The following is a 112904-nucleotide window of genomic DNA, read 5'->3' as shown; positions in this document are numbered from 1 at the left end:
ACGCCTTGCTCGCGCATCCCGACGTGGACCTACGCTTCGTCGGGCCGGGGGAGGCGCTGCCGCCCTGTGACCTCATCGTGCTTCCGGGGTCCAAGTCGACGCGTGCGGATCTTTCCTGGCTGCGCAAGCAAGGGTGGGACGCGGCGATCCTGCGACACCTTCGCTACGGCGGCCGTGTCATCGGCATCTGCGGCGGGTTCCAGATGCTGGGCCATGCCGTGCACGATCCGCAGGGCGTCGAGGGCGACATCGGTTCCACCGCGGGACTGGGCCTGCTCGACATCGATACGGTCCTCATGCCGCGCAAGCAGTTGCTCCGCGTGCATGGACGCCTGCTCGCGGAAGATGCGCCCATCAGCGGTTACGAGATCCACTGCGGCATGAGCGCCGGACCCGGCCTGGGACGCCCCGCCATACGGCTCGAAGGAGGGCGCTCCGACGGCGCCCGCTCGGACGACGGCAAGGTCATGGGCACCTATCTGCACGGGCTTTTCGACCATCCCGAAGGCCTGTCGTCGCTGCTGCGGGCATGCGGCGTGGCCGCACCGATGCCGCTGGATATCCAGGCCCTGCGCGAGGCATCGCTCGACCGCCTCGCCGATACCATCGAGGCGCACATGGATACCGAGGTGCTGTCCCGACTCATGGGGCTGTCCGGATGAAGACGCTGATTCTCGGTGGCGCCCGTTCGGGCAAGAGCGCGTTGGCCGAGCGCATGGCCGCCGATGCCGGCGATGCCGTGACCTACGTGGCCACCGCGCAGGCGTTCGACGCCGAGATGGCCGAGCGTATCCGCCATCATCGTTCCCGGCGTCCCTCGGCCTGGGCCGTGGTGGAAGAGCCCATCCACCTGGCCGCCGTGCTTCGCGCCCAGGCCGCGCCGGAACGCTTCCTGCTGGTCGATTGCCTCACGTTGTGGCTGTCGAATCTTCTCGGCATCGACGATGGCGCGCACTTCGAGCGCGAGCGCGCCGAATTGTTCGACGCCTTGCCCACCTTGCCGGGCGAGATCGTGTTCGTCACCAACGAGGTCGGCCTCGGCGTCGTGCCGATGGGCGAACTCACCCGGCGCTACGTCGACGAGGCGGGACGCCTGCACCAGATGCTGGCCGTGCGCTGCGAGCGCGTGCTGTTCGTTGCCGCCGGCCTTCCCCTTGCCTTGAAAGGATCCCTGCCATGACCTCCTGGATGACGGATCCCTGCCGTTTCCCCGATACCGCCACCGCCCGGTCCGCCACCCAGCGGCAGGCCATGCTCACGAAGCCGCCCGGTTCGCTCGGCCGCCTCGAGGAGGTGGCGATCCTGCTGGCCTCTTTGCAGGCGCGCGAATGGCCTCGCGTCGACCGCGTGCACATCGCCGTGTTCGCCGGCGACCATGGCCTGGCCGCCGATGGCGTGTCCGCTTTCCCACAAGTCGTGACCGGGGAGATGGTGCGCAACTTCGCCACGGGCGGCGCCGCCATCGCGGTACTCGCGAGCGAACTCGGCGCGACCCTCGACGTCGTGAACCTGGGCACGGTGAACGACCCCGGTGACATCCCCGGCGTACGCCGCGAGATCATCGCGCCGTCCACAGCCAATATCCGTCATGACGACGCCATGAGCGACGCGCAACTCGAAGCGGCGTTCGAGGCGGGACGGCGCAGTGTGGAACGTGCGATCGCCGACGGCGCCGAGTTGTACATCGGCGGCGAGATGGGCATCGGCAACACGGCGGTGGCAAGCGCGCTGGCCTGCGCCTTGCTCGGCCGCTCGCCGGAGGCGCTCACCGGCGCGGGCACGGGCCTGGACGACGCCGGCATCACACGCAAGGCGGCCATCGTCGCGGAGGTACTGCGGTTCCATGAGCACGCGTTGTCCCTGCCGCGCGAAGCGTTGCGCCGGGTGGGCGGCTTCGAGATCGCCGCGCTCGTCGGCGCATTCGTGACGGCCGCGCAGCATGGTTTGCCCGTCCTGGTCGACGGCTTCATCGCCAGCGTGGCGGCGCTCGTCGCCGTCAGGATGCAAGCCGAGGCGCGTCCTTGGCTGATCTTCGCGCACCGCTCGCGCGAGCGCGGACACGACGTCGTGCTCGAGGCGTTGCACGCCGAACCCTTGCTCGACCTGCACATGCGCCTGGGCGAAGCCAGTGGCGCGGCGGTGGCCGTGCCGTTGCTGCGCATGGCCTGCGCGCTGCACGGTTCGATGGCGACGTTCGCCGAAGCGGGCGTGTCGCAGGGATGAGCATCGATCTGCTTCGTCACGGCGACACGGGCCAGCGCAGCTATCGCGGTCAGCTCGACGATCCGCTGACGCCGTTGGGCTGGTCGCAGTTGCGGGCAGCGGTGGAGGGCGGCACGTGGGAGGCCATCGTGTCGTCGTCGATGGCACGATGCGCGCGTTTCGCCGAAGAACTCGCGGCGAAACGCGGCTTGCCGCTGCGAATCGATCCGCGTCTGGCCGAATACCATTTCGGGGATTGGCAGGGCGTGCCGATCGAGACGCTGGCCGAAGAACAGGGCGATGCCCTGGGGCGTTTCTGGGCCGATCCCGTGGCGAATCCGCCGCCGGGCGCGGAAACGTTCGAGGCGTTCCGTCGGCGGCTCGCGGATGCGCTCGACGAGATCGCCGTGTCAGCGCGCGACAGGCGCGTGCTCGTCGTGACGCACGGCGGTGCCATTCGGTTACTGCGTTGCGTCGCCGAACGACGCGACTTCGGCGACATGGCGGGCATCGACGTACCCCACGCGTCGCTGCATCCCATCGTGTGGGGTACCTGATGCGCGGCCTGCTCATCGCGTTCGGATTTCTCACGCGGTTGCCGGTGCCACGCGTGACGTGGGACGAGAAAGGGCAGGCGGCATCGTTGAAGTGGTATCCGCTGGTCGGGCTGGCGCTCGGGCTGTTGCTTGCCGCGGTGGCTCACGTTCTGCATCGCGTCCCTGTCTTTCCCATGGCAGCGATCGTATTCACCGCCTGGGTGTTGCTCACCGGCGCATTGCACCTGGACGGCCTTGCCGACAGCGCGGATGCATGGATCGGTGGCCTTGGCGATCGCGAACGCACGCTGTCCATCATGAAAGATCCGCGCTGCGGACCGGCGGGCGTCATGTCGCTGGTACTCGTGTCGTTGCTGAAGGTGTCGGCGTTGACGGCGCTGCCATCCGCATGGCTTTTGTTGTTGCCACCGTTGCTTGCACGGGGCGCGCTCGTGGGCTTGTTCCTCACCACGCCCTACGTGCGGGAGCACGGGCTCGGCGATGCGTTGCGCGGCGCGTCGGTGACGGCGTGCCGTGTCGCGATCGTGCTGACGATCGTGCCGACGTTGTGTTTCGGTGTGGCCGGCGCGGTGTCGTTGCTGGCCGCCGCGTTTGTCGCTTACGTGTGGCGCACGGCCTGCATGCGTCGCCTCGGTGGTTTCACCGGGGATACGGCGGGGGCGATGGTGGAGATGATCGAGGCATCGGTCCTCGTTGCCTTGCTGATCCGTTTCTAGGTGCGAAAAGCCGCATCATTGCCTGGCGAAAACCGTGCGATAGGCGCTGGGTTCCCCTGCGAAGGCAGGGGAGCCCAGCGCCGTGCGCCGGGCGAGCGATGAACTCCACTCGCAAGAACGGCGCCTTTCGGCGTTTCGGCGCCGTTCGTTTCACGCGATAGCGTCGGGCTCAGTACCGCGGCACGGTCGGATCGACCTCGCGCGCCCACGCATCCATCCCGCCTTCGACGTTGAAGAGCTGGGTGAAGCCATGCGCCGCGAAACGCTCGGCCGCCGCGCGGCTGGAAATGCCGTGGTGGCAGATGAAGGCGATCGGGGTGTCCTTCGGCAGCGAGGCCAGGGCTTCGTAGCCCTCGTCTTCGAGGATGCGCGCGCCGGCCAGCGGGGCGGCCATCGCGCGGCCGTGGGCCGGGCGTACGTCGACCAGCACCAGGCCGCCGGCAGCCAGGCGGTCCTTCAGCTCGTGCACGCTGATCGAGCCGATCTCCACCGCGCCGGGGAACTTGAGGCTCAAGCCCTCGCCCTGCACGGTGACGACCCAGTCGATCACCACGCCCTTGGCGCGCTGCGCGCTGCCCGGGTCGAAGTGCACTTCGATGCCGTTGGCGACGGTGACGATGTCGTGGTCGCCGGCGGGCGCGAGCTGGAAGCCGGCGCTGTGGTCCGGGCCGATTTCCAGGTGGAGGGCCATGCCCTGGGCATTGGCCATGCCGCCGCGGATGGCCTCGGCGGCCTTGTCGGTGATGGTGATCTCCGGCGGCGTACGGTCGGGCGCACTGGCGCCGAACAGCGAATAGAGTTCGCCGCTGGTGTACATCTGGCGGATGATGTCCGAGCCGCCGACCAGCTCACCCTTCACGTAGAGCTGGGGGATGGTGGGCCACTGGCCGAATTCCTTGATGCCCTCGCGAATCTCCGGGTCGTCCAGCACGTTGACCGTGTGGTACTCGTCGATGATGTCGTTCAGCGTGTTGGTGGCGGCGGCGGAAAAGCCGCACATCGGCTGCCGGCGCGTGCCCTTCATGAACAGCACGACTTCGTGCTGGGCGAGCAGGGCTTCGATGCGCGCGCGGGTGGGGGTATCAAGGGCCATGGGGTCACCGCGGAGTAAGGGGAAATGAGCCCATTCTACATGGGCCCACCCCAGTCCGTTTCAACCCGCTACCGACACCTCGGCACGCAGGGCCGCGAGGTCGCCGCGGCAGTCGGCCAGCGGGGCGAAGCCGAGTACCGCCGCGGGCGAAGGCAGCACCGTTTCACGGCTGGCGCGGCCGAGCGGCGTGTAGCGCTCCGTCCAGTGGACCAGCTCCATCGCGCCGGTGACATCCTCGACCAGGGCCGTGCAGTGCTCCACCCAGTCACCGTCGTTCAGGTACAGGATGCCGTCGATGGGACGTACGTGGCCGAAGTGGATGTGGCCGCAGATGTGGCCGTCCACGCCGCGCTCGCGCGCGTCGCGCGCCACGCGCTGTTCGTAGCCGCGGATGTATTCCATGGCCAGGCGGATGTGCGACTTGATGATGATCGACAGCGGCAGGTAGGGAAGCTCGAGGCGGCGGCGCACCGAATGCATGCGGCGGTTGGCCCAGCAGATCACGCGGTGCATCGCGTCGCCCAGCACGGTGAGCCAGCGCTTGCCGATGTGCTCGGGATCGAATTCGTCGCCGTGGCTCACCCGGTAGCGTCGGCCGTCGGCACCTTCGTGCATGGCGTCCAGTGCTACACGGATGCCGGCGATGGCCGAGCCGGCGAGGCCGCGCATCGGGGCGTCGTGGTTCCCGGGGATGTACACCACCTCGACGCCGCGCGCGGCCATCGCCACGAACTCGGCGATGACGGCGCTATGGTCGGGGTGCCACCAGTGGCGCCTGGCGAGGGCTTCCATGTCGACGATGTCGCCGACGAGGTACAGGCGCTCGCAATCGACGTTGCGGAGGAAATCGAGGAGGTAGGCGGCCTTGCAGTCGGGCGTGCCCAGGTGCACGTCGGAGATGAAGGCGCTGCGACAGGTGAGCTTGGCCATGGCGTCGGTTTCCGGGGGTGTCCCGGGACGTCAGTGTCGGCCCGGGAGGTAACCGGGGCGTGGCGAGGGTGTTGCAGGGAGGTTGCGGCGGTGAACCCGGGTTTCGATACACATCTCCCGCGCTGCGCTCCGCAGGATTGCCGATACGATCGGCTCCCACCCCTTCGGTCGTGAGTTTCCTACCGAAGGGGTGGGAGCCGATCGTATCGGCGATCAGGGCTTGCCCTGGTGCGAAACCTCGCGAAAGGCGGCTCGGGCCTCGGGCAGGATGGCCTCCACCCACAGCGCATATTGCGCTGCCGACGGATGCAGCCCGTCGCCGACCACCATGCCCGCGTGCTCACGCGAGATGCCGGTCACGTCGACCCAGCGCGCGAAGGCACGCAAGGTTTCGTCCTTCGCGATGGCGTTGAAGGTGTCGATCTCCCGCCCGATCGCCGCGCGATCGCGCCCTTCGGCGAACGGCGTGACGCCCCAGTCGGGAATCGACACCACCACCACGCGTCGCGCGTCGCCCGCCAGGCCGATGGCGCGATGGAGCAGGGCGAGGAACTGTTCCCGGTATTCGGCGGCCGGCCGGCCGCGGTACTGGTTGTTCACCCCGATGAGCAGGGTGACGAGGTCATAGCCGGGGTGCAGGTGGGCCGCGTCCATCGCGGCCGACAACTCGTCGGTGGTCCATCCGGTGGTGGCGACGATGCGGGGCGCGCCCACGTCCAGGCGATGCGCCAGCTGCACCGGCCAGCGTCCGGCCTCGGGCACGCCTTCGCCGATGGTGTAGGAATCGCCCAGGGCGAGGAAACCGCGTTCGCCCATGCCTCAGGCCACCGCGCTGGCGACGGGGCGGTGTTCCTCGGCCATGCGGCCGAGCACGCGGTCGATGCGGGCGAACACCTCGACCAGCTGCGCCGGTTCGGGCAGCAGGGTCAGGCGCAGGTGGCGGCTGGCCGAAAGGTTGAAGCTGGTTCCTGGCACGAGCAGCACGCCTTCCTCGTCGAGCAGGCGCAGCGCGAAGGCCGTGTCGTCGAACGAGGGGATCGCGTCCGCGCGCACCCAGGGGAAGGCATAGATCGCGCCGCCGGGGGCGACCACGTCGAGGTAGGGGCTGGCGGCCACGTGGTCGAGCACGATGCGCCGGGCCTCGTGCAGGCGGCCACCCGGCGAGGTGAGCTCGCCGATGGTGGGCGTATCGAGCAGGGCGGGTTTGACCGCCCATTGCGCGGTGACGTTGGCACACAGGCGCAGCGCGGCGAGCAGCTGCAGCGCGTCGCGGTAATCGGCTGTGCGCCTCGCGTCGCCCGACAGGCTCATCCAGCCCACGCGATAGCCACAGGCGCGATGCACCTTCGACAGGCCGCCGAAGCTCACGCAGGGATGATCGCCGGCGACGGCGGCCAGCGGCTGGAACGGCGTGCCGTCGTAGAGGATCTCGTCGTAGATCTCGTCGCAGAGCAGCAGCAGGTCGTGACGGCGCGCCACCTCGACGATGCGCTCGAGCAGGGCCTTCGGGTAGACGGCGCCGGTGGGATTGTTCGGGTTGATCAGCACGATCGCGCGCGTGCGCGGCCCCACCAGAGCCTCGATCTCGTCGGGGTCGGGCAGGTGGGCGTTCTCGGCCAGGCAGCGGTAATAGCGCGGCTGGCCGTGGTTGAGGAGGGTCGCGGCGCTCCACAGCGGGTAATCGGGGCTGGGCAGCAGCACCTCGTCGCCGGGCTGGAGCAGGGCGCGCAGGGACAGGTCGATCAGCTCGCTGACGCCGTTGCCGACGAAGATGCGTTCCACGTCGATGCCGGTGGCGCCGCGTGCCTGCTGCTGGGCGAGGATGGCCTCGCGGGCCTCGTCCAGGCCCTGTTCGTGGCCGTAGGCCTCGCTGTCGGCGAGGTGGCCGGCGATGGCCTCGCGCAGGTGGCGCGGCGTGGCGAAGCCGTAGCGGCCGGGGTTGCCGATGTTGAGCTTGATGACCGCTTCACCGGCGGCTTCCCGCTCGCGGGCGCGCCGGGTGAGGGCCCCGCGGATTTCGTAGCGCACTTCCGCCAGGTGCGCGCTGGGCTTGATCGAGGACACGTCGGAAACTTTCCTTTGGGGCGCCGCCGGGCCTCTTCCCGGGGTCTGGACCGATCCTAGCAGCGTCCTTCCGTGTCAGCGAGGCGGAAATCGGCCGCCGAGCGGGCATAATCCCGCCCATGACCGACTCCCCGGAACTGGCGCGCCTGCGCCACATCGGTTGGCGCGAGCCCACCCTGCCCGACGATCCCCGCCGCCTCGCACGCGTGGTGGCCCAGCATCGCGCGGGTTACGAGGTGCACGACGGCGAGGATGCGTTCAACGCGCAGCCGGCCGGCGTGTTCCTCAAGCGCGGGCTCGATCCGTCGCTGCGTCCGGCGGTGGGCGATTTCGTCTTTCTCGACCGCGCCACGCACCCGGTGATCGAGGCGGTACTGCCGCGCCGCTCGGTGCTCACGCGCGCCGCCGCGGGCGAACGCTACGAGCGGCAGATCATCGCCACCAACATCGACCACGTGCTGGTGCTCACCGGGTTGGACGGCGACTTCAACCCGGCTCGCATCGAGCGTTACCTCACCCTGGTCGAAGGCTCGGGCGCGCGACCGGTGGTGTTGTTGAGCAAGGCCGACACCGGCGTCGACGCCGATGCCGCGGTGACCGCGCTGCGCGCGCGGCTGCCGGCCGAGGCCGCGGTGCATGCCATCAACGGCAAGGACCCGGCCACCGTCGCGTTGCTGGCGACGTACCTTGGGCCGGGTTCCAGCGCGGTGCTGGTGGGGTCCTCGGGGGCGGGCAAGTCCACGCTCACCAATACGCTGCTCGGCGAGGAGCGCATGGCCACCGGCGCGGTGCGCGCGAACGATAGCCGCGGGCGGCACACCACCACCCATCGCGCGCTGCTGATGCTGCCCACGGGCGGTTGCCTCATCGATACGCCGGGGATGCGCGAGCTGAAGCTCACCGGCGAGGAAAACCTCGATCTCTTCGCCGACATCGAGGCGCTCGCCGCGCAGTGCCGCTTCGCCGATTGCAGCCACGGCAACGAGCCGGGGTGCGCGATCCAGGCGGCGCTGGCATCGGGTGAACTGTCGCCGCAGCGCTGGCGCAATTACCTCAAGCTGCACGACGAGCGCGAAGAGCAGGCGGCCACGCTCGAGGCGCGGTTGCGGCGCAAAGCTGCGCCGGTGAAGCACGGTGGCAAACCGAAGCGGGGTGGGTGGTCGCATGACGACGACTGAGGCAACGTGATTCGCCGATACGATCGGCTCCCACCCCTTCGGTCGAAGGGTCGTCGAATCCTGGCTACCGAAGGGGTGGGAGCCGATCGCATCGGCGAACGGCGCGCGACAGGGCGGCTAGTACGTCACCGTCACCGTGATCAGGTCGCTGTAAGTTCCCGCCGCCACCGCTGACTGCGCGGGCACGCGCCCGTACACCGTCACCGTCTCCTCCGTTCCCGTCCCCGAACGCGACAACGTATCGCTGTTGAGCGTCCCGCCCCAACGCAACGTCCGCTGGCTATCCTTGTAGAGCTCGTAATTGACGAACGCTCCCCCGGCCGCCATGCGGCGCTGCGTGCCCGATGCATTGGCGCCGTTGTCGAGGCCGAGCTGATAGGCCGCGCGGTTGGTGCAGGTGATGCGCAGCAACGAGGTCTGATCGGTGGCGGTGGTCAACAGGCCCGGCACGTTGCCGAAGAGCAGGTCGGTGGCGGCGCCGAAAGTGCACTTCGGCGCGACGGATGCCGTGACGGTCATCGTGGGGCCGGCGACGGTGAACGGCCCGCCCGTGCCGCCACTGGTGCAGGTGGCGGGCGGCAGGCCCAGGCTCAACAGCGCGTCGTTGTGGCTGTAGGTCAGCGAACTGGTGAGGGTGCCGGTGTAGTTGCCGGGCGAAAGTGTGCTTTGCGGGGCGGACACCCGGCCGTAGACGGGCAGGCTGCCCGTGACCTGCGCACCGTTGGAAAGAATGCCGATGTTCATGATGAACGTTCTCGGCCCGTAGGTGGCATTCCCCAGCGTGCCCCATACCGTGCTCACCGTGTCCTGGTACACCTGGTACTGCATGCGGTCGCCACTCGGATTGAGGAGGGTGCGCGGCGAGAGGTTGCCGAGATCGTCGGTACCGAAGCTCGCGCATGCGGTGATGAACGAGCCGAACAGTTCGGCCAGCGGCCCGCTGTACACGCAGCGGTAGTTCAGCGTGGCCGACACGTTGACGACACCGCCGGTGGGGTCCACGGCACCGAACGAGAGTCCCGTGATGCCGGTGATGCTGCAGGTCGTGGTCGCGTCGGCACGCGGGGCGACGAATAGCGACGATACGCAGAGCAGGACCAGCGCGAGCCATTTCATGGCGCGCTCCGGCAGGTGAGCGGCCCCAACTGGGGCAGTTCCTTCGCCTCGTCGGGATAATCGAACGCGGTGGTGCAGGTCGAGCCGTCCGGCAGCGTCACGCGCAACGCGGTATGGCGATCCTGCAAGGCGTCGAGGTAGGCCATGCCGTCGAAGCCCACCACCGCGGGTTCGCCATGGCCCGCATCCACGCGCGAGCCGACGGGCAGCGGCGTTCCCTTCGCATCGACGAGGATCACCGACGCGGCCTGCACGCGATGCACGGGAAAACGCACGAGCACGCCGGAGCGGTCGGCCGGTGCCACGACGGCGTCGACGCGTTGTACGCGCGCATCGGCGGGGAGGTCGAGCGGGTCGATGGCGAGGCGATTGTCCTGCCATGCGTTGAGTCGCGCGACGAGCAGCATGCCGCGATCGTCGGTGACGCCGGTGCGACGGTTTTCCAGCAGCACCGGAATGTCCGGCGTGCCTTCGGTGCTGACCACCGCGAACGCGTCATCGATGCGCCGCGACGCGAAAGCGTGGCCGCCCATCAGCACCAGCGCACCGTTGAGGTCGGCATAGCCGTAGGTGTCCGGACCGATATCGCTGGCGCCCACCGTCGCCTGGCCGAGTTCGCCCAGCCAGCCCGCTTCCGCGAGGCCGCCGCCCTGGGCACCGGTGCGTCCCTGCGCGTGCCAGCCGAAGCCGCCGTCGCCATCGATGGGGCGGCTCGCATCGACGATGCCAAAAGTCCGTTCGCGATCGCGTTGTACCGACGTACTCCATGTCGTGCGTTCGTCGAGCGCGACGGTGACGCCGGCGAACAGGCTGCGATCGCGCGAATCGTCGAGGTTCTGGTTGTAGGTGAGGTTCACCGAGATGCCGTGGCCGAGATTGCGCAGCACGAACAGGCCGGCCAATCGCGTCGCCGGTTCCCCGGTGAAGCGCAGGCGCACGTAGTTCACGCCGAAACTCGAATTGCGCACGTTGAAACCGACCAGCGCGCGCTCGCTGGCGCGGGGCGGCGGCGAACCGTAGCCCGACGCCACGTCGCGATAACGGGCGTTGCCGCGCAGCGAGTCGAACGAGACGTTCATGGTGCGCCCCATCCATGTGTAGCCGAATCCGTATTGCATGCCGCCGCCATGCGACCCGGCGAGCGAGGCGTTGACGGTGCTCGCGCCCGCGGGATTCCATACCGCCCCGGCGCCACCGCTGCCCTGTCCATCGCCACCCTCGGCGTGGCCTTCCAGCGTCAGCCGATCGCTCACGCCGTGACGCCAGGTGGCGCTGCCGATGGCGGCCGAACCATAGTCGAACGAGCGGATGCCGTACGATTGCCGCACCTTGCCCAGCTCCACCGACCAGTCGTCCAGGCCCGCGCGCAGCAGCTGGCGCGCGGCGTAGAACGGAAACGTCACCGTGCTCGTGCGGCCCAGCGCGTCGGTGAGCACGACCTGGGCCTGGCCGGCCTGGTCAACGCCGGGAATGGCGGTCAACTGGAACGGCCCGGCGGGCACGCGACCGTTGTATTGGCGGACGCCGTCCACGTACAGCTCCACCGCTGAGGGCGCGGTGGCCTCGCCGAAGAACTGCGGCAGCGGCGTGGTGACGCGATAGGGTTGTTGCGCGAAGTCGGTGCCGATGGCGACGCCGCCGATGCGCGTGGCGCGGGTCCACGAGAGAAAGCCGGTAAAGGCGTCGCCCACCGTGAGCGCGAGCGATCGGGACGGAAACGACAGGCGCCATTGCGTGTCCAGGCGCACCGTGCCGCCTTGCCAGCCGTCGCCCCGCGCCTGGTAACGGCGGGTGAGCGAGGTGTTGCTCAGCACGCCCAGGCCTTCGCTGAAGCCGCGCAGCTCTGCCAGGCCGCTCACGTTGCCCAGGCCGCCGCCGTGCGCCGCGTAGATGTCGTAGTTCAGCAGCAGGCCGGTGCCGCTGGTGGGCGGCGTGGCCGAACGTTCGCGTTCGCCCAGCACCTGGCTCGGCAACGAAAGGCGGTCCATCGGCGCGTCGATCCGCACGCGCTGGTCGGCCACGTCGTAGGTGTAATGCACGCCGGGAATGTCCGCGAGGCAGCGCACGTCATCGACGGCGGTCAGCGAAAAACCGATGGCGCGCAGGTCGTCGGATCGCGCGCAGAGCGCGTCGCCGCGGCGGGTGAAATGCATCAGCCGTTCGGTGCCGTTGCCGTTGAGCACCACTTCCAGGTACAGATCCTCGCCGGCCACGCGGTCGCGCGCCTGCACCGTGGGCGGTGGAATCGCATCGGAGTCGTCCGGGTGGGTCGTCGACGCATGCACGGCGGCGGCATCCAGGGCCAGCAGGCTAGCGATCGCCCGAGCCAGCGACGAGGGTCGACTCGGATGTCTCACCGTTGATCCTCGCCTTGAGCGTGCCGCGCGTGCTTGCCGCGCCCGGCGGCAGCGGCCAGCTCATCTCGCTGCCTGGCAGGGCATAGCCGACCAGGCCCGGCTGCACGGACGTACGTCGGCCGTGGTCGTCCACGCGCACGAGGTCCGCGATCTGCGCATGGCCGTTGCCCTCGTTGCGCACTTCCAGGCGCGGCCCCTCCGGAGAATCGCTCCACCGCGCACTCAAGGTGGCGCGCACGGACGCATCGCCTCTCGGCGCGACGAAGACGGGAATGGAATAGCGCAGTACGAATTCCAGGCCCTTCGGCCGGGTCGTGGGCAATTCGTCGACGATGATGCGGTAGGAGGCTTCCGCCCCGTCGGGCGGCGCGGCTTGTCGGATCACCCGCACCATCTGCCGGTCGCCCGGGGCGATGGTCACCATCGGTGGACTGACGACCAGATCGCGCGATGCCTCGTATCGGTCCTTGCCGTCGCGTTGGGTCCAGCGGAACACGCGCACCTGCGCATGGATGGTTTCCGCGCCGGTATTGGTCAGCCACAACGCCTCGGCCTGCGCGTTCGCTCGCAGGTGCAGCCCGATCGGCGACACCTGCAGCCCGCTGGCGCGCAGCGAAGGGGCGAACGACGTCGCGATGGCCAGCGCGCCGGCCATCGCCAAGCGTAGCGGCCACGGAAGGCGCACCGTCAGTACGTGATCGTGGCGGTGATCGTGTCGGTGTAGCTGCCCGCGGCGAAGTTGGTGCTGGGCACGCGGCCAAAGACGGGAATGGGCACGCTCACCCCGGTGCCGGTGCCGGAGAACACGTTGCCGCCCGTGCCGGTCGTGCTCCCCCATACGTCGGCCGACGTGCGTGTGGCGGCCCGATAGAGCTGGTAGGGCACCAGGGACGTGCCGTTGCTCATCTTTCGGCTGTTCGCGTCCGTGCCGTTCTGCCCGTTGTCCAGCGCGATGGTGTACGGCGCCAGCGGCGTGCAGTTCACGTTCAACGCGCCCTGGTTGTCCACGTTGGTGGCGGTGGACGGCTGTGTGCCGAAGTTCACGTCGGTGGGCGCGGTGGTAGTGATGTTGCACGCCGCGGTGATGGTGATGCGCACGTTGAACGTATTGGTGGCGGTCGCGGCCTGTACGCCGGCGCCGGTGGAACCGGCGGCGATGGCGATCGCGGCGATCGCGAGGGGACGGAGGCGGTTCATGGGCTTCTCCCGGGCGGTGTGACGCGTCCTGCTTACGCATCGTTGTCGGTTCCCTCGGGACCAGCATGGTGAAGGACACCGTGAGGCGGTGTGGAAATTCGGCACGGCGGCCGGATCGGCCTAGCGATGCCGAAACGGCTTACTCGTCATGTCAAGGGTGCTTGACATGCGGTCGTGGCGCGCGCAGGATGTATGTCAAGCGTGCTTGACACGCCCCGCGCGTGTGGAAAGGGGGCCACCCGCGACGCCACGTCCGACCGCTCCGCTGCATTCCCGACGCCCCGCCACACGTTCACCGAGGCCTTCCGACATGCCACTGCGCGCCGTCCACAAGCGGTACTACCGCGAATTGTTTCCCGCCATGCTGGCTTACGTGCTGCTCATCCTGCTGGCGGTTTCCTGGCTGAAGACGCTCGAAGGCACGATGGCGCGCACCGTCGTCACCTTGTTGCCCGTCGTGCCCATCGCCTTCGTGATCCGGGCGATGGTGCGCGTGATCCGCGACCAGGACGAATTCGAACGGCTCATCGACCTGCAGGCCATCGCCATCGGTGGAGGTATCGGCGGCTTCGGCTTCTTCACCTACGGCATGTTGCTCAATGCGAAGGTGTTGCCTTCGCCACCGGCGGAAGCGGTGGCGATCTGGGTCTTACCGGCGCTCATGTTCTGCTTCGGCATGGCCAAGTGCGCCTGCCGGCTGCGTTACGCCCGCCAACGATGAACAACCACGTTCGTGAACTCCGTACCGCGCTGGGCTGGTCGCAGGCCGACCTGGGCGAGAAGCTGGACGTGTCCCGGCAGACGGTGAACGCCGTCGAGACGGGCAAATACGACCCCAGCCTGCCGCTCGCCTTCAAGATCGCGCGCCTCTTCGCGCTGCCCATCGAATCCATCTTCACGCCGGAGGACTGACAGGCATGAAAACCGCTCCCCGGATCGCCCTCATCGTCGCGATCCTCGCCGCCGGCTTCGGCGTGCGGCAGACCTTGCAGCACGGCCACGACAAAACGGAAGCCCCCGTGCCGGCCGCCCACCAAGCCGCGCCGCCCGCCACGTGGACGCTCGGCAGGCTCACACTGAAGCCCTGCGAACTCGGCCAGCCGCATACGGCCCTGTCGGTGGCCGCCTGGTGCGCGCCGTTCGAGGTGCCCGAGGATCGCGGGCATCCGGATGGCCGGAAGATATCGCTACGGCTCGCCGTGGTGCGCAGCGATGCCCAGGTGCCCGCCACCGACATGGTCGCCTTCCTCGCCGGCGGCCCCGGCCAGGCGGCCACGGAAACCTATGCGGCCATCGAGCCCGCCATGGCGGGGGTACAGGCCCATCGCAACGTATTGCTGCTCGACCAGCGCGGCACGGGCCGATCGCATCCGCTCAGCTGCCGCGACAGCGAGCCCGGTGACGCGGGCGACGACGAGGGCGGCTTCGACGCGGACAAGGTGCGCCGCGAAACGAAACACTGCCTCGACCAGCTCTCGACCGATGCCGACGTGCGTTTCTACACCACCACCGACGCGGTCGCCGACCTCGAAGACGCGCGGCAGGCACTGGGTTCGCCGGCGTTCGACCTGCTCGGTGTGTCGTACGGCACGCGCGTCGCCCAGCAGTACGCCATGCGCCATCCCGACGCCGTGCGCACCATCACCCTCGACGGCGTGGTGCCCAACACGCTCGTGCTGGGCGAGGAATTCGCGATCAACCTCGATGCCGCGTTGAAGGCGCGGTTCGCGGATTGCGACGCGGACAAGGCGTGCCACGCGCGCTTCGGCGATTCCTACCAGACGCTCTACCAGTTGCGCGATGCGTTGCGCGCGAATCCGCACAAGGTGAGCTTCCGCGATCCACAGACCTATGCCTCCACCGAGCGGATGCTCAGCGACTACGTGCTCGCCACGGTGGTGCGCATGTTCGCTTACGCACCGGAAACCTCGGCCCTGCTGCCCTTGTCGATCGACGCCGCCGCGCATGGCGACGTCGGCCCGCTGCTCGGCCAGGCCAAGCTTCTCGCGGGCGACCTGGGCGACACGATGGACGGCGGCATGCAGTATTCCGTGCTGTGTTCGGAAGACGCCTCCGAGTTGCAGCCGCGGCCGCAGGACAAGGACCTCATCCTCGGCGACGCCATGATCGAGGCCTTCCGTGCGGCATGCTCGGTCTGGCCGCATGGCAAGCGCCCCGCCGACTTCCGCCAACCGCTGAGGAGCCCCATTCCCACGCTGCTGCTTTCCGGGCAGTACGACCCGGTGACGCCGCCGCGTTACGGCGACGAGGTGCTCAAGGGCCTGCCCAACGGACGTCATTTCGTGCTCAAGGGCCAGGGCCACAACGTGGTGATGCGCGGCTGCATGCCGCGCCTGTTCGCCGAATTCATCGACAAGGGCGATGCCAAGCCGCTGGACGCCGCCTGCCTCGACCGCCTTTCGCCGCTGCCCGCCTTCGTGGGCTTCAACGGAGCCACGCCATGATCGACGTACGAGACCTGCACAAGTCCTTCGGCGACGTGCGCGCCGTGAACGGCGTGAGCTTCACCGCGCGCGACGGCGAGATCACCGGGCTGCTCGGCCCCAACGGCGCGGGCAAGACCACGACCCTGCGCATGCTCTACACCCTCATGAAGCCCGACGCGGGCCAGGTGCTGGTCGACGGCGTGGATGCCGCCACCGATCCGCAGACCGTGCGCCGTGCCCTCGGCGTGCTGCCCGACGCGCGCGGTCTCTACAAGCGCCTGACCGCGGCGGAAAACATCGACTACTTCGGCCGTTTGCACGGCATGTCCCCCGGTCTGCTCGCCAGCCGGCGGGACGCGCTGATCGACGCCCTGGACATGCGGGACATCGCGACGCGTCGCACCGAGGGCTTTTCGCAGGGCCAGCGGGTAAAGACGGCCATCGCGCGCGCCTTGGTGCACGATCCCCGCAACGTGCTGCTCGACGAACCTACCAACGGACTCGACGTGATGGCCACGCGGGCCATGCGCCGCTTCATGCGGCAATTGAAGGACGAGGGGCGTTGCGTGCTGTTTTCCAGCCACATCATGCAGGAGGTGGCCGCACTGTGCGATCGCATCGTGGTGATCGCGCACGGCCGCGTGGTGGCCGACGACACGCCCGACGCCTTGCTCGAGCGCACCGGCAAGCCGAACCTCGAAGATGCCTTCGTCTCGCTGATCGGCACCGACGAGGGGCTTGCCGCATGAGCGCACTGCTGGCCGTCTACTGGAAGGAAGTGCGCGAGAACCTGCGCGATCGCCGCGCCCTGATCAACGCGCTCGTCACCGGACCGCTGCTCGGACCGGTGCTGTTCATCATGATGATGAACATCGCGGTGAACCGTGAGTTGGGCAAGGCGGACCAACCGATCTCCGTGCCTGTCATCGGTGCGGCATCGGCACCGAACCTCGTGCGCATGCTGAGGGCATCCAACATCGACGTGGTGCCGGCGCCGGCCGATCCCGAGGCCGCCGTGCGCGACCAGCGTGAGGACATGGTGCTGCGCATCGCGCCGGACTACGTGCAGGCATGGAACAAGGGGCAGCCCGTGCAGGTGGAGTTGATCCACGACTCCTCGCGACGCGATGCGAATCCCCTGGTGGCCCGCGTGCGCGCGGTGCTGGAGGGATACGCCAAGCGTGAGGGTGCCATGCGACTGATCTCGCGGGGACTCTCGCCCACGACGGCGTGGCCGCTGCAGGTCGCCGATCGCGACCAGGCCTCGTCGCAGGCGCGTTCCGGGCTGATGTTTTCGTTCCTGCCGTATTTCCTCGTGCTCACGGTGTTCCTCGGCGGCATGTACCTCGCCATCGACCTGACCGCGGGCGAGCGCGAGCGGCAATCCCTCGAGCCGTTGTTCGTCAATCCGGTCGCGCGCTGGAAGATCCTCGCGGGAAAGCTGCTGGCGATCTGCACGTTTTCCCTGGTCAGCCTGTTGCTGTGCGTGGCGGCGTTCTCCACCGCGCCGTGGTTCATTCCCGTCGACAAGCTCGGCATCGCGCTCGACCTGGGTGTCGGCTTCGCCGCCCGCGTGCTGTTGCTGATGCTTCCCCTGCTGGTGTTGCTGGCCGCGCTGCAGTCGCTGGTGTCGGCGTGCGCACGCAGCTATCGCGAGGCGCAGACGTACCTCTCGGTGCTGATGATGATTCCGATCCTGCCGAGCGTGTTGTTGTCGGTGATCCAGGTGCGCGCCGAGCCGTGGATGTACGCGGTGCCGTTGCTGGGGCAGAACCTGGGCATCGTGCAGTTGCTGCGCGGCGACGGGATGACGGCGTGGCAGGTGGGCCTGTGCCTGGGGGGCGGGTTCGCCGCGGCCTTCGTGGCGATCGTGGTCACGGCGTGGTTGTATCGCTCTGAGCGCCTGGCGATTTCCGGCTAGGCCGATTCGCCGATACGATCGGCTCCCACCCCTTCGGTAGGCTGGCGGACTGCCTACCGAAGGGGTGGGAGCCGATCGTATCGGCGATGCATGGTTACCGCCACGTCACATCCACGCCCACCAGGAACGTCCTCCCCGGTGCCGGCTCGTAGTACCGTCCATTGCCGTCGTTGACGATCACCGATCCGATCACGTGCCGGTCGGCGAGGTTGTCCACGCGGCCGAACGTATTCACCCGCCAGGGCCCCTGGTCGAAGACGTAACCGCCGCTCAGGCCGAACGACGCGTACCCCGGTGCCGACTCGGTGCCGAGATCGTTCACCGACGTCGGGCCGACGGCATTCATCTCCAGTCCCGCCTGCCAGCCTCGCTCACCGCCGTACTTCAGCGACGCGTAGCCCATCGTGCGCGGCACGCCGGGAATGCGCGTGCCCGCGTCCACCGGCGTATCCGGTGCCGGGCATCCGGCGGAGACGCAGGTGAGGAACGGCGAGCGGAAGGTCGCGAGCAGCCGCGTGTAGGACGCGACGAAGCGCAGGTTTCGTGCGAGCGCGCCGTCGAACGATGCTTCGATGCCCTGCCGCCGCGAGTGCGGAATGTTCTGGTACGTGGTGCGGCCGCCGAGGTTGGTCGCCACGGCGAGTTCGTCGTCGCTGTCGGCGCGGAACACCGCCAGCCCGGCGGACATGTCCTTGCCCGGGCGCAACTTGATGCCCAGCTCCATGTTCTTCAATCGCGACGGCTTGAGGTCGAACGCCAGGCCCGCGCCCCGGTCGGCGCGATAGCCGATTTCCGAGAAGGTCGGCGTCTCGAAGCCACGGCCCCAGTTGGCGTAGAGATGCGCCCACGGCGCGGCACGCCAGAGCACGCCGAACACCGGCGTGGTGGCCGCGTAGCGCACCGTGCCGCTGTCGTCGGGATTGCCCGCGGCGATGTAGCGATCGCTGGAACGGAAGCGCACTTCGCTGTGGCGGGCACCGCCCATCAGCGTCCAGTCGTCGGCCACGCGCCAGGTCGCCTGGGCATACTGGTCGAAGTCGAACACGCGATCGATTTCGTCGCGGCGTTTCGCGCCGCGCACGCCGAGCGCATTGCCCACGAAATTCTCGTAGCCTTCGCGATGCTGGTGCTGGTTGTCGTAGGCCACGCCGGCGGCCAGTTCGAACGGCTTTCCGGCCAGCGTGTCGCGCCAGGTCCAGCGCACGTCGCCGCCGCCGTACGCGTTGTCGAGGTCGACCACCCCTCCCGAGTTGCCCGGTTGCGCGATTTGCGTGGCGGTGGGAATGGAAAGGTATTGCGTGACCGAACGCTGCCCGTAGTAAGTCATCACGCGCAGGCTGTTCGCGTCGTCGACGCGCTGGTCCCAGATCACGCCCGCCTGCTGCTGGTCGGCCGATTTGCGCGTGTCGAACGTATCGGCCACGGAAGCGACCTGGCGAGGGTTGGCGTGGTATTGGGCGCGGGTCAGTCCGAGGGGGTCCTGCGCGTCCGGGATGTCGACGGCGTTGAGCACGAGGGTGAGCTTCGTGTCGTCGTCGACGTTCCAGCCGAGCTTGGCGTTGCCCGATTCGCGGCGCGCGGCGCTGTGGTCGCGGTAGCCGTCGGTGCGGAAGTGGCTGACATCGACGTTGTAGTCGACCGGCCCCGCCACGCCGCGCGCGTTGGTCGACGCGCGCAGGTTGCCGTTGCTGCCGCCCGCGACGCCGAAGCGCAGCTCCGGCGGCTCGGTGCCGTCGGCGGTGAACAGCTGGATCACGCCGCCCGACGCGTTGCCGTAGAGAGCGGAGAACGGACCGCGCAGCACTTCCACGCGCTCGGCCGAATCGAGGTTGAAATGGGTGACCTGGCCCTGCCCATCGGGCATCGTCGCCGGAATGCCGTCGGTGTAGAGGCGGATGCCGCGGATGCCGAAGGTGGAGCGGGCACCGAAGCCGCGAATGGAGATCTGCGTGTCCTGCGCGTAGTTCTGCCGGTCGCGCGCGGTGACGCCGGGGATGGACTGCAACCGCTCCGACAGGTTCACGTCCAGCGTGCCGTCCGGCGGCGTGGGCACGCTATCGATGGCCGCGGGCACGTCGTAGGGCGATTGCGCCGTGCGCGTGGCGGTGACCACGACCGGATCCAGGCGCGGGGCGTCCTGGGCGGCGGCGGTAGCCGTGAAGGCGAGGGCGGCGAGGGCGGAGCGGGAAATCATGGGGATCATCCTTGGGGGACAGCACATGATGCACGTCGTGTGTCGACATCCCGTACACCCCCTGCCGGAGTTCCCGCCCCGTCGGTAGCCCGCTCGTCGCATCGGGCGAACGGTTTGGCGAACGGTCGGCCCGCTATCCGCCACCCATGCTAGCCTTGCCGCCACCATCCATCCCCATCGGTAGCGCCATGAACAAGTTCATGCAGAAGTTCGTCATCGCCAACGCCATCGGCCTCGTCGCCAGTATCGGTGCGGTGGCCTTCGCCGACGACCAGCCCGCCCAGGCGACGCCGCCGGCCAGCGCGGGGCAGATGTCCGCCTTGCAGCTGGACCAGGTCATCGCCGGTACCTGGCGTTCCGAGAAGAACAAGGACCGCGATACGTACCGCCACCCGAAGGAAATGCTTAATTTCTTCGGCATCCGCCCCGACATGACCGTGATCGAGATCTGGCCCTCGGGCGGCTGGTTCACCGAAATCCTCGCGCCGTTCCTCAACGCCAACGGCCAGTACATCGGCGCGGTGCCTCCCGGCTCCAAGAGCGCCGCGGCGCTGCGGAAGAAGTTCGAGTTCGCGCCGCAGCAGTATTCGAAGGCGAAGCTCGTCGAGTTCGACAACAAGACGCCCAACCTCGGCCCCGACGGTTCGGCCGACATGGTGCTGACTTTCCGCAACGTGCATAACTGGGCCGCCGACGGCAGCGCCGAGGCCATGTTCAAGGCGATGTACAAGGTGTTGAAGCCCGGCGGCGTGCTCGGCGTGGAAGACCATCGTGCCAGCAAGGGCAAGACGCTCGACCAGGTGGTCAACACCGGTTACCTGCCCACCGAGTACGTGATCAAGCTCGCCACCGACGCGGGCTTCAAGCTCGACGGCCAGAGCGAGGTCAACGCGAACCCGAAAGACAATCACGACCATCCCAAGGGCGTGTGGACGCTACCGCCGACGTACGCACTGGGTGAGCAGGACAAGGCGAAGTACACGGCCATCGGCGAATCCGATCGCATGACGCTGCGCTTCGTGAAGCCCGCCGCGAAGTAAGTGCTGGTCGCGCTCAACAAGCCCTACGGGGTGCTCTGCCAGTTCACGGACGAGGCCGGCCGGCGCACGCTGGCCGACCTCGTGCCGTACAAGGGCGTCTACGCGGCGGGGCGGCTGGACCACGACAGCGAGGGCCTGCTGCTGCTCACCGACGACGGGCGCCTGCAGCACCGCCTCGCCGATCCGAAGCACAAGCAGCCGAAGACCTACCTGGTGCAGGTGGAGGGGGTTCCCACGGCGGAAGCCCTCGAAAAGCTGCGTCGCGGCGTCCTGTTGAACGACGGGCCGACGCTTCCTGCCGGTGTGGAAGCCATCGACGAGCCGGACTGGCTATGGCCGCGCGATCCGCCCGTACGGTTTCGCAAGACGGTGCCGGATGCCTGGCTGCGCATCGTGCTTCGCGAAGGCCGCAACCGGCAGGTGCGGCGGATGACGGCGGCGGTGGGATTGCCGACGTTGCGCTTGGTGCGCGAGGCGATCGGGGATTATCGCTTGGATGGATTGGGGTTGGGCGAAACCCGGCTTATTCGCTAGCGTGATTCGCCGATACGATCGGCTCCCACCCCTTCGGTAGGCAAGACTTTCGGAGCCTTGCTACCGAAGGGGTGGGAGCCGATCGCATCGGCGAACCGAGGGTGAGAAGGACTCACCACTCCGCGACCGACCCGTCCGGATGGCGCCACAACGGGTTGCGCCAGTCCTGCGCCTCGCGGCTGCGCTCGATGACCAGTTCCTCGTTCACCTCGATGCCCAGGCCCGGTCCCTTGAACGGCATCGCGTAGCCGCCGTCGTCGAGCTTCAGGGCCTCCTTGTTGAGCACGTAGTCGAGCACCTCGCCCCCCTTGTTGTAGTGGATGCCCATGCTCTGCTCCTGCAAGGCGGCGTTCCAGCTGACGAAGTCCACGTGCAGGCACGAGGCCAGCGCGATGGGGCCCAGCGGGCAGTGCGGTGCGAACGCCACGTCGTAGGCCTCGGCCATGGCCGCGAGCTTCACGCACTCGGTGATGCCGCCCGCATGCGAGAGATCGGGCTGGATGATCGAGATGCCGCCGCGCTCGAACACCTGCTTGAACTCGAAGCGCGAGTACATGCGTTCGCCCGCCGCGATGGGGATGGACGTCTGCGCGGCGATTCGGGGGTAGTGCTCGGCCTGCTCGGCCAGCACCGGCTCCTCGATGAAGAGTGGGCGGTACGGCTCCAACTCCTTCACCAGCACCTTCGCCATCGGCGCGGACACGCGGCCATGGAAATCCAGGCCGAATTCCACAGTGTTGCCGAAGGCTTCGCGGATCTCGGCCACTTTCGCCACGGCGGCGTCGATGGCCTTGCTCGTGCCGATGATCGAGAGCTCCTCGCAGCCGTTGAGCTTGAAGGTATCGAAGCCGTGGGCGAGGCGCTCCTTCATCTGCGCGATGATGTCGGCGGGACGGTCGCCGCCCACCCAGCAGTAGGTTTTCATGCGGTCGCGCACGCGGCCGCCGAGCAGTTCGTAGACCGGTGCGTTGAGCACCTTGCCCTTGATGTCCCATAGGGCCTGGTCGATACCGGCCATGGCGCTCATGAACACCGCGCCACCGCGGTAGAAGCCGCCGCGGTACATGGTCTGCCAGATGTCGTTGATGTTCGCCGGGTTCTTCCCGATCACGAACTCGGACAGCTCGTGCACGGCGGCCTCGACCGTTCGCGCGCGGCCTTCCACGACGGGCTCGCCCCAGCCGACGACGCCCTCGTCGGTTTCCATCTTCAGGAACATCCAGCGCGGCGGGACGCGATACGTGGTGATCTTGGTGACTTTCATGCGTTAGACCGAACGGTAGGCTTTGACGAAGGCCTCGGCGCGCTCACGGGTGCGCGACACCGGCTGGCCCGGCTTGTAGAGGTCGCCGCCCAGGCCCGCGCCGATGCAACCTGCATCGAGGAATTGTCCGACATTTTCCGGTGTTACGCCTCCGACCGCCAGCAGGGGGAGGTCCGGGGGCAGCACGGCGCGGATGGCCTTCACATAGCCCGGGCCCCATTGGGCGGCGGGAAACAGCTTGAGCGACTGCGCGCCGGCGGCGATCGCCGTGAAGGCCTCGCTCGGCGTGGTGAAGCCGATGGACGTGTACATGCCACGGGCGCGACCCTGGCGGATCACGGCCGGGTCGGTGTTGGGCGTCACCAGGAGGTGGCCACCGAGGTCGGCCACCTTGTCGACCAGCTCGGGCGTTAACACGGTGCCCGCACCGACCAGCGCGCGATCGCCCGCCGCTTCCACGGCCATCGGGATGCTGCGCTCCCAGTCGGGCGAGTTGAGCGGGATCTCGATGGCGTCGAAGCCGGCGGCGATCAGCGCCTCGACGTGCGCGACGACGTCGTCGGGCGTGATGCCGCGCAGGATCGCGATGAGGGGGAGGGCGGTAGGCCAGGCCATGGGCGTCACTCGTGGTAGAGCTGCGAACGTCCGCCGTCGATGCGGATGTCGGAGGCATTGATGTAACGGGCTTCGTCCGAGGCGAGGAACAGCGCCGTATAGGCGATTTCCACGGGCTCGCCGATGCGCTTGTTGGGCAGGATCTCGGTCTGCTTGCGGCGCTCGGCCTCGGGATCGGGCGCGGCGGCGAAGCCGGCCTCGGCGATGGCGGTGAGCACCAGGCCCGGCGAGATCGAGTTCACCCGGATGTTGTGCGCGGCGTACTCGATGCCCAGCGCCTTGGTCAGGCCGATGAGGCCGTGCTTGGCGACCGGGTAGGGAAAGCAGTGCGGAATGATCTTGTGTCCGTGGACCGAGGCGATGTTGACGATACTGCCACGACCGAGCTTCAACATGCCCGGCAGGACGGCCTTGGCGCAGTTCCAGGCGCCCTTGAGGTCCACCTCGAAGCAGCGCGTCCATTCCGCGTCGGTGAGCGACAGCGGCTCGTTGAACACGTTGATGCCGGCGTTGTTGACGAGCACGTCGGGCGCGCCGAAGCGCTCCGTGGCGGCATCGACCATGCGCTGGATGGCGGAGGGGTCGGTGACGTCCGCTTCGAACAGCATCGACCGGTCGGTGTCCAGTTCGTCCAGCGTGCGGCGCGCCTGCGCGTCGTCCTTGAGCACGTTGAGCACCACGGCCGCGCCGTGGGCGGCGAACAGCTTCGCCGTGGCCGCGCCGATGCCCTGCGTGGCGCCGGTGACGACCGCCACCTTGCCGGCCAGGCGCGGCAGCGGGGTGGTGCGGGGATCGGCCTGGCCCACCGCGCTCACGTGCGCACCTCGTGGCCGTAGCGGGCTTCCGCGAGGCCGCGCCCGCGCGGGGGCGTACCGATGAAGATCGCGCCGTCGAACGGGCCGGGCGACGCCATGCCGAGGTGGGCCGAGGTGACCACCATGCGGTCGAGCCCGGGTCCGGCGAAGCTCACGCAGCTGGGTTGCTTCGCGGGCAGGTCGATCGTGGCGTCCACGCGACCGTCGGGCGAATAGCGCGTGACGCGCGAGCCGCCCCACTCGGTATTCCAGAGGAAGCCGTCGGCATCGACGGTGGAGCCGTCGGGTTCGAGACCTTTGGCCAGTTCGGCGAAGACGCGGATGCGGTCCACCTCGCCGGTCGCGGCGTCGTAATCGCAGGCCATGATCTGCGCCGTGGGCGAGTCGGTGAAGTACATCGTTTCGCCGTCGGGGCTGAAGCAGATGCTGTTGGTGATGGCGGCCTTGGGCAGCGCGAGGCGGTGCAGGTTGCCGTCGTGCGTGTAGCGCCAGAACGAGGCGGTCTTCTCCGGGCCGCGCTCGTTGAGCGTGCCGAAGACGAAGTTGCCGCCACGGTCGCAACGGCCGTCGTTGGCGCGCATGCCGATGAGGTCGGGCTCGATGTCGGCCAGGACGTGCAGCCTTCCGTCGCGCGTGTCGTAACGGGCCAGCTGCTTCTCCAGGGCGAGCAGCAGCACGCCCGGATCGTGGGTGAGGGCGAAGCAGCACAGGCGCGCGGGCAGCACGTTTTCGCTGACGCGGCCGGTGCCCGGATCGTAGGCGAACAGCGTGCGCGTGGCGATGTCGGTCCAGCGCACCACGCCCATGAGGTCGTCCCAGATCACGCCCTCGGCATGCGCCTGGCGCTGCTCGGACAGCGGCTTGAAGTCGGTCATCAGCGGGCCTGCCTGCGGTTCTTGAGCTGGTCGACGAGCACGGCGATCAGGAGGATCGTGCCGCGCACGAGGTACTGGTAGAAGGCATCGATGTTCATGAGGCTCATCGCATTCTGCACGGTGCCCATGATGAGAACGCCAACAATCACGCCGCTGATCGTCGCGCGGCCGCCCATCAGCGACACGCCGCCCAGCACGCAGGCCGAGATCACGTTGAGCTCGAAGCCCTCGCCCGCGTTCGGCTGGCCGCTGGTCATGCGCGAGGCGAGGATGATGCCCGCCAGTGCGGCGACGAGGCCCTGGATGAGGAAGATGGCGATGCGCACGCGATCCACCGACACGCCGGCCAGGCGCGCGGCGTCGGGGTTGCCGCCGATGGCCAGGGTGTTGCGGCCGTAGATGGTCTTGTTGAGCAGCACGCCGAACACCGCGAAGCAGGCCAGGGTGACCCACACCGGCACCGGCAGTCCGGCCAGCGAGGCGCTGCCGAGGGTGAAGAAGGCGTCGTTGGTGACGCCCACCGCCTGGCCCTGCGAGCTGATGAAGGCCAGGCCGCGCACGATTTCCATGGTGGCCAGCGTGGTGATCAGGGCGTTGATCTTCAGCTTGGCGATCACCGCGCCGTTGACGAAACCGACGAGGCCGCCGGCGATCAGCGCCGCGACCACGCCGATGGCGACGCTGCCCGTGGCATTGGCGACGATGGCGCAGAACACGCCGGCGAAGGCCACCGTGGAACCGACCGAGAGGTCGAAGTCGCGCGAGGCGAGGCAGAACATCATGGTGCACGAGACCATGCCGATCTGCGACACGGACAGCAGCAGGCCGACCATGTTGTCCCACGAGAAGAAGTACTGCACCGTGAGGCTCAGCACGGCGAACAGCGCCACGAAGATCAGGATCAGGCTGTAGTCGTCGACCATCTGCCAGAACATGGCTCGGCGACGCACGGCCGGGGTGTCTGGGGTGGCGCCGATGGCGGCGGCGGCGTTGGATTCGGTCATGGGTTTACCTGGCTTAACGTAGGTGAGGCGGCGGCGCCTTCGGGGAGTGCGGCGGCGAGGACGTTCGCCTCGGTCGCTTCGCCGCGGGCGAACTGGGCGACGATGCGGCCACGGGACATGGCGATCACCCGATCGGAGACGCCGAGCACTTCCGGCAGCTCGCTGGAGATCATCACCACGGCCACGCCGCGGGCGGCCAGCTCGTAGAGCACGTTGTAGATTTCGTTCTTCGCGCCCACGTCGATGCCGCGGGTGGGCTCGTCGACGATGAGCACGCGAAGGTCCTTCTCGGCCAGCCAGCGCGACAGCACGGCTTTCTGCTGGTTACCGCCCGACAGCAGGCGGATTTCCTGGCGGCGGTTGGGCGTGCGGATGCGCAGGCGATCGATGTAGTGGTCGGCCGTCTGCGCTTCCACGCGGTCGTTGACGAACAGGCCGGCGGAGAGGTGGTTGCGACGCGCGCTGATGTTGATGTTCTCGGCCACCGAGCGCACGCCGATGATGCCCTCTTCCTTGCGGTCTTCCGGGCAGAACACCAGGCCTTGGCGGATCGCATCGCGGATGCGCCCGGCCTTCACCGTGCGGCCGTCGATGTCCACCTCGCCCGACATGCGCTTGTCGGCGCCGTAGACGGCGCGCATGACTTCCGAACGGCCCGCGCCGACCAGGCCGAAGAAGCCCACGATCTCGCCCGCGCGCACGTCGAAGCTCACCGGCTGGGGAACGATGCGGCTGGTGATGCCTTTCACGGAGAGGCGCACCTCGCCGTGTTCGCGCGGCTTGTAGCCCCAGATGTCGCCGATGTCGCGGCCCACCATGCGTTGCACGAGGGTATCGCGCGACACGCCTTCGAGCGTGTCGAAGTCGGCCACCTTGCGGCCGTCGCGGAAGATCGTGGCGGCGTCGCACAGCTCGAAGATCTCGTCCAGGCGGTGCGAGATGTAGATCATCGCCTTGCCCTGCGCGCGCAGGTCGCGCACGAGGCGGAACAGCACGTCGGTTTCGCGGTGCGAGAGCGAGCTGGTGGGTTCGTCCAGGGCGAGGATCTTGGCGTCGCGCAGGATCGCCTTGACGATTTCCACCATCTGCCGCTGCCCGATGGACAGCTGCTTGAGCTTCGCCCGCGGATCGAGGTCGACGCCGAGGGCGTCGAGGCTTTCCTTCACGTAGGCCAGCGCACGCCGGCGATCGACCAGGCCCATGCGCGTGGGCAGGCGGCCGAGCAGCAGGTTTTCCATCACCGACAGCTCCGGCACGTACTGGAGCTCCTGGTGGATCACCGCCACGCCGGCGGCGATGGCGTCGGCGGCCTTGCGGAAGGCCATGGCCTGGCCGTCGATGGCGACTTCGCCCTCGTCGGGTACGTATTCGCCGCCGAGGATCTTCATCATGGTGGACTTGCCCGCGCCGTTCTCACCGAGCAGGCCGTGCACGCTGCCGGCGCGCACGCTGAAGCCGACGTCGGCGAGCGCACGCACGCCGGGGAAGCTCTTCCCGATGTGGCGGAACTCCAGGCGCGGCGTGCTCCCGATCGTCAAAGCCCCATCTCCTTGCGCACTTCGGTCGAGTTGGCCTTGGTGATGAGCTTGCCCGTGGTCAGCGTCAGCGCCGGCGGCGCCTTGTCGTTCTTGATCCACTCGTACATGTTCACCGAGGTTTCGTAGCCGTGGCGCTTCGGACTGATCAGCACGCTGCCGAAGAAGCCGGTGGCTTCGGGCTTGTCGAACTCGTTGAGCGCCGAACGGCTGCCGCCGATGCCCACGCCGATCATGTCGTCGGCACGGAAGCCACGGCCTTCCGCGGCACGCACGGCGCCGAGCACGGCCTCGTCGTTGAGGCCGAACGCTACCCAGTGCTTGTACTTGGGGTTCTGCGTGATCGCGATGTTGGCCGCGTTGAAGGCGTTCTCTGTATCGGTCTTGGCTTCCGGCGCGTTGACCACGTTTTCCTTGGGAAAGCCCGCGGCGGTCAGCGCGGCGACGGCGCCGTCGGTGCGTTCCTTCGCCGTCGGCAGCTGGTCGTAGGCAATGCGCAGCGCGCCGGTCTCCTCCGGCTTCCAGCCGCGCTTCTTCATCTCGTCGGCGATGGCCTGGCCCACCTGTTCGCCGATCTTCGAGGCGGAGATGCCCATGTGAGGCACCGAGTCGATGGGGTTGCCGGACCCGTCGACGAGGCGGTCGTCCACGGTCATCAGCTTCAGGCCGTCGGCCTTCGCCTTGGCCACGATGGAGGGGCCGAGCTTCACGTCGGGCGTGCAGATGACGAAGCCCTGGGCATGCTGCGACTTCAGGTTGTCGATGGCGGTAAGCACCTGGCCGCCGTCGGGCGCGCCGATCTTCACCAGGGTGAAGCCCTTTTCCTTCGCCGCCTGTTCGGCGTATTTCCATTCGTCCTGGAACCAGGGTTCTTCGGGCTGCTTCACCACGAAGCCGATCTTCACCTGTTCGTTGCCGCCCGACGAGCAGGCCGACAGGCCGATCGCGAGGGCGAGTGCCGTGAGGCCAAGGGCGATTTTCATCTTCATGCGATGTTCCTCGTGTCGCGTGTTCGAAGGGTGGGCTAGTCGATCAAGCCACGGTGGCGGGCGACGGCGATGGCGCCGTATCCCGCGAGGTCGCGCTGTTCGTCGTCGTCCAGCACCGTCACGGTGCCGGAGAAGAAATCGTCGCCCTCCACGAGGCGGGCGATGGCGTCGCGAAGTACCGGCTTGCCGCTGATGACGAAGCGGGTGCCCGGGCTCATGCGGATGGCGCTGGAATTCTTCAGCGTGAGCAGGTCGGAGCCTAGCACCGCGCCGAGCAGGAAGTTGGCGCGCGCGTTGGCGTCGTAGACGGCGAACTGGTCGAGGATGCGCACGCTGAAGCAGGCGCGGCCCAGGCCGATCTTCTTCGACTCCGCCGCGCCGGCCAGCAGCATCTCGGGGTCCACGCGCCTGGCGAAGCCTTCCTTGAGCGATCCGGCCAGGATGGTGTCGTGCGAGATCACCTGGAGCAGTTCGCCGGCCAACGTGGTCACGCAGCCGTCGATGCGCTGGTGGGCGTCGATGCTGACGAACTTCGAATGCGAGCCGGGCAACACGATCACGGTGGGCTCGACGATGCCCAGGCGTTCGATGAGCGCGAAGGATTCGGTCTCCTCGCCGCGCATCATGTCCATCGCCTCGCAGTTGTGCAGGCCGATGTGCTCCACGGGATTGCGCACGCCGGGCACGAACCAGATCGGCTGGTGCCATACGTTCTCCACCAGTGACTCGCGCATGGCCTTGGCCAGGTCGTCGATGCCGGCGGGCGCGGGGATGTGCGGGATCTCGCACAGGCCCATGTTGGAGGTGATCATGCCCGAGGCGAGCACACGGCCGATGTCGTTCCGCTCCAGTCCGGCATCGGCGATCGCCGATGCGATGGTCTCGCGGACGCCGTCCTCGAGCTTCGCCGTGCTGCCGGTGATGGCGGTATCGCGCACGCCGACCTGGGCGGCGGCCTGGCCGACGACCTCGCCGTCGCGCCAGACGCTGACGCGGGTGTTGGTGGTACCGGTGTCGATGGTGACGATGTTCATCGAATGTCCGTTCGAAAGCGCTCCGGATTCTTGGCGGCACCGGCGGAGACAGGCAAACTAGAATTTCTTCGGGCTTTCCCCAAAATTTTCTTGAAGACCTCGCGATGAAGCGCTCGCTCCCCCTCAACGCCGTGCGTGTGTTCGAGCTTGCGGCGCAGCATTTGAGCTTCACCAAGGCGGGGGAAGAACTGTCGCTGACGGCGGCCGCAGTCAGTGCCCAGGTCAAGTTGCTGGAGTCGTACCTCGGCACGCCGCTTTTTGTGCGAAGCAACAATCGACTCTCGCTCACGCCCGCCGGCGAGAATTATTTTCCCCGCGTTCGCGACGCATTTCGTGCGCTGCAACATGCCACGGACCAGGTGCTCGACCAGCGACCGGCCTCGTTACGCGTGGCGGTGCCCCCCGCGTTCGGTACGAAATGGCTCGTGCCGAGGCTGTTCCGCTTCCTCGCCAGGCATCCGGACGTCGCCGTCGAGGTGGTGACCGATGGCGGCGAAGAGGCCCGCTGGGACCTTTCCATCGACGATCGTCTGATGGAAGGCGCGACGATCCTCGTGGCGACCGGCTACGTGCCCGTGTGTTCGCCCGCGCTTGCCGGGCGCATCGCATCGCCGGGCGACCTCACCAGCCAGATGCTGCTGCACGAACGGGCGAGCCGCCGGTCGGCCGCATCGGCGAGTTGGGATCAATGGTTCGAGCGCGCGGGCGTGGAGCCGGGGGCGGTGTCGCGGGAGATGGGTTTCGGCGACGCCACGATGATGTTGCAGGCGGCCATCGAAGGGCAGGGCGTGGCGCTGGCGCAGGAGCTGCTGGTGGCTTACGACCTCGCCGCGGGGCGACTGGCCGAGCCGTTCGATATCGAGGTGCCGTTGCAGCACACGTATTACCTGGCCGTATCGCGGGAGGCGGAGTCGCGGGAGGAGACGGCGGTGTTCAGGGAGTGGTTGGTCGGGGAGTTGGGTGCGGGGCCTTGACGATGTTGCGCTGTCACTCTTGCATACCGTGCAGCGCTGGATTCCTGCGTGCGCAGGAATGACGTCACGTTGGACGTTACCTCACGTCGTCCCTGCGTACGCAGGGACCCAGGGCGATGACATCGGCTCACGCCGAGCGCCGATCAGCAATCCCGCGCGGTCTTGCGCTTCCGCCACCAGATCACGCCCACCACCGCGATGGCCGCCGCGATGGCCAGCCACAGCCCCGTCTGCCCGCGATGGATCCACATCGTCAGCCATTCGTGGTTGTGCGCCCCGAAATAGCCCAGGTACACCCAGATCGGCACGCTGATGGCGGCGGCCATGCCGTCGAGCAGCAGGAAGCGGAAGAAACCCACGCGATGCGTGGCCCCGGCGGTGATGAACACGGCCGTGCGCATGCCGGGCAGGAAGCGGGCCACGAACATGAGGCGGTTGCCGTAGCGCTCGAACTTCTCCTGCACCTTGGCGTAGCGCTCGGGCGTGAGCAGGCGGGCCACCAGGGGCCAGCGCATGATGCGCCCGCCGAAATGACGGCCCAGCAGGAACATCGTGGAATCGCCGACCAGCACGCCGGCCATGCCCACGCCGACCATCGTATGCACGTCGCCGTAGCCCAGGCCGGTGATGATGCCGCCCGCGACGAGGGTCAGGTCTTCGGGCAGGGGGATGCCGGCGCCGCAGAGCATCAACGCGATGAACACGGCGATATAGCCGTTGTGTCCAAAAACGTCGACGAGGCTGTTGAGGATATCCATCAGCGGTGCATCAGTCCGGCTGGGGCCGGTTCCATCGTAGAACAAGAGGGCGATGATCCCACGGATCGCGCCTGGTGCGTGCCGTGCCGCATCATCGGCCCTCCATCGGTGCCGGCGCGGCGAGCGCCGCCAGCAGCGCGCGCAGCTCGGCCTTTTCGGCATCCTCCAGAATGCCTTCGCGATGGCGGCCGATCAGGTACTCGCGGCGCTGTGACGCGGCCTGTCGCTCCATCTGGGCCAGGGCGTCGAAGAATTCCACCCGCTGCATGTCGGCTTCGCCGACGATCTCGGCCTGCATCAGCTTTTGCAGCGACGGGTATTCGGGGCGATCCATGAACGCCTCCACCAGCACGGCCGGGTTGATCCCGGGGCGGCTGCGGGCGATGTCGATCAGTTCGGCGAGCAGGGGCACGCCGGGCCGGTCCAGGCGCAGGAACGCGTAGGGCGGCTCCACCTCGTCGGCGAGCGCGGGCTGGGCCAGCAGCAGCGTGATGGCGCTACGCACGAGGCTGCGCTGCACGTTGCCGCCGCGCGATGCCGGTGCGGCCTGCCGGGGTGCCGACTCGGGCTCGAGCACGGCCTGCGCGCCCGTGCGGCGTTGCAGTTCCTGGGCCATGAGGTCGCGGAAGGCGCCGTCGGGCAGGCGGGCGATCAGCGGGCGGGCGCGCTCGGCAAGGCGGGCGCGGCCGTCGAGGCGGCTGACGTCGACGTCGCGGGCCAGTTCCTCGAAGAAGTATTCGGACATCGGCATCGCGTCGGCCATACGCTTCTCGATGCCGTCCTTGCCTTCCTTGCGTACCAGGGTGTCGGGGTCTTCGCCATCCGGGAGGAACAGGAAGTGCGCCTGGCGGCCGTCGCGCATGCGCGGCAGGATCGACTCCAGCGCGCGCCAGGCCGCCTGGCGGCCGGCGCGGTCGCCGTCGAAGCAGAAATACACGTCGGGCGCGGCGCGGAAGAGCACTTCGGCGTGTTCGGGCGTGGTGGCCGTGCCCAGGGTGGCCACCGCGATGGGCAGGCCCGCCTGGTGCAGGGCGATGACGTCCATGTAGCCCTCCACGACCATGATCCGCGTGAGGTGGGTATGGGCCTGCTTCACCTGCCACAGGGCGAACAGCTCCCGGCCCTTGTGGAACAGCGGTGTCTCGGGGGAATTGAGGTATTTCGGGCCCTGGTCGGACGACAGCACGCGGCCACCGAAGGCGATCACGCGGCCGCGGCGGTCGAGGATGGGAAACATCACCCGCTCGCGGAAGCGGTCGTAGCGGTTGCCCCGCTCGTTGCTGGCGACCATGCCGGCCTCGTTGAGCAGCTGACGGCGGCGGTCGCTGGTGCCCAGCGCCTTGAGCACGCCGTCGAAGCCCGCGGGCGCCCAGCCGATGCGGAAGCGCTTCAGTGTGTCTTCGTCGAGGCCACGGCGCTTCACGTAGGCCTTCGCCTCGTCGCTGCCGCCCAGTTCGCGCTGGTAGAACGAGGCGGCCTCGTCGAGCAGGGTGTAGAGGTCGCTGCGATCCTCGCGTGGCTTGTCGTCGCGGCCGCCTTCGTAAGGCACCTTGAGACCGGCGGACTGGGCCAGTTCCTCGATGGCGTCGGGGAATTCCAGTCGGTCGTAGTCCATCAGGAACTTGATGGCGCTGCCGTGCGCGCCGCAGCCGAAGCAGTGGAAGAACTGCTTCTGCGGGCTCACGTAGAACGACGGCGAGCGTTCGTTGTGGAACGGGCAGCAGGCCGTCCACTCGCGGCCGGCCTTTTTCAACGGCACGCGCCGCTCTATCACGTCGACGATGTCGACGCGAGTGAGCAGTTCATCGATGAATGAGTCAGGGATACGGCCGCGCATGCAACGCCTAGGATGCCACGCATCCGCTCCCGTATGGAGCTTGACGCAGGCTTAGAACGCCAGTTTGAACACGCCGATCACGGCCAGGATGGCGATGATGAAGAGGATCAGGAAGATGGCGAAGCAGACCTTGGCGATCGTCGCGGCGAAGCCCGAGATCCGGCTGAAGCCGAGCGCGCCGGTCACGAGCGCGATGAGGCCGAAGATGATGGCGTACTTGAGCATGGGGTTCTCCGAGGATGGCGCCGGAGGAACCGCTCCCCAGTCGCGGGCGCAGGATGCGGCGGGCGGTGTGGGGCGATTGTGAACGTGCGGGGCGCGCTTCGTCGGATTCGCCGATCGTATCGGCGAATCACGTTGCCGGATCAGCCCAGCCGGGCCTTCACCTTCCCGGCCACCGCGCCCATGTCGGCGCGCCCGGCGGCCTTTTCCTTCACCAGGGACACCACCTTGCCCATGTCGCGGGCCGAGCTGGCGCCGGTTTCGGCGATGGCGGCGGCGATGATGCCGTCCAGTTCGTCGTCGGACAGCTTCGCCGGCAGGTAGCCGTCGATCACGCCCATCTCGTAGCGCTCGACGTCGGCCAGCTCCGTGCGGCCCGCCTTGTCGTACTGTTCGATCGAGTCGCGGCGCTGCTTCTGCATCTTCTCGAGCACGGCCAGCACCTGGGTATCGTCCAGTTCGATCCGCTCGTCGACTTCGCGCTGCTTGATGGCCGCCTGCATGAGGCGAATCACGGCCAGACGATCCTTCTCGCCGCCCTTCATGGCGGCCTTCATGTCTTCGGTGATCTTTGCCTTGAGAGTCATGATGTTATCTCCGGGACGACGAAAAGCCGGCTTCGCCTTTCGGCGAAGCCGGCTGGGTTTTCCGCCTGATTGCGGCGGCAGCGGGCGAACGCGCCAGCCGCGGATCCATCACCCGGCCGTGACGGCCGGGGAGGCAATCAGTACATGCGGGTCCGGCGCGTCGTGTCGCGGGACAGACGGCGCAGGTGACGCTTCACCGCAGCAGCGCGCTTGCGCTTACGCTCCTGGGTCGGCTTTTCGTAAAATTCGCGCTTGCGCGTTTCGGCCAGAACGCCAGCCTTTTCGCACGTACGCTTGAAGCGACGGAGGGCAAGCTCAAACGGCTCGTTCTCGCGGACTTTAACGCTCGGCATGGAAACTCCACTTGTTTAAACTGACCCGTGAACCCGGGTGAGCCGTGGATTATAACGTGATCGATTCGAAAATTTCAAAGCCCGTACTCGGCGTGGAAACCTCCTGCGACGAGACGGGGGTGGCCCTGCTCCGCTGGGATCCCGAAAAGCCCGGTCGCGGGCTGCTTTCGCACGCGCTGTTCAGCCAGATCGCCCTGCACGCCGAGTACGGCGGCGTGGTGCCGGAACTGGCCAGCCGCGACCACGTCCGCAAGCTGCTGCCGCTGGTCCGCGAGGCGTTGAAGGAGGCCGGGCTCACGCCCGCCGACCTCGGCGGCGTGGCCTACACGGCCGGCCCCGGCCTGGTCGGGGCCCTGCTCGTGGGCGCGGCGGCGGCGCGGGCCATGGCCTGGGCGCTGGGCGTGCCGGCCATCGGCGTGCACCACATGGAAGGCCACCTGCTGGCGCCGCTGCTGGAGGACGATCCGCCGGAGCCGCCCTTCGTGGCCCTGCTGGTCTCCGGCGGCCATTCGATGCTGGTCGAGGTCAAGGCCATCGGCGAGTACCGCATCCTCGGCGACACGCTCGACGACGCCGCGGGCGAGGCCTTCGACAAGACGGCCAAGCTCATGGGGCTGCCTTATCCGGGCGGCCCGGCCCTGGCGAAGCTGGCCGAGCAGGGACGGCCCGGCACGTTCCGATTCTCCCGGCCCATGGTCGATCGGCCCGGGCTGGACTTCAGCTTCTCGGGCCTGAAGACCCAGGTGCTGCTGGCCTGGCAGGCCTCGGACAAATCTGAGCAGACCCGTGCCGACATCGCCCGGGCCTTCGAGGAGGCCATCGTCGATACGCTGGCGATCAAGTGCCGCCGCGCGCTCGAGGCCGCGGGGGCGAAACGGCTGGTGATCGCCGGCGGCGTGGGTGCGAACAAGCGCCTGCGCGAACAACTGGCGCAGGCGGCCGCGGCCGACGGTTTCCGCGTGTATTTCCCGCGCCTGCAGTTCTGCACCGACAACGGCGCGATGATCGCGCTGGCCGGTGCCATTCGCCTGGCGGCGGGGCAGGGACAGGACGAAACGATCCAGGTGCATCCGCGGTGGAGCCTGGAGACGCTGCAGGCGGCGGGTTAGGAGCGCTACGCGCTCCTTCGCCGATACGATCGGCTCCCACCCCTTCGGTAGAAAGCTTCCTACCGAAGGGGTGGGAGCCGACCGTGTCGGCGAAAGCCCGCTTGCGTAAAACCGGCGGGTCACCGACCCTGTAACACTTCTTCAAAAGCCGCATCCCCCATGGACATCGTCTTCATCGAAGACCTGCGCATCGACGCGGTCATCGGCATCTACGACTGGGAACGCCGCATCCGGCAGACGCTTTCGTTCGACCTGGAAATGGCGTTCGACAACCGCAAGCCCGCGGCCACCGACGCCATCGAGGACACCCTCAACTACAAATCGATCTCCAAGCGCCTGCAGGCCTACGTGGAGTCGTCGAGCTTCGGCCTGGTGGAGACGCTGGCCGAACGCTGCGCGGACATCGTGCGCGAGGAGTTCGGCGTGAGCTGGGTACGGCTGAAGTTGTCCAAGCCGGGTGCCGTGCGCGGTGCCAAAGCCGTGGGCGTGCGCATCGAACGGGGCACGAAGCCGGAATGATCGATCCCAAAGCCTCGCTGGCCGTCGTCGAGAGTTTCATCGCCTCGCCCGAGCTGCGCCGTGTCGCCTTGGTGGCGGGCCTGTTCCTCCTGGCCTGGCTCGTGGGCCTCATGGGGCGCCTGTTCCTGCACCGCGTCGTCCGCGTCGCCACGCGGCACACCGCCTGGCGATGGGACGACGCGCTCTACGAGCATGGCGCCTTCCGCTGGCTGGCGCGCATGCTGCCGGCGATCGTCATCTACTACGGCATCGACGAGCTGCTTGAACCGCTCGATACCCTGGCCGTGCTCGTACGCAACCTGGCCGTGTGCTGGATGATCGTCTGCGTCATCGGCTCGCTGGGACGCGCGCTGGTCGCGTTCGAATCGCTCTACAGCGCCACGCCGGCGGGCAAGCGTTCCATCAAGGGCGTGGTGCAGCTGTTGCAGCTGGCGCTATGGATCGTGGCGCTGGTGCTGGTCATCACCAAGCTCACCCACCAGAGCATCGGGCTGCTGCTGTCGGGTATCGGCGCGATGTCGGCGGTGCTGCTGCTGGTGTTCAAGGACACCATCCTCGGCTTCGTGGCCGGCATCCAGCTCGGCACCAACGACATGCTGCGCGTGGGTGACTGGATCACCATGGCGTCGGCCGGCGTGGACGGCGACGTCATCGACATCACGCTGCACACGGTGAAGGTGCGCAACTTCGACCGCACCATCGTCACCGTGCCCACCTGGAAGCTCATCGCCGAGTCGTTCCAGAACTGGCGAGGCATGTCCGAGTCGGGTGGCCGGCGGATCAAGCGCGAGCTCTTCGTCGACGCCGCCTGCGTGCGTTTCCTGGAAGACGAGGAGATCGAGCGCTTCGGCCAGGTGTACCTGCTCAAGGCCTACCTGGAGCGTAAGCGCGAGGATATCCGGCGCTGGAACGAGGCGTTGGGCGAGCCGGGCAAGCTGCCGGTGAACCGCCGTCGGCAGACCAACATCGGCGCGTTCCGCGCCTATGCCGAGGCATACCTCGCGGCGCATCCCGACGTGCACGACAAGATGACCCGCATGGTGCGCATGCGCGATCCCGGCGCGCAGGGCATCCCGCTGGAAATCTACTGCTTCACCAATACCGTGGTCTGGCTCGACTACGAGCGCATCCAGGCCGACATCTTCGACCACCTCATCGCGATCCTCCCCGAGTTCGGCCTGCGCCCCTTCCAGCAGCCCTCGGGCGGCGACGTGCGCGAGGCCCTGGTGGGCCTGCGAACCGCGGAGCACTGACATGGGGCGCGCCTACCTCAGCCTGGGTTCGAACATGGACGCGGAGCGCTGGCTCGGTACCGCCGTCACCGAGTTGCGTGAGCGCTTCGGCCGCCTCGACGTCTCGCCGGTATATCGCAGCGCGGCCGTGGGGTTCGACGGTCCCGATTTCCTCAACCTCGCCGTGGGCCTGGACAGCGACCTCGATCCGTTGGAACTCAACGACTGGCTGCACGCGCTCGAAGACCGTAACGGCCGCGTGCGCGGCGGCGACCGTTACGCCAGTCGCACGCTCGACGTGGACATCGTGCTTTACGACGACCTGGTGCTGAGCGGAGAGGGTCATCTGGAACTGCCGCGTGGCGAGCTTCGCCACGCTTTCGTGCTCAAGCCGATGGCCGATATCGCCCCAACGGTGAGGCATCCGGTGGATGGACGGACGATGGCGGAGCTGTGGGCGGCGTTTCCGGTCGACAGCGAGCCGTTGTCGGTCGACGGGGCGATAAGGCTCTAACGGACGCGGCGGTGCCTCAAGGGAAATCCGGCCTATGGCAAGCACCGGGCCCGGGTGCTAAAACACCGCCACCGTCACCGAGGAGCTTCGAAGGACATGGGCAAGTTCGCACGCAGCTGGGCCTTGATGAAGGCCAGCGCCAACATCCTCCGCCAGGACAAGGAGCTGATGCTCTTTCCCCTGCTGGCCGGCGTGTGTTCGCTGTTGATCATCGCCACCTTCGGCTGGCCGATCTTCACCGCGATCAAGCACCATCATGCCGCCCTGGAAGGTCGCAACCACGCCATGCCACCGCTGGTGATGCTGCTGGCCTTCCTCTTTTACTTCGTGCAGTACGCGGTGGTGATCTTCTTCAACACCGCGCTGGCCGCCGCGGCGCTCATTCGCCTGGACGGCGGCAACCCCACGCTCGGCGACGGCATGCGCGCGGCCATGGGCAAGATGCCTACGATCATCGGTTACGCGCTGATCTCCGCCACCGTCGGCATGATCCTGCGCGCCATCCAGGAACGCGTCGGTTTCGTCGGGCGGATCATCGGCGGCCTGCTCGGTTTCGGCTGGACGCTGGCCACCTTCCTCGTGGTGCCGGTGCTCGCCGCGCAGGACGTCGGCCCGATCGATGCGGTCAAGCGCAGCGCCTCGCTGCTGAAAGGCACCTGGGGCGAGAACGCCATCGGCAATGCCGGCATCGGTTTCGTCGGTGGCATCCTTACGTTCTGCCTCATCGCCGTGAGCCTGCTCCTGTTCGGCGCGGCGGCCTCCACGCAATCGGTGGCGCTGATGGTGGCCGTCGCCGCCGCCGGCGTGATCGCCCTCGTCGGGCTCGGCCTGTTCCAGACCGCGATGCACGGCGTGTATTCCGCCGCGCTCTATCGCTACGCCGAATACGGCGATCCGGGAGAGGGTTTCGACCGGGTCCTGCTCGAATCGGCGTTCCGCCAGAAAAACTGACGAGCGGACACGCTGTCGCATCCCCGTGACGGTGCCGATTTCGGCACCGTCTTTTTCTTGCCCCGCCGCCACTATTCGCAGCCCTTTTCATGGAGAGTTGCGATGTCGCGGTCGGTCTTTCGAAACGTTTCTTGCCTCGCCCTGCTGGCGCTGGCCGCGCCCTCGATGGCGCTCGGCGGCGAGTCCGTCTTGCGTTCGGGGACGATCGGTCCGGTGGCGGTGCGATGTTCCATCCAGAACATCTACTACTACCAGGGCGATTTCGAATTCACTTACGTGATCTACGACGGCGTGTTCGTGCAGATACGCGGTGACCGATATCGCATGAGGGCTCCTTCGACCGATCGGCACAAGGCCAACGTCGACTTCAGGATCCAGGCATGGAGCGCCGACGGCCGGTTCAAGGAATCGGAGTGGGTGAGGTCGCCGGACGCGATGCGGCAAGACAACGTATGGCATGCATACCACCCGGTCGGCGACCTGCGCATCGACTTCGCGCCGGTCAAGGTCAACGTGCAGACCTTGTTCACTTTCGACCAGCAGCTGACCGACCACAGCTGCCTGGCCAACGACGATACGGTGCTCGAGTGATCGGGCTGCGGTCTTCCCCGGCGGGCATCAGATACCGAGGATTCGTCCGCCATCCACGCGGATGATTTGTCCGGTGGTGTAGCGGGCGTCCAGCAGGAGCCAGCGCACGGCCTCAGCGACATCCGCCGGGTCGCCCTTGCGGGCCAAGGGCGTTTTCAGGATCAAGGCATCGGCCGCTTCCTCGGGCTTACCCGACTCGGGCCACAGGATGGCGCCCGGTGCCACCGCGTTCACGCGCACCTCGGGGGCGAGATCGCGAGCGAGTGCCTGCGTGAGCATCCCGAGCGCGGCCTTCGCCATGGAGTAGATCGGATGTTGCGCGAGCGGGCGTTCCGCGTAGATATCCACGATGTTGACGATGGCGCCCCTGCTTGCTTTCAGCGCGGGTGCCGCGGCCTGGGCGAGGAAGAACGGCGCGCGTGCGTTGGTGGCGAACAGGTCGTCCCACTGCGCGGCGGTGGCGGTGCCGACGGGCGTGGGATAGAACGAAGAGGCGTTGTTGACGAGGCCGTCCAGGCGGCCGAAGGTGTTCAGCACGCCGGACACCAGGGCGGACAGGGCCTCGTCGTTTTCGAGCGCGGCGGCAAAGGTGGCCGCACTGCCGGCACGCGTGCCGTTGAGCTCCCGCGCAAGGGCATCGGCTTCATCGGCGGAGTGCCGGTAGTGAATGGCTGTCGTGCAGCCTGCGGCGTGCAGATGGCGCACGATGGCTTGGCCGATGCGGCGGGCGCCGCCGGTGACGAGGACGACGGGTGATGGGTTCACGGGTGGCTTCCTGGTCGTGGCCGCGAGAGCTTGCCGCAAACCGGTGCGGGCGTCACGTCGTTCGGATGCGTTTGCGGGCGGCTTTCTTCGTGGCGGTTTTCGTGGGCTTGCGCTGTGCGGGTTTCTTCGCGGCCGACCGCTTCACCGCTTTTCGGGCCGAAGCCTTCGGCTTCGGATCGCCGACACGGTCGGCTCCCACCCCTCCGGTAGCCGGCGCGATGCCGGCTCTGGAGGCGGCTTTTTTGCGTCCGCCAGCGGCTGCCGCGGTTCCGGGCTTCGACGCGGCTTTGCTGCGCGTCGCCTTCGCTCCTCCCTTGGCTGCCGTGCTGCCGGCCTTCGTAGTGGACGCCTGGGTACCCGCCTTGGAGTCGGCCTTCCTGGTGGAGGGACGGGCGCGGGTCGTATCCGCGATGGGGTCGCCGGAACCGTCCGGATCGCCGTCGTCGGTATGGAAATCCCCGCTGAAGAGCTCCATCGCTGTTTTCGCGACCTGTCCCGTGTCGTAATACGCGTAAGCGCCCACGCCCAGCGCCCCCACCACCGGCAACCAGCGCGAGATGCCCTTGCCCACGGCCCGCTTGGACACGCTCACGCCGATGCGCCCGGCCACGCGCTGAAGGACGCTCGTGGCCGCCGTGCGGAAGACGAGACGGTCGCCCACCCGAATGGCGACATCGCGAAAAGCTTGCGCGGCGGTGTGTCGAAACAGGCACCACAGCATCTGCTCGCGACCGAGCCGCGCCGTTTTGCCGTAGGCGGCGGCGATGTCGCTCACCATCTGGCCCTGGATGCGCCAGATGGCGACGAGTTCGGGCAGCACGGTGAGCCACCCCAGCGGGCCGGGCGGCAGGGCGAGCGAGCCGGCCGTCAATGCGGCCTTGTTGGCCGCCGAACTGGCGATGCGGCGGCTGGTCTCTTCGGCGTCGGCCTTGCCGGCGCGAGGCACGTCGCTGTCGGGAATGCGGCTGACGAATTCGAGGATGGCGGTGGCGATGGCGCTTTCGCCGCGCTCGACACCGCTGACCGGGACGATTTCCCGGGACGTCGAAGAATCATCGCGTTTGGGCATGGGGCGGTCCGTCGTGGCATTGACGTATAGGCATACCGCATCGGCCTTAACGCTTCCGTGAAAGCGCGCCGAAAGGTGGGCCCCCGACACTCGGGGTTGAAACATTATAACATTCAACGAAAGGCCCCCATGACCCCCGCCCGCCTAGCCCTCAGCATTGCCCTCGCCCTCGCGGCCGCCCCCGCCTTCGCCGACGACGCGCCTCCGCAAAAAGCCACGAATCTCGGCGAAGTGGACGTTACCGCCCGCCTCGACGAGGCACGCAACAGCCTTTCGCCCGATACGGGAAGCAGCCAGTACGTCATGGACCGGCAGACCATCCAGGCCTTGCCGCTGGGCGATGCGACGCCGCTCAACCAGGTGATCCTCCAGGCGCCCGGCGTGGTGCAGGACTCCTACGGCCAGCTCCACGTCCGCGGCGACCATGCCAACCTGCAATACCGCATCAACGGCGTGCTGATCCCCGAGAGCATCGGCGGCTTCGGCCAGACGCTGGATGCGCGCACGATCGAGAGCGTGAAGCTGCTGACCGGCGCGCTGCCCGCGCAGTACGGCGACCGCACCGCGGCCATCATCGACATCACCACGCGTAGCCCGAAGGCCGACGGCGTGAACGGCAGCGTGGGCATCACCGGCGGCCAGTTCGGCACCGTGAACCCGAGCGCCTCGCTGTTCGGTCGCAGCGGCGCTTGGAGCTGGTTCCTCACCGCCAATTACCTGGAAAGCGACAACGGCATCGAGAATCCCACCGCGAGCCGCAAGCCGATCCATGACCACACCAACCAGGCCAAGGTGTTCGGCGACGTGTCGTACCTGATCGACAACGATACGCGCCTGAGCTTCATGTTCGGCGCCACGAACAATCGGTTCCAGATCCCGAACAACCCCGGCCAGGAGCCACAGTTCGGCTATCTCGACGTCACCAACTTCGATTCGTCGACGTTGAACGAGCGCCAGCAGGAAAGGACCCGCTTCGGCGTGCTCAGCCTGCAGGGCAAGATGGGGACCACCGCCTACCAGGTGTCCGCGGGCGAACGCTATAGCGGGCTGGACTTTACCCCCGACGACATCGGCGACCTCATGTTCAACGGCGTGGCGTCGAACGTGCGCCGCGCGAATCGCGCCACCACCCTGCAGGCCGACTTCTCCACGCCGCTGGGCGACAACCACACGCTGCGCTACGGCCTGTATGGTGAGTTCGAGCGCGCCACGTCCTCCAACAATGCCCTGGTGTTCCCGGCCGACGACACCGGCGCGCAGACCTCCACCGTGCCCCTGAACATCGTCGACGCCAGCCGCGTGCTCGCGCGTACCTATGCCTTGTACGTGCAGGACGAATGGAGCATCGGCGACAAGTGGACCGTGAACTACGGCGTGCGCGGCGACCGTTATGACGCGTTCCGTCCCGAGAGCCAGCTCAGCCCGCGCCTGGGCGTGGTCTACCAGCCCACGGACACCACCACCATCCATGCCGGCTATTCGCGCTATTTCACGCCGCCAGCCAGCGAAATGATCGCGCCGACGTCGATCGCGAAGTTCGACGGCACCACCAACGCCCTGCAGAACGACGGCAACGACACGCCGCTGGCGGAGCGCTCGAGCTACTACGACGTGGGCATTTCGCAGAAGATCGGTTCGGCGTGGACGGTCGGCCTCGACAGCTACTATCGTCGCGTGTCGCGCATCCAGGACGAAGGCCAGTTCGGTGCCGCGCTGGTGTACTCCACCTTCAATTACGACCAGGGCCGGGTCAAGGGCACCGAGTTCACCGTCAACTACGACGGCGGCGCGCTCACGGCGTACTTCAACTTCGCGTACAACCGCTCGGTGGGCAAGAAGGTCATCACCAGCCAGTACAACTTCAATCCGGACGACCTCGCCTACATCGCGAACAACTACATCCACCTCGACCACGACCAGAAATTCACCTCGTCGGGCGGTATCGGCTACACCTTCGCCGACTCGACGCGCCTGGGTGCGGACTATCTCTACGGGTCGGGCCTGCGCCGTGATGGCGCGGTGCCCAACGGCGATACGATGCCGGACTATTTCCAGCTGAACCTGAGCGTGGGACGCGATTTCCACTTCACGTCAGCCGGTGCCACGCATGCGCAGCTGGCCCTCGTGAACGCGCTGGATCGCACGTACGAACTGCGTGACGGCTCGGGCATCGGCGTGGGTGCGCCGCAGTTCGGGCCGCGTCGCGGCGTGTTCCTGTCGTTGCAGCAGGATTTCTGAGGCAAGCTCGATTCGCCGATACGATCGGCTCCCACCCCTTCGGTAGCGACCTTCCTACCGAAGGGGTGGGAGCCGATCGTATCGGCGAACCAGGTCGCGGAAGCAGTTCGGGTATCCTGACGACCATGACCGACCGCCTCCCCGAACCCGGCGCCGACGAACGCGCCCATTCCGACCACCTCTCCGGACTCCTGCGCGAGGAGATCGCGGCCCACGGCCCGATGCCTTTCTCGCGTTTCATGGAGCGCTGTCTCTACACCCCTGGCCTGGGCTACTACAGCGCGGGCAAGACCAAGTTCGGCGCCGAGGGCGACTTCGTCACCGCGCCCGAACTGGGTTCGTTGTTCGCCCGTTGCGTGGTCAGGGCCTTCGAGCCCGTGCTGGCCTCGTTGGGGCCGGACGCCGACTTCCTCGAACTGGGCGGCGGCAGCGGCGCCTTCGCCGAGGCCGCGTTGCGTGCGCTGGATGCGGCGGGGCGCACGCCCCGCCGATTCATGATCCTGGAGCCCAGCGCCGACCTGCGCGAGCGGCAGCGCGAGCGGCTGCACGCGAACCTGCCGCCCGGGCTCGCCTCACGGGTGATCTGGCTCGATGCGCCGCTGGAAGAGGAATGGGAGGGCGTGCTGTTCGCCAACGAGGTGATCGACGCGCTACCGACCACGCGGTTCACCACGCGCGAGGGCGAGGTGTACGAGGAATACGTGGTGCTCGACGGCGACGGGCGTTTCCATCGTACCGACCGCCCCGCCGACGTGCTCGTCAACGGTGCCGTGCGCCACGTCGAGCGCGACCTGGGTCGCGAGTTCGACGCCGGCTACCGCACCGAGATCCTGCCGCAGCTGCCGTACTGGATACAGGCGGTGGCGGGCACGCTGCGCAAGGGCGCCATGATCTTCGCCGACTACGGCTACACGCGTGACGAGTTCTACCATCCCGAGCGCAACGACGGCACGCTGCGGGCGTTCTATCGCCATCGCACCCACGGCGACGCGTTCTTCCTGCCGGGCCTGCAGGATCTCACCGCCTCGGTGGACTTCACCGCGCTGGCCGAAGCGGGCAACAGCGCGGGGTTCGGCGTGGCGGCGTACCTGCCCCAGGCGCAGTTCCTGCTCGCGGCGGGCATGCAGGAGTTCTTCGAGAACGATTACCTCGCGACCGACGACGAGCTGGTGCGCTATCGGCTGGCGCAGGAAGTGAAGAAGCTGACCCTGCCCGATCAGATGGGCGAGCGGTTCCAGGTGATGATGTTCGCGCGCGGGATCGATCCGGCGGCATTGCCCGCGGCGGTGCTGGCGGCGGACCAGGGCAGTCGGCTTTAGCGCTTCGTAGGATTCGCCGATACGATCGGCTCCCACCCCTTCGGTAGCAGCGTGGCTACTGGAGGGTGAGAACCGAGCGCGGTCTTGCGAGGGTTCCGCGACCGAAGCGATCGAAACCATCCGAGCCTCGGCAAGCTGCCTACCGAAGGGGTGGGAGCCGATCGTATCGGCGAATCAATCTTGCGAGGGCTTTGCGACCGAAGCGATGGCGGCGACTTGCGCCTTCTTCATCGCCTCGCCAATGGCCGGTCCTTCCAGCCCCTTCTCCACGAACGGCTTCGACGTCACGCTTGCGGCCGCGGCACGGCAGGCGCGCAGGTAATCCGCCTGCGGATACGCCGCCTCCTCGCTGCCCAGCCGTCCGCGCTTGTCCGCCATGCACGCGAGAAGAAACGTCTCCAGGCGCTCCGGACGCCGCAACGCGCCCAACGCATCGAGCATCCGAAGCACCGTTGCGGGCTTCAGCTGCAAGGCCATGTGCGCGTTGAGGTGGTGCTTGCAGACCATCTCGGCCATGAAGGCGTACTCGGCCGGCACCTTTAATCGCGCGGACATCGCGCGCACCGGCTCGATGCCGCGCTGCTCGTGCATGATGTGGCGCGGCAGCACATCGGCGGGCGTCAGCGCCTTGCCGAGGTCGTGGGTCAGCGCGCACCAACCCACCAGCGCATCGCCCGGCGCGAGCGTCGCCGCCGCCCGCAGCACGAGTTCGACATGGATGCCGGTGTCCACCTCGGGATGGAACTCGGGTCGTTGCGGCACGCCATAGAGCGCATCCACCTCGGGAAACAGCACGCGCAGCGCGCCGGTCTCGCGAAGTACCTGCACGAACGCCTGCGGCATCGGCTCGGCCAGTGCCTTGCGCGTTTCGGCCCATACGCGTTCGGGTACGAGGTGATCGACCTCGCCGTCGTCCACCATGCGTCGCATCAGTGCCATGGTTTCGTCGGCCACCCGGAACCCGAGTGGCGCGTAACGCGCGGCGAAGCGGGCCACGCGCAACAGGCGCACCGGATCTTCGACGAAGGCGGGCGACACATGGCGTAGCGTGCGGTTTTCGATGTCGCTCGCGCCACGGAAGGGATCGACCAGCGATCCGTCCTCGCGGCGTGCGATGGCATTGATGGTGAGGTCGCGGCGCTCGAGGTCCTGTTCCACCGTCACCGACGGATCGGCGTGGAACGCGAAGCCGTGATACCCGCGCCCGGTCTTTCGTTCGGTGCGGGCGAGGGCGTATTCCTCCTTCGTCTCCCCGTGCAGGAAAACCGGAAAATCCTTACCCACCGGGCGGTAACCGGCGGCGAGCATGTCCTCGGGCGTGGCACCGACCACCACCCAGTCGCGATCGACGACGGGGCGGCCGAGCAGTTGGTCGCGGACGGCACCGCCGACGAGATAGATATCCATGCCGCCTATCTTCGACGCTTGCGGCGTGCTTCGTCGAGACGGCGTTGGCGCACGGACGGGCCGAGCAATCGCGGCAGCCATGCGGAAAGGGCCTGCGGCTCGATGCCCAGCTCGGCCAGGCCGTCGCTCTTGCCGACCGAATCGATCAGCAGCGTGCGGAAGTTGTCGGGCGTGAACGGCTTGCCGGGAGCGAAGCGGGCCACGTGGGCCTGCACGAGGCCGAGGGCGTCGGGCAGCGGCAGCACGGCACGATGCCGGCCGCGGGCGTCGCGGATGGCCCGCACGAGGTCGAACAGCGTCCACACCTCGCGACCGTAGAGCTCGAAGGTGCGCAATACCGAGATCGCCGGATCGGCCACCGCGCGGGCGATGGCTTCCACCACGTCGCCCACGTAAACCGGTGCCATCCGTGCGGACGGGCGCGGCAGGGGCATGACCGGCGCGAGGGCGAGCAGCCGGTCGAAGCGCGTGACCAGGCCGTCGCCCGGGCCGAAGATCGTGCTCGGCCGGTAGATCGTCCAGTCCAGCGTGGACGCCGTCACCAACGCCTCGGCTTCGCCGCGCGAGCGCAGGTAGCCCGAGGTGCCGGCCCCGGCGTTGAGCGCGCTCATCTGGTGCAGCCGATGCACGCCCGTATCCCGGCAGGCATCGACGACGAGGCGGGTGAGGCCCACGTGCGCGCGGGCGAACGTGTCGCGCCGCCCCTCGTTGAGGATGCCGACGAGATTGATCACCGCATCGGCCCCCGCGATGTGCCGACGCAATTCGGATACGTCGTAGACATCGGCGGAGACGACGCTGACGTGGCGTCCCACGGTCGCCTGCCGATGGGCCAGGCGGTTGCGCGACAGCAGGAGCAATCGGTGGCCGTCGGCGGCCAGTCGCGAGGTGAGGTGGCTGCCGACGAAGCCGGTGCCGCCGAGGATGACGATGCGTTGGGCTTTCATGGGGTCAGCGCGAGGGCTCCTCCGCGGTGGGGGCCGACGAGGCTTCCGCCGGTGCGGGTTCGGCGACGGCGGGTGCGCTCGGCGGCGTGGGTTGCGCCACGGAGGGCGCGGGGCACGTCACCGCACGGCGCACGGCACCGGTTTGCGGCAACGCATAGGCGCTGCCGATGCGGGTCATGCGCGAACCGATGGGCAGCGCGTTGCCGTTGAGGCGCCAGTCGTAGATCACCGCGAAGGCCATCACGCGGGCCACGTACTCGCGGGTTTCCTTGTAGGGGATGCTCGCCACGAACAGGTCGGGATCGAGCGTGCCGCGCGCCTCCACCCATTGGTCGACCCTGTTCGGACCGGCGTTGTAGGCGGCGCTCGCCAGCCACGGCGCGCCGTTGTAGCGCGCCGCCATCTGCGCGAGGTAACGCGTGCCGAGCACGATGTTGGTGGGTGGGTCGTAGAGGCTTTCGCCGCCGCTCCAGGACAAGCCGTTGCGTTTGGCGACGATGGCGGCCGTGGCGGGCAACAGTTGCATCAGGCCGCGGGCATCGGCGGTCGAGCGCGCGTCGCTCATCCAGGCGCTCTCGGCGCGAATGATCGCGTAGGCCCACGGCGCTTCGATGCCCGCCTGGCTCGACTGTTCGACGACACCATCCTGTCGCGCCAGCGGAAAGCGCTGTTCGTACAGGCGCAACGCGTCGCCGGACGACAGGCCGAAGACCGCGCGGTCGTACCAGCCCTTGCGGAAGGCGAGGTCGGCGGCGAGCCGCTGGGTGTCGGCATCGCGGCCGGCCAGCGCCGCGTTCCACTCGCGACGGCCCAGCTTCTGCAGGCCGACGGCGTAGAGCTCGAATGCGCGGTCGAGACCGGGATCGTTCAACAGGGCGGCCTCGCGCCGTTCGTCGGTGGCCAGGGTCGACGGACAGATGGCATACGAGGCGTCGATGCGATCGGCGGCGAGAAAGCCGAAGTAGGTGGCTTCCTGCGAGACGCGTCGATAGATCGCCTGCGCCTCGTCATGGCGACCGAGCTTGGCAAGCACCAGCGCACGGAAATAGCGCCACTCCCCGTCGTCCTTCTGCGAGGGGGCGAGGGCGTCCAGCGCGGTGAGCGCGGCGTTCCAGTCCTGCCGGGCCAGCGCGACGCGCACGCGCCACTCGCGCGTGCTGTCGGTTTGCGCACCGGGGGGAAGGGCCGCCAGCCGGTCGAGCGCCGACGCGTCGAAATCCGTGGCATGGAACAGCGCCAGCGAATTCTCGATCGCGCCCTTTTGCTGCTCGCTCAGGGCGAAGCGCGGCGCGAGCGTGGCCCAGGCGCTGTCGGCGGCGGTCGATTGCTTGCGCGCCATGCGTTGCAGGGCGAAGGTGACGGCTTGCCGATGGCGCGGGGTGTCGGGCCAGTCGCTGGCTTGGCGCAGGGCCGTGGCGGGATCGTTGAGCGCCAGAGCGATACGTTGCGCGGCGGGAGCGTCCGACGACGGCAGGCGCGGGGCCAGCGCCGCCACCGTGCCGCCCTTGCCCGCATCGGCGGCGACCTGGATGCGTGCCCATACTCGGTCGGTGGTGAGCAGGCCCTGGCCGGCCGCCGCGTCGATCACGGGGTCGCAGCTGTTGGGCAGGCTGGCTTTCTTCCACAGGTCGGCCAGGTCGCGCTCGAACACCAGGGGCTCGTTCCGGGAGAGCTTCGCCTGCAACGCGAAACACGCCAGCGAATCGCCCAGGCCGGGCTGGTACATGGCGGTGAACGTGGCCCAGTCCTTGCGCCGCGCCAGTTCGCCGAGGAAGTCGCGACGCAGGTCGGCGGCGGGAATCAGCCCCGGATAGCGGTCGAGGTAGGCCTGTACCGGCGCACGGTCCAGGGTGCGAAGGTCGTGGGTGAGCGCCGCGGCCTCGAGGTAGGGGAACAGGCTGTACCCCTCCAGCCCCGTGGCCTGGGCGCGCCATGCGTCGCCGCCCTGGGTGGTCGCCAAGGCGTAGGCCTCGCGGAAGCGCGCGCGTTGCGCATCGGTGCCTTCCGCGGAAGCGGAAGGCGTGTGGGCGAGCGCAAGGGCGGCAAGGGCGAAGCCGGCCAGGAGACGGATCATCGGTATTCCTTCACGGGTACGTACCGCATGATTGTAAGAAACCGGCGCGCAGGCCGGATGAACGGCATCGGCGAAAGGGAATCGCCCTGTCGCGTCCGGCCCGCTAAGCTAATCCGGATCGACATCCTCGCTTCACACTGGAACGGCATGCCGCCCCATACCTCCTACGCGCGGTTCGCGCGACCGCTCGCCTGGATCCTCCTCGCCGCCGCCGCCGTGTTCGGCGCCGGCTACTGGTGGCTGCTCGGCCGCCCGGTGAACCTGCCGGATTCGCCCACGGCCAAGATCGCCTGCGTGTCATACGCGCCGTTCCGCCTCAAGGGCGAAACGCCGTTCGACCTCAACGCCTTCATTCCCCCCGAGCGCATCGATGCCGACCTCAAGGCGTTGTCCACGCGCTTCGACTGCGTGCGCACCTATTCGATGGGCCAGGGCCTGGGCGCCGTGCCCGACATCGCCGGCCGCTACGGCATGAAGGTGCTGATGGGCATCTGGCTGGGTCGCGATCCGGTCGCCAACGAGCGCGAGATCAAGCTCGGCATCGAGGCCGCGCGCCGCGATCACGACAACCTGCGCGGCATCGTGGTGGGCAACGAGGTGATATTGCGCGGCGAGCTGTCGGAAAAAGCGCTCGCCGCCTACATCGCGCGGGTGAACGAGGCCACCGACGTGCCGGTGACCTACGCCGACGTCTGGGAGTTCTGGCTCAAGCATCCGGCGCTGGCCAAGGTCACCGACTACCTCACGATCCACATCCTGCCCTATTGGGAAGACGAGCCGGTGTCGCCCGAACGTGCGGTGCAGCATGTGGCCGACGTGTACCGGCAGATGAAGACCCGGTTTCCCGGCAAGTCGATCATGATCGGCGAAACCGGCTGGCCCAGCCAGGGACGCACGCGCCGGGACGCCAGCGCCAGCCTCGTCAACGAGGCGCGCTACCTGCGCGAATTCCTCGACTACGCGGCGACGGTCGACATGCCCTACAACGTGATCGAGGCCTTCGACCAGCCTTGGAAGCGCGATCTGGAAGGCACCGTCGGCGGCTATTGGGGGATTTTCGACGTCGATGCGAAGCCCAAGTTCGCCATGACCGGCCCGGTGGTCGAGGAACCGCGCTGGACCTGGGCCATCGGCGCCGGTGGTGCCGGTGCCGTGCTGTTCCTGCTGGTGGGCGCGGTTCGCCGTCGCTGGCACGGCCTTTCCGGCTGGCTGTCGCTGGTGTTGGCCGGGTTCGCCGCGGGTACCGCGCTCGCCGCGCATGCGCGGCTCCTGGCCCTCGCCTGTCGCAACACGCTGGAATGGGCGGTGGGTATCGGTATCGGCGCGGTCGCACTGTTCACGGCGTTGTCGCTGTCGCGCACCATCGCCGCGCGTCTGGCGTCGCCGATCAACCCCGCGGCCGTCGCCCCGCGTCCCGGCGAGCGGCGCATCCTGGGCATCGTGTGGTCGGGCGTGTTCACGCCGCAGCGATTCTTCTGGATGTTCGTGCTGACGCTCTACGGCATCCTGATGGTATTCAACGGCCGCTACCGCGATTTCCCGGTGGGCCTCTTCGCGCTGCCGTGCATCGGATTCCTGTTGCTCGCCGTGCTGCGCACCCGCGAGGAAGCGCTCATGCCGCTGGTGGAGGAGCGTTTGCTGGCGGTCTGGCTGGTGCTGCTCGGTGCCGCCGTGGTGGTGCAGGAGAACGGGGCCAACCTGGTGTCGTGGGGTTGGCTGGTGCTGAACCTCGCGCTCGCGGTACCGGTGCTCGTCGCGTGGTACCGGGCCCGGGAAGTCCGCGCTGCGTAGGATTCGCCGATACGATCGGCTCCCACCCCTTCGGTAGGGCAGGTCATCGAAACCGTGCTACCGACGGGGTGGGAGCCGATCGTATCGGCGATCCGGTATGCCTTAGCCTGCCGTGATGGCGGCGGCGTTCCAGCGGTCGTACTGCAACCGCACCAACCGCAATGCACCCACCAGCAGTGCCACCGCGCCGCCTTCATAGCAATACAGCTGCAAGGCGATCACGCCGAGGCAGGCCGCCAGCGTGGCCACGCCCGTGCCGCGCACGAACAGCGCGATCAACGCCACGACCACGGCTGCATAGCCGTAGGTGTAGTTGAGAAAGCCCTGCACGATCAGGTTGCGCGTGCCGCACCACCAGGGACCGTCACTGCCGTCGCAGGCGTGCGCCATGTCCGAGGGTTCGATGAAGCCGTAGCGAAGGGCGACGGCGCCGATCGCGACCAGGACGATGACGGCCCAGGGCAGGGCGGCGCGGAGTGGGGAGGTCATGGTGTGGAACTCATGTGCGCGGCGCCCGCGGCTTGCGCGATGGCGGGCGGCAGGCGGATTTCGGCCGCGAGCGGCAGGTGGTCGGAGAACGCACGGGGCAGCGTCCACGTGCGCTCGAGCGTGATGTCGGCCGAGGTGAGGATGTGGTCGAGCGCGCGCCGGGGCTTCCAGCTGGGGAAGGTGGGCATGGCATTGGTCGGCACCTGCAAGGCGGTCTTGTCGAAGAGCAGACGCATCTCGGGGCTCGACGGCTCGGTGTTGAGGTCGCCCATCAACACGGCGTGCGGGTAGGGCGCCAGCAGCTCGGCGATGAAGGCGAGCTGGCCCATGCGCGCGGCGGCGCCCAGCGAGAGATGGGCCACCACCACCACCAGCGCGTCGGTGCCCTCGCCGAAGCGGACGAACAGCGCGCCACGTCCCTTGATGCGCCCAGGCAGCGGGTAATCGATGACTTCGGTGGGTTCGATACGGCTCAACAGTCCGTTGGCCGAATGCGCCACGCGGGCCATGGGGCGATTGGGCTGGTGGCTCCAGAACGGCATGCCGGCGGCTTCGGCGATGTAGCGGGTCTGGTTGAGGAAACCCGAGCGCAGGCTGCCGGCATCGGCTTCCTGCAGCCCTACCACGTCGAATTCGTGCAGCAGGGCGGCGAGCGAGTCGAGGTTGGCCAGTTTCGACGGGCCGGGCAGTACCGCGTTGACGCTGCGCGTGAAGTAATCGCTGTACCGCTGGACGCTCGCGCCGGCGAGGATGTTGCAGCTCAGCAGGCGCAGGGTGCGCTCGGAGGCGATGGGGGAGGACGGCGTTGAGCGGGTCATGGCTTCTTCAGGGCGGGGCAAGGTCTCGTCGGGCCGTGGCGTCGGAGGATGCCCCCCGCCATGTGAACGGGGGGCATCGACCGGGCGGCGACTTACCTGCCGCCGTTGCGTTCCTTGTTCACCAGGAACATGACCACGTCGTTGAGCTGGTCGAAGTCCTTGATGTTGTTGCTGCGGTATTTGCCGTCGACGACCACCGTCGGCGTGCCTTCGACGCCCCAGGCCTGGATGAGCTTCGTGTCGCGTGCGATCTGCGCCTTGACGTCGTCGCCCTGGGCCACCTCCACGAACTTCGCGCTGTCGATGCCGTAGTTCTGCTTGTACCAGTCGGCCATCTCCTCGAGAGCGTTCAGCGGCATGTGCAGATCCCACTTGGCCTTGAACAGCTTGTCGGTGGATTCGTCGAGCTTGCCGGCCGGGACGAGCTTCGCCGCGGCGTAGTAGGCCTGCGCGAACGGCAGCCAGGCGTCGTTGAAGGCCGCCGGCATGCGGTGGAACGCGACATCCTTGGGCAGCTTCTTCTGGAGATCTTCCACCTTGGGCTCGTAGTGCGCGCAGTGGATGCAGCCGAACGAGAACACCTCGACGACCTCGACCTTGCCCTTGCCCGGATCCAGGCGCTTCGGCTCGGTGATGGACGCGTACTCCGCGCCGTCGGTGAAGCTGGGCGCCGCGCCTTCGGCGGGCTTGGCACTGCATGCCGTGGACAGGACCAGGGCGGCGAGCAGCAACGGGAGACGCTTGAACATGGAAATCTCCATATAATTTCGAGGGAAAGCGGTTACTTGCCCGCGGCTTCCTTGGTGATCAGCCACTGGGTGAGTTCGAGGGCCTGCGGGTAGCCGCCGGCGGTGATCGGGGTGAGCCGGTACTTGCCGTTCACGACGATCGTCGGCGTGCTATCGACCTCGTACGCGCGGATCAGTTCATCGGCGCGCTTCATCTTGGTGTTGATGGTAAAGGAGTTCGCGGTGGCGACGAATTCCTCGGGCTTCACGCCGTACTTGGCGTAGAACTTGGCCACGTCGTCGATGGTCGGCCAGCCCGACTCGGGCTTGGGCTTGTTGGTCTGCTTGTCGTAGATGCCCAGTTCGCCGCTCTTGAACACGGCGTCGAACATGGCGTCATGGCTCTGCTTGTCCACGCCGAAGACCTGGGCGGTGAGGTACGCGCGCTGCAGCAGCGGCCAGTTCTCGTCGGGGCGGAACGCGGCGGGGGTGAAGGTCATCACCGTGCCCTTGGGCAGGCTCTTGGCCAGTTCGTCGACCATGCCGTGGAACTGGAAGCAGGCCGGGCAGCCGTAGGAGAACACCTCGGTGACCTCGATCTTGCCCGGGGTGCTGGTCGGCTGGGCCGGATCGATGCGGAAGTACTGCTTGCCTTCCACCCACTTGCCGTCGTCGACGAACGGCTTCACGTCGGGGCGCTTGGCATCGTCTTCGCTGGGCGCGGCGGCCGGTGCGACGGCCGCGGCCGTCCCGGCGCCGGCGGGCGCGGTGCTGGCGGCGGGCGCGGGGGTCGCCGCCGTGGCCGGCGCGGCGGGCGCGGTTGCCGCGGGGGCGGTGGAGGTGGTCGCCGGCGCGGCGGGGGCGGTCTCCTGGTTGCCGGAGCCGCAGGCCGCGAGGCCGATCAGGGCGGCGCAGAGGAGAGGAAGGCGCATACGCATCGGTGGTGTCCTTTTCTTACCGTCGAAATGAGAACGGGCCCGACGGGCCCGTTCGATCGTCCAACTTTAACGCCTTCAGGGCGACGCTGGGGCGGCGGCCGGCACGGGTTCGTTCGTATGCAGGCCTTCGATGTAGCTGGCGACGGCGGCGATGTCCTTGTCGTCGAGCTTTTTCGCCACTTCGACCATGATCTTCGTGTGCGGGCCCGCCTGCGCCGGGTCGCGCTCGCGCAGCGCCTTCAGGCGCGACTCGGTGTACTTCGCGTGCTGGCTGGTGAGCTGCGGGTAATGCGCGCCCGGGTTGCCGCGACCGTCGGGGCCGTGGCAGGCCATGCAGGCGGGAATCCCGCGATCGACGTCACCGGAGCGATAGAGGCCCTGGCCCTGCTCGACGTAGGCCTGGTCGGCCACGCCCGGCAGCGAGGCCTTGGTGGCGAAGTACGCGCCGACATCGTGCATGTCCTGCTCGGACAGCGCCTGCGCGAAGCCCTGCATGACCGGGTTCGCGCGCTTGCCCGACTTGAAGTCGGCCAGCTGCGCGGCGATGTACTGCTCGCTCTGGCCGGCGAGGCGCGGGTACTGCGGATCGGTGGAGTTGCCGTCCATGCCGTGGCAGGCGCCGCAGACGGCGGCCTTGCCCTGGCCCGCGGTGGCGTCCCCTGGCTTGAGGGCCGCGCCGGCTTCGCCCGACGGCGTGGCGGCGGTGGCCTGCTCGCCCGTGGGCATGCCCGGCGTGGCCGGATCGGTGGCGGCATTGGCCCCGGCCTTGGCAGCCGTGCCCGACGGCGCGGGTGCGCTGGACGGCTTGGCGGGAGCAACGGACTGAGCGCCTGCGGCGCTCATGACGAGCATGGTGACGATGGCAGCGGCGGCGTGCCTGAACTTCATAAGTGTCTCCGGAAGGGGATACTTCATGACCGGGCGTGCTCCCTGCCACGCCTGAACCGAATGATTATGGCGGTGCCTTGAGAGCCCGGTCAAACCCATGCCGCTATACTGCCGGGCCCTGCTCGTGCAGCCCGGTTTATCCGACACGCCATGTCATCCAATCCGCTCAACGGTGCCCGCTTCGTTCTGGCCGCGCACGAAATCACCCAGTTGCCCTACGACCAGGGCGCCGAAGTGGCGTTCGCCGGTCGCTCCAACGCGGGCAAGTCGAGCGCGCTCAATGCGTTGACGGGCCATAACGCGCTGGCGCGCACGTCGAAGACGCCGGGCCGCACGCAATTGATGGTGGTGTTCGACCTCCCGCCGCTGAAGACGGGCGACGACGCCGCGCCGCTCGATGCGCGACTGGTGGACCTCCCCGGTTACGGCTATGCGAAGGTGCCCGAGGCGATGCGCGCGCATTGGCGCGGCGAGATCGACGCGTACCTCAAGATGCGCCGCAGCCTGCGCGGCATCGTGCTCATCGTGGACATTCGCCACGAGATGAAGGATTTCGACCGCACGATGCTGGATTTCTGCGCGGCCACCGAACTGCCGTGCCACGTGCTGCTGACCAAGGCCGACAAGATCTCGCGCGGGCAGGCGGCCAAGGCCCTGGATGCGCTGCGCAAGGACTTTCGCCAGCAGGGCGTGCAGGGGACGGCGCAGGTGTTTTCGTCGCTGGCGAAGACGGGGGTCGAAGAAGCCCGGGCGAAGATCATGGAACTGTTGCGGACGCCTCGCTCGCACGAGCGCTGAGGCAACCTGGATTCGACGATACGATCGGCTCCCACTCCTTCGGTAGAAAGCTAGCTACCGAAGGCACGCCAGCCGATCGCGTCGGTGGATCGCTCTAGCCGAACGTCTTCATGAAGACCGCACAAAGCCGCTCCATGCCCTTGCGATCGTCCTCATCGAACCGAGCCACCGTCGGGCTGTCCACGTCCCAGACCCCGAACAGGCTGCCGTCGGCCTTCACCAGCGGCACCACGATTTCGGAGTTGGACGCGGCATCGCAGGCGATGTGCCCGTCGAACGCGTGCACGTCGCGCACCAGTTGCGTCTGCCGCGTCTGCGCGGCGGTGCCGCACACGCCGCGGCCCAGCGCGATGCGGATGCAGGCCGGCTTGCCCTGGAACGGACCCACCACGAGCTCGGTGCCGTCGTAGAGGTAGAAGCCCGCCCAATTGAGGTCGGGCAGCACGTCGTAGACCAGGGCCGCGAAGTTGGCGGCATTGGCGATCGTGTTCGGTTCGCCGTGCATGAGGCCCGTGGCCTGCTCCGCCAGTTCGGCGTAAAGGGTGGCCTTGTCGGCGGTGTCGATGGCCTTGGCTTCGTACATGGCGGCGTCCGGACGTCTGCGGTTAGTCGAAGCCGTGTATGGTGCCACGTCCCAGCCAGCGCAAGGCCGCTCCATGATCCGCCATCTTTTCGTCGCCGGAACCGATACGGGCATCGGCAAAACCCACGGCGCCCAGACCCTCGTGCACGCCTTTCGCCACGCCGGCGAGCGCGTGGCCGGCATGAAGCCGGTCGCCAGCGGCTCGGCGCGCACGCCCGACGGCCTGCGCAACCAGGACGCCCTGGACCTCCAGGCGGCCAGCCATCCCCGGCCCGCTTATGCGCAGGTCAATCCGCTGGCGCTGGAAGAGGCCGTCTCGCCGCACCTGGCCGCCGCCAGGGAAGGGGTCTGCGTGCGTTGGGAGCCGCTGGACGAGGCGTTCGCGGCATTGGCCGCTACCCATGATCGCGTCGTGGTCGAGGGCGTGGGCGGCTGGATGGTGCCGTTGTCCGACGAACTGTCGATGGAGCAGCTCCCCCAGCGCTGGCAGCTGCCGGTGGTGCTGGTGGTGGGCATCCGGCTGGGCTGCATCAGCCATGCGCGACTCACCGCGCGAGCCATCGAGGCCGACGGCTGCCGGCTCGCCGGGTGGATCGCGAACATCATCGAGCCGGAAATGCCCCTCGTCGACGAAAACATCCACACGCTGCGCCGGCACCTCGACGCCCCCTTGCTGGGCACGTTGCCGCATCGCGTGGCGCCGGCCGAGGCGGCCATCTTCCTCGACCTTTCCCTCCTCGGCTGACGGCGGCTTCACGCGTCGCGATTTATGACGAAGGCATGACTACCTACTTTCTCTCCGTCAAGGACATCAGCAAGGCCAAAGGCCCGGATCCCGACCTCTCCTTCGAAGGCATCGGGCCGGAAAAGCTGGCCGCCGATATCGCACAGGCCATGCGTTCGGACGACCTGTTCCAGCGGTGGCGCGCCAAACAGCCCGAACCGGACGACGTGGACCCCTCGTTGGGCGTCACGGATCCCGGCGCCTCGGCCACCGGCGAACTGTCGCCGGGCGACAGGCACGACGTAACGCTGACCACCACCCTGCCCATGCGCATCGTTAAGCATCGTCTCAACCTGTTGATCGGCAGCAGCTGGGAACTGCGCGACACCCGCTGAGGCCCTGCGCCGATGCGGTTGGCGCCGACCGCATGGCCCCTGACCTCCGGCGGTTGTCCAAAACCGCCTCATGTGACTAGAGTCCCGACTTTGTCAGTCGCCAGGGGACACCTCCGTCCATGAAGGTCCGTACGCTCGTGATCGCCACCTCGATCGCCCTCACCGCCGCCGCCTGCTCGTCCCACAACGAGGCCGACAAGGGCGCCGCTCCCGCGAACGCGGGTACCGCGCCGGCGCCGGCCGCCACCACCGCATCCGCACCGGCCGCCCACGTGAATCCCCTGCTGACCCAGAGCGAATTGCCTTTCGAGGCGCCCCCCTTCGACAAGATCGTCGACGCCGATTTCCAGCCGGCGATCGAGGAAGGCATGAAGCAGGAACTGGCCGAGATCGAGGCCATCGCCAACTCGCCCGACGCGCCCACGTTCGACAACACCATCGTCGCGATGGAGAAGTCCGGCGCCCTGCTGGACCGCGCGGAGAAAGTGTTCTCGGCGCTCACCGGCGCCAACACCAACGACACGTTGCAGAAGGTGGACGAAGAGGAGTCGCCGAAGCTGGCGGCGCACCGCGATGCCATTCACCTGAACGATAAGTTGTTCCAGCGCATCAAGACCCTCTACGACAAGCGCGATGCCTTGAATCTCGACCCGGAGTCCAGGCGCCTGCTCGAAGTGAAATACCAGGCGTTCGTGCTGGCCGGCGCGCAGTTGTCCGAAGCCGACAAGGCCAAGCTCAAGGACATCAACAAGGAGGAGTCCACGCTCAGCACGAAGTTCACCAACCAGCTTCTCGCCGCCAACAAGGCCGGCGCCCTGGTGGTGGACGACGCCAAGGCGCTCGATGGCCTTTCCGATGCCGACATCAAGGCGGCGGCCGAAGCGGCGAAGGGGCGTGGCCTCGAAGGCAAGTACGTGCTGACCCTGCAGAACACCACGCAGCAGCCGTCCCTGCAGGGCATGAACGACCGCGCCACGCGCGAGAAGCTGTTCAAGGCCTCGTGGGAGCGCGCGGAGCACGGCGACGCCAACGACACGCGCGAGATCATCACCCGCATCGCCCAGTTGCGCGCCGAGCGCGCGAAGCTGCTGGGCTATCCGAACTACGCGGCATGGAACCTCGTCGACCAGATGGCGAAGACGCCCGAGGCGGCCGAGAAGTTCATGGAGCGCCTCGCTCCCGCCGCTATCGCCCGCGCCACCGCCGAGTCCAAGGACATCCAGGCCGTGATCGACCAGGAGAAGGGCGGCTTCCAGGTACAGGCCTGGGACTGGGACCACTACGCCGAAAAGGTGCGCAAGGCGAAATACGATCTCGACGAATCGCAGATCCGCCCGTATTTCGAACTGGACAACGTGCTGCAGAACGGCGTGTTCTACGCGGCCAACCAGCTCTACGGCCTGACCTTCAAGGAACGCAAGGACATCCCCGTCTACCAGCCCGACGTGCGCGTGTTCGAGGTCTTCGACAAGGACGGCACCTCGATGGCGCTGTTTTATTGCGACTACTTCAAGCGCGACAACAAGAACGGCGGCGCCTGGATGAGCAACTTCGTCGACCAGTCGAAGCTGCTCGGCAAGAAGCCGGTGGTCTACAACGTGGCCAACTTCACCAAGCCGGCGGCGGGGCAGCCGGCGCTGTTGTCGTTCGACGACGTGACCACGATGTTCCACGAGTTCGGCCACGCGCTGCACGGCATGTTCGCCGATACGCAGTATCCGTCGCTGTCGGGCGCGAACACCGCGCGCGACTTCGTCGAATTCCCCTCGCAGTTCAACGAGCAATGGGCGTCCGATCCGAAGGTGTTCGCCCACTACGCGAAGCACTACCAGACGGGCGCGGCGATGCCGGATGACCTCGTCGCCAAGATCAAGAAGGCGTCGAGCTTCAATCAGGGTTATGCGATGAGCGAGCTGATCTCGGCCGCGCTGCTCGACATGCAGTGGCACATGCTGCCCGCCGACGGGAAGAAACAGGACGTGGACGCCTTCGAGGCCAATGCGCTGAAGAAAGCCGGCTTCACCCTTCCGCAGGTGCCGCCTCGCTACCGCTCCAGCTATTTCCAGCACATCTGGGGCAACGGTTACGCGGCCGGCTACTACGCCTACCTGTGGACGCAGATGCTCGATTCGGACGCGTTCGAATGGTTCAAGGAACACGGTGGCCTGACCCGCGAGAACGGCCAGATCTTCCGCGACAAGATTCTTTCGCGCGGCAATACCGAAGACCTGGGCAAGCTGTATCGCGACTTCCGCGGCAAGGAGCCGTCGATCGAGCCGATGCTGAAGGATCGTGGACTGAAGTGATCCCGAAGGGCCCCGCAAGGGGCCCTTTCCCCAAGGGTCACGGCGTCAGCCTGATCCGTTCGATGCGCAGCAACCCGCCACGCCACACGATGCCCTGCAACTCGTTGAGTTCGGTGGCGCGGTAGTTCAGGACGGTCTCGAAGCCGGCTTTCTCGTAGCGCATCGCTCCGCGGGGACCATTGAAACTGAAGGTGCGCATTTCGGAAAAATCCTTGTGTTTCAGGAAGCCGATGTGCGCGTCGGCGCCCAGGTCGTTCATGGCCAGCTGGCAGGTCACCGAGCCATAGGCGTGGCGAAAGAGCAACAGGCAGTCGTTCTCGATGCGGTGCACGCCGGTCAGGGCGTAGGTCTCGCCTTGGGGCCCGTCCACGGGCTCGATGAAGGCGCCGTGCTTGCCGGTGACGATCATCAACTCGCCGAGCAGGGTGACTGAGTTGGCCTCGATGGCTTGAACATCGGCCTCGGTGAACCGGATATCGACCTCTTCTTTCCCCAGCATGCCCAAGGGCTGGGCCATGTGATCGAGAATCGATGGTTTTTCGGCGAGCCGTCGTTGCCGCAGGTGCGAACGCGATGCGTCCGGTTTGCGACCGGTTCCGACGCCGGTGGTGGCGGATTGGCTTTTGTATGCGTGCATGGCCGGTAGCGACGTCATGTCGCGATTCTCCTTGTGACGAGCCATCGGGTACCGGCCGAAGCTCCGTTTTCCCAGTTGGCTCGATCCTATCGGGGTTGGCAATATGTCTTTCGTTATAGGGGGCATCGGGTGGCGATGGCATGGACCTCCTTCGAAAGGCGGGTCCGGGCGCGGCGCCGTGTCGCGGTTTTATCGTCACGAGCCGTCGGGACGCGGCAGGCATGCCGTCTCAGGTCACGGCACGCGCGGCCTGCCGGCGAGCAGCGGTTGCCGGTCCTGCACCTGACGGGGATATGCGATAGGGGATGGACGCGAATCGTCGATCATCGTGCTGCTCCTTGCTCCTGTCGATGGGGTCGAACGGCCCGTCGCAACGGAACCCGACGGGCGGCGTCGCGCGCCACCCTTTCCCGGTACGCGCGGTGGTCAGCATAGTACGGCGGGCATCGTTCGCCAGCCCATGAAAAAAGCCCCTTTCCGTCACCGGAAAGGGGCCTTGTCATGTCGCTTGCCGGAACGGCGTGGCGTTTTCGTTATTCGCCGATCGTCAGCAGCGAGGCGTTGCCGCCCGCGGCGGTGGTGTTGACGGTGAGCGTGCGCTCGCCGGCGAAGCGCAGCAGGTAGTGCGGGCCGCCGGCCTTGGGGCCCGTGCCCGAAAGGGCTTCGCCGCCGAAGGGCTGCACGCCGACCACCGCGCCGATCTGGTTGCGGTTGACGTAGCAGTTGCCGACGCGGGCGTGGCTGGCGATGTAGTCGACGGTGTCGTCGATGCGGCTGTGGATGCCCAGCGTGAGGCCGTAGCCGGTCGCATTGATCTGTTCGACCACCTGCGCCAGCTCGGACGCCTTCCAGCGGATCACGTGCAGCACCGGGCCGAACACTTCACGGGTGAGCGTGGCGAGCGAGGGAATTTCGTAGGCGCGCGGCGCGAAGTACGTGCCGTTCGCGGTGCCCTCGGGCAGCGGTACTTCGGCGATCTTCTTCGCCTCGCGATCCATGCGCGCGGCATGGTCGACGAGGATCTGGCGCGCGTCGTCGTCGATCACGGGGCCCACGTCGGTGGAGAGCAGGCCCGGGTCGCCCACCTTCAGCTCGGCCATGGCGCCGGCGAGCATCGAGGTGACCTTGTCGGCGATGTCTTCCTGCACGAACAGCACGCGCGCCGCGGAGCAGCGCTGGCCCGCCGATTGGAAGGCCGAGGCGATCACGTCCTTGACGATCTGCTCGGGCAGCGCCGAGGAGTCGGCGATCATCGCGTTCTGGCCGCCGGTTTCCGCCACCAGCGCCGCGATGGGCGCGTTGCGCGCGGCGAGGGCACGGTTGATCGCCCAGGCGGTTTCGGTGGAGCCGGTGAAGGCAACGCCGGCCACGCGCGGGTCGCGGGTGAGCGCGGCGCCGACGGTGGCGCCGTCGCCGGGCAGGTATTGCAGCACGTCGGTCGGGATGCCGGCGGCATGCAGCAGCTTCACCGCGGCGTAGCCGATGAGCGAGGTCTGCTCGGCGGGCTTGGCGATCACCGCGTTGCCGGCGGCCAGCGCGGCCGAAACCTGGCCCAGGAAGATCGCCAGAGGGAAGTTCCACGGGCTGATGCACACGAACACGCCGCGGCCGTTGAGGAAGAGCTGGTTGCTCTCGCCGGTGGGGCCGGGCAGCTGTTCGGGCTGGCCGAACAGGCGGCGTGCCATGGTGGCGTAGTAACGCAGGAAGTCGGCCGCCTCGCGCACCTCGGCGATGGCGTCGGGCAGGCTCTTGCCGGCTTCGCGCACGCACAGCGCGATGAACTCGGCGCGGTTGTGCTCCAGCTGCTCGGCGGCGTGCTCGAGGATGGCGGCGCGGCTGGCGGCCGGCAGGCGATCCCAGCCCGGCTGCGCGGCGACGGCGGCCGTGAGCGCGCGATCGACCAGCGAGGCATCGGCGTTTTCCACCGTGCCGATGATGCGGCGGCGGTCGGACGGATCGGTGACCTCGGCTCGGGTGCCGGAGGGAGTGACGCCGGCGACCAGCGGCGTGGCGCTCCACGGGCCGCTGTGGCGGTTGACGGCGTCGGCCAGCTCGTTGAGCTCGTTGTCGTTTGCGAAGTTCATGCCCATGGAGTTCTTCCGGAGTTCGCCGTAGAGATTGACCGGCAGGGGAATGCGGGGGTGGGGGATGGAGGCGAAGGCGCGCACCGTTTCGCACGGATCGGCCACGAGGTCGCGCACCGGTACCGACTCGTCGACCACGCGGTTGACGAAGCTGGTGTTGGCGCCGTTCTCGAGCAGGCGGCGCACCAGGTAGGGCAGGAGGTCTTCATGGCTGCCCACCGGCGCGTACACGCGGCAGGGCACGTTGAGCTTGTCCTTGCCGATCACCTCGGCGTAGAGGTCGGCGCCCATGCCGTGCAGGCGCTGGTTCTCGTACGGGCGGCCCTTCGCGATGTGGTGGATGGCCGCGATGGTGTGCGCGTTGTGCGTGGCGAACTGCGGGTAGATGAGGTCGCTGCCGGCGGCGAACAGGCGATGCGCGCAGGCGAGGTAGCTCACGTCGGTGTTGGGCTTGCGCGTGTACACCGGGTAGCCGGACAGGCCGTTTTCCTGGGCGCGCTTGATCTCGGCGTCCCAGTAGGCACCCTTCACCAGGCGCACGAACCAGCGGCGGCCGGTGGCGCGGGCCTTTTCGGTCACCCAGTCGATGACGAAGGGCGCGCGCTTCTGGTAGGCCTGGATGACGATGCCCAGCCCGTTCCAGCCTTCGAGCGACGGGTGCGCGAAAACGTCGCCGATGATGTCCAGCGAGAGCTCGAGGCGATCGGTTTCCTCGGCGTCGACGGAGAGCGCGATGCCGTTCTTGAAGGCCAGCTGCGAGAGTTCGAGCAGCTTGGCGCCCAGTTCGGCGCGGGCGCGCTCGCGGTTGGCCACCTCGTAGCGCGGATGCAGCGCCGAGAGCTTCACCGAGATCGACGGGGCTTCGAGATTATTTGCGAACGGGCCGCGGCCGCCGAGGGCGTTGATGGCGTCGCGGTAGTCCTGCTGGTAACGCTCGGCCGTGGCCTGGGTGAGCGCCGACTCGCCGAGCATGTCGTACGAATAGCGGTAGACCGCGTGTTCCTTCTCGGCGGAGCGGTCGAGGGCTTCCTTGATCGTGCGTCCCATCACGAACTGGTGGCCCATGATCCGCATGGCCTGGCGCACGGCCAGGCGCACCACCGGCTCGCCCGCGCGGCCGACGAGGCGGCGCAGGGCGGAGGTGAAATCCCTGCGGGTTTCCTCGGCGAGGTTCACCAGGTGGCCGGTGAGCATCAGGCCCCAGGTGGAGGCGTTGACGAACACCGACTCGCTCTGGCCGAGGTGTTTCTTCCAGTCCGCCTCGCCGAGCTTGTCGCGGATGAGCTTGTCGGCGGTGGCCTTGTCGGGAATGCGCAGCAGGGCCTCGGCCACGCACATCAGCAGCACGCCCTCTTCGGAGGAGAGGTCGTACTGGCGCATGAACGATTCGACGGCGCTCTGGTCCTTGGCCCGCGCGCGCACGCGCGTGACCAGCCCGGCGGCCACGTCGATGACGTGCTCGCGCTCGGTGGGCGGCAGGCTGGCCTGCGCGAGCAGGTCGTTCACGGCCTCGGTTTCGTCGCGCAGCCAGGCGGCGGTGACGCGCGCGCGCGCCGGCTCGGCGCCGGTCGGGAGTTCGGGACGGAGAATGGACGGATTCACTGGGTGGGATCGAGGGACGGGGGAGACCGCGCATTGTAGGGGAGGGCGCGAGTTCGTGCGTGTTGCCGTGCGGCATGCGCCTGCCTGCGACAATCCGCCGCCTGGCAACCTTGCCGCATCCTGACTACAGCCCTATCATCCGGATGTTCCAGGCACGCCGGACTTCCATGATCGTGCTTCGACCGACCGCCGCGGGTCAGCCGCGCGTGTTGTGGCTCAGGCCCAACCGTGCGCTGGACAAGCGCGGTCTGCGTCGACTGATCCTCGGTCTGGCGGCGATCGCCCTGGCGACGGCGGCGTTCGGCGCATGGCAGGGGAACGTGTTCGCTCCCGTGTTCGCGCTGGTCGAGGCTTTCGTGGTGGGATTCGCGCTTGGCGCGGCCTGGCGGGCCGGCGACAGGGGCGAGCGTATCGCCGTGGGGCCGGATACGCTGGAGGTTCGCGCCGTGCCCGGTCGACGGGTCTCGCGTTTCCAGACGTATTGGGTCAGGGTAGGGTTGGTGCAGGGGAACGGGCGTCAGCGCCTGCTACTCAAATCGCATGGCAACGAGCTGGAGATCGGCGCCTTCCTTGGGGAAGAGGAAAGGGCCGAAGCGTCTAAGAAACTCATGGTGCTGCTGTCCGAAACGCTTGGCCAGACGCGCAGGTAGGTTCAACAAAGGTGCAGACATGACATCTGGTGGCATCGGACGATCGGTTTCGGCATGGGTGTTGGGAGGCATGGGGGCCTTGGCGAGTGGGCTGGCGATGGCCAATCCCGAGCCGAATCAGCTGAACATGACCAAGGGCGTGAGCGAGTGGTCGCCCTACGCGATGCACATGGTGGCCCTGTGGGTCTGCGTGGTCATCGGCGTGGTGGTCTTCGGCGCGATGTTCATCGCCATGTTCCGCTTCCGCAAATCGCGCGGCGCCGTCGCCGAGAAGTGGTCGCACAGCACCAAGCTCGAAGTGGTCTGGACGGTCATCCCCGTCATCATCCTCATCTTCCTGGCCCACCTCGCCACCGGCGGCCTGGTGACCTTCGCCGACACCACCGGTTCGGAGATGACCGTCAAGGTCACCGGCTACCAGTGGAAGTGGCGCTACGACTACGTCGACTACAAGGGCAAGGGCGTGAACCAGGTGGGCTTCATGTCCAAGCTGGAAGAGTCGTCCGACCGCACCCGCCAGCTGCGTTCCAACCTCGATCCGGAAAAGGTCCAGGTCGACGGCTACAAGACATACCTGCTCGACGTGGACAAGCCCCTCGTCGTGCCGGTCGGCACCAAGATCCGCTTCGTGATCATCGGCGGCGACGTCATCCACTCGTGGTGGGTGCCCGCCCTCGGCTGGAAGATGGACGCCATCCCCGGCATCGCCAATACGGCGTGGACCAAGATCAAGGAACCGGGCGTCTATCGCGGCCAGTGCGCCGAGCTCTGCGGCCAGGACCACGGCTTCATGCCGATCGTGGTCAAGGCGCTGCCCAAGGCGGAATTCGAGCAATGGCTCGCGTCCCAGGAGGACGAGGCGAAGGCCAAGGCCGCGCCGCCCGCGCCTCCCGCCGCCGCCCCGGCCACCCCGAACGCTCCCGCCCCGGCCCCCCAGGGTTAATCGAACACGCATTCGTCTTAGGTAGAGGTGCAAGGCCATGGCGCACGAAGCCACCCACGACCACCACGATCATCACCACGCCCCGCAGGGATTCTTCCAGCGCTGGGTGATGTCCACGAACCACAAGGACATCGGCACGCTTTACCTCATCTTCTCGCTGACGATGTTCTTCATCGGCGGCGCGTTCGCGATGGTGATCCGCGCCGAGCTGTTCAAGCCGGGCATGCAGCTGGTGCAGCCGTATTTCTTCAATGAAATGACGACGATGCACGCGCTGGTGATGATCTTCGGCGCGATCATGCCCTCCTTCGTGGGCCTGGCGAACTGGATGATCCCGCTCATGGTCGGCGCGCCGGACATGGCGTTGCCGCGCATGAACAACCTGTCGTTCTGGATCATGCCGTTCGCGTTCATCCTGCTGCTGTCCACGCTGTTCATGCCCGGCGGCGGCCCGGCCGGCGGCTGGACCATGTACCCGCCGCTGTCGCTGCAGGGTGAATCGATCGCCTACACGATCTTCGCGATCCACCTGATGGGCATCAGCTCGATCATGGGCGCGATCAACATCATCGCCACCATCCTCAACATGCGCGCGCCGGGCATGGACCTGCTCAAGATGCCGGTGTTCGTGTGGAGCTGGCTGATCACCGCCTTCCTGCTGATCGCCGTGATGCCGGTGCTGGCCGGCGCGGTGACGATGCTGCTCACCGACAAGTACTTCCACACCAACTTCTTCAATGCCGCCGGCGGCGGCGACCCGGTGCTGTTCCAGCACATCTTCTGGTTCTTCGGGCATCCCGAGGTCTACATCATGATCCTGCCGGCGTTCGGGATCATCTCGGAGATCATCCCCACCTTCGCCCGCAAGCCGATCTTCGGCTACCGCGCGATGGTGTTCGCCATCGCCTCGATCGCCTTCCTCTCGTTCATCGTCTGGGCGCACCACATGTTCGCCGTGGGCCTGCCGATGGGCGCCGAGATCTTCTTCATGTACGCCACGATGCTCATCGCGGTGCCCACGGGCGTGAAGGTGTTCAACTGGGTGTCGACGATGTGGGGCGGCTCGATGACCTTCGAGACGCCGATGCTGTTCTCGATCGCCTTCGTGATCCTCTTCACCATCGGCGGTTTCTCGGGCCTGATGCTCGCCCTGGCCCCGGCCGACTTCCAGTACCACGACACCTACTTCGTCGTGGCCCACTTCCACTACGTGCTGGTGACCGGCGCCGCGTTCTCGATCATGGCCGCCGTGTACTACTGGCTGCCGAAGTGGTCGGGCCGCATGTATTCGGAAACCTGGGGCAAGATCCACTTCTGGTCGAGCGTGATCTCGGTCAACGTGCTGTTCTTCCCGCAGCACTTCCTGGGCCTGGCCGGCATGCCGCGCCGCATCCCCGATTACAACGTGGCCTTCGCCAACTTCAACATGATCAGCTCGATCGGCGGCTTCTGGTTCGGCGCCTCGCAGCTGATCTTCCTGGGCGTGGTGATCCACGGCGTGTTCTTCTCCAAGAAGAAAGCGGCCGACCGTTCCTGGGAAGGCGCCAAGGGCCTGGAATGGACGGTGCCCTCGCCGGCGCCGCACCACACGTTCGACGTGCCGCCGGTCATCCACGACGACGAGCTCGCCCACGGCAACACGGAACACTGACCGATGTCCGACGCGACGCACGACGAGGTCGAGGCGCGCCGACGGCGCGCCCGCCGCACCGCCCTCATCGCGGGCGGATTCGCGGTGGCGGTGTTCGTGCTGTCGATCGTGCAGATGCTGAAGATCTAAAAACGCGCTCATCCACGGGAACACACCATGGGTCACCAGCAACAAGACGCTTACTTCGTACCGAGCAAGAGCCAGTGGCCGATCGTCGCCGCCGTCTCGATGTTCATCACGGTGTTCGGCGCGGCGCATTGGCTCAACGCCGAGCCCGGCGATGCCGGCTTCGGCAAGACCCTGTTCTGGATCGGCGTCGCCGCCATCCTGGGCATGTTCTTCGGCTGGTTCCGTTCGGTCATCAGGGAATCGCTCGCCGGCAGCTACAACGACCAGGTGGACCGCTCGTTCCGCATGGGCATGATGTGGTTCATCTTCTCCGAGGTGATGTTCTTCGGCGCCTTCTTCGGCGCGCTGTTCTACGCCCGCATCTTCTCGGTGCCCTGGCTGGGTGGCGAAGGCCACGGCGTGCTCACCCACCAGTTCATCTGGGAAAACTACAGCGCCGCGTGGGGTGCCTCGGGCGGCGGCGGTCCGGAGAAGATCGGCGGATCGTTCCAGACCATCGAAGCCTGGGGCCTGCCGCTGCTCAACACGCTGATCCTGCTGTCCTCGGGCGTCACGATCACCATCGCCCACCATGCGCTCAAGGCGGGCCATCGCAAGGCCCTGCTCATCGGCCTGGGCGCGACGGTGCTGCTGGGCTGCACCTTCCTGTTCTGCCAGGCGCACGAATACGCCGAGGCCTACGAACACTTCAACCTCACGCTGGGCAGCGGCGTCTACGGTGCCACGTTCTTCATGCTTACCGGCTTCCACGGCATGCACGTGACGCTGGGCACGATCATGCTGGCGATCATCTGGGTGCGCTGCGCGCAGGGTCACTTCACCAGGGACAACCACTTCGGCTTCGAGGCCGTGGCATGGTACTGGCACTTCGTCGACGTGGTGTGGCTGGCGTTGTTCCTTTTCGTTTACGTGCTCTGATCCAACGACGACCCGCCGAAAGGCGGGTTTTTCGTCCGGGGAGAAGAGCCGCACCACGGTCGTCGCGAAACACGGACGCCTTGCGCCAGAGCAGGCCATCAGCGCCCCGCCCATCGAGCAACCTGGCGTCCATCGGACAACCACCGGCAACGATCGGTCGCCATCGCATGACGCGTGACGGCGGCCACCGTCACCCCAATGCGGCGATTCACCGACTGACCGCGTAGGCCCGCACCGAGCATTCTTCTCCGCCTCAATCACGGAGAGCGCTCCCATGCCCAAGCCAAGCTGGCTCATTCCCTTCGTGGCCTTCACCGGCCTATGCTCCATCCCGGCATCCGCATCCGCATCCGCATCGACGCCGCAGGTCGCGGGCGATGCCTCGCTGCTGCCCTCCCTGACGGCAGCCAAGTACCGTGCCGTCGGCAAGCTGCAGGCCGCCTCATCCTGCACGGCCACCCTGGTCGCGGGCTCGGATGCGCCGTCGTCCACGGCGGCCGCGCTGGTGCTCACCGCCGGTCATTGCGTCGGCGGCGAGTTCGACGCGAACGAGGTGTGGGTGGATCGGGCCGCGCGCGAACGCTGGCATTTCACCCCTGCGTATTTCAGGGACAACCAGGCCGCGCACCGAGACATCGCCGTCGACCGTGTGCTCTATGCCACGATGAAAGGCGTCGACGTCGCCGTGCTGAGACTGCAAGCCACCTATGGGGAGCTGGCCGCGATGGGCGTGCGTCCGCTGACGCTGGTCACGCGCCCGCAGAGCGAAGGCCTGCCCGTGGAACTGGTTCACGTACCGGTGAACGGCGTCGCCGATGACGAGCGCTTCCTGCGCCTGTCGCGTTGCGTCGCCGGCGGCAAGGCATCGATCTTCGAGGGTAACCGTCCCTGGTACTGGCCGACGGCGTCGATGACGCGGTGCGCGGGCGTGGCCGGTGGAAGTTCGGGCGCGCCGGTGCTGCTCGCCGACACGGCGGGTGTATTGGGCGTCATGGGTACCCAGGTCGATCCCTCGCTCCTGGGCTGTGGCCTGAACCGCCCCTGCGAAGCCACGAACGGCCCTGCCTTCAGCCGCGAAGGGGCGAACTACTTCCATCCACTCATGGCCGTCGCGAACGCCCTGCGGCCGGACGGTGGATGGGACGACAGCCAGCTCGACAAGGGCGATGGCGTGGCGATCGAGCGTTCCGTGCGCTGGACCACGAGGAGCCAGGTGAGCGAAGGCGAGCGCACGGTGCCCGCGCGTTGGGGCCTTCGCATCGCCGACGGCACTCGTTGGATACGCTACAAGACCGGGCCGGCAGCCACCCTGGACTGCGATGTCGCCGATGGCTACGGTGTCGCCATGGACGCGGCCGCGCAGCCGTTGGACAGGCTGGCCGTACCCTCGCCCGAGGGTGTCTACGCGATGTGCGTGATCGGCCGTCACGATGCCGGCTCGGCATGGCAGCGCGCGCCGCACGCCACCCGCATCCTGCGCCAGATCGACGACACGCCGCCCACGGCCGGTCCGATGATCGTGCCGTACGGCAAAACGGAGGATGCGTGGCTGGTTTACGGAAAGAACCGCTCCTACGAGACCACCCGGCTGGAGATCAAGTACGGCCCGCGCGATGCCACCGACTGCCGGTCGTTCGAAGGTTATTTCGTACCGCGTTCGTTCTGGGAAACGCTTCCGACCGCGAAGGGGCCGTGGCGCTTCTGCGCACGTGGCTGGGATGACGCGGGCAACGCGTCGCCGTTGACGGAGCGCGTTTTCGAGAAGTGATCCAGGGGCTCGTCGCATCGCCTGTATGGATCGAGGGCGACGCGACGAGCGACGTGCGAGGTGCGGACGGCATGCACACCACTGGCCCGGCGTGGTGCATGGCCACGCCGGGTCAGGTCCTTCCCGTACCGCTCGCGGCTACGTTGCTTCGTACCTTGTTCAAGTGTCTTGACGTGCTTCCCGTTCAAGACCTTTGGATAGCTCATTCCGCCACCTCCGCATCACGAAGGATGTCGGCGACGCGTGCCTCGATCTTTTTCCAGTCCGGCAACATGACCCGGAGGTAGCTGGCACTAGCCATAGCCTTGTACTGTGGCAACAGGAACTCGTGCCTGCATACCGCACGGCGTTGACCCGTTTCAGCATCCATCAGTCGTCGATCGACGACCTTGACGCCATCGGGCCGCAGGCGCGTCGAGCACGTAATGAAGGTGAGCGGGACGCCATCCTTGCCTCGGCGCAGGAACCAGTCCTCGCCCCATTCGTTGACATGAATGACGGCCTTGCTGTTCGGGCCGAACTCCTTGGTGTAGTAGGCCTTCTGTCGTTCGGTGTCGAGGTAGTAGGGCGTTAGCCCAAATCGCGGTTCGCCTTGGATACGCATGTCCAGGTTATGAGCGGGATTGTTGCGGATGTAGGGGCTGGCTTCCTTGCCATAGCGAAGGTGGTGAAGCAGAAAATTATTCGCCTCCTCGTCGCTCAGTCGGTCGAAATAGCTCACGATGATTGGTATCGACGAAATGAAGTCATCGTTGTCGTCGTGGAAATTGACCCCCAAGGGATACGGTTCCAGCGTCGGCCAGCGCAGGGCGATGCCGAACATGATGCCCTTGTAGCTGAAGCCCTCCGGTCCATTGAAAACGTTCACCGGCAGACGGAAACGATGCGGGCCGAGCTTGATGACGTGGGTAGGAACGGTAGGCGTCGATGCATCGGCCAGGCGTGCCGTGGAGGCCGGTTCGGCGGGTGTCGCGGTGGCGACGGCGAGCGAGGCCAGCAGGGCGGCGATGGGTAGGGATGGGGTCATTGGCTTTTCTTCGTGGGGCACGGGGCGCGGCAGCTAAGCGGCGACCTGCGCGCCTACGCCTCTCGCCGGATCGAAGTGCATGGTTGGGGAAAACCCTGGCGCATCATATGCGCATGGTGGGCCCGGCATGTTGCACGGCCATCTGCCGCTGGGCTTCCATCGCCATGGCCTGCTGGTCGAACTGTTGCGCCAGGTCCAGGCTCTGTTCCTTCGGCGGTGCGGAGGTAAGCAACTCCACGTCCACCCAGGGGCCGTGGTTGATCGCTTCGCAAACGATGCGATCGTCATGGATCTGTACGCTTTCCAGTTGCGCCGGCCGCCGGATGCCCGCCTGCCGTGCCTCCAGGGCGACCTCGGCGACCTTGTCGTCGGAGACGTCGAAGGGCAATTGGTGACGAAGCGTGGCGTACAGCGGATCGTCGCCGGGCTTGGGCATCGAGACGGTGGGCCGCGTGTCGGCCAGGGGATGGGGGGAGGCGACGAGCTTGCCCGGATCGTCGGGTGCGAAGGCGTCGCGGGCGGCCGCGCGATCCAGGCGAAGGCGATAGGTGTCTTCCAGCTGGCGCAGCGTTTCCGGATCCTTGACCTCGCTGACCGATCGCATCAGGTCGGAGGACATGTAGGGGATATGCACACGCGTCCAATCGCCGTGGCCGTCGCGCACGTGGTAATGCCTTTGGGATCCGACGATGTCGGGCGGAAGATGCGAGCGTTCGCCCATCGCCGTGACGTAGGCCGAGGTCATGTCGGCGAAGTATTCGGCGCCGTCGCGCCATGACATGCTCCTGTTATCAATTAGCTCCCAAACCGTGTCCTTGAAGCGCTCCAGGCCCACCACATCATTGCTTAGCAGGCTGGTCCACATCTTCTCGGCTTCGTCCTCGCCGTGGGTGCGAGCCGCTTGGAGGAGCTTGCGTGGGGTCCATGCGTTGGGGTCGACGTTAATGTTGTTGAATGCCTTGTCGTGCGCCTGCTGCACACGCAACACCGGTAGGTTGAGGGCGTGGCCGTATTCCCCCTTGTTGACGAAGGCTGTTCGGTAAGCGAGGTCTCGTCGGATAAGGTCAATCCCGAAGTTGTCCCAGTCACGCTCGGTCAGGGTTCTTTGATCGTGCTCGCGTGCATAGGCGGCGGCATAGGCATTGGCCGTGGCGCCTGGCATGTTGTCATTACGGACGACGCCCAGGGCCAGTTCGCCGTAGCCGTCGTTGCCTGGAAGTTGGGCCAGGTAGTTCCAGTACAGTTCGCGATTGCCTCGATCCGCGTAGTACTGGAGGACGTGAATGTCTTTTTCGTTCAAGCCTTTCGAAGTCGTCATTCGGTCACCTCTGCATCACGAAGGATGTCGGCGACGCGTGCCTCGATCTTTTTCCAGTCCGGCAACATGACCCGTAGGTAGTCGGCACTGACCATGGTTTTGTATTGAGGCAGCAGGAACTCGTGCGTGCACACCGCACGGTGTTCCCCCGGCTTACCATCTACCAGTCGTTGACCGGTGACAGTGACGCCGTCGGGCCGCAGGCGCGTCGAACATGTAACGAAGGTGAGCGGGACGCCATCCTTGCCTCGGCGCAGGAACCAGTCCTCGCCCCACTCGTTGACATGAATGACGGCCTTGCTGTTCGGACCGAATTCCTTGGTGTAGTAGGCCTTGAGTCGTTGGGTGTCGAGGTAGTAGGGCGTTAGCCCAAATCGCGGTTCACCCCGGATACGCATGTCCAGGTTATGAGCGGGATTGTTGCGGATGTAGGGGCTGGCTTCCTTGCCATAGCGAAGGTGGTGAAGTAGAAAATTACTCGCCTCCTCGTCGCTCAGTCGTTCGAAGTAGCTCACGATGATTCGTACCGACGAAATGAAGTCATCGTTGTCGTCGTGGAAATTGACGCCCAAGGGGTACGGTTCCAGCGTCGGCCAGCGTAGGGCGATGCCGAACTCGATGCCCTTGTAGCTGAAGCCTTCCGGCCCATTGAAGACGTTCACCGGCAGACGGAAACGATGCGGGCCGAGCTTGACGACGTGGGTAGGAACGGTAGGCGTCGTTGCAGCGGCCAGGCGTGCCGTGGGCGCGGCTTCGGCGGGTGTCGCGGTGGCGACGGCGAGCGAGGCCAGCAGGGCGGCGATGGGGGTGGGCAGGGTCATCGGTTCTCCTTCGTGGGATGAGCGTGGCGTCGTCGGATGTCGCGACGGGGCGGTGACGACCGGGCAACGCACGGGCGGCCAGAGCAGGGGCGAAAAAACCGCCTGCTTTCCCGTGCGAAGCCGGCGCAAGGCGGCGCGGTACGTGTCGGTGGTGAGCCGCTCGCCGTAGTGGCCGTGGGCGGTGAGATACGTGCCCAGTGCATCGATGTCCTCGGCCAGGCCGGATCCGCGGCCGGGACCATGCCAGGCCACGAAGCGGAAGCGTCGGGCGAAGACCTCGGCGTTCTTGCCGTGCATCGCGAGCAGACCCTGCATCGACACCGCCGTCGCCAGGCAACGGCGCACGGGCGGCAGGACCGGAAGCAGGTCGAGGCCGTGGACGACGAGCGTGGGCGCCTGCCGCCACGGCCATAGCAGCGCGTGCAGCAACGGCACGACTTCGGCCCGGTGGGCGTAAGGCACGGTGAGGAACACGGTGCCTTGCAGCGGTCGGGAGGGGCCGCGCGTATGCGCGTCGAGCACCGGATCGAGGAAACGGGCCAGGGGCGGGCGCAGCTGCTGCGCGACGAGGGCGAGCGCATCGTCGTCGACGCGCCGCCACGCGGTGAGGTCCGCGCGCGTGTCGGGGGTGAGCCCTGGGATGACCGCCAGGCGATCGAGCGTCGCGTGGTTCAGTGGCAACCGTGCCAGCCGCGCAAGATCGCCCGGCGCCGGCGTCGCCGGGTCGCCCGCGTGGCGCAGGGTGTCGTTCACCACGCCGAGCAACGCACGGAACGCGAGTTCGATCAGGCTGGTGATGAATGGCGTACCGCCCGGATACCAGGAGGCGACAAGCGATGTAACCGCTTCGCGATGCACGCCATGGTCATGACACATCGCCGCCAGCGGGTTCCACGGCATGCCACCGCCGAATGGCGCGATACGCTGCACGGGACCGTGCCCGGCGCGCCACGCCGCCGCGGCGTCGTGCAGCTTGCCCTCGATGTCCACGACCAGCATGGGACCTGCCTGGTCGCGCAACGCAGGCAACAACGCCGCGAAAGCCCGTGGATAATCGGGCGCGACGATCAACAGCGACGCGTCTGACGGGAGGCGTCCCGACGAGGCACGCGGCCAGACCGTCTTCAGCGCGGACATGCGCGCGAAAAGCGGAACGCGCGGCGGACGAACGCGGTAGCCGCGCCACCACGCCGTGCCGACGATCGCGGCCCAGGCCAGCGGGGCGGCGACCAGCCCGATGCCGCCGGCCCAGCGGATGCGACCGGCATGGGCGGCGAATGCCGGCAGGTCGATGGCCTGCCAATACGCCCAGGCCAGGCCGAAACGCAGTTCGTCAAAGGGCAATCCCAGCGACAGCAGGATGGCCATGCCGGACAGATACGGGGCGATTCCTAACGCACCCAGGCCTCCCAGGCCCGCCCCGAGGTGCTTCCGATGCAGCGTCATTGCTCATTCCAGAAAAACGATCCATCACGGCAGGTTGGCAGGCCGTGGCGACGCTCGGATCACTCTTCGTTGGAAATCAGGACGTTCAGGACATTCGCTCACGGCGAAGGTCCCATCTATCCATGAGGAATTTCGTGGCTGGTGGGCGGTTTACGGGGTGGAAGCGAGGCTTTCGCGTGGATTGACGCGGGATGCGCCGGCACCGATTGCCGCACCGCGCCTTGGCCCCCGGCGGTGGCGCGCTAGAATTGTCCGACGCCGTGGGGATGCAGCCAGCCCATGAAGATGCCCAGCGCCACCATGGCGATGAGCAGCAGGGACAGGCCGATGCGACGGGTGAGCGCCCAGACGGTGCGCTTGCTCTGGCCTTTGTCGGTCATCATGAAGAACAGGGCCTGCCCGAGGTTGAACAGCACCACCAACAGCAGGATCACCAGCGCGTATTTGTAGATGGTTTCCACGTGATCGTTCCGCCCCATTGCGACAATCCGAGTATAGCGGCGGGTACGAGGCTCATTGCATGAGCTTTTTGCGCCGGCCCACGTGGTTCGCTGTCGCACTGACCGTGGCGGGCGTGCTGGCTTTCGTGCGCCTGGGCGTCTGGCAGCTCGATCGCGCGAACGAGAAGGAGGATCTCCTGCGGCGCTATGCCACAGCCGCCGCCGCGGGCGTGGAGACCTTCGGCGACATCCCGGAATCGCCTCCCGTCGACCGTTATCCCAGGCTGGAGCTGCACGGCCGCTACGTGCCCGGGCACGCTTATCTTCTCGACGACCAGTCGCATGGCGGCCAGGTCGGCGTGCAGGTCTACGTGCCCTTCGCGCCACGCAAGAGCGACCGCCTCGTGCTGGTGGGCCTGGGTTTCCTGCCCAAGGAGGCCGGCGCCAATCCCCATCTGCCACCGTTGCCCACCGGCGACACCGTGCTGCGCGGACTCTACGTGCCGCCGCCGGGCGTCGGCGTTCGGTTGGGCGGCGACCGCCTGCCGGAGCAGCGGGGCGCCGAGAAGACGATGGTCTACGTCGACCTCAAGGAGATCGGCGTCGATCTCGGGCGGGTGCTGTATCCGCGCGTGCTGCTGCTCGATGCCGATCCGGGTGCGCTCTACGCGCGCGACTGGACGCCCGCCGTGATGCCGCCGGCGCGCCACCGCGCCTATGCCTTCCAGTGGTTCACCTTCGCGATCGCCGCCGTGGTGATCTTCCTCGTCCTCCACCGCAAACGACGCCCACCGACGGACCGATGACCGAATCCAACGCCACCTCCGCACGTCCCGGCAGCGGCCGCCTCAAGCTGGTGCTGATCATGCTCGTCTTCCTCGCGCCCATCGTGGCGGCGGGCATCCTCACGCTCAGCGACTGGCAGCCCCAGGGCCACGGCAACGGCCAGCCGATCGTGCCGCAACGCAGCCTGGCCAACGTGCGCGTGGACGTGAACGGCACGCCGTGGGCATGGCGCGACAGCGAACCGCGGCTCACCCTCGTGGCGCTGCCGGGCCCTGGTTGCGCGGCGCGTTGCGTGGCCACGCTCGGACTGATGCGCAACGCGCGCATCGTGCTCAACCGCAACGCCGATCGCCTGCGCCTGCTCTACCTGGGCACCTCGCCGCGGAACGCTGCCGATGTGATGGCCGCCTACGCGCAGGGCGACGACCGGAGCGGTGCATTCGATGAATTCCGTCCGACCGAACCCGACACCGTGTCGGCGGTGCTGGTCGAATCCAACGCCACCGCGCTCGCGTGGTATCCCGCGGGCTTCGATCCGAACGGCTTGCGCAAAGACCTGCAGAAGGTGATCCGCTGATGTCCCCCCGTGCCGTGAAAGCCCTGCGCCGCCTGGCGCTGCTGGCCGCGCTGTTCGCCTTCTGCGTCGTGATGTTCGGCGCGTTCGTGCGCCTGTCCAACGCCGGCCTGTCGTGCCCGGACTGGCCCACCTGCTACGGCAAGGTCACCTGGCCCGGCCATGCGCAGGACATCGCGCAGGCCAACCAGGCGTTTCCCGATCGTCCTTACGAAACGCACAAGGCCTGGCGCGAGCAGGTGCACCGTTTCCTCGCCGGGAGCCTCGGCGTGATGGTGCTGGCGATCGCGCTGATCGCGGCGTGGCGACGTACGTTGGCCGTCGTCGCGGTGATCGCCTCGGCCGTGTTCGCGGCCGCGGGCGTGGTGCTGTATACGCGCGGAGAGCATACGGTGTCGTCCGTGCTGTCCGCGCTCGCCATCGCGCTCCCGCTGCTCGCCGCGGCCACGTTGGACCGGCCCGGCGCATGGCGCATCGGTGTCGCCACGCTCGCGGTGATCATCTTCCAGGCCATGCTGGGCATGTGGACGGTGACGCTGCTGGTCAAACCCATCGTCGTCACCGGCCATCTCCTGGGCGGCCTGGCCACGTTCGCGTTGCTGGCCTGGGCCGCGCTGCGCTGGTGGCGGGTCGGCACGGTCGACGATCGCTACGCCGCGTTGCGGGGTCCCGTGGCGATCGGCATCGTGGTGCTGGTTTGCCAGATCACGCTGGGCGGCTGGACCAGCTCCAACTACGCCGCGCTCGCCTGCGGCGTCGACTTTCCCAAATGCCTGGGCCAGTGGTGGCCCGCCACCGATTTCCACGAGGGCTTCGTGCTCTGGCGCGGCATCGGCGTGAACTACGAAGGCGGCGTGCTCGACATGGCCGCGCGCAGCGCCATCCAGATCGCCCATCGTATCGGCGCGCTGGTGACATTCTGCTATCTTGCCTGGCTCACCCACCGGCTGGCCCGCGCCGGCCTGCGCCGTGTCGGCATCGCCATCGGCGTGGTGCTGGTGGCCCAGGTGCTGCTGGGCATCGGCAACGTTCACCTGGGCCTGCCGCTGCCGGTCGCCACGGCGCACAATGGCGTGGCCGCGCTGCTCCTGTTCACCCTGCTTGCGGCCCTGGCCCGCACGCAGCGGCTGCCCGCAACGAGAGAGATCCTTTGAACACCTTTCGCCAGTACCTCGAACTGACCAAGCCCCGCGTGGTCGCGCTGCTGGTGTTCTGCGCCGTCATCGGCATGTTCCTCGCCGTGGACGAGAACGGCGAGCGCATGCTGCCGGGCTGGCACGCGGTGGTCTTCGGCACGCTGGGCATCTGGCTCGCCTCGGCCTCGGCGGCGGCGTACAACCATCTCATCGACCAGCGCATCGACCGGCTGATGGCGCGTACCTCGCATCGCCCGCTCGCCACGGGGCAACTCACGCCCATGCAGGTGTTCGTCTTCGCCACCGTGCTGGGGCTGGTGTCGATGGCGATCCTGGTGCTGCTGGTGAACATGCTCACCGCCGTGCTGACGTTCTTCTCGCTGATCGGCTACGCGGTGATCTACACCGCTTACCTCAAGCGTGCCACGCCGCAGAACATCGTGATCGGCGGCATCGCGGGGGCGGCGCCGCCGGTGCTGGGCTGGACGGCGGTCACCGGCTCGCTGCACCCCTACGCCCTGCAACTGCTGCTCATCATCTTCGTGTGGACGCCGCCGCATTTCTGGGCGCTGGCGATCTTCCGCGTCGACGATTATTCGCGCGCGCAGGTGCCGATGCTGCCGGTGACGCACGGCGTGCGTTACACGCGCTGGCACATCTTCTTCTACACCGTGCTGCTGTTCCTGGTGACCCTGCTGCCGTTCCTCACGGGCATGAGCGGCCTGATCTACCTGCTGGGCGCGGTGGTGCTCGGCGCGGGATTCCTCTGGTACGCGGTGAAGCTGTTCAATCCGCCGGACGAGCTCTTCGCGATGAAGGTGTTCAACTACTCCATCGTGTATCTGATGGTGTTGTTCGCCTTCCTGCTCGCCGACCATTGGCTCGTGGAGCCGATGGTGCATCCGGCGATCCGTTTCGCGCCGGTGGTCTGAGGTGGCGTGATTCGCCATTACGACTTCGGTAGGAAGCGCGCTACCGAAGGGGTGGGAGCCGATCGTATCGGCGAATCCTACAAGGCCGAGAGCAGCCAGTCCGCGACCGCGGCCGGCTGCTCCAGATGCAAATGGTGGCCCCCGTCCCGATGCGTCACCGTGATATCCGCCACGCAATCGATCCGCACCTGCAACGCGTCGGGCTCGAGGTAAGGCGCATGTGGCCGCGCCAACAGCAACGACGTCGGCGCCGCCAGCCCCAGCAGCAACGACATCACCTGCGTCTCCGCCAGGCGGATCGCCGTCGGTTTCGACAATCGCGGATCGCTGCGCCAGCTGTAGCCGCCGATCACCTCACGCAAGCCGCGCTCGACGATGGGTTTGGCCAGTACGGCATCCAGGCCGCTCACCGCCGCGCGCACCTCCACGGCCTCGTCGACGCTGCCGAACACGCGCAGCGGACGGTGGTTGCCGCGGCCCGACGCCATCGCCTCGCGATAGCGATCGAGCGTGCGCGAGCCGTCGTCGCCGAGCGGTCCCAGCCCTTCGATGAGCGAGAGGTGACGGATGCGCTCCGGCGCGGCCACGGCCAGCATCGTCGCCACGCCCGCCCCCAGTGAATGGCCGAGCAGGTGGAATCGCGGCAGGGCCAGCGCCTCGACCGCGGCCAGCACGGCGCGCACGTAGTCGGCGTGCTGGTACACCGCGCTCGGCGGCAGGTGCTGCGAATGACCGTGGCCCGGCAGGTCGATGGCGATGACGTGGAAGCGTTCGGCCAGGCGTGGCGCGAGCAGGGCGAAGCTGGCCGCGTTGTCGAGCCAGCCGTGGATCGCCACGAGCGGCGGCGCATCGGGTTCACCCCAGGCCAGGGCGGAAAGCTCCAGGCCGGGAATGTCGAAGCGCAGCTCACGCACCCGCGTTCACCCGGCGGGCGCGTTCGCGCGAGGCGGCCAGCGACGCCGCTGCCGCTGCGGCGTCGTAGTCGGGAGCGAATTCCGGCCAGCCTTGCGTATGGCGCAGCACGAGTCCGGCCAGCGCATCGACATGGGCGCCGTCCGCGTTGAGGCAAGGGATGTAGCTCAGTTCGCCGCCGCCCGCCTCGCGGAAGAATTCCGCGTTCTGCATGGCGATTTCCTCGAGCGTTTCCAGGCAGTCCACGGCGAAGCCGGGGCTGACGACGTCGAGGCGCTTGACGCCTTCGCGGCCGAGCGTGCGCACGGTTTCGTCGGTATACGGATGCAGCCAGCGTTCGCGGCCCACGCGCGACTGGAACGCCAGCGGCGCCTCGTTTTCCGAAAGGCCCAGGGCGTCGCGCAGCAGCCGCGCGGTGGCGTGGCACTGGCAGAAATACGGATCGCCGGCGCGCAGGTAGCGCTCCGGGATGCCGTGGAAGCTCATCAGCAGCTTGTCGCCGCGGCCGTGGCGTTCCCAGTGGGAACGCACGCCGGCGGCCAGCGCGGCGATGTAGGCCGGGTCGTCGTGGTAGTCGTTGACCTGCCGCAGTTCGGGCGGCCAGCGCAGGCCCTTGATCGTGTCGGCCACGGCGTCGAAGACGCTGCCGGTGGACGTGGCCGAATACTGCGGATAGAGCGGCAGCACCAGCAGGCGGCGCACGCCTTCGCGCTGCATGCGCGCGATGGTCTCGGCCACCGCCGGGCGGCCGTAGCGCATGGCCAGCTCCACACGGATCGGGCCGGGGCGGCGCTGCGTCAGCTCGGCCTGCAGCGCCGCGGCCAGGGCTTCGCTGCCCACGCGCAGGGGCGAGCCCTGTTCGGTCCAGATGCGGGCGTAGGCGTGGGCCGAGCGCTTGGGGCGCACGCGCAGGATCACCCCATGGAGGATGGCTTTCCATAGCAGCCGGGGATACTCGATGACCCGGGGGTCGCCGAGGAATTCCGCAAGATAGGGGCGCAAGGCCGCCGCCGTGGGTGCTTCGGGTGTACCGAGGTTAACCAGCAGGACGCCGACACGGGCGGGAAGGTCATGGGAATGGCCGGCAAGGCCGGTATAGTTTGGCGTACCTGGCATCGGCGTCGGCGTTCGCGGGGATCGCCGCAGTCTGCCACAGCGCGGCGCGGCGGGCTCGTCCCCGAACGTCGCACCCGATGCCTTTCGCACGCAAAGGAGCTTCCTCGATGTCCTCACGCCATTATCGTCTGCTCGCCCTCGGCCTCCTGGCATTCGTGCCGTCCATGGCCGCGCAGGCCGCCGATCCGCCGCGCGAGCAGGCTCGCAACGCCGTCCGGGTGCTCGACGAGATGATCAACGACGCCCCCGACAAGTCGATTCCCTCCGACCTGCTCAAGAACGCCAGGGCGATCGCGGTGCTGCCCGACATGGTCAAGGGTGGATTCGTCTTCTCCGGCGCCAAGGGCGAGGGCCTGATCTCGATCAAGAGCCCCGACGGCACCTGGTCCAACCCCAATTTCATCTCGATGGCCGGCGCGGGCGTGGGCTTCCAGGCCGGCATCCAGTCGACCGACGTCATCCTGGTGTTCCGTACCGACCGTGGCGTGCAGAGCATCATCGACGGCAAATTCACCCTCGGCGCCAATGCCTCCGCGGCGGCGGGCCCGGTGGGCCGCTCAGCCACCGCGGCGACCGACGGCCAGCTCAAGGCGGAGATCTACACCTATTCCCGCGCGAAAGGCCTGTTCGCGGGCGTGGCGCTGGACGGCACGCATTTCAGCATCGACGACGACTCCAACGAGCAGATTTACGGAAAGGGCATCACGCCCCGTCGCATTTTTGAGGGCGGCGTGACGAACGTACCCCCCGAAGTAGTCAATTTCCGGGATAAACTTGAGGAGTACACTCAGAAGTGACGGCGCCCGGGGGGTGCCATCCGTCCCACCGGCCCTTTGAGGGCCCTCGAGGTTTTTCATGAGCATTACCCATATCGTCCTCCTGCTGCTCGTCGTCGTGCTGATCTTCGGCACGAAGAAGCTGCGTAACATCGGCTCGGACCTGGGCGGTGCCATGCGCGACTTCAAGAAGGGCATGGAAGGCGACGAAGAGACCCGTCGCGAAGAGCGTCTGCGCGAAGAGAAGCTCCGCGCCGATCCGCCGCCGTCCGCCTCGGCGTCCACCGCCCAGCGCGAGAACGCCGAGTCCCACGACCGCAACCCGTGATCGCGGCGCCGCCATGATCGAGATCAGCTTCGGCAAACTGCTGCTGCTCGCGCTGGTGGCGCTCATCGTCCTCGGGCCGGAACGCCTGCCCCACGCCGCGCGTACCGCCGGTGCGCTCCTGCGCCGCGTACGCAACGGCTGGGACAGCGTGCGTTCCGAGGTGGAGCGCGAGATTCAGGCCGAGGAAATCCGTCGCACCCTGCGTGAGACGGCGGAGCAGGCGCGCTCCGCCCACGACGGCGTGCGTGACGACCTGCGTGCCACCGGCGAGGAGATGCGCCGCACCGGGAACCAGGTGCGCGATACCTTCACCGAGACCCAGGCCGCCCGCGTGACGGCGGACGAGACGCCGGCGCCGGTCACGGCCGAGCCGGTGCCACCGCCCAGGAACGAACCGCATGACCGCACGTGAGCCCGATCCGTCCGCCGAGGACGGTCTCGAAGCGGGCCTGTTTTCCCATCTGATCGAACTGCGCGCGCGCCTGATGCGCGCCATCGTGGTGCTGTTGCTGGTGCTGCTGGCCCTGGTGCCGGTCGCCAACCACCTCTATGCGGAGCTGGCCAAGCCGCTGGTCGACCGCATGCCCCATGGCGCGCACCTCATCGCCACCGAGGTTGCCAGCCCCTTCGTGACGCCGCTGAAGCTGGCCTTCTTCGTCGCGCTGTTCATCAGCATGCCGATGATCCTCTACCAGCTGTGGGCCTTCGTGAGTCCCGGCCTGTACAAGCACGAAAAACGCCTGGCCAAGCCGCTGCTGGTCGCCGCGCTGGTGCTGTTCTATTCGGGCTGTGCGTTCGCCTATTTCGTCGTGATGCCCGCTGCCTTCAAGTTCCTGAACGCGGTGACGCCCGACGGCGTGGCGATGATGACCGACATCACGCACTACCTCGATTTCGTGATGCTGATGTTCTTCGCCTTCGGTCTGTGCTTCGAAGTGCCGGTGGCGGTGGTGATCCTCGCGGCCATCGGCGTGGTCGACGCCGAAAAGCTCAGCAAGGGGCGCGGCTACGCCATCGTCGGCGCGTTCGCCATTTCGGCCTTCATCACGCCGCCCGACCTGCTGTCGATGGTGATGTTGGCGGTACCCATGTGCCTGCTCTACGAGCTGGGCGTGCTTTCGGTACGATTCCTGCTGAAACCCCCCGAACAACGGGAGTAGGCGCCATGGCCGTAACCCTCGGCTGGCTGGCGGTAAAGGGTAAGGACGAAACGGCGGTGTTCGCCGAGCTGAATCTCGCCCGGAACGGCGAGACATCCCCGCGCGCGAAGCGCGGTTTTTGCCTGACCCTGCCGTCGGGCTGGTTCGTGGTGGTGGCGCGCGCGGGATCGCCGCTTCTCGTGGAAGATGCCGTGCTGCCCTTGTCCAGGGGATGCACGGTGGTGAGCGTGCAATACGACGCCACGGCCTACAGCGTGGTCACCTGCTACGAAAACGGCGCGGTGCTTTGGCACGTGGAACATGCCGCCCAGGCTGACGAGATCCGCGTGCTGGTCACCAGCGGCAGCCTGCCGCCGGGCTTCGACGTACTGCATGCTCGTTTCGAATCCGAGCAGGATCTCGCCGATGCCGACGGCCGCGACGTCGACTGCTTCGTCGCCCTGCCGGTGGAACTGGCCGAGATGGTCACGGGCTTCGAATACGACTTCGGGGCGGCGGCGTATGGGTTGCCGGCTTTCGATGGGTGGAAGATGGGGGAGGAGGTGATTCCCCGGGCGGCATCGCGACGGTTGCGGCGGCGCATGGCGCGGGCAGGGCGGCCCTGGTGGAAGTTCTGGTAACCGGGATTCGCCGATGCGATCGGCTCCCACCCCTTCGGTAGCAAGGTCCACGAGACGGCTACCGGAGGGATGGGAGCCTGCCCGGTAGCAAGGTTTTCGAGCAGGGACCACCGGGCGGGAGCCGACCCGATAGCAGGCCTTTCGCGCGGTGGCTACCGGAGGGGCGGGAGCAGACCCAGCAGCAGGCCTTTCGCGCGGTGGCTACCGGAGGGGCGGGAGCAGACCCAGCAGCAGGCCTTTCGCGCGGTGACTACCGGAGGGGTGTGAGCCGACCCGGTAGCAAGCCTTTCTCGCGCTGACTACCGGAGGGGTGGGAGCCGATCGTATCGGCGAAAAGCCAACGCAGCGGTGAGGCGGTCACCGGCGGCCCAGCGCAAGCCCCTTCAACACGTTGAGCGCCTGCGACAACGCATAGTCCTCGATCGCCAGCTTCCCGTCGTCATCCGCCGATCCCTTGTCGTCGGCGGCTCCCTTCTCGTTCACCAGGTGGTTCGGCAGGTCGGCCTCCGACCCGATCAGCTGTGGCGGCGTGTCGCTCTTGTTCACGGCCAGATCGGCCAGCGCGATGTCCGGCTTGATGCCCTCGGCCTGGATCGACGTACCGTTGGGCGTGTAGTAACGCGCCGTGGTGATCTTCACCGCGTGGTCCTGGTCGAGCGGCAGCACGGTCTGCACCACGCCCTTGCCGAACGTGCGCCTGCCCATGATGAGCGCGCGATGGTTGTCCTTGAGTGCGCCGGAGACGATCTCCGCGGCCGAAGCGGTGCCGTTGTCGACCAGAAGCACCATCGGCGCGCCGTTGAGCATGTCGCCCGGGTGCGCATCGAAGTTGAGGTTGGCGTCGGGCAGGCGTCCCTTGGTGCTGACGATGCCGCCGCTGTCGAGGAAGGTGTCGGCCACGCCCACCGCCGTGGTCAGCAGGCCGCCGGGATTCGAGCGGAGGTCGAGCACGGCGCCCTTGGGCGCGCCGTTCTTCTTGATGTAGTCGCCCAGCTTCTTCTCCAGGTCGGACGCGGTGTCTTCCTGGAACTGGCTCAGGCGGACGTACACGTAACCCGGCTCGAGCGCCCGCACCTTCACGCTGGTGACGTTGATGCGCTCACGCACCAGGGGCACGTCCACGGGCTTGTCCGACTTCTCGTGGAGGATGGTGAGGGTGATCTTCGAGCCCGGGTCGCCACGCAGTTTCTTGAACGCGTCGTCGATGTTCTGGCCGTCGACCACCAGGCCGTCGACCTTCAGGATGGTGTCGCCGGCCTTGATGCCGGCGCGCGATGCCGGCGTATCGTCGATGGGCGAGACGATCTTCAGCATGCCGTCGACCTGGAGCACCTCGATGCCGAGGCCGCCGTACTGGCCGGTGGTGTCTTCGTCCAGTTCGGCGAGGCCGTCCTTGTCGAGATATTCGCTGTGCGGGTCGAGGTTCTCCAGCATGCCGGAGATGGCGGCCTTCATGATGGTCTTGTTGTCGAGTTTCTCGACGTAGGCCTGCTGGATGATGTGATAGACGCGCGTGAAATTGCGGATATCGTCGAGATCGACGTCGTCGTCGGCCGCCGAGGCCACCTTCGCCGCCGTGGTGGACGACGCCGCGGGTGCGTCGGGCTGCTTGATGGCCGGCTTGGCCTCGTGTTTCTGCGCGTGCGCGGGAACCGCCAGCACGGTTGCGAGGGCCAGCGCGAGGGCGAGCCGAAGGGGGTGCTGCCGCATGCCTTTCTCCAGGATCAATGCCGTTTGCCGAGCCAGCCGCGCGCGTCGATGGGCTTGCCGCCCTGGCGCAGCTCGAAATACGCGCCGCTGTCGCCGGCCGGCGCCGCGGCGGTGCCGACGGCTTCGCCGGCCTCCACCATGTCGCCCACGCCGTGCAGCAGCGTTTCGTTGTTGCCGTACATGCTCATGAATCCGTTGCCGTGGTTGACGATGATCATCATGCCGTAGCCGCGCAGGAAGTTCGCGAACACCACGCGGCCGCGCGCCACCGCCTTCACCTCGCTGCCGCGTGGCGCGACGATGATCACGCCGTTGCCGTAGGCATGCACCGCGCCGTTGGCGGGCCACGGCAGGTTGCCGCGCAGGTTGCCCAGCGGAGCGGTGGGCGTGCCCTTGGGCGAAGGCGCCGGTTCGGCGGCCTTCGCGGCCTCGTCGATCACCTTCTGCAGGCGGGCGACCAGGGCGTTCATGTCCGTCTCGTTCTGCTTGAGCGCGGCGATGCGCGAGGCCTGGTCCTTGTATTTCGAATCGGCCTGGGCCACGAGCTTCTGCTGTTCGACACGTTGCTTTTCCAGGTCGGCGGCGCGCTTCTCGCGCTCGGCGCGGGTCGCCTCCAGCTTCTGCTGTTCGGCGGAGATCGCGGCTTCGACCTCCTGGAGTCGGGAAAGATCCGCCAGCAGGCCCTTGATCCGCTCCACGCGGTTTTGCTGGAAATAGCGCGAGTAGGCCAGGGCACGCGAGATCCGGTTGACGTCCTCGTCGCCGAGGAGCAATTGGAGGTCGGAGCCCCGGCCCAGCGTGTAGGTGGCGCGCAGGAGGTCGCCCAGGGCACCCTTTTGGCGATCCAGGCCTTGCTGGATGCCGTTCTTCTGCTCACCGAGCTGTTCGAGGTCGCGCTTGCGCTGCTCCAGCTCGGCATCGGTGTCGCGCACGGCACGGGCCGCGGCCGAGACCTGCTCGGCCTGGCGGGCCAGGGCCGCGTTGGCGCTGTCACGGGTGTTGGCGGTGTCCCGCTGGTCTTTCGCGAGCTGGTCGATCTGCTTGCGCACGTCGTCGAGCTTCTGCCGGGCCTGCTCCTGTTCGGCGCGAGCCTTGCCGTCCTGCGCGGAGTGGGCGGCGGGGGTCAGGGCGGTCAGGAGGAGGGCGAGGGCGAGGGGCAGGGGACGGAATGGGCGCATGGACCGATTATGACCCATCCCGTGGCTGGGCCGGCTGCCGCCGGTTCGCCGATGCGATCGGCTCCCACCCCTTCGGCAGCAAGCTTTCGGCCAGCTTTCCATCGACGGAGGTACCGGCCTGATCGCCTTGCCGGCGCCGCTCTGCGGGGCACCCGTTTCTTAGGAATTCCGTTCAATTTTCATTTGGACGTCTAAGTGGCTTTGACGCAACGCGGCAAATGCGATTACAGTGAGGCGCAACCCTCCCCGGCGTTGCATTCCCCAGCACAAACCAATGCCACGAGGAGGCGGATGGTGGAGCAAGGCATTCCGCGCCTCTACGATGAGGCGTTCGAACACGACAGCTGCGGCTTCGGTCTCGTCGCTCAGGTCGACGGCCACGCGAGCGCGGCGCTCGTCGACACGGCATTCGCGGCCCTCGCGAAACTTTCCCACCGCGGCGGCGTGAACGCCGACGGTGTCAGCGGCGACGGCTGCGGCGTGCTCATACGCCGGCCGGTGGAATGGTTGCGCGCGCTCGCCTCCGATGCGGGTATTTCGCTCGCCACGCATTTCGCGGCGGGCCTGGTCTTCCTCGATCGGTTACATGCGAAAGCATCGGCCGACGTGCTGGCCGAAGAACTCGCCCAGGTGAACCTGCGCGTGGCGGGCTGGCGCGACGTGGCCGTCGACGCCGAAGCGTGCGGGCCGCTTGCCGCGGCATCCATGCCGCTCGTGCGCCAGGTATTCGTCGAGGCGCAGGCCGACCTCGCGCCGGCCGCCTTCGAAGCGGCACTGTTTCGCGCGCGCCGCCGCACCGAGCAGCGGCTCGCCGACGATCCGCAGTTCTACGTGGTGTCCCTGTCCGGCGAGATCATCGGCTACAAGGCCATGGCGGCGCCCGGCAAGTTGCGCGACGTCTACGCCGACCTGCGCCACCCGGCCCTGGTCGCCGACGCCGTGGTATTCCACCAGCGCTTCTCCACCAACACCTCGCCGCGCTGGCGCCTGGCCCAGCCGTTCCGCTTCCTCGCGCACAACGGCGAGATCAACACCATTCGCGCCAACCGCCGCTGGATGCAGGCGCGCGGTTCGGTGCTGCGCTCGGACAAGGTCGATCTCACCGGCATCGGTCCGTTGGTGCGGCAGGACGGCTCCGATTCGGAAAGCCTCGACAACGCGCTCGAAGTGCTGCTCATGGGCGGCATGGACCTGCTCACGGCCATGCGCGTGCTCGTGCCGCCGGCGTATGCCGCGCGCGAGGACATCGACGAAGACCTCGCCGCGTTCTACGAGTATTACGCGCTGCACAGCGAACCGTGGGACGGTCCCGCGGGCCTGGTGATGTGCGACGGCCGTTACGCGGCATGCACGCTCGATCGCAACGGCCTGCGCCCCGCGCGTTGGGCGCTGTCCGACGACAACCACCTGATCGTCGCCTCCGAAGCCGGCCTCTGGGACGTTCCCTCCGCGCGCATCGTCGCCAAGGGACGCCTCGCGCCGGGCGAGATGATCGCCGTGGATTTCCGCGAGCACCGTTTGCTGCGCGACGCGGACATCGATGCGATCAACCGCGCGCGCGCACCGTTCCGCGACTGGCTGCGCGACGGCGTCACCTATCTCGAATCCGACCTCATCGATCCCAGCCTCGCGGCCGAACCCCTGCCGTCGGACGAACTGCGCCGTTACCAGAAGCTCTACGGTCTGTCGCGCGAGGAATGCGAATCGGTGCTCAAGGTGCTCGCCGAAACCGAGGCCGAAGCCACCGGCTCGATGGGCGACGACACGCCCATGGCCGTGCTTTCCCGGCAGGTTCGACCGCTGTTCGATCGCTTCCGCCAGGGCTTCGCGCAAGTCACCAACCCGCCCATCGATCCGCTGCGCGAGCGGCTGGTGATGTCGCTGGTGACGCAGATCGGCCAGGAGCGGAACATCTTCGACCTCGGTCCGGAAAACGCGAAGCAGATCCTGCTCAACTCGCCGATCCTCTCGCAACGCAAGCTGCGCCAGATCCTGGCCCATCCCGACTACGCCGACACGCCGCGCTTCGACCTCATGTACGGCGACGGCGACACGTTGGAGCAGGCCCTCGTGCGCCTCTGTGACGACGTGGAAGCCGCGGTGCGCGGCGGCACGACGATCGTGTTCCTGAGCGACCGCTATCCACGCCGCGACCTGTTGCCGATCCATTCGTTGCTCGCCACGGGTGCCGTGCATGCGCGCCTGGTGGACACGGGCCTGCGATGTCAGTGCAACATCATGGTGGAGACGGCCACGCCGCGCGATCCGCACCATTTCGCCTGCCTGCTCGGTTTCGGCGCCACGGCCATCTATCCCTGGCTGGCCTACCAGAGCCTGTTCGACCTCGGCCGCAGCGGCCACCTGCGCAAGGGCGAGGGCGCGCCGCGTGAAATCGGTCGCAACTACCGTCGCGGCATTCGCAAGGGCCTGCTGAAGATCCTCTCCAAGATGGGCATCTCGACGGTCGCGGGGTATCGCGGCGCGCAGCTCTTCGAGATCGTGGGACTGTCGCCCGACGTGGTGAAGCTCTGCTTCCCCGGTACGCCCTCGCGCATCGGCGGTTCGACCTTCGCCGATCTCGAGCAGGAGCAGCGCATCCTCGCCGCCGAAGCCTGGGACGAAGCCCTGGCGCTGCGCGCGGGTGGTCTCTACAAGTACGTGCATGGCGGCGAGTTCCACATGTACGGCCCCGACGTCATCGCCAGCCTCCAGGTGGCGGTGCGCACGGGACTCTGGCGCGACTACCAGACCTACGCGCATCACGTCGACACGCGACCGCCGTCGGCCCTGCGCGACCTGCTCGTGCCGCGCGCGGGTACGCCGGTGCCACTCGACGAGGTGGAGCCCGTGGAGTCCATCCTGCGTCGCTTCGATTCGGCGGGCATGTCGCTGGGCGCGTTGTCACCCGAGGCGCACGAGGCGCTCGCCATCGCGATGAACCGCCTGGGCGCGCGAAGCAACTCGGGCGAGGGCGGCGAAGATCCCGTGCGTTACGGCACCGAGCGCGCATCGAAGATCAAGCAGGTGGCCTCCGGCCGTTTCGGCGTCACGCCGGCCTACCTCGTCAACGCCGAGGTGCTGCAGATCAAGATCGCGCAGGGCGCCAAGCCGGGCGAGGGCGGCCAGCTGCCGGGTCACAAGGTGGACGCCACCATCGCGAGGCTGCGTTACGCCAAACCGGGCATCGGCCTGATTTCGCCGCCGCCGCACCACGACATCTACTCCATCGAAGACCTCGCTCAGCTCATCCATGACCTCAAGGAGGTCAATCCCGACGCGCTGGTCTCGGTCAAGCTCGTGTCGCATGCGGGCGTGGGCACGGTGGCGGCGGGCGTGGTCAAAGCGGGTGCCGATCTCATCACCGTGTCCGGCCACGACGGCGGCACCGGTGCGAGCCCGCTCACCTCGATCAAGTACGCGGGCACGCCCTGGGAGCTGGGCCTGGCGGAAACGCAGCAGACGCTTCGCCTCAACAACCTGCGCGGACGCGTTCGCCTGCAGACCGATGGGGGCCTCAAGACCGGCCTGGACGTCATCAAGGCGGCGATGCTCGGCGCCGAGAGTTTCGGCTTCGGTACCGGGCCGATGGTGGCCCTGGGTTGCAAGTACCTGCGCATCTGCCATCTCAACAATTGCGCCACCGGCGTCGCCACGCAGCATCCGGTGTTGCGCGAGAAGCACTTCATCGGGCTTCCCGAGATGGTGATGAACTACTTCCGCTTCGTGGCGGAAGACGTGCGCCACCACCTGGCTCGCCTGGGGATGCGTTCGCTGGATGAGCTGATCGGACGAAGCGCGCTGCTGGACCGGCGCGAAGGCGTCACCGCGGTGCAGGAACGGCTCGATCTCGCGCCGCTGGTGAGCGAAGACGGACTCGGCACCGAGGTGGATTTCGCCTGCACGTTCGCACGCAACCCGGTGCGCGACCCCGCCACGCTCGCCCACCGCATCTCGGCCGAAACGCGCGAGGCCGTCGCGCACGGCACGGGCGGCGCGTTCGCCTACGACATCGCCAACACCGACCGCGCCATCGGCGCGCGCCTGTCCGGTGAGGTGGCGCGCCGCTGGGGCGACGCGGGCATGAGCGGCAGGCCGGTCGAGCTGCGCCTGCGCGGCGCGGCGGGCCAGAGCCTGGGTGCGTGGAATGCCGGCGGTGTGCACATCGAGCTGGTCGGCGAAGCCAACGACGGCGTGGGCAAGGGCATGGCCGGAGGCCGCATCGTGGTCCGCCCGCCGGAGGATTCGCCTTTCGCGAGCCAGGACGCTTCGATCATCGGCAACACCTGCCTCTACGGCGCCACCGGAGGAGAGCTCTTCGCCGCCGGACAGGCGGGCGAGCGCTTCGCCGTGCGCAACTCCGGCGCGCTGGCCGTGGTCGAGGGCGCGGGCGACCACTGCTGCGAATACATGACCGGCGGCGTCGTGGCCGTGCTGGGACGTACCGGTCTCAACTTCGGTGCGGGCATGACGGGCGGCTTCGCCTACGTGCTCGACATCGACCGCAACTTCGTCGACTGCTACAACCACGAACTCGTCGACATCGTGCGCATCTCGCACGAGGGCATGGAACACTACATGCAGCACCTGCGCCAGCTCATCGAGCGCCATGCCGAACTCACGCAAAGCGCCTGGGGGCGTCGCGTGCTCGGCGATTTCCGCGGGTTGCTGCAACGGTTCTGGTTGGTGAAACCCAAGGCGGCCAGTCTCGATGCGCTGGCCGAAGAATTGAGGAGCGCGGCATGAGCGCGAAAGACTTCCGTTTCCTCGATCTTCCGCGCCAGGTACCGCGCACGGTGCCGGTGCCGGTGCGCGTGCTCGGTTACGGCGAGATTTCCGGCGACTTCGCCTCCACCGAGGCATCGCAGCAGTCCGGGCGTTGCATCGATTGCGGCAACCCGTATTGCGAGCACGCCTGCCCGGTGCACAACTACATCCCGAACTGGTTGAAACTGGTGCAGGACGGCCGTCTCTTCGAAGCGGCCACGTTGATGCACGAGACGAACCCGTTGCCGGAGATCTGCGGCCGCGTGTGTCCGCAGGATCGCCTTTGCGAAGGTGCGTGCACCCTGGAACAGGGCGATTTCGGCGCGGTCACCATCGGCAGCGTCGAGCGCTGGGTCACCGACGAAGCCTTCCGCCAGGGCTGGCGCCCCGATCTGTCGCGCGTGAAGGAAACCGGCGCGCGCGTGGCGATCGTCGGCGCCGGCCCCGCCGGCCTGGCCTGCGCGGATCGCCTGCGTCGCGCGGGCATCGCCGCCGACGTGTTCGATCGTCAGCGCGAGATCGGCGGTCTTCTCACCTTCGGCATCCCGCCGTTCAAGCTCGACAAGAACGTGGTACTCACGCGCCGTACCGTGCTCGAAGGCATGGGCGTGCGGTTCCATCTCGGTGTGGAGATCGGCCGCGACATCGCCTTCGACGACTTGCTCGCCGACTACGATGCCGTGTTCGTCGGTACGGGCGCGTACACCTACGTCGACGGGCGGCTCGAAGGGCGTGAGCTCGCCGGTGTGCACGATGCGCTGCCTTTCCTTATCGCCAACACCGAGCGCCTGCTACGCGACGAGTCGCCTTCGCCCGAATACGATCTCGCGGGCAAGCATGTGGTGGTGCTGGGCGGCGGCGATACGGGCATGGACTGCAACCGCACCGCGATCCGCCTCGGTGCGGCCTCGGTCACCTGCGTCTACCGACGCGACGAGCCCAGCATGCCCGGTTCGCGTCGTGAGGTGGGTTACAGCCGCGAGGAGGGCGTGCGTTTCCTCTTCCACCGACAACCCGTCGCGCTGGTGGGCGAAGGTGGAAAGGTGAAAGCCGTGCGTGTGGTGGAAACGGAGCTGGTCGACGACGGCGACGGGCGTCCGCGGCCGCGTAACGTCGAAGGCAGCGACACCGATCTGCGTGCCGACGTGGTGATCCAGGCCTTCGGTTTCCAGCCGAGCCCGCCGGATTGGTGCGAGGCGTTCGGTATCGACCGCGATCGCAGCGGACGCATCGTGACGGGCGTCGAGGGACGCCTGCCTCACCAGACGAGCCATCCGCAGGTGTTCGCCGGTGGCGACAACGTGCGGGGCGCCGACCTCGTGGTGCGTGCGGTGTACGACGGTCGCGAAGCCGCCGGGTCCATCGTCAGGATGCTGGCCGAGGGCAAGGTGAAAGCGACGGTCGCGGCCTGATACGCCTCGCCGTGGTTCGATACGGCCGGTATCCGTTGCACCGGCGAAGGCTCGTACCCACGGCGCCGGTTCTCGCCCTGGCCAGGACGCCTGCTCGCTCTTGAAAGGGCGCAGGCGCAGAATGGGGGCCATGCCTCCCTCGGGTTGCTCCTCATGTGCCTGATCGCCTTCGCCTGGCGCGTCCATCCGCGCTGGCGCCTCGTCCTCGCCGGCAACCGCGACGAGTTCCATGCCCGCCCCACCGCGCCCCTCGCCTCGTGGGACGAAGCGCCCCAGGTCGTAGCGGGCCGCGACCTCGAGGCGGGAGGCACGTGGGCCGGCGTGGCACCCCATGGCCGCGTCAGCGTCATCACCAACGTTCGCGATCCCGAAGCGAACCACGACGGTTTGTCCCGGGGCTTGCTCGTGGCCGATTACCTCGGCTCCAACGTGTCCGCAGCCGAGCATGCCGGCGAGTTGATGGCGGCCGCGAAGGACTACCGCCCGTTCAACCTGCTCACCTTCGACGGCGAGAAGGGCTTTTACCTCGGCAACCACCCGGAGGCGAGACGGCAGGAAATCACCGATGGCGTACACGGCCTGTCCAACGCCGACTTCAACGCGCCCTGGCCGAAGACGCGTGCGTTGACGACGAAGCTCGGGCAGTGGGATGGCGACATCGCGTCGCTGTTCGGGATGCTGTCCGATCCAGGCCGCTGGCCGGACGACCTGCTACCGGATACGGGGATAGGCGTCGAGCGCGAACGGTTCCTGTCCAGCGCGTTCATTGCGGGGGAACACTACGGCACCCGGGCGAGTACGGTGATCCTCGTGGGTTACGACGACGCGACGAGCGTCATCGAGCGGCGGTTCGGGCCGAACGGCGTTCCGGCGGGCGAGACCCGAATCGACCTGCCGCCCGCTACGTAGGATTCGCCGATGCGATCGGCTCCCACCCCTTCGGTAGGAGACCTGCGACCGAAGGGGGGGGAGCCGATCGCATCGGCGAATCCAGGTCGCGATATTCCCTCCACGAGCGAAAGTCTTTTGCCCGCCCGGCGATTGATCCACGTCGCCTCCACCCCGACGATGGTGCCATCACTTTTTCCTTCCCGGAGCGCACCATGAACATCGACCTCGGCAAGCGCAGCGCCATCGTTACCGGTTCCACCGCCGGCATTGGCCTGGCCATCGCCAAGGGCCTGGCCGCCGCCGGTGCCAGCGTCGTCATCACCGGCCGCACGCAGGCGCGCGTGGACGAAGCCATCGCCGAGATCCGCAAGCAGCTGCCCGACGCACGCGTTTCCGGCGTGGCCGCCGACCTCGGCACCGCCGAAGGCGCCGCCAAACTCATCGCCGCCGTGCAGCAGACGGACATCCTCGTCAACAACCTCGGCATCTTCGAACCGAAGGACTTCTTCGCCATCGACGACGCCGAGTGGAGCCGCTTCTTCGAGATCAACGTCAACTCGGGCGTGCGGCTCTCGCGTCACTACGCCAAGGGCATGGCCGATCGCGGCTGGGGTCGCGTGCAGTTCATCTCCAGCGAGTCCGGCGTGCAGATCCCCGCGGAAATGGTCCACTACGGCGTCACCAAGACGGCGCAGCTCGGCGTGTCGCGCGGCCTGGCCGAAGTGCTCGCCGGTACCGGCGTGACGGTGAACGCCGTGCTTCCGGGCCCGACCCTGTCTGAAGGCGTGAGCGAATTCTTCGGCAAGATCGCGAAGGACCAAGGCAAGACGCAGGAAGCGGTGGAACAGGACTTCATCGCCACGCATCGCCCCACGTCGCTCATCAAGCGTCTGCTCAGCGTCGAGGAAGTGGCGAACGCCTGCGTGTACCTCGCCTCCGAGCAAGCCTCGGGCACCACCGGCGCGGCGATTCGCGTCGACGGCGGCGTGACCCGCTCGATCGTCTGATCAGCCCAACTGGCGGACGATGCGGGCGAAGGCCCCGTCGTTCCGCTGGAATTCCGGACGCGGCGCATGGAAGCGCTCGTCGGTGAGTCCGATCGCGCCGACGCGATCCATCCGAAAGCTTTTCCACCCCCTCGATTCGCCCGACGCGCTGCCGCCATCGACCTGGTAGGCGCTCAGCAGGCGATCGCCGTGCGCGTCGTCGCCATAGACGTGCGGCTGCACGAGCCTCCTGCGGCCACCGTAGTCGACGAGAAGCAGGCGCATCTCGTCGATAGCCTGGCAGACGACGGCGTCGTGTCGATTCACGAGACGTCGCCGTCCACGTAATACCAGAGGCCATCTTCTCGCACGAAGCGGCTGACTTCGTGCATGCGCTGCGCGCTGCCACCGCCGATGCGCATGCGTGCGATAAATTCGACGATGGCGGTATCGGGTGACGGATTCTCATGACGTTTCACCGTCAAGCCGAGCCAGGTCGGCTTCGGCGACTGCGTTTCCAGCTCGAGCGACGCGGGACGGGTGCTGTCGTGCCAACTGGCCAGAAGGTAATCCTCCAGGCCGAGTACATAAGCGCTGTACCTCGATCGCATCAGCGCTTCCGCCGTCGGCGCCGCGCCGCCGGCATGCCAACGGCCGCAACAGGCAGAGAGGGAGGTTCCACTGCCGCAGGGGCACGGGCGAGACTCGGTCATGGGCACATCCGGGTTGGAGCCTCCCATGGTGGCGGGATCGGTCTCCGTCTTCAACGACCGGGCGGCAAGATATTGCGAATTTGCGCCAGGGTTAAACCGAAGGTGCGCCAGACGCGACTCACCGACGCCACATGGCATACAGGGGAGTCAGGGACATGACTTACGGTTCGGGGAAGGCTTTCCCGGCTTACGCATACAGGGGTTCACGAATGTCGTCGCAGATGAAACTGGCCGCCGTCGGGCGTGCCTGGGGGCGGCGCGTGTTCGCCGCGGCCATGCTGGCATTCGCCATGGGCAGTGCGCACGCACAGACCATGGTCACGCCCGAGGACGAGTACAAGAAACTCGTCAAGATCAACGAGGATATCCAACCCCTGGGCGATACGCCGTTCGGCGAGCAGATATCGCTGTACGACGGCAGCCTGTCGTTCGCGCAGACGGACATCACCGTACCCGGTACGGGGCCGACCATCACCATCGGTCGCGAATACACCATCCAGTCGACCAACGACATCGTCCAGCAGCAAAACCGCGCCTTCGGTGACTGGGACCTCGCCCTGCCGGAGATCGTGACCAATACGGCCAACCAGAGCAACGTCACCGGTTGGCAGGTCGCCACCGTCGCCAAGACCGATATCTGCACGGGGTTCCGGGAACCGCCCACCGTGGCCCGACCGGCGGGCGACTCGGCTCGCGTCGACTGGAACCCCGCGACGTGGTGGGACGGATATCACCTTCGCATTCCGGGCCATGGCAGCATGGATCTGCTCCATCGCTCGACGCAGAACACCGCCAGCCCCAGTTCCAGCTTCATCCAGGCGAGCTTCCCCGACTTTCCCATCGTGACGACCCAGGATTGGGCCGTCGGCTGCGTGCAGCACGCGAGCACGGATCCGTCGACGCAGGGTTTCCTCGCGATCGCTCCGGATGGCACGCGCTATTGGCTGGATCATCTGTCATACCGCTACATGCCAACGCTGCACCGGTCGCTGTTCGCCTCGAGCGGTTTTCGTGCGCTGAGCACTCGTGGCGTACTGGTGTCGAGCGACGATTTCCTGCTGCGCCGTGAAGGGCGCATGTTGGTCACGCGCGTGCAGGACCGCTTTGGCAACTGGATTTCCTACAGCTACAGCGGCGACCAGGTGACCGACATCACCGCCAGCGACGGTCGCCACGTCACCATCGCCTATCAGCCCGGTACGCCTCGCATCTCGAGTGTGAGCGTGCAAGGCAATGCGGCCGGCGTTCGTACCTGGACGTATGGCTATTCCCTCCTGAACAGTCAGTGGCAACTAACCTCGATAGGCCAACCCGACGGCTCATCGTGGTCGTTCGACCTCAGCCAGCTGAACCTCGCCAGCATCAACCTGGGGGGGAGTCCGGGTACGTGCGATCGACTGGGTAACGCGGGCACCGGCTCGTTCGTGGGGCGCATGGTTCATCCGTCGGGACTGTCCGCCAGTTTCACCGTCACGCCCGTGAGGCGAGGCCGTTCGTTCGTGCCGCAATCCTGCCTGGTCGATGGTGCGGGCAACCTCGTGCAGCCGACCGCGCCGGGCACGTATGCCACGCAGCCGAATGCGTGGTACAGCCTCGCGATCACGCAGCGACAGTTGTCGGGCACGGGGCTGGGTATCGGCGGCGCCGTCGGTACCCAGACCTGGACTTACGCCTACTCGCCGTCGAACGAGAGCTGGTCGAAGAACTGCGCCTCGGGGTGTGCGTCCACGGTGTGGACGAAGCTGGTCTATCCCGATGGCCATGCCGAACGAAGCACCTTCAGCAATCGCTTCGACTACAGCGAAAGCCTGCTCACCGGCGAAGAGATTTTCGATGCCGATGCCGACACCAGCACGTTGCGGCGGGTGACGACCTATACCTATGTCAACCCGAACCCCACGTTGGATGGCCGCGCCTCGCAATACGCGCACCCCTGGGGTTTCGCGCCGCAGCAACGCGTCAACTCAGATCGCTTGCAGGAGAAGATCCCGCTCGCGGTCAGGATGACGACCGAAGAAGGCGATACATACACTTGGGATGCCCTGGCCTACGACTCGCTGGGCAGGCCCACCGTGACCGAGCGCTTCAGCAGCGTCGGCTTCTACGTGAAGGAACGGGCGACCTTCCTCAATGACTTCCCGCACTGGGTGGTCGGCGTGCCGTCGAAGAGCGAGAACCTGTCGACCGGCGAAACGGTGAGCGAGGGTGTGTTCAGTGCCGTCGACCAGACCCTGCAATCGCGCAAGCGGTTCGGCCAGACGGTGATGAACTACACGTACGACACCCAGGGCCAGCTCGTCAGCTTCACCGATGCGAACAACCACACGACGTCGTTGCAGAACTACTATCGCGGCATTCCTCGATGGATCTTCTACCCGGACAACACCACCAAGACCCTGGCGGTGGACGACCTGGGGCAGATCACGGCGATTGCCAACCAGAAGGGCGCCGTCACTAACTACGGATACGATGCGATCGGTCGCCTGTCGTCCGTGGTGTATCCCACCGGCGACTCCACGGCCTGGAATACCAAGACCATCGTTTACGAGTTCATGCCCGCACCGGACCGTAACATCGGCGGCGTGCATTGGCGTCGCACGTTGACGCAGGGCCAGGACGTCGAGCAGACCTATTACGACGCGATGCTGCGACCGATCATCCAGGATTCGCATTCGCCTACGAACAATCCCTATTGGAGCAACCGCACCGATTACGACTGGAAGGGCCGCAAGACGTTTCAGTCCTACTGGAATGATGGCGCGCCGTTTCCCTCGACGATGGACAAAGGCGTCGCCACGGCCTACGACGTGCTCGATCGACCGGTATTGACGCGCCAGGCTTCGGAGATCGGCGATCTTCCGACCAGTACTTCGTACTTGTCCGGCACGCGCAGGCAGGTGACGGACGCCAAGGGCCATGTGACCACGACCAGTTACCAGGCTTTCGATATGCCGGCATGGGACGCCGCCGTGCGTATCGATGCACCGGAGAGCGTGGTACAGACCATCGATCGCGATACCTACGGCAACCCGCTTTCCGTCACCCAGGGCGGGGCGGGCCAATCGGCCACTCGCAGCTTCGCCTACGACGGCCTGCACCGACTCTGCCGCACGACCGAGCCGGAGTCCGGCACCACGATCATGGCCTACGACGGCGCCGATAACGTGGCCTGGAGCGTATCCGGGGCCTCGTTCAACGGCGTGGGTTGCGGCCAGGATCAGGTGGCCGACAGCCTGAAGACGGTCAACGGTTACGACGCGATGAACCGCTTGACCTCAGTGGTATATCCGCTGGGTACCGCGCCCAGCACTTTCACCTATGACGTATTGGGCAACCAGGCTACCGCCACCTCCGGCATGGTGAGCTGGACGTTCGGCCACAACGCGCGCGGTCTGCTCACGTCGGAGACCCTTTCCGTCGACGGTCACAACTGGACACTCAACTACGCCTACGACGGCAACGCCGCCGTCAGTGCGGTGGGTTATCCGGACGGAGAGGTGGTGCCATACAACCCGAACGTCGTCGGCATGCCGACGACGGTGGGTCCGTATGTCACGGCCATTTCGCAGTTCAAGAACGGTCAGCTGCAGTTCTACCAGATGGGCAGTGGCGCGACCTACGTCGGCACCAAGAACGCACGCGACACCATCGGAAAGTTCACCTACAGCACCAGCGGAGTGACCCCGGTCATATCGGAGGTGTTGAGCTTCGACGCGGTGGGAAACATCACTCAGTTCAACGACGTCGCCACCAACAACGTCCGCACCAAGTCGATGAGCTACGACGGCCTGGATCGGCTATCCGCGGCGAGTGCCGGCAATCTCTGGGGAAGCGAGTCGTATACCTACGACACGTTGAACAACCTGCGCAGCGTCTCGAATTCGAGCGGTACCAACATCTACAACTACGACGCGTCCAATCGCCTGGCGTCGATCACCAACGGCGCGGCGACGGTGCACTCGCTCCGATACGACGGGCAGGGCAATGTGGCCGGGCGCGACGCGTCGAACTTCAGCTTCGACCTGGCCAACCGCCTGCTTTCCATCGACGGCAAAGGTACGTACACCTACGACGCCGCCGGCCAGCGCGTGAAGAAGGTGACCTCGGCGGGCACGACGTACTACGCGTACAGCAACTCCGGGCAGTTGATGTGGAAGTTCGCTGAGGCGACCGGTATCGGCACGAACTACATCTACCTCAGTGGAAAGCTCGTCGCCACCAGCGAAGCGGTTCCCGGCACGCCCAAGCTCGTTACCTATTACTACACCGACCTGCAAGGTACGCCGCTTGGCACGACGAACACGGCCGGTCAGTTCATCAATACGACCGATCACAAGCCTTACGGTGGCTACTTCATCGGTAACGGCGTAGGTGACCGCGGTTACATCGGCAACATCCAGGACGACGAAAGCGGACTGGATTACTTCCGTGCCCGCTACTACGACGCGAATATCGGGCGCTTCACCTCCGTCGATCCGGTGTCGGTAAAGATGGCCGACCTGGCGGGATTCAATCGCTACGCCTACGGTAACGACAATCCATACCGATTCAGCGATCCCGATGGACGCCAGAGCGTCGGCGAACTGATTGACGGCGCGCGCGACGACGCGTATTCCCACGGTAACAGCGTGGGTGCCTTCGGCTGGACGTTCGCGGGTACGGCATGGCATTACCTGGGCGCGGAAAGCGTCAGCCAGATCGCGGACAAGGGCTGGGACAATGTAAGTGGAGCGGACAAGCAGGGCGCTGCTCTGGAGCTGGCCGCTGCCTTCCCTGCAGTCAAACTGGTTCGAGCCGCGGAGCCGGCCTTACGCGGAGGGGCTGAAGCGGTTCGCGTGGGACAGGCGGGCGAGGAAGCCGTCCGGGCGGCCGTCGATATTGGGCCAAAGGAAGGGATTGTCGTCAACGGGGTCAATCGAATTCCGGACGGCTTGACCACCTACGTTCTTTCCGAGGTCAAGAACGTCGCATCTCTCAGTTATACTGCGCAACTACGCGATTTTGCGCAGTTTGCCAAGAGCACGGGTCGTGGATTTCATCTGTATGTCAGGCCAGGAACAAAGCTGAGTGGCCCTCTTCTCAAGGCCAGGGATGCGGGTGACATCGTCATCAAAGAGATTCCATTCAAATGAGCGACAAGAAAAAATCGGGGTACATGACGCTTGCCGAGCATGATGCTCAGCTGAAGGCTGAGGGCAAGTGGGACGAGTATCAGGCCATGAGGGCCCGGCGAGAGGAGGAGATGAAGCAGAAGCAAGCGGCTTTCGCGTTGGCCGAAGCTCCTCTGGTCCAGGCCCTTCGCGATGCAGGCGTCGAAGTCGACTCGGCGTGGGATCTCGTCAAGACAAGAGATCCCTATCCGAAGGCGATTCCCGTGTTGCTTGAGCATCTGGGCAAGCCGTATCCCGAAAGGGTCATCGAAGGCATCTTGCGTTCGCTCGCCGTGCCGGAAGCGCGGCATGCCTGGCAACAACTGCGCGATTTCTTCGAGGCCGCCCCCTCTCAGATGACAGGCGGCCTCCGCTGGGCCGCCGGCATCGCGTTGAATGGTGCGTCGGACGACAGCCTGCTCGACGACATGGCGGATATCCTCCGTGACCCACGCTTCGGACACGAACGTCAGGCTCTACTTTCCGCGCTGGCGCGTTCAGGGCATGCGAAGGCAAAGATGCTGCTCCATGAATTACGCGACGATCCGGTGTTGGGTAAAGAGATCAAGAAGATGAGGCGCATGGCGCGGAAGGTCAGCCAGGCGAGGCGGCCATGAGTCGGAGGTAGGGTTTGTCCTGACTCGTTTAATTTCAGAGAGGCGGATGAGGGGTCCGGCTCATCCTGCAAGGCAATGCTCCTGCGTGCGATAGCTAACCTGACGCTCGACAAATGATCTTCCGCTTCCATGTCGGGATGGGAAAATGATAGCTATTGAATTCCTGAAGGACCGTTTGGGTTTCAGTGGAAAGCTCATCTACCGTTCCGACGAGTTTTCCCTGGACACATTGGATAAGCCCGCGGGCGGCACGAGCTCCCTGCTCGTAAACGACATTCAGATCGAATGTTCAGAAGAAGGGGAAATGATGTTCGTTTGGGGACTTTGTCCGCATTCGTCATGGCGTGAAGGGACGGTGCACGTGCCGGATCGCGAGCTCGGCGTGCTGCGCCTGACGGAACAGTTGCTTCCAGGTACCTCCAAAAGGATCACTGCATCGACCGAGCGCTGGCCCGTTGTGTTCGATCCTTCAAATGGCTGGTTGCGTATCGGATTGGATGACGATCCTGATCAGTTTGTGGTGGAGTTTGCAGACGGGTGCGTCGCTGCCTTGGATGGTAGAGGGCTCACACGGCTGTGGTTGCGGCCGGAGATATTGCCTTAAAGTGAGCTACACGCATGAGTCGTCAAGGACATCCGGCGTGCAGGTGACAGAGGCGTCGGGATGTCCTGCCCTTACCCCCGACGACTTTCTGGCGTCATGTACGCTTCTTCTCTTCGTACTGGTGATCGTCGCACGACTCCTGTCGTTAGGGTTTCGATACATCCTGGAACGGCATATCGATTTAGGGCCGCCTGGGCGCTTGAACGTCGCGCATCTGCGCTACGAAGAAAGCGCGATGGTGGGAAAGGCATACATTCCGGCAGGTATGGCGACTGCCACCGCTTGGGTCATGCGTGCTGTCATGTTTGTGGTTTCGGTGGCCGCATGCGCGTGGTGGTACGTCTCGCTCTCGATACATCGAGCGGCCCAGGGCGACGACTTGGCCGTCGCCCTTAACCCTTCGACGAAGTCGCCGTCGTTCTGGGCAGGCTACGTGATCTTCATGCTTTGGATGGCCGTCACGTCATTGGCCCGTATCATGGTGCTTCGCCATGATCCCAGGCGGTCGGAAGCGACCGGGCGCTTCGATGGCCGTCGCTTCCGCATGGGGCTGCGTATGATCTTTACCGATCACCCGTTACCGAAGGATCCTGTAGCCCTGTGTCTACGGACGATTTGCCGCTGGCTTATCCTGGGCGCGATTCTGGACGTGCTGTTGATCATCGCGCTATGAAGTGCGAGTTCTTGGAGGTGCAAACCCGGCAATGGCTAATCGACCAGGCCCGCAACGATGAGTGAGCGGAGGTCGTAACCCATGTCGACGGCCTGTTTTTCCAAAGCAGCGAACGTCGTGCTGTCCATCGAAGGAGTGCGCGAGAGTATCCACAGGTACTTCCGCCTCGGCTCGCCCACCATCGCCCAACGGTAATCCTCGTCGAGCGCGAGCACCCAATAGTCGGCCCATACCACCGGGAGCCAGCGCAACCAGCGGGGCGCGAAGGTGACCTGGAGCTTGCCCCTCGCATATGGCTCCGGCCGCCGGGCGACACCGAGGGCGGATAGCTCCTTGCCCTCGGGCCCCGGGCAACGGTTGTGCACGGTCACCGTCTCGTCAGGGTTGGGGGTGTATTCGGCGATGGCCTGGCCCGTGCACTTGCGCTGGAAGTACATCGGCAGCCGGGCGATCTCGTACCAGGTACCGGCGTAGCGGGCCAGGTCGAGGTCCGCGACGGCCGTGACGGCCTGGCTGGATGGCATAGGGGGCATGGCTGGATTCCGTCGGAACGACCTTCTACGATGCCGGCCAGGGGTGAACCCCGATTGAACCGTGTTGGGGGACGGGCGCATGGGGAACAACGAGCCACCGGGCTTGCTGGGGCGGTTGCGCGAGCGGCTGACGACGCGCCCCTGCGTGCGTTTCGATCCCGTGGAAGGGACGATCGTTCACGTATCCGGGCCGCTGAGCGTGCGCGAACTGCCCGTGGCGTCCGTGCGTCGGGTGGAGGCGGGGAATCGGGACGATGCGTCCTACGACACCGTGTTCCTGTTCTTCCACGCCGATGACGACCTGCTGGCCGTGTCGGAGCATGACAAGGGGTTTGATGCCTTGGTCGACGCGCTCGGGTCGGTGTTTCCCGGTATCGACGGCTGGCAGGCGGCGGTTCCGCCGGTGAAGTACCAGTTGACCTCGGTCGACCTTTGGGTGAGGGGATAGGCAAGGCGGTCGCGGCGGGTTTCGCCGATACGATCGGCTCCCACCCTTCGGTAGCAAGATCGCGTCAAGCTGGCTACCGAAGGGTGGGAGCCGACCGTGTCGGCGATCAACGGAGCCGAATCGCCAGGGCTATCGCGCCGGGCATGAGTTCGACCTCGGTTGCCGCGAAGATGGTATCGCCAGACTGAACGTGCAGGTCGCCCGCGCGGAGCTCGCCACGGGCGACATGGACAAACGCAACGCATGCGTCGAGATCAGTGGTGCAAGGCCCGCGCATGGTATCGATGCTGCCATGCATCTCCCCGCGCCTCACCATCAGGTTGAAATCCCGCGTCGCCCCACCCGCCAGGCGGACGGTCACCCGCGCTTCGCCCGCGAATGAGAACGGCACGCACGGCTCGGTCAGCGCGTGTTCGCGCTCGCCTTCGAGCGTCATCGTGAAGCCGTCGCCCTCCAGCAGCACGATGGTGCGATCGATGCCCGGAAACACGGAAAACGGCGACGCCGTGTCGACATCGGCGATGCTTGCGCGCCAGAGGAAATCGTCCATGCCCGCACCGGTGGGAAACACCGCGATCTCACGCGTGATGCCCAGGCCGTTTTTCCACGGCACGGCCTGGAGTTCATCGAAGCGCAAGATCTTCATGCGACACGCTCGATCTCGCGGGCGAACGGCGGCAGCGCGCGTAACATGCCGGTGCCGTAACGCTTGGTGATCACGCGACGGTCGAGCAGCACGATGCGCCCCGTGTCGGTTTCTGTACGGATGAGGCGGCCGCAGTACTGCGTGAGGATGCGCGTGGCATCGGGCACGCTCACTTCGATGAAGGGGTTGCGGCCGCGCGATTCGAGCCACTCCGCGTAGGTGGCGCCGACCGGGTCGGTGGGCACCGCGAACGGAAGCTGCGTCACCACCACGGTCTCGCAGAGCTTGCCGGGGAGGTCGAGACCTTCGCCGAACGAGGCCAGGCCGAACAGCGTGCTGCCCTTGCCGGCTTCGATGTCGGCGCAGTGTTCGGCGATGAGCTGCGCTTTCGACAACGAACCCTGCGCGCGCACCTTGCGCACGTGTTCGATGGGCAGGATCTGTAACACGCGGTCGAGCTTGGCCCGCGAGGTGAACAGCACGAGGTTGCCCGCGTCCCAGTCCAGGTGCTTCGCCAGCCATTCGGATACTTCGCGCGCATGACCCTCGCGATCGTCTGGCAGCGTGCGCAGCGCTGGCACGGCGAGCGTGGCCTGCTTCTCGAGGTCGAACGGCGAGGGCAGGCTGAGCGTGACCGATTCGTCGGGCAGACCCACCGAATCGGCGAAGCCGCGGAAGTTGCCGCCCGCGCTCAGCGTGGCGGAGGTCATCACCACCGCCGAGGCGTTGTCCCACAGCACGCTGCGTAGCAGGCCGCCGGCCGACACGGCGGAGGCGTGGCAGATGAGCTGCTGGTCGGCCGTCATGCTGACCCAGCGCGCGAGCGGCGGGCCGTTCTCGCGATCGTCGGTGGACCACGCGTACCAGGTGCGCACCTGGCGATCGAGGCGTTCGAGTGCCACGCCCAGCTCGCGGGACAGCGCTTCCTGCGTGGGGCCGCCGGCTTCCATTTCCACCACGGTGCGGCGCACGGTGCGCAGCCAGCGCTGGATGTCCTTGGTGAGCAGGTGGAGGTATTCGGCGTGGCGTTTCCAGTTGTCCGGCAGTTGGCCCAGCGAGGCGCGGAACACGGGGTCGGTTTCGCTCGACGATGGCGTCCAGCCGAGCCGGATCTCGCGTTCCATCTCTTCCAGCGCGTTGGACAGCTCCACCATCTTCTCGTCGCCCATCTCGAGCGAGAGATTGCCGATGGTTTCCTTGTCGGTGAGCGAATAGGCGCCGTGGATCTGGTTCTGCAGGCGGCCGATGCGGCGCACGGTGGAGGCCAGGTGCACGTCGGCGGCGCCGCGGTCGATGGCCTTGCCCGGCACGTGGTGCGCCTCGTCGAAGATGTAGAGCGTGTCTTCGGGCTTGGGCAGGATCACGCCGCCGAAAGTGTCCTCATCGCGCGGCATGGTGAGATCGGCCAGTACCAGGTCCTGGTTGGCCACCACGATGTCGGCCTCGCCGATGGCACGCCGGGCGACGAAGAACGGGCAGACCGCGAAGGCGCCGCACTTGCGACCGGTGCAGCCGCCCGCGCTGGTCGTGATCATGCCGCGTACGAGGTCGGAGAGAGGCTCGGGGCTGCTGTCGATGTCGCCGTTCCACTCGCGCGCTTCGAACGCCTTGCCGAGCTTTTCGATGGCCTTGGTATCGCGTTCGGCCGGTGGCCGCGACCATAGCGCCAGCTCCGCGTCGAAATCGAAACCGGCCTGCGCGGTGGGCTCCGCACCCGCCATGCGCAGGTTGCGCGGGCACAGGTAGCGTGCACGGCCCTTGGCCAGCGCCACCTTGGCCTCCACGCCGCACAGGCTGAGGTATTGCGGGATGTCGCGCTGGACGAGCTGCTCCTGCAAGGCCACGGTGGCCGTGGCGATCACCAGCTTCTTCTTCTGCGCGCGGGCCACTTCCAGCCCGGCGATGAGGTAGGCCATCGACTTGCCGGTACCCGTCGGCGCCTCGATCACCGCCGCGCCGGCGGGTTCGGCCAGCGCCTTGGCCACCTCGGCGATCATCTTCAACTGCGACGCACGGCCGCGAAAGCCCGCGAGGCCATCCTTCAGCCGCGCGTAGGCGGCACGGATCGCGGCTTTGGTGTCTTCGGTGAGCATCGAGGGGGCAACAGGCAGGCAAGGCAACCTTGCAAGGTTACCTTATCGCCGTCTCACCTCGCGGCCTTCACGCGTGTCGGTGGTTCACTCCGGCGGGCGGCGCGCCCGCGACGAGGCCCGCCACGACGAAGGTGTGTTCTTCCCAGGTGCCGTCGGCATGCTGCACGTGGATTTCCACGGGGCGGCCGAGGTGGTCGGACAGGCCGGGCGCCATCTGCTCGGCGGCGGCGATGGCTTCCGCCTGCGATGCGTAGCGGCCGAGGGGCAGCGAAGCGCGGCGTACGATCCACGGTCCCTGTGTCGATTCGCTGTAAGGAATGAACAGTTGGGCGGAACTCGAAGCCATGGGACCCTCACTGGACGGTTGGGTGCGCTGACGAAACGGGGCCGCTGTGCGGCCCCTGGATCCGAACCTACGCCTTATCGGCTAAAAAACCCGTTAACCCTTGTCTCACAAGGATTTGCGACCAGACTGTGGCGGCGGTTCAGCCGTTGAAGCCGAGGTAATCGAGCTTGCCCACGCCCACGCCGTTGTGGCGGAGGATGTCGTAGGCGGTGGTCACGTGGAAGTAGAAATTGGGCAGGGCGAAGGCCAGCACGTACTCCTTCGCGGTGAACGTGCGCGGGGTGCCGCGGAAGTCGCGGGTGATGCTGCGCGTGGCGCCGTCGTTCACCGCCTCGACGGGGACCGACTCGATCCACTTCACGGTGGCGTCGATGCGGGCCAGCAGATGGTCGATGGTGGTTTCGTTGTCGTCGAACGACGGCGGGGTGACGTCGGCGACGCGCGCCACGGCGAACTTGGCCGTGTCGCTGGCCCGCTGCACCTGGCCGGCGAGGTTCAGCATGTCCGGGGCCAGGCGCTGGTCGACCAGGGCGTCGCCGCCGTGGGCCTTGCCCTTGGCGAGGAGGTCGGCGAGGACGCGGAATCCGCGGAGGTAGGCGGCGACGGTGACGTCGTGGAGGGTGATGGTCATGTTGGTTCCCTTGGGTATTGCGCTGATGGTGGGGCGTTGAAGCGAGGCGTTCAAGCACGGTTTTCGCCTTGAAGCTGCACCAACGGCCCCAACCCACTACCATCACCCGCCATCCCCGCCACCGAACGGACCCCCCATGTCCCCCATCGATCCGGCTCCGGACGCCATCGTCGCCGTGCGAGGCCTGTCCAAGACGTACAAGAGCGGTTTCCAGGCGTTGAAACGCGTCGACCTGGAGATCCGCCGTGGCGAGATCTTCGCCCTGCTCGGCCCCAACGGCGCGGGCAAGACCACGCTGATCAGCATCGTCTGCGGCATCGTCAACGGCAGCGAGGGCTCCGTCATCGTCGACGGCCACGACATCCGGCGCGACTTCCGGGCGTCGCGCGCGCTCATCGGGCTCGTGCCGCAGGAGTTGTCCACCGACGCCTTCGAAACCGTGTGGGCGACGGTGCGCTTCAGTCGCGGCCTCTTCGGCAAGGCGCCCAATCCGGTCTACCTGGAGCGCATCCTCCGCGAGCTGTCGCTGTGGGAAAAGCGCGACGCGAAGATCATGACCCTCTCCGGCGGCATGAAGCGCCGCGTGCTCATCGCCAAGGCGCTGGCGCACGAACCGCGCGTGCTGTTCCTCGACGAGCCCACCGCGGGCGTCGACGTGGAGCTGCGCCACGACATGTGGCAGATGGTGCGTCGCCTGCGCGAGTCGGGCGTGACCATCATCCTCACCACGCATTACATCGAAGAGGCCGAGGAAATGGCCGACCGCATCGGCGTCATCAACCACGGCGAACTGGTGATCGTGGAAGACAAGCACACGCTGATGCGCAAGCTGGGCAAGAAGCAGCTGTCGTTGCAGCTGCAGTCGCCGCTTCCCGCCGTGCCGGCCGAACTGTCGCACTGGCCGCTGGAACTTTCCGCCGACGGCCAGACGCTCACCTACACCTTCGACACGCAGGGCGACGACACCGGCATCGCCGAGCTGCTGCGCACGCTTGGCGGCATGGGCATCGACTTCAAGGACCTGCACTCGAGCGAGAGTTCGCTCGAGGAGATTTTCGTCGGCTTGCTGAGGAACGGGGCATGAACCTCCACGCGATTCGCGCCATCTACCGTTTCGAGATGGCCCGCACGGGCCGCACGCTGATGCAGAGCATCGCCTCGCCCGTGCTCTCCACCTCCCTGTACTTCGTGGTGTTCGGTGCCGCCATCGGCTCGCGCATGGGCGACGTGGGTGGCGTGACCTACGGCGCCTTCATCATCCCCGGCCTGATCATGCTGTCGCTGCTCAACGAGAGCGTGTCCAACGCCTCGTTCGGCATCTACATGCCCAAGTGGGCCGGTACCATCTACGAGCTGCTGTCGGCGCCCGTGTCCTACGTGGAAGTGGTGCTCGGCTACGTCGGTGCCGCCGCCACCAAGTCGGTGATCCTGGGCCTGTTGATCCTCGTCACCGCGCGATTGTTCGTGCCTTACGACATCCAGCATCCGTTCTGGATGGTGGGCTTCCTGGTGCTCACGGCGGTCACCTTCAGCCTGTTCGGTTTCATCATCGGCCTGTGGGCCGACGACTTCCAGAAGCTGCAGGTCGTGCCGCTGATGGTGATCACGCCGCTCACCTTCCTCGGCGGCAGCTTCTATTCCATCTCGATGCTGCCGCCGGTGTGGCAGAAGATCACGTTGTTCAACCCGGTGGTGTACCTGGTGAACGGCTTCCGCTGGAGCTTCTACGGACAGGCCGACGTGAACGTGATCGTGAGCGCCGCGGCCACGGTGGGTTTCCTGCTGGTGTGCCTGGCCGCGGTGTGGTGGATCTTCCGCACGGGATGGAAGCTCAAGGCCTGACCGGCGATAGGATGGACGCATGAGCGAACGTCCCGTTCCGCCGAACGATCCGGCCGTGCGTCGCCTGCGTCGAGCGCAGGCGGCTCTGGATCGCATGCTCCGCGCGCTGCCCGCGGGCAAGCGTGCGCGGGTCGGTGCCTTCATGGCGGCGAAGACGATGGTCTCGGCCTGCGTCGCCTATGGCCTGGGCCAGTTCGTGCATCCGCATGAGGCGTTCTGGGCCGCGATCAGCGCGATCGCCGTGACCCAACCGCATTTCGGCGACACGCGCGGCGCGGGGCGCGACCGGGTGCTGGGCACCGCCTTCGGCGCCGTGGCCGGGCTGCTGGGGCTGTGGGTTGGCGGCAGCGGCGAGTTCGTCGCTTTCGCGGTGGCGCTGTTCGGGGTGACCGTGGCGTCCTGGACGGTCAGCGACGGCGCTGCCGCGCGCGTCGGCGGCATCACCACCGCCATCGTGATGCTCGTGCCCGCCGCCGGGCCGCGGTGGGAGGTGGCGGCCTATCGCCTGGGTGAAGTGGTGCTGGGCACGCTCTGCGCCCTCGTCGTCGGCTGGCTGGTGGCGCGGCTGGAAGATCGCGTGGAGCGTGACGCGGGCCCATGACGGGTGTTCGTGGGAGCCGGTTTCGCCGGCTCCCACGACGTGGATCAGCCTATGAAATCGGCCTTGCCCAGCGGCACGCCTTCACCACGCAGGATCGCGTAGGCGGTGGTGGCATGGAAATACACGTTCGGCAGCACGTAGCCGAACAAATACTCCTGGCCGGCGAAGCGGCGTTCGCCGCTGCGCATCTTGAGCACGATCTCGCGTGCTTCGCTGCCGTCGATCCGCCCGGGCTCGATGCCTTCGATCATGCCGATGACCTTGGCGATGCGCTCCTGGAGCTGCTCGAAGGTGGTCTCGTCGTCCGCCATCGACGGCACGTCCTGGCCGGCGAGGCGATAGGCCGCGCCCTTGGCCATGTCGGTGGCGATCTGCACCTGGCGGGCCAGCGGGAACATGTCGGCGATGACGCGCGTGTTGAGCAGCACTTCGGGAGCGATGTTGCGTTCCCTGGCGAAATCCGCGCCCTTCTGCAGCACGCCCGACAGCGCTTTCAGCGCGCGGACGAGAACGGGGACGGAAGCCTGGTACATCGAAAGGGACATGGCGCGACTCTCGGCTGGGGCGGCCGGAATGGCCGCCGGGTCGCGTATTGTGCGCAGTCGGTCGCGGCACGTCGACGTGCCGCCGGATCTTGCGAAGTCAGCCCACCACGCAGCGATTGCGGCCGCCGTTCTTGGCGGTGTAAAGGGCGAGGTCCGCGCGCTCGAACACCGAGGCGGGGGTGTCGCCGGGCTGGAAATGGGCCAGGCCGATCGACGCCGTCACCCGCACGAGCTGGCGCGCGGCGTGGAAGTTGAGGTGCTGGATCTTGCCGCGCAGGCGCTCGCACACCTGCAACGATTCGGCCGGCTCGGTGCCTTCGAAGACGATGATGAATTCCTCGCCGCCGTAGCGGGCGACGAAGTCGACGGGGCGCACGTGCTTGAGCAGCGCCTGGCCGATGACGCGCAGCACGGCATCGCCGGCCGTGTGGCCGTAGGTGTCGTTGATGCTCTTGAAGTGGTCGATGTCGATCGCGGCGATGCCCAGCGGCCGCTGCGTGACCAGCCATCCCTCGTACGCGGACTCCACGCGCTTCTCGTAGGCGAGACGATTGGGCATGCCGATCATGGTGTCGGTCTGAGACAGCTCGTGTTCGCGTTCGAGCGATCGCTGCAGGGCGGTACGCTCGGTTTCGAGCTGCTCGATGCGCATGCGCATCTTCTCGGCGCGATCGCGATAGGCGGTGAGGCGTGCCCCTTCCCGGTCGCGGAATTCGCGGAAGCATCCGGCGATGGTTTCCAGGCTCGCGTTCACCCGTTCGCGCAGGTCGTGCACGTCGTCGAGCTCGAGCGCGGCTTCGCCGAGCAGGCGCATTTCGTGCGCCACCGAGGCGTCCAGCGCCTGGCCGTTGGCTTCCCCGGTGGACTGGTCGGTAAGCTCGCGCGACATGTAGTGGGTCATCTCGTCGAGACGGCCGGTGACATGGCGTAGCACCGCCTGCAAGGCGTCGATCTCGCGTTGCAGGCCGATGCGCTGTTCGTTGATCAGGTCGGCCAGGCGGTCGCCGCAGGCGGCCAGTGCCACGAGGTCGCCCGCATCGGCCACGTCATGGCGAAGGTCGTTGGCGCGGTCGGCCAGCTTCGGCAGCACGATGATGCGGTCGACCAGGCGGCTCAGCGCCGACTGCACCGACGAGCCGTGCTCGGTACGCTGGCGCACGATGGGAATGGCGCGATGCTCGGAAGGGTGCGGCCGTGCGCCGAGATTGTCGATCGCCTCGCTCAGCCCATGCACCACGTCGGTGAGCTCGGCGGCGCTCAGCGGCCCGTCGAGGGCGCCGGTGAGGCGTTCGATGTGCGAATCGAGCTGGTCGTGCGCGCCGTGCACCGCCCGCGACAGGCAACCGACCAACTGGCGGAGCAGGGACTCGGCATCGCGCCACTGGGCCTCTTCGCGAGAGAGCCTCTCCACGGCTTCGTGGTATTTGCCTTCCCAGAGCTCGTTGTCCAGACGCACGTGTCTACCGTCGCGCAGAGTGCCAAATAAGCCTCATCTTACGCCCGTTCGAGCAGCCGTGGCTTAGAGTTTTGCGCCGCGATCCGCATCGCCCGGGATGGCCCCGGTGCCGGTCGCCGTCTCCCGCGGGGGCCGGTCGGCCCGTGCTCCGGCGTACCCGAGTCGGGGCGCGACCATGGGCATGGTAAGCATGGTACTGGCCACGGCCATCAGGAGAAGGGCGGTGAAGGTCTCGCTGGTGACGAGCCCGCGGTCGAGCAACACGTTGACGAAGATGATCATGATCAGCGCCTTGGTCTGCAGCAGCCAGCCGACGGTCCAGGCGTCGCCGCGCTTCCAGCCGAGCAGGCGCCCGGCGATGCCCACGCCGGCGAGCTTGCCGGTGACCGAGGCGACCAGGAGCAGCGCGGCCGCGCCGAACACCGCCGCGCCGCCGAGCTGCCAGTTGGTGCGCAGCCCGGTGGACAGGAAGAACACCGGCATGATGGTCAGGAGTACGTTGCGGCGAAGGGCGTCGAGGCCCTCGATGCGGAACCACGCGCGCTCCATCGCCGCCCCGGCGAGGAAGGCGCCCACCATGAAATGCAGGCCGCACGCGTCGGCGCCGTAGCCGCACGCGGCGAGCCAGACGAGGCCGAGGATATAGCGGTCGCTTTCCTCTAGGCGCGCCATGAGCCGGCGAAATGCCCAGGCCGCCAGGGCGAAAAGGGCGAGGAAGGCCGCCTGGTGCCCCACCCGCTGCCAGTCGAGGAGGATGATCGCGAGCACGGCCCAGATCGCCAGGTCGTCGAGGCTGGCGTAGCGCAGCACGCGCTGGCCGAGCGGTTCGCGCAGGATGCCGAGTTTTTCCATCAGCAGGAGGAGGATGGGCAGTGCCGTCACCGCGCAGGCCATGCCGATGCCGAGCACGAATTGCCATGGCGCGGCGCGGGGCCCCATCCACCCGTCGCGCCAGGCCAGCATGACCAGCGCGGCCGCGCAGCCGGCGAGCAGGGGCACGCCGAGCGCGAAGGCGGCGGTGGTGCCGCATTCCTTTCGTTGCTTCCATACCTCGGACAGGTCCAGTTCGATGCCCGCGATCCAGACGAACACCATCACGGCCCACCAGGCGATGCCGTTGAGCGCGGCGATCACCGGTGGCGAGAACACCGTCGCGTAGTAGTCCGGAAATGCCTTGCCGAGCACGCCGGGGCCGAGCAGGATGCCGGTGACGATCTGTACCACGACCAGCGGTGCCCAGTAATCGGTACGGAACACGCGCCAGATGGCGTACGGCACGCAGAGGATGATCGTCATCGCGATCAGGAACAGTTCCGTCGTGCTCATCGAGGCCCTCCCCAGGGAAGGCGGAAGGGTAGCAGGTCGGCGCAACCTCGAACCGCGTCACCGTGGCGGCTGGGCCAGCTCCGTCGCGCTCAGGTACCCATCGTGGTTGGCATCCAGCCGGTGGAACTGCGCGATGAGGTTGCGCTGGAACGTTTCCAGCTTCACCGCGTGCTGCCCCGGCCGCATCGGTCCGTCGTTGGCGTCGAGCACGCCGTCGCCGTTGACGTCCATGCGCAGGAATCCCTGGCTCATGTAGCGAACGTACTCGGCTTCGTCGACGCGGCCGTCGCCGTTCGCATCGAAGCGCGCCAGATAGGCCGACGGGGTTCGCGGCAGGTCCTGGGCGATGGCGGATGTAACGGCC

The 112904-nt window shown here is 67.1% G+C and carries 108 protein-coding genes (2 of these 108 cut by a window edge); 54 read left to right on the top strand and 54 right to left on the bottom strand.

Annotated features, from left to right (window positions below; translation table 11 throughout):
- The 5 genes in view from JNG39_RS09925 to JNG39_RS09905 are tightly spaced (each overlapping or abutting the next) and all read left to right on the top strand, a layout consistent with a single transcriptional unit that may run on beyond the window.
- Positions 1-662: the end of a cobyric acid synthase gene (locus JNG39_RS09925; protein WP_368311141.1), read on the top strand. It extends 802 nt beyond the left edge of the window; the window shows 662 of its 1464 coding nt (coding positions 803-1464); its start codon lies beyond the left edge, outside the window; the stop codon is at positions 660-662.
- Entirely contained in the window at positions 659-1180 is a 522-nt protein-coding gene (gene cobU, locus JNG39_RS09920; protein ID WP_368311140.1) for a bifunctional adenosylcobinamide kinase/adenosylcobinamide-phosphate guanylyltransferase, read from the top strand. The genes JNG39_RS09925 and cobU overlap by 4 nt, the downstream gene beginning before the upstream one ends.
- Positions 1177-2223: a nicotinate-nucleotide--dimethylbenzimidazole phosphoribosyltransferase gene (gene cobT, locus JNG39_RS09915; protein WP_368311138.1), complete on the top strand. Its 1047-nt coding sequence runs from the start codon at positions 1177-1179 to the stop codon at positions 2221-2223. The genes cobU and cobT overlap by 4 nt, the downstream gene beginning before the upstream one ends.
- On the top strand, positions 2220-2759 hold the full coding sequence (locus tag JNG39_RS09910; protein WP_368311137.1) for a histidine phosphatase family protein: 540 nt from the start codon (positions 2220-2222) through the stop codon (positions 2757-2759). The genes cobT and JNG39_RS09910 overlap by 4 nt, the downstream gene beginning before the upstream one ends.
- Positions 2756-3475, top strand: coding sequence for an adenosylcobinamide-GDP ribazoletransferase (locus JNG39_RS09905; RefSeq protein WP_368311908.1), 720 nt, complete (start codon positions 2756-2758; stop codon positions 3473-3475). Before JNG39_RS09910 ends, JNG39_RS09905 begins: the two co-directional genes overlap by 4 nt.
- A 169-nt stretch (positions 3476-3644) precedes the next feature.
- Here JNG39_RS09905 and grxD read toward each other — a convergent pair whose 3' ends face one another.
- From grxD to JNG39_RS09885, 4 genes are all read right to left on the bottom strand, one after another.
- Positions 3645-4568: a Grx4 family monothiol glutaredoxin gene (gene grxD, locus JNG39_RS09900; protein WP_368311135.1), complete on the bottom strand. Its 924-nt coding sequence runs from the start codon at positions 4566-4568 to the stop codon at positions 3645-3647.
- A 60-nt stretch (positions 4569-4628) separates the two neighbouring features.
- Positions 4629-5498: a UDP-2,3-diacylglucosamine diphosphatase gene (locus tag JNG39_RS09895; protein WP_368311133.1), complete on the bottom strand. Its 870-nt coding sequence runs from the start codon at positions 5496-5498 to the stop codon at positions 4629-4631.
- A 213-nt stretch (positions 5499-5711) separates the two neighbouring features.
- On the bottom strand, positions 5712-6314 hold the full coding sequence (locus JNG39_RS09890) for an SGNH/GDSL hydrolase family protein (RefSeq protein ID WP_368311131.1): 603 nt from the start codon (positions 6312-6314) through the stop codon (positions 5712-5714).
- A 3-nt stretch (positions 6315-6317) separates the two neighbouring features.
- A complete protein-coding gene (locus JNG39_RS09885) occupies positions 6318-7562 on the bottom strand; it encodes an aminotransferase class I/II-fold pyridoxal phosphate-dependent enzyme (protein WP_368311130.1) in 1245 nt (414 codons plus the stop codon).
- A 119-nt stretch (positions 7563-7681) separates the two neighbouring features.
- On the opposite strand from JNG39_RS09885, the gene rsgA reads away from it, so the two are divergent.
- A complete protein-coding gene (gene rsgA, locus JNG39_RS09880; protein WP_368311128.1) occupies positions 7682-8740 on the top strand; it encodes a ribosome small subunit-dependent GTPase A in 1059 nt (352 codons plus the stop codon).
- A 117-nt stretch (positions 8741-8857) separates the two neighbouring features.
- Here the strand turns inward: rsgA and JNG39_RS09875 are convergent, their stop codons facing one another.
- Genes JNG39_RS09875 through JNG39_RS09860 form a run of 4 tightly spaced genes read right to left on the bottom strand, consistent with a single transcriptional unit; the run spans position 8858 to position 13410 of the window.
- Positions 8858-9856 carry a spore coat protein U domain-containing protein gene (locus tag JNG39_RS09875; RefSeq protein ID WP_368311127.1) on the bottom strand — a complete coding sequence of 333 codons (999 nt, stop codon included), beginning with the start codon at positions 9854-9856 and terminating at the stop codon, positions 8858-8860.
- On the bottom strand, positions 9853-12213 hold the full coding sequence (locus JNG39_RS09870) for a fimbria/pilus outer membrane usher protein (RefSeq protein ID WP_368311126.1): 2361 nt from the start codon (positions 12211-12213) through the stop codon (positions 9853-9855). Before JNG39_RS09870 ends, JNG39_RS09875 begins: the two co-directional genes overlap by 4 nt.
- Complete coding sequence (locus JNG39_RS09865; RefSeq protein WP_368311125.1) at positions 12167-12898, bottom strand: molecular chaperone; 732 nt, start codon at positions 12896-12898, stop codon at positions 12167-12169. Before JNG39_RS09865 ends, JNG39_RS09870 begins: the two co-directional genes overlap by 47 nt.
- Before the next feature lie 2 nt (positions 12899-12900).
- On the bottom strand, positions 12901-13410 hold the full coding sequence (locus JNG39_RS09860) for a spore coat U domain-containing protein (RefSeq protein WP_368311123.1): 510 nt from the start codon (positions 13408-13410) through the stop codon (positions 12901-12903).
- 310 nt (positions 13411-13720) lie between these two features.
- Between JNG39_RS09860 and JNG39_RS09855 the strand changes: the two genes are divergently transcribed.
- Genes JNG39_RS09855 through JNG39_RS09835 form a run of 5 tightly spaced genes read left to right on the top strand, consistent with a single transcriptional unit; the run spans position 13721 to position 17778 of the window.
- The gene (locus JNG39_RS09855) at positions 13721-14131 is read left to right on the top strand and encodes a hypothetical protein (RefSeq protein ID WP_368311122.1); all 411 of its coding nucleotides are present in this window, start codon (positions 13721-13723) and stop codon (positions 14129-14131) included.
- Entirely contained in the window at positions 14128-14322 is a 195-nt protein-coding gene (locus tag JNG39_RS09850) for a helix-turn-helix transcriptional regulator (RefSeq protein WP_247372736.1), read from the top strand. Before JNG39_RS09855 ends, JNG39_RS09850 begins: the two co-directional genes overlap by 4 nt.
- A gap of 5 nt (positions 14323-14327) precedes the next feature.
- Complete coding sequence (locus JNG39_RS09845) at positions 14328-15875, top strand: alpha/beta hydrolase (protein ID WP_368311120.1); 1548 nt, start codon at positions 14328-14330, stop codon at positions 15873-15875.
- Complete coding sequence (locus JNG39_RS09840; protein ID WP_368311118.1) at positions 15872-16606, top strand: ATP-binding cassette domain-containing protein; 735 nt, start codon at positions 15872-15874, stop codon at positions 16604-16606. The genes JNG39_RS09845 and JNG39_RS09840 overlap by 4 nt, the downstream gene beginning before the upstream one ends.
- The gene (locus JNG39_RS09835; protein WP_368311116.1) at positions 16603-17778 is read left to right on the top strand and encodes an ABC transporter permease; all 1176 of its coding nucleotides are present in this window, start codon (positions 16603-16605) and stop codon (positions 17776-17778) included. The genes JNG39_RS09840 and JNG39_RS09835 overlap by 4 nt, the downstream gene beginning before the upstream one ends.
- Positions 17779-17872: 94 nt before the next feature.
- On the opposite strand, the gene JNG39_RS09830 is transcribed toward JNG39_RS09835, so the two are convergent.
- Positions 17873-19972, bottom strand: a complete 2100-nt coding sequence (locus tag JNG39_RS09830; protein ID WP_368311115.1) for a TonB-dependent receptor family protein — start codon at positions 19970-19972, stop codon at positions 17873-17875.
- Between the two features lie 188 nt (positions 19973-20160).
- On the opposite strand from JNG39_RS09830, the gene JNG39_RS09825 reads away from it, so the two are divergent.
- Positions 20161-21012, top strand: a complete 852-nt coding sequence (locus JNG39_RS09825; RefSeq protein WP_368311113.1) for a class I SAM-dependent methyltransferase — start codon at positions 20161-20163, stop codon at positions 21010-21012.
- Positions 21013-21546, top strand: coding sequence for an rRNA large subunit pseudouridine synthase E (locus tag JNG39_RS09820; RefSeq protein WP_368311112.1), 534 nt, complete (start codon positions 21013-21015; stop codon positions 21544-21546).
- Positions 21547-21658: 112 nt separating this feature from the next.
- Here the strand turns inward: JNG39_RS09820 and dgoD are convergent, their stop codons facing one another.
- From dgoD to JNG39_RS09780, 8 genes are read right to left on the bottom strand one after another with little or no spacing between them, the layout of a single operon-like run.
- A complete protein-coding gene (gene dgoD / locus JNG39_RS09815) occupies positions 21659-22810 on the bottom strand; it encodes a galactonate dehydratase (RefSeq protein WP_368311110.1) in 1152 nt (383 codons plus the stop codon).
- A gap of 3 nt (positions 22811-22813) precedes the next feature.
- Positions 22814-23425, bottom strand: coding sequence for a 2-dehydro-3-deoxy-6-phosphogalactonate aldolase (locus tag JNG39_RS09810; RefSeq protein ID WP_368311109.1), 612 nt, complete (start codon positions 23423-23425; stop codon positions 22814-22816).
- Between the two features lie 5 nt (positions 23426-23430).
- Positions 23431-24240 carry an SDR family oxidoreductase gene (locus JNG39_RS09805; protein ID WP_368311107.1) on the bottom strand — a complete coding sequence of 270 codons (810 nt, stop codon included), beginning with the start codon at positions 24238-24240 and terminating at the stop codon, positions 23431-23433.
- The gene (locus tag JNG39_RS09800) at positions 24237-25115 is read right to left on the bottom strand and encodes an SMP-30/gluconolactonase/LRE family protein (RefSeq protein WP_368311106.1); all 879 of its coding nucleotides are present in this window, start codon (positions 25113-25115) and stop codon (positions 24237-24239) included. Before JNG39_RS09800 ends, JNG39_RS09805 begins: the two co-directional genes overlap by 4 nt.
- A complete protein-coding gene (gene araH / locus JNG39_RS09795) occupies positions 25115-26119 on the bottom strand; it encodes an L-arabinose ABC transporter permease AraH (protein ID WP_368311104.1) in 1005 nt (334 codons plus the stop codon). The genes JNG39_RS09800 and araH overlap by 1 nt, the downstream gene beginning before the upstream one ends.
- Positions 26116-27657 (bottom strand): L-arabinose ABC transporter ATP-binding protein AraG, encoded by a 1542-nt coding sequence (araG, locus tag JNG39_RS09790; protein ID WP_368311103.1) that lies wholly within the window; start codon positions 27655-27657, stop codon positions 26116-26118. Before araG ends, araH begins: the two co-directional genes overlap by 4 nt.
- Positions 27654-28643: an arabinose ABC transporter substrate-binding protein gene (locus JNG39_RS09785; RefSeq protein WP_368311102.1), complete on the bottom strand. Its 990-nt coding sequence runs from the start codon at positions 28641-28643 to the stop codon at positions 27654-27656. Before JNG39_RS09785 ends, araG begins: the two co-directional genes overlap by 4 nt.
- Positions 28644-28678: 35 nt before the next feature.
- Positions 28679-29677, bottom strand: coding sequence for a 2-dehydro-3-deoxygalactonokinase (locus JNG39_RS09780; RefSeq protein WP_368311100.1), 999 nt, complete (start codon positions 29675-29677; stop codon positions 28679-28681).
- Between the two features lie 104 nt (positions 29678-29781).
- On the opposite strand from JNG39_RS09780, the gene JNG39_RS09775 reads away from it, so the two are divergent.
- Positions 29782-30651, top strand: coding sequence for a LysR substrate-binding domain-containing protein (locus JNG39_RS09775; protein ID WP_368311098.1), 870 nt, complete (start codon positions 29782-29784; stop codon positions 30649-30651).
- 143 nt (positions 30652-30794) lie between these two features.
- Here JNG39_RS09775 and JNG39_RS09770 read toward each other — a convergent pair whose 3' ends face one another.
- The 5 genes from JNG39_RS09770 to rpsU form a co-directional block, all read right to left on the bottom strand.
- Complete coding sequence (locus tag JNG39_RS09770; RefSeq protein WP_368311096.1) at positions 30795-31409, bottom strand: DedA family protein; 615 nt, start codon at positions 31407-31409, stop codon at positions 30795-30797.
- Between the two features lie 91 nt (positions 31410-31500).
- On the bottom strand, positions 31501-33246 hold the full coding sequence (dnaG, locus tag JNG39_RS09765) for a DNA primase (protein ID WP_368311094.1): 1746 nt from the start codon (positions 33244-33246) through the stop codon (positions 31501-31503).
- 51 nt (positions 33247-33297) lie between these two features.
- On the bottom strand, positions 33298-33471 hold the full coding sequence (locus tag JNG39_RS09760; protein WP_144913073.1) for a DUF1328 family protein: 174 nt from the start codon (positions 33469-33471) through the stop codon (positions 33298-33300).
- Between the two features lie 140 nt (positions 33472-33611).
- Positions 33612-34055 carry a GatB/YqeY domain-containing protein gene (locus JNG39_RS09755; protein WP_368311092.1) on the bottom strand — a complete coding sequence of 148 codons (444 nt, stop codon included), beginning with the start codon at positions 34053-34055 and terminating at the stop codon, positions 33612-33614.
- Between the two features lie 137 nt (positions 34056-34192).
- Positions 34193-34408, bottom strand: a complete 216-nt coding sequence (rpsU, locus tag JNG39_RS09750; protein ID WP_029213735.1) for a 30S ribosomal protein S21 — start codon at positions 34406-34408, stop codon at positions 34193-34195.
- Positions 34409-34464: 56 nt separating this feature from the next.
- Here rpsU and tsaD point away from each other — a divergent pair, with 56 nt between their 5' ends.
- From tsaD to JNG39_RS09720, 6 genes are all read left to right on the top strand, one after another.
- Entirely contained in the window at positions 34465-35517 is a 1053-nt protein-coding gene (tsaD, locus tag JNG39_RS09745) for a tRNA (adenosine(37)-N6)-threonylcarbamoyltransferase complex transferase subunit TsaD (protein WP_368311089.1), read from the top strand.
- 159 nt (positions 35518-35676) lie between these two features.
- Positions 35677-36036 carry a dihydroneopterin aldolase gene (gene folB / locus JNG39_RS09740; RefSeq protein ID WP_368311087.1) on the top strand — a complete coding sequence of 120 codons (360 nt, stop codon included), beginning with the start codon at positions 35677-35679 and terminating at the stop codon, positions 36034-36036.
- Positions 36033-37289 carry a mechanosensitive ion channel family protein gene (locus tag JNG39_RS09735; RefSeq protein ID WP_368311085.1) on the top strand — a complete coding sequence of 419 codons (1257 nt, stop codon included), beginning with the start codon at positions 36033-36035 and terminating at the stop codon, positions 37287-37289. Before folB ends, JNG39_RS09735 begins: the two co-directional genes overlap by 4 nt.
- A gap of 1 nt (position 37290) precedes the next feature.
- A complete protein-coding gene (gene folK / locus JNG39_RS09730) occupies positions 37291-37782 on the top strand; it encodes a 2-amino-4-hydroxy-6-hydroxymethyldihydropteridine diphosphokinase (protein WP_368311084.1) in 492 nt (163 codons plus the stop codon).
- Between the two features lie 96 nt (positions 37783-37878).
- Positions 37879-38733: a DUF6159 family protein gene (locus JNG39_RS09725; protein ID WP_368311082.1), complete on the top strand. Its 855-nt coding sequence runs from the start codon at positions 37879-37881 to the stop codon at positions 38731-38733.
- A gap of 102 nt (positions 38734-38835) precedes the next feature.
- Positions 38836-39324 (top strand): hypothetical protein, encoded by a 489-nt coding sequence (locus JNG39_RS09720; RefSeq protein ID WP_368311080.1) that lies wholly within the window; start codon positions 38836-38838, stop codon positions 39322-39324.
- A gap of 27 nt (positions 39325-39351) precedes the next feature.
- Here JNG39_RS09720 and JNG39_RS09715 read toward each other — a convergent pair whose 3' ends face one another.
- On the bottom strand, positions 39352-40089 hold the full coding sequence (locus tag JNG39_RS09715; RefSeq protein WP_368311079.1) for a pteridine reductase: 738 nt from the start codon (positions 40087-40089) through the stop codon (positions 39352-39354).
- Positions 40090-40141: 52 nt separating this feature from the next.
- Entirely contained in the window at positions 40142-41158 is a 1017-nt protein-coding gene (locus JNG39_RS09710; RefSeq protein WP_368311077.1) for a hypothetical protein, read from the bottom strand.
- A gap of 129 nt (positions 41159-41287) precedes the next feature.
- On the opposite strand from JNG39_RS09710, the gene JNG39_RS09705 reads away from it, so the two are divergent.
- Together JNG39_RS09705 and JNG39_RS09700 are read left to right on the top strand one after the other, a co-directional pair.
- Entirely contained in the window at positions 41288-43396 is a 2109-nt protein-coding gene (locus JNG39_RS09705) for a TonB-dependent receptor (protein WP_368311075.1), read from the top strand.
- 125 nt (positions 43397-43521) lie between these two features.
- Positions 43522-44715: a class I SAM-dependent methyltransferase gene (locus JNG39_RS09700; RefSeq protein ID WP_368311073.1), complete on the top strand. Its 1194-nt coding sequence runs from the start codon at positions 43522-43524 to the stop codon at positions 44713-44715.
- A 174-nt stretch (positions 44716-44889) separates the two neighbouring features.
- On the opposite strand, the gene JNG39_RS09695 is transcribed toward JNG39_RS09700, so the two are convergent.
- The 3 genes from JNG39_RS09695 to JNG39_RS09685 are packed head-to-tail and all read right to left on the bottom strand — an operon-like array spanning position 44890 to position 49143.
- Positions 44890-46122 (bottom strand): multifunctional CCA addition/repair protein, encoded by a 1233-nt coding sequence (locus JNG39_RS09695; RefSeq protein WP_368311072.1) that lies wholly within the window; start codon positions 46120-46122, stop codon positions 44890-44892.
- Between the two features lie 5 nt (positions 46123-46127).
- The gene (locus JNG39_RS09690) at positions 46128-47069 is read right to left on the bottom strand and encodes a complex I NDUFA9 subunit family protein (protein ID WP_368311071.1); all 942 of its coding nucleotides are present in this window, start codon (positions 47067-47069) and stop codon (positions 46128-46130) included.
- A 4-nt stretch (positions 47070-47073) separates the two neighbouring features.
- On the bottom strand, positions 47074-49143 hold the full coding sequence (locus JNG39_RS09685; protein WP_368311069.1) for a transglycosylase SLT domain-containing protein: 2070 nt from the start codon (positions 49141-49143) through the stop codon (positions 47074-47076).
- 147 nt (positions 49144-49290) lie between these two features.
- On the opposite strand from JNG39_RS09685, the gene JNG39_RS09680 reads away from it, so the two are divergent.
- The gene (locus tag JNG39_RS09680) at positions 49291-50934 is read left to right on the top strand and encodes a glycosyl hydrolase family 17 protein (RefSeq protein WP_368311068.1); all 1644 of its coding nucleotides are present in this window, start codon (positions 49291-49293) and stop codon (positions 50932-50934) included.
- A gap of 102 nt (positions 50935-51036) precedes the next feature.
- Here JNG39_RS09680 and JNG39_RS09675 read toward each other — a convergent pair whose 3' ends face one another.
- The 5 genes from JNG39_RS09675 to JNG39_RS09655 form a co-directional block, all read right to left on the bottom strand.
- Positions 51037-51423, bottom strand: a complete 387-nt coding sequence (locus JNG39_RS09675; RefSeq protein WP_368311066.1) for a hypothetical protein — start codon at positions 51421-51423, stop codon at positions 51037-51039.
- On the bottom strand, positions 51420-52241 hold the full coding sequence (locus JNG39_RS09670) for an endonuclease/exonuclease/phosphatase family protein (protein WP_368311065.1): 822 nt from the start codon (positions 52239-52241) through the stop codon (positions 51420-51422). Before JNG39_RS09670 ends, JNG39_RS09675 begins: the two co-directional genes overlap by 4 nt.
- Before the next feature lie 92 nt (positions 52242-52333).
- Positions 52334-52990 (bottom strand): thiol:disulfide interchange protein DsbA/DsbL, encoded by a 657-nt coding sequence (locus tag JNG39_RS09665; RefSeq protein ID WP_368311063.1) that lies wholly within the window; start codon positions 52988-52990, stop codon positions 52334-52336.
- A gap of 32 nt (positions 52991-53022) precedes the next feature.
- Positions 53023-53901 (bottom strand): thiol:disulfide interchange protein DsbA/DsbL, encoded by an 879-nt coding sequence (locus tag JNG39_RS09660; protein ID WP_368311062.1) that lies wholly within the window; start codon positions 53899-53901, stop codon positions 53023-53025.
- Positions 53902-53982: 81 nt separating this feature from the next.
- Entirely contained in the window at positions 53983-54795 is an 813-nt protein-coding gene (locus JNG39_RS09655) for a cytochrome c (RefSeq protein WP_368311061.1), read from the bottom strand.
- Positions 54796-54945: 150 nt separating this feature from the next.
- Here JNG39_RS09655 and yihA point away from each other — a divergent pair, with 150 nt between their 5' ends.
- A complete protein-coding gene (yihA, locus tag JNG39_RS09650) occupies positions 54946-55593 on the top strand; it encodes a ribosome biogenesis GTP-binding protein YihA/YsxC (protein ID WP_368311059.1) in 648 nt (215 codons plus the stop codon).
- Positions 55594-55687: 94 nt separating this feature from the next.
- Here the strand turns inward: yihA and JNG39_RS09645 are convergent, their stop codons facing one another.
- The gene (locus tag JNG39_RS09645) at positions 55688-56176 is read right to left on the bottom strand and encodes a GAF domain-containing protein (protein WP_368311057.1); all 489 of its coding nucleotides are present in this window, start codon (positions 56174-56176) and stop codon (positions 55688-55690) included.
- A 73-nt stretch (positions 56177-56249) separates the two neighbouring features.
- Here JNG39_RS09645 and bioD point away from each other — a divergent pair, with 73 nt between their 5' ends.
- The 3 genes from bioD (at position 56250) to dcp (ending at position 59601) form a co-directional block, all read left to right on the top strand.
- Positions 56250-56921: a dethiobiotin synthase gene (gene bioD, locus JNG39_RS09640; protein ID WP_368311055.1), complete on the top strand. Its 672-nt coding sequence runs from the start codon at positions 56250-56252 to the stop codon at positions 56919-56921.
- A gap of 35 nt (positions 56922-56956) precedes the next feature.
- Positions 56957-57295, top strand: a complete 339-nt coding sequence (locus JNG39_RS09635) for a hypothetical protein (protein ID WP_368311054.1) — start codon at positions 56957-56959, stop codon at positions 57293-57295.
- A 119-nt stretch (positions 57296-57414) separates the two neighbouring features.
- Positions 57415-59601: a peptidyl-dipeptidase Dcp gene (gene dcp, locus JNG39_RS09630; RefSeq protein WP_368311052.1), complete on the top strand. Its 2187-nt coding sequence runs from the start codon at positions 57415-57417 to the stop codon at positions 59599-59601.
- 37 nt (positions 59602-59638) lie between these two features.
- On the opposite strand, the gene JNG39_RS09625 is transcribed toward dcp, so the two are convergent.
- A complete protein-coding gene (locus JNG39_RS09625; protein ID WP_368311050.1) occupies positions 59639-60364 on the bottom strand; it encodes a hypothetical protein in 726 nt (241 codons plus the stop codon).
- A gap of 407 nt (positions 60365-60771) precedes the next feature.
- The gene (putA, locus tag JNG39_RS09620) at positions 60772-63924 is read right to left on the bottom strand and encodes a bifunctional proline dehydrogenase/L-glutamate gamma-semialdehyde dehydrogenase PutA (protein WP_368311049.1); all 3153 of its coding nucleotides are present in this window, start codon (positions 63922-63924) and stop codon (positions 60772-60774) included.
- 167 nt (positions 63925-64091) lie between these two features.
- Here putA and JNG39_RS09615 point away from each other — a divergent pair, with 167 nt between their 5' ends.
- From JNG39_RS09615 to JNG39_RS09590, 6 genes are all read left to right on the top strand, one after another.
- Positions 64092-64574 carry a DUF2244 domain-containing protein gene (locus tag JNG39_RS09615; protein WP_368311048.1) on the top strand — a complete coding sequence of 161 codons (483 nt, stop codon included), beginning with the start codon at positions 64092-64094 and terminating at the stop codon, positions 64572-64574.
- A gap of 19 nt (positions 64575-64593) precedes the next feature.
- Positions 64594-65517 carry a cytochrome c oxidase subunit II gene (gene coxB / locus JNG39_RS09610; RefSeq protein WP_368311046.1) on the top strand — a complete coding sequence of 308 codons (924 nt, stop codon included), beginning with the start codon at positions 64594-64596 and terminating at the stop codon, positions 65515-65517.
- Between the two features lie 37 nt (positions 65518-65554).
- The gene (gene ctaD / locus JNG39_RS09605) at positions 65555-67168 is read left to right on the top strand and encodes a cytochrome c oxidase subunit I (protein WP_368311045.1); all 1614 of its coding nucleotides are present in this window, start codon (positions 65555-65557) and stop codon (positions 67166-67168) included.
- A gap of 3 nt (positions 67169-67171) precedes the next feature.
- The gene (locus JNG39_RS09600; protein ID WP_256452155.1) at positions 67172-67297 is read left to right on the top strand and encodes a hypothetical protein; all 126 of its coding nucleotides are present in this window, start codon (positions 67172-67174) and stop codon (positions 67295-67297) included.
- A gap of 27 nt (positions 67298-67324) precedes the next feature.
- Positions 67325-68215 (top strand): cytochrome c oxidase subunit 3, encoded by an 891-nt coding sequence (locus JNG39_RS09595; RefSeq protein ID WP_368311043.1) that lies wholly within the window; start codon positions 67325-67327, stop codon positions 68213-68215.
- 274 nt (positions 68216-68489) lie between these two features.
- The gene (locus tag JNG39_RS09590) at positions 68490-69983 is read left to right on the top strand and encodes a serine protease (RefSeq protein WP_368311041.1); all 1494 of its coding nucleotides are present in this window, start codon (positions 68490-68492) and stop codon (positions 69981-69983) included.
- Positions 69984-70185: 202 nt separating this feature from the next.
- Here JNG39_RS09590 and JNG39_RS09585 read toward each other — a convergent pair whose 3' ends face one another.
- From JNG39_RS09585 to JNG39_RS09570, 4 genes are all read right to left on the bottom strand, one after another.
- Positions 70186-71031, bottom strand: coding sequence for a hypothetical protein (locus tag JNG39_RS09585; RefSeq protein WP_368311040.1), 846 nt, complete (start codon positions 71029-71031; stop codon positions 70186-70188).
- 82 nt (positions 71032-71113) lie between these two features.
- Positions 71114-72328, bottom strand: a complete 1215-nt coding sequence (locus JNG39_RS09580; RefSeq protein ID WP_368311038.1) for a hypothetical protein — start codon at positions 72326-72328, stop codon at positions 71114-71116.
- Positions 72325-74595 (bottom strand): hypothetical protein, encoded by a 2271-nt coding sequence (locus JNG39_RS09575; protein WP_368311036.1) that lies wholly within the window; start codon positions 74593-74595, stop codon positions 72325-72327. Before JNG39_RS09575 ends, JNG39_RS09580 begins: the two co-directional genes overlap by 4 nt.
- 242 nt (positions 74596-74837) lie before the next feature.
- Positions 74838-75074, bottom strand: a complete 237-nt coding sequence (locus tag JNG39_RS09570) for a twin transmembrane helix small protein (protein WP_186448276.1) — start codon at positions 75072-75074, stop codon at positions 74838-74840.
- Positions 75075-75115: 41 nt separating this feature from the next.
- Here JNG39_RS09570 and JNG39_RS09565 point away from each other — a divergent pair, with 41 nt between their 5' ends.
- From JNG39_RS09565 to cyoE, 4 genes are read left to right on the top strand one after another with little or no spacing between them, the layout of a single operon-like run.
- Positions 75116-75841 (top strand): SURF1 family protein, encoded by a 726-nt coding sequence (locus tag JNG39_RS09565; protein ID WP_368311034.1) that lies wholly within the window; start codon positions 75116-75118, stop codon positions 75839-75841.
- Positions 75838-76398: a hypothetical protein gene (locus JNG39_RS09560; protein WP_368311033.1), complete on the top strand. Its 561-nt coding sequence runs from the start codon at positions 75838-75840 to the stop codon at positions 76396-76398. Before JNG39_RS09565 ends, JNG39_RS09560 begins: the two co-directional genes overlap by 4 nt.
- Positions 76398-77549 carry a heme A synthase gene (locus JNG39_RS09555; protein WP_368311031.1) on the top strand — a complete coding sequence of 384 codons (1152 nt, stop codon included), beginning with the start codon at positions 76398-76400 and terminating at the stop codon, positions 77547-77549. Before JNG39_RS09560 ends, JNG39_RS09555 begins: the two co-directional genes overlap by 1 nt.
- Positions 77546-78463, top strand: a complete 918-nt coding sequence (gene cyoE, locus JNG39_RS09550) for a heme o synthase (protein WP_368311029.1) — start codon at positions 77546-77548, stop codon at positions 78461-78463. Before JNG39_RS09555 ends, cyoE begins: the two co-directional genes overlap by 4 nt.
- A 77-nt stretch (positions 78464-78540) precedes the next feature.
- Here cyoE and JNG39_RS09545 read toward each other — a convergent pair whose 3' ends face one another.
- Together JNG39_RS09545 and hemH are read right to left on the bottom strand one after the other, a co-directional pair.
- Complete coding sequence (locus JNG39_RS09545; protein WP_368311027.1) at positions 78541-79377, bottom strand: alpha/beta fold hydrolase; 837 nt, start codon at positions 79375-79377, stop codon at positions 78541-78543.
- Positions 79370-80491 carry a ferrochelatase gene (gene hemH / locus JNG39_RS09540; protein WP_368311026.1) on the bottom strand — a complete coding sequence of 374 codons (1122 nt, stop codon included), beginning with the start codon at positions 80489-80491 and terminating at the stop codon, positions 79370-79372. The genes JNG39_RS09545 and hemH overlap by 8 nt, the downstream gene beginning before the upstream one ends.
- A 107-nt stretch (positions 80492-80598) precedes the next feature.
- On the opposite strand from hemH, the gene JNG39_RS09535 reads away from it, so the two are divergent.
- From JNG39_RS09535 to JNG39_RS09515, 5 genes are read left to right on the top strand one after another with little or no spacing between them, the layout of a single operon-like run.
- Positions 80599-81288 carry a lipid-binding SYLF domain-containing protein gene (locus tag JNG39_RS09535; protein WP_368311024.1) on the top strand — a complete coding sequence of 230 codons (690 nt, stop codon included), beginning with the start codon at positions 80599-80601 and terminating at the stop codon, positions 81286-81288.
- A gap of 58 nt (positions 81289-81346) precedes the next feature.
- The gene (tatA, locus tag JNG39_RS09530) at positions 81347-81595 is read left to right on the top strand and encodes a twin-arginine translocase TatA/TatE family subunit (RefSeq protein WP_247372847.1); all 249 of its coding nucleotides are present in this window, start codon (positions 81347-81349) and stop codon (positions 81593-81595) included.
- A 13-nt stretch (positions 81596-81608) separates the two neighbouring features.
- Entirely contained in the window at positions 81609-82007 is a 399-nt protein-coding gene (gene tatB / locus JNG39_RS09525) for a Sec-independent protein translocase protein TatB (RefSeq protein ID WP_368311022.1), read from the top strand.
- On the top strand, positions 81994-82755 hold the full coding sequence (gene tatC / locus JNG39_RS09520; RefSeq protein WP_368311021.1) for a twin-arginine translocase subunit TatC: 762 nt from the start codon (positions 81994-81996) through the stop codon (positions 82753-82755). Before tatB ends, tatC begins: the two co-directional genes overlap by 14 nt.
- A 5-nt stretch (positions 82756-82760) precedes the next feature.
- The gene (locus JNG39_RS09515; RefSeq protein WP_368311019.1) at positions 82761-83375 is read left to right on the top strand and encodes a hypothetical protein; all 615 of its coding nucleotides are present in this window, start codon (positions 82761-82763) and stop codon (positions 83373-83375) included.
- 357 nt (positions 83376-83732) lie between these two features.
- Here JNG39_RS09515 and JNG39_RS09510 read toward each other — a convergent pair whose 3' ends face one another.
- Together JNG39_RS09510 and JNG39_RS09505 are read right to left on the bottom strand one after the other, a co-directional pair.
- Complete coding sequence (locus JNG39_RS09510) at positions 83733-85085, bottom strand: S41 family peptidase (protein WP_368311018.1); 1353 nt, start codon at positions 85083-85085, stop codon at positions 83733-83735.
- A 14-nt stretch (positions 85086-85099) separates the two neighbouring features.
- A complete protein-coding gene (locus JNG39_RS09505; protein ID WP_368311016.1) occupies positions 85100-86263 on the bottom strand; it encodes a murein hydrolase activator EnvC in 1164 nt (387 codons plus the stop codon).
- A 291-nt stretch (positions 86264-86554) separates the two neighbouring features.
- Between JNG39_RS09505 and gltB the strand changes: the two genes are divergently transcribed.
- The 4 genes from gltB (at position 86555) to JNG39_RS09485 (ending at position 94337) form a co-directional block, all read left to right on the top strand.
- On the top strand, positions 86555-91006 hold the full coding sequence (gene gltB / locus JNG39_RS09500) for a glutamate synthase large subunit (RefSeq protein WP_368311014.1): 4452 nt from the start codon (positions 86555-86557) through the stop codon (positions 91004-91006).
- Positions 91003-92439, top strand: a complete 1437-nt coding sequence (locus JNG39_RS09495) for an FAD-dependent oxidoreductase (protein WP_368311012.1) — start codon at positions 91003-91005, stop codon at positions 92437-92439. Before gltB ends, JNG39_RS09495 begins: the two co-directional genes overlap by 4 nt.
- 153 nt (positions 92440-92592) lie before the next feature.
- Positions 92593-93348 (top strand): NRDE family protein, encoded by a 756-nt coding sequence (locus JNG39_RS09490; protein ID WP_368311010.1) that lies wholly within the window; start codon positions 92593-92595, stop codon positions 93346-93348.
- A gap of 194 nt (positions 93349-93542) precedes the next feature.
- Entirely contained in the window at positions 93543-94337 is a 795-nt protein-coding gene (locus JNG39_RS09485; RefSeq protein ID WP_368311008.1) for an SDR family NAD(P)-dependent oxidoreductase, read from the top strand.
- On the opposite strand, the gene JNG39_RS09480 is transcribed toward JNG39_RS09485, so the two are convergent.
- Both JNG39_RS09480 and JNG39_RS09475 read right to left on the bottom strand, forming a co-directional pair.
- On the bottom strand, positions 94338-94643 hold the full coding sequence (locus tag JNG39_RS09480) for a hypothetical protein (protein WP_368311006.1): 306 nt from the start codon (positions 94641-94643) through the stop codon (positions 94338-94340). It lies immediately after the preceding gene.
- A complete protein-coding gene (locus JNG39_RS09475; RefSeq protein WP_368311004.1) occupies positions 94640-95029 on the bottom strand; it encodes a YchJ family protein in 390 nt (129 codons plus the stop codon). Before JNG39_RS09475 ends, JNG39_RS09480 begins: the two co-directional genes overlap by 4 nt.
- Positions 95030-95238: 209 nt before the next feature.
- Here JNG39_RS09475 and JNG39_RS09470 point away from each other — a divergent pair, with 209 nt between their 5' ends.
- The 4 genes from JNG39_RS09470 to JNG39_RS09455 all read left to right on the top strand — a co-directional run bounded on the left by JNG39_RS09470 (position 95239) and on the right by JNG39_RS09455 (position 102073).
- Positions 95239-100161, top strand: a complete 4923-nt coding sequence (locus tag JNG39_RS09470; RefSeq protein WP_368311002.1) for a putative toxin — start codon at positions 95239-95241, stop codon at positions 100159-100161.
- Positions 100158-100796, top strand: a complete 639-nt coding sequence (locus tag JNG39_RS09465) for a hypothetical protein (RefSeq protein ID WP_368311001.1) — start codon at positions 100158-100160, stop codon at positions 100794-100796. The genes JNG39_RS09470 and JNG39_RS09465 overlap by 4 nt, the downstream gene beginning before the upstream one ends.
- A 145-nt stretch (positions 100797-100941) precedes the next feature.
- The gene (locus JNG39_RS09460; RefSeq protein WP_368311000.1) at positions 100942-101400 is read left to right on the top strand and encodes a hypothetical protein; all 459 of its coding nucleotides are present in this window, start codon (positions 100942-100944) and stop codon (positions 101398-101400) included.
- A gap of 37 nt (positions 101401-101437) precedes the next feature.
- Positions 101438-102073: a hypothetical protein gene (locus JNG39_RS09455; protein WP_368310999.1), complete on the top strand. Its 636-nt coding sequence runs from the start codon at positions 101438-101440 to the stop codon at positions 102071-102073.
- Between the two features lie 35 nt (positions 102074-102108).
- On the opposite strand, the gene JNG39_RS09450 is transcribed toward JNG39_RS09455, so the two are convergent.
- On the bottom strand, positions 102109-102606 hold the full coding sequence (locus JNG39_RS09450; RefSeq protein WP_368310997.1) for a lipocalin family protein: 498 nt from the start codon (positions 102604-102606) through the stop codon (positions 102109-102111).
- 79 nt (positions 102607-102685) lie between these two features.
- Here JNG39_RS09450 and JNG39_RS09445 point away from each other — a divergent pair, with 79 nt between their 5' ends.
- Positions 102686-103054, top strand: coding sequence for a hypothetical protein (locus JNG39_RS09445; protein ID WP_368310995.1), 369 nt, complete (start codon positions 102686-102688; stop codon positions 103052-103054).
- Between the two features lie 106 nt (positions 103055-103160).
- On the opposite strand, the gene JNG39_RS09440 is transcribed toward JNG39_RS09445, so the two are convergent.
- From JNG39_RS09440 to JNG39_RS09425, 4 genes are all read right to left on the bottom strand, one after another.
- A complete protein-coding gene (locus tag JNG39_RS09440; RefSeq protein WP_368310994.1) occupies positions 103161-103700 on the bottom strand; it encodes a HutD family protein in 540 nt (179 codons plus the stop codon).
- The gene (gene dinG, locus JNG39_RS09435) at positions 103697-105793 is read right to left on the bottom strand and encodes an ATP-dependent DNA helicase DinG (RefSeq protein WP_368310992.1); all 2097 of its coding nucleotides are present in this window, start codon (positions 105791-105793) and stop codon (positions 103697-103699) included. The genes JNG39_RS09440 and dinG overlap by 4 nt, the downstream gene beginning before the upstream one ends.
- A 67-nt stretch (positions 105794-105860) precedes the next feature.
- Positions 105861-106139, bottom strand: a complete 279-nt coding sequence (locus JNG39_RS09430) for a DUF2188 domain-containing protein (RefSeq protein ID WP_368310990.1) — start codon at positions 106137-106139, stop codon at positions 105861-105863.
- Between the two features lie 139 nt (positions 106140-106278).
- Positions 106279-106770, bottom strand: a complete 492-nt coding sequence (locus JNG39_RS09425) for a DUF1993 family protein (RefSeq protein WP_368310988.1) — start codon at positions 106768-106770, stop codon at positions 106279-106281.
- 136 nt (positions 106771-106906) lie between these two features.
- Here JNG39_RS09425 and JNG39_RS09420 point away from each other — a divergent pair, with 136 nt between their 5' ends.
- From JNG39_RS09420 to JNG39_RS09410, 3 genes are read left to right on the top strand one after another with little or no spacing between them, the layout of a single operon-like run.
- On the top strand, positions 106907-107854 hold the full coding sequence (locus JNG39_RS09420) for an ABC transporter ATP-binding protein (RefSeq protein WP_368310987.1): 948 nt from the start codon (positions 106907-106909) through the stop codon (positions 107852-107854).
- Entirely contained in the window at positions 107851-108612 is a 762-nt protein-coding gene (locus tag JNG39_RS09415) for an ABC transporter permease (RefSeq protein WP_368310985.1), read from the top strand. Before JNG39_RS09420 ends, JNG39_RS09415 begins: the two co-directional genes overlap by 4 nt.
- A gap of 19 nt (positions 108613-108631) precedes the next feature.
- Positions 108632-109213 (top strand): FUSC family protein, encoded by a 582-nt coding sequence (locus JNG39_RS09410; protein WP_368310983.1) that lies wholly within the window; start codon positions 108632-108634, stop codon positions 109211-109213.
- 44 nt (positions 109214-109257) lie between these two features.
- On the opposite strand, the gene JNG39_RS09405 is transcribed toward JNG39_RS09410, so the two are convergent.
- From JNG39_RS09405 to JNG39_RS09390, 4 genes are all read right to left on the bottom strand, one after another.
- On the bottom strand, positions 109258-109758 hold the full coding sequence (locus JNG39_RS09405) for a DUF1993 family protein (protein WP_368310981.1): 501 nt from the start codon (positions 109756-109758) through the stop codon (positions 109258-109260).
- A 97-nt stretch (positions 109759-109855) separates the two neighbouring features.
- Positions 109856-111214, bottom strand: coding sequence for a diguanylate cyclase (locus JNG39_RS09400; RefSeq protein ID WP_368310980.1), 1359 nt, complete (start codon positions 111212-111214; stop codon positions 109856-109858).
- A 63-nt stretch (positions 111215-111277) separates the two neighbouring features.
- Positions 111278-112540, bottom strand: coding sequence for a cation:proton antiporter (locus JNG39_RS09395; protein ID WP_368310978.1), 1263 nt, complete (start codon positions 112538-112540; stop codon positions 111278-111280).
- A gap of 57 nt (positions 112541-112597) precedes the next feature.
- Positions 112598-112904, bottom strand: partial view of a hypothetical protein gene (locus JNG39_RS09390; RefSeq protein ID WP_368310976.1) — the 3' portion only. Its footprint extends 17 nt past the window's final position; the window shows 307 of its 324 coding nt (coding positions 18-324); its start codon lies beyond the right edge, outside the window; the stop codon is at positions 112598-112600.

It is taken from the genome of Luteibacter sp. CQ10 (genome assembly GCF_040900725.1).
Lineage (GTDB): Bacteria > Pseudomonadota > Gammaproteobacteria > Xanthomonadales > Rhodanobacteraceae > Luteibacter.
This window is presented reverse-complemented; position numbering and strand designations above follow the sequence as displayed.

Coding starts and splice junctions, on each gene's coding strand:
- cobU (WP_368311140.1), top strand. CDS start 659: ATGAAGACGCTGATTCTCGGTGGCGCCCGTTCGGGCAAGAGCGCGTTG.
- cobT (WP_368311138.1), top strand. CDS start 1,177: ATGACCTCCTGGATGACGGATCCCTGCCGTTTCCCCGATACCGCCACC.
- JNG39_RS09910 (WP_368311137.1), top strand. CDS start 2,220: ATGAGCATCGATCTGCTTCGTCACGGCGACACGGGCCAGCGCAGCTAT.
- grxD (WP_368311135.1), bottom strand. CDS start 4,568: ATGGCCCTTGATACCCCCACCCGCGCGCGCATCGAAGCCCTGCTCGCC.
- JNG39_RS09895 (WP_368311133.1), bottom strand. CDS start 5,498: ATGGCCAAGCTCACCTGTCGCAGCGCCTTCATCTCCGACGTGCACCTG.
- JNG39_RS09890 (WP_368311131.1), bottom strand. CDS start 6,314: ATGGGCGAACGCGGTTTCCTCGCCCTGGGCGATTCCTACACCATCGGC.
- rsgA (WP_368311128.1), top strand. CDS start 7,682: ATGACCGACTCCCCGGAACTGGCGCGCCTGCGCCACATCGGTTGGCGC.
- JNG39_RS09875 (WP_368311127.1), bottom strand. CDS start 9,856: ATGAAATGGCTCGCGCTGGTCCTGCTCTGCGTATCGTCGCTATTCGTC.
- JNG39_RS09860 (WP_368311123.1), bottom strand. CDS start 13,410: ATGAACCGCCTCCGTCCCCTCGCGATCGCCGCGATCGCCATCGCCGCC.
- JNG39_RS09855 (WP_368311122.1), top strand. CDS start 13,721: ATGCCACTGCGCGCCGTCCACAAGCGGTACTACCGCGAATTGTTTCCC.
- JNG39_RS09850 (WP_247372736.1), top strand. CDS start 14,128: ATGAACAACCACGTTCGTGAACTCCGTACCGCGCTGGGCTGGTCGCAG.
- JNG39_RS09845 (WP_368311120.1), top strand. CDS start 14,328: ATGAAAACCGCTCCCCGGATCGCCCTCATCGTCGCGATCCTCGCCGCC.
- JNG39_RS09840 (WP_368311118.1), top strand. CDS start 15,872: ATGATCGACGTACGAGACCTGCACAAGTCCTTCGGCGACGTGCGCGCC.
- JNG39_RS09835 (WP_368311116.1), top strand. CDS start 16,603: ATGAGCGCACTGCTGGCCGTCTACTGGAAGGAAGTGCGCGAGAACCTG.
- JNG39_RS09830 (WP_368311115.1), bottom strand. CDS start 19,972: ATGATTTCCCGCTCCGCCCTCGCCGCCCTCGCCTTCACGGCTACCGCC.
- JNG39_RS09825 (WP_368311113.1), top strand. CDS start 20,161: ATGAACAAGTTCATGCAGAAGTTCGTCATCGCCAACGCCATCGGCCTC.
- dgoD (WP_368311110.1), bottom strand. CDS start 22,810: ATGAAAGTCACCAAGATCACCACGTATCGCGTCCCGCCGCGCTGGATG.
- JNG39_RS09810 (WP_368311109.1), bottom strand. CDS start 23,425: ATGGCCTGGCCTACCGCCCTCCCCCTCATCGCGATCCTGCGCGGCATC.
- JNG39_RS09800 (WP_368311106.1), bottom strand. CDS start 25,115: ATGACCGACTTCAAGCCGCTGTCCGAGCAGCGCCAGGCGCATGCCGAG.
- araH (WP_368311104.1), bottom strand. CDS start 26,119: ATGACCGAATCCAACGCCGCCGCCGCCATCGGCGCCACCCCAGACACC.
- JNG39_RS09785 (WP_368311102.1), bottom strand. CDS start 28,643: ATGAAGATGAAAATCGCCCTTGGCCTCACGGCACTCGCCCTCGCGATC.
- JNG39_RS09780 (WP_368311100.1), bottom strand. CDS start 29,677: ATGAACATCGTCACCATCGACACCGGTACCACCAACACCCGCGTCAGC.
- JNG39_RS09775 (WP_368311098.1), top strand. CDS start 29,782: ATGAAGCGCTCGCTCCCCCTCAACGCCGTGCGTGTGTTCGAGCTTGCG.
- JNG39_RS09770 (WP_368311096.1), bottom strand. CDS start 31,409: ATGGATATCCTCAACAGCCTCGTCGACGTTTTTGGACACAACGGCTAT.
- dnaG (WP_368311094.1), bottom strand. CDS start 33,246: ATGCGCGGCCGTATCCCTGACTCATTCATCGATGAACTGCTCACTCGC.
- JNG39_RS09760 (WP_144913073.1), bottom strand. CDS start 33,471: ATGCTCAAGTACGCCATCATCTTCGGCCTCATCGCGCTCGTGACCGGC.
- JNG39_RS09755 (WP_368311092.1), bottom strand. CDS start 34,055: ATGACTCTCAAGGCAAAGATCACCGAAGACATGAAGGCCGCCATGAAG.
- rpsU (WP_029213735.1), bottom strand. CDS start 34,408: ATGCCGAGCGTTAAAGTCCGCGAGAACGAGCCGTTTGAGCTTGCCCTC.
- folB (WP_368311087.1), top strand. CDS start 35,677: ATGGACATCGTCTTCATCGAAGACCTGCGCATCGACGCGGTCATCGGC.
- JNG39_RS09735 (WP_368311085.1), top strand. CDS start 36,033: ATGATCGATCCCAAAGCCTCGCTGGCCGTCGTCGAGAGTTTCATCGCC.
- folK (WP_368311084.1), top strand. CDS start 37,291: ATGGGGCGCGCCTACCTCAGCCTGGGTTCGAACATGGACGCGGAGCGC.
- JNG39_RS09725 (WP_368311082.1), top strand. CDS start 37,879: ATGGGCAAGTTCGCACGCAGCTGGGCCTTGATGAAGGCCAGCGCCAAC.
- JNG39_RS09720 (WP_368311080.1), top strand. CDS start 38,836: ATGTCGCGGTCGGTCTTTCGAAACGTTTCTTGCCTCGCCCTGCTGGCG.
- JNG39_RS09710 (WP_368311077.1), bottom strand. CDS start 41,158: ATGCCCAAACGCGATGATTCTTCGACGTCCCGGGAAATCGTCCCGGTC.
- JNG39_RS09705 (WP_368311075.1), top strand. CDS start 41,288: ATGACCCCCGCCCGCCTAGCCCTCAGCATTGCCCTCGCCCTCGCGGCC.
- JNG39_RS09700 (WP_368311073.1), top strand. CDS start 43,522: ATGACCGACCGCCTCCCCGAACCCGGCGCCGACGAACGCGCCCATTCC.
- JNG39_RS09695 (WP_368311072.1), bottom strand. CDS start 46,122: ATGGATATCTATCTCGTCGGCGGTGCCGTCCGCGACCAACTGCTCGGC.
- JNG39_RS09690 (WP_368311071.1), bottom strand. CDS start 47,069: ATGAAAGCCCAACGCATCGTCATCCTCGGCGGCACCGGCTTCGTCGGC.
- JNG39_RS09685 (WP_368311069.1), bottom strand. CDS start 49,143: ATGATCCGTCTCCTGGCCGGCTTCGCCCTTGCCGCCCTTGCGCTCGCC.
- JNG39_RS09680 (WP_368311068.1), top strand. CDS start 49,291: ATGCCGCCCCATACCTCCTACGCGCGGTTCGCGCGACCGCTCGCCTGG.
- JNG39_RS09675 (WP_368311066.1), bottom strand. CDS start 51,423: ATGACCTCCCCACTCCGCGCCGCCCTGCCCTGGGCCGTCATCGTCCTG.
- JNG39_RS09670 (WP_368311065.1), bottom strand. CDS start 52,241: ATGACCCGCTCAACGCCGTCCTCCCCCATCGCCTCCGAGCGCACCCTG.
- JNG39_RS09665 (WP_368311063.1), bottom strand. CDS start 52,990: ATGTTCAAGCGTCTCCCGTTGCTGCTCGCCGCCCTGGTCCTGTCCACG.
- JNG39_RS09660 (WP_368311062.1), bottom strand. CDS start 53,901: ATGCGCCTTCCTCTCCTCTGCGCCGCCCTGATCGGCCTCGCGGCCTGC.
- JNG39_RS09655 (WP_368311061.1), bottom strand. CDS start 54,795: ATGAAGTTCAGGCACGCCGCCGCTGCCATCGTCACCATGCTCGTCATG.
- yihA (WP_368311059.1), top strand. CDS start 54,946: ATGTCATCCAATCCGCTCAACGGTGCCCGCTTCGTTCTGGCCGCGCAC.
- JNG39_RS09645 (WP_368311057.1), bottom strand. CDS start 56,176: ATGTACGAAGCCAAGGCCATCGACACCGCCGACAAGGCCACCCTTTAC.
- bioD (WP_368311055.1), top strand. CDS start 56,250: ATGATCCGCCATCTTTTCGTCGCCGGAACCGATACGGGCATCGGCAAA.
- JNG39_RS09635 (WP_368311054.1), top strand. CDS start 56,957: ATGACTACCTACTTTCTCTCCGTCAAGGACATCAGCAAGGCCAAAGGC.
- dcp (WP_368311052.1), top strand. CDS start 57,415: ATGAAGGTCCGTACGCTCGTGATCGCCACCTCGATCGCCCTCACCGCC.
- JNG39_RS09625 (WP_368311050.1), bottom strand. CDS start 60,364: ATGCCCCCTATAACGAAAGACATATTGCCAACCCCGATAGGATCGAGC.
- JNG39_RS09615 (WP_368311048.1), top strand. CDS start 64,092: ATGATCGTGCTTCGACCGACCGCCGCGGGTCAGCCGCGCGTGTTGTGG.
- coxB (WP_368311046.1), top strand. CDS start 64,594: ATGACATCTGGTGGCATCGGACGATCGGTTTCGGCATGGGTGTTGGGA.
- ctaD (WP_368311045.1), top strand. CDS start 65,555: ATGGCGCACGAAGCCACCCACGACCACCACGATCATCACCACGCCCCG.
- JNG39_RS09600 (WP_256452155.1), top strand. CDS start 67,172: ATGTCCGACGCGACGCACGACGAGGTCGAGGCGCGCCGACGGCGCGCC.
- JNG39_RS09595 (WP_368311043.1), top strand. CDS start 67,325: ATGGGTCACCAGCAACAAGACGCTTACTTCGTACCGAGCAAGAGCCAG.
- JNG39_RS09590 (WP_368311041.1), top strand. CDS start 68,490: ATGCCCAAGCCAAGCTGGCTCATTCCCTTCGTGGCCTTCACCGGCCTA.
- JNG39_RS09580 (WP_368311038.1), bottom strand. CDS start 72,328: ATGACGACTTCGAAAGGCTTGAACGAAAAAGACATTCACGTCCTCCAG.
- JNG39_RS09575 (WP_368311036.1), bottom strand. CDS start 74,595: ATGACGCTGCATCGGAAGCACCTCGGGGCGGGCCTGGGAGGCCTGGGT.
- JNG39_RS09570 (WP_186448276.1), bottom strand. CDS start 75,074: ATGGGGCGGAACGATCACGTGGAAACCATCTACAAATACGCGCTGGTG.
- JNG39_RS09565 (WP_368311034.1), top strand. CDS start 75,116: ATGAGCTTTTTGCGCCGGCCCACGTGGTTCGCTGTCGCACTGACCGTG.
- JNG39_RS09560 (WP_368311033.1), top strand. CDS start 75,838: ATGACCGAATCCAACGCCACCTCCGCACGTCCCGGCAGCGGCCGCCTC.
- JNG39_RS09555 (WP_368311031.1), top strand. CDS start 76,398: ATGTCCCCCCGTGCCGTGAAAGCCCTGCGCCGCCTGGCGCTGCTGGCC.
- hemH (WP_368311026.1), bottom strand. CDS start 80,491: ATGCCAGGTACGCCAAACTATACCGGCCTTGCCGGCCATTCCCATGAC.
- JNG39_RS09535 (WP_368311024.1), top strand. CDS start 80,599: ATGTCCTCACGCCATTATCGTCTGCTCGCCCTCGGCCTCCTGGCATTC.
- tatA (WP_247372847.1), top strand. CDS start 81,347: ATGAGCATTACCCATATCGTCCTCCTGCTGCTCGTCGTCGTGCTGATC.
- tatB (WP_368311022.1), top strand. CDS start 81,609: ATGATCGAGATCAGCTTCGGCAAACTGCTGCTGCTCGCGCTGGTGGCG.
- tatC (WP_368311021.1), top strand. CDS start 81,994: ATGACCGCACGTGAGCCCGATCCGTCCGCCGAGGACGGTCTCGAAGCG.
- JNG39_RS09515 (WP_368311019.1), top strand. CDS start 82,761: ATGGCCGTAACCCTCGGCTGGCTGGCGGTAAAGGGTAAGGACGAAACG.
- JNG39_RS09510 (WP_368311018.1), bottom strand. CDS start 85,085: ATGCGGCAGCACCCCCTTCGGCTCGCCCTCGCGCTGGCCCTCGCAACC.
- JNG39_RS09505 (WP_368311016.1), bottom strand. CDS start 86,263: ATGCGCCCATTCCGTCCCCTGCCCCTCGCCCTCGCCCTCCTCCTGACC.
- gltB (WP_368311014.1), top strand. CDS start 86,555: ATGGTGGAGCAAGGCATTCCGCGCCTCTACGATGAGGCGTTCGAACAC.
- JNG39_RS09495 (WP_368311012.1), top strand. CDS start 91,003: ATGAGCGCGAAAGACTTCCGTTTCCTCGATCTTCCGCGCCAGGTACCG.
- JNG39_RS09490 (WP_368311010.1), top strand. CDS start 92,593: ATGTGCCTGATCGCCTTCGCCTGGCGCGTCCATCCGCGCTGGCGCCTC.
- JNG39_RS09485 (WP_368311008.1), top strand. CDS start 93,543: ATGAACATCGACCTCGGCAAGCGCAGCGCCATCGTTACCGGTTCCACC.
- JNG39_RS09475 (WP_368311004.1), bottom strand. CDS start 95,029: ATGACCGAGTCTCGCCCGTGCCCCTGCGGCAGTGGAACCTCCCTCTCT.
- JNG39_RS09470 (WP_368311002.1), top strand. CDS start 95,239: ATGTCGTCGCAGATGAAACTGGCCGCCGTCGGGCGTGCCTGGGGGCGG.
- JNG39_RS09465 (WP_368311001.1), top strand. CDS start 100,158: ATGAGCGACAAGAAAAAATCGGGGTACATGACGCTTGCCGAGCATGAT.
- JNG39_RS09460 (WP_368311000.1), top strand. CDS start 100,942: ATGATAGCTATTGAATTCCTGAAGGACCGTTTGGGTTTCAGTGGAAAG.
- JNG39_RS09450 (WP_368310997.1), bottom strand. CDS start 102,606: ATGCCCCCTATGCCATCCAGCCAGGCCGTCACGGCCGTCGCGGACCTC.
- JNG39_RS09445 (WP_368310995.1), top strand. CDS start 102,686: ATGGGGAACAACGAGCCACCGGGCTTGCTGGGGCGGTTGCGCGAGCGG.
- JNG39_RS09440 (WP_368310994.1), bottom strand. CDS start 103,700: ATGAAGATCTTGCGCTTCGATGAACTCCAGGCCGTGCCGTGGAAAAAC.
- dinG (WP_368310992.1), bottom strand. CDS start 105,793: ATGCTCACCGAAGACACCAAAGCCGCGATCCGTGCCGCCTACGCGCGG.
- JNG39_RS09430 (WP_368310990.1), bottom strand. CDS start 106,139: ATGGCTTCGAGTTCCGCCCAACTGTTCATTCCTTACAGCGAATCGACA.
- JNG39_RS09425 (WP_368310988.1), bottom strand. CDS start 106,770: ATGACCATCACCCTCCACGACGTCACCGTCGCCGCCTACCTCCGCGGA.
- JNG39_RS09420 (WP_368310987.1), top strand. CDS start 106,907: ATGTCCCCCATCGATCCGGCTCCGGACGCCATCGTCGCCGTGCGAGGC.
- JNG39_RS09415 (WP_368310985.1), top strand. CDS start 107,851: ATGAACCTCCACGCGATTCGCGCCATCTACCGTTTCGAGATGGCCCGC.
- JNG39_RS09410 (WP_368310983.1), top strand. CDS start 108,632: ATGAGCGAACGTCCCGTTCCGCCGAACGATCCGGCCGTGCGTCGCCTG.
- JNG39_RS09405 (WP_368310981.1), bottom strand. CDS start 109,758: ATGTCCCTTTCGATGTACCAGGCTTCCGTCCCCGTTCTCGTCCGCGCG.
- JNG39_RS09395 (WP_368310978.1), bottom strand. CDS start 112,540: ATGAGCACGACGGAACTGTTCCTGATCGCGATGACGATCATCCTCTGC.